The sequence below is a fragment of the Alcaligenes sp. SMD-FA genome (assembly GCF_025960365.1).
Taxonomy (GTDB): Bacteria; Pseudomonadota; Gammaproteobacteria; order Burkholderiales; family Burkholderiaceae_B; genus Alcaligenes; species Alcaligenes aquatilis.
The window spans coordinates 743,330-858,672 of record NZ_CP110108.1; the positions used below are offsets into that span (position 1 = coordinate 743,330).

The 115,343-nt window shown below is 56.9% G+C and carries 96 protein-coding genes, 1 tRNA gene and 1 other RNA gene (2 of these 98 running past the window's edge); 59 read left to right on the forward strand and 39 right to left on the reverse strand.

All coding sequences use genetic code 11. The annotated features are described in order from the left end of the window. The 3 genes in view from purE to OKX01_RS03450 are tightly spaced (at most 24 nt apart) and all read left to right on the forward strand, a layout consistent with a single transcriptional unit that may run on beyond the window. Positions 1–370: the 3' portion of a 5-(carboxyamino)imidazole ribonucleotide mutase gene (gene purE, locus OKX01_RS03440; RefSeq protein ID WP_162496909.1), read on the forward strand. Its footprint begins 143 nt before the window's first position; 370 of the gene's 513 nt are visible here — the last part of the coding sequence; the start codon falls outside the window, past its left edge; it ends in the stop codon at positions 368–370. A 24-nt stretch (positions 371–394) separates the two neighbouring features. Beyond that, positions 395–1,567, forward strand: a complete 1,173-nt coding sequence (locus OKX01_RS03445) for a 5-(carboxyamino)imidazole ribonucleotide synthase (protein WP_094198263.1) — start codon at positions 395–397, stop codon at positions 1,565–1,567. Then, positions 1,560–2,585 carry an L-threonylcarbamoyladenylate synthase gene (locus tag OKX01_RS03450; protein ID WP_094195715.1) on the forward strand — a complete coding sequence of 342 codons (1,026 nt, stop codon included), beginning with the start codon at positions 1,560–1,562 and terminating at the stop codon, positions 2,583–2,585. The genes OKX01_RS03445 and OKX01_RS03450 overlap by 8 nt, the downstream gene beginning before the upstream one ends. Before the next feature lie 66 nt (positions 2,586–2,651). Here OKX01_RS03450 and OKX01_RS03455 read toward each other — a convergent pair whose 3' ends face one another. Further along, positions 2,652–3,467 carry an alpha/beta fold hydrolase gene (locus OKX01_RS03455; RefSeq protein WP_094195716.1) on the reverse strand — a complete coding sequence of 272 codons (816 nt, stop codon included), beginning with the start codon at positions 3,465–3,467 and terminating at the stop codon, positions 2,652–2,654. A gap of 528 nt (positions 3,468–3,995) precedes the next feature. On the opposite strand from OKX01_RS03455, the gene OKX01_RS03460 reads away from it, so the two are divergent. Further along, positions 3,996–4,442, forward strand: a complete 447-nt coding sequence (locus OKX01_RS03460; protein ID WP_094195718.1) for a MaoC family dehydratase — start codon at positions 3,996–3,998, stop codon at positions 4,440–4,442. Positions 4,443–4,778: 336 nt separating this feature from the next. Here the strand turns inward: OKX01_RS03460 and OKX01_RS03465 are convergent, their stop codons facing one another. Then, positions 4,779–5,972, reverse strand: coding sequence for an acyl-CoA dehydrogenase (locus OKX01_RS03465; RefSeq protein ID WP_108728048.1), 1,194 nt, complete (start codon positions 5,970–5,972; stop codon positions 4,779–4,781). A 301-nt stretch (positions 5,973–6,273) separates the two neighbouring features. On the opposite strand from OKX01_RS03465, the gene OKX01_RS03470 reads away from it, so the two are divergent. After that, the gene (locus OKX01_RS03470) at positions 6,274–7,155 is read left to right on the forward strand and encodes a LysR substrate-binding domain-containing protein (RefSeq protein WP_264672446.1); all 882 of its coding nucleotides are present in this window, start codon (positions 6,274–6,276) and stop codon (positions 7,153–7,155) included. Further along, on the forward strand, positions 7,152–8,897 hold the full coding sequence (gene ggt / locus OKX01_RS03475) for a gamma-glutamyltransferase (RefSeq protein WP_264672447.1): 1,746 nt from the start codon (positions 7,152–7,154) through the stop codon (positions 8,895–8,897). The genes OKX01_RS03470 and ggt overlap by 4 nt, the downstream gene beginning before the upstream one ends. Positions 8,898–9,216: 319 nt before the next feature. On the opposite strand, the gene purU is transcribed toward ggt, so the two are convergent. From purU to OKX01_RS03500, 5 genes are all read right to left on the reverse strand, one after another. Next, positions 9,217–10,071: a formyltetrahydrofolate deformylase gene (gene purU / locus OKX01_RS03480; RefSeq protein WP_166727032.1), complete on the reverse strand. Its 855-nt coding sequence runs from the start codon at positions 10,069–10,071 to the stop codon at positions 9,217–9,219. A 25-nt stretch (positions 10,072–10,096) separates the two neighbouring features. Beyond that, positions 10,097–11,212 carry an NAD(P)/FAD-dependent oxidoreductase gene (locus OKX01_RS03485; protein ID WP_264672448.1) on the reverse strand — a complete coding sequence of 372 codons (1,116 nt, stop codon included), beginning with the start codon at positions 11,210–11,212 and terminating at the stop codon, positions 10,097–10,099. Positions 11,213–11,299: 87 nt separating this feature from the next. Further along, positions 11,300–11,812 (reverse strand): flavin reductase family protein, encoded by a 513-nt coding sequence (locus tag OKX01_RS03490; protein ID WP_094195723.1) that lies wholly within the window; start codon positions 11,810–11,812, stop codon positions 11,300–11,302. Positions 11,813–11,851: 39 nt separating this feature from the next. Beyond that, on the reverse strand, positions 11,852–12,484 hold the full coding sequence (gene pdxH / locus OKX01_RS03495) for a pyridoxamine 5'-phosphate oxidase (protein WP_264672449.1): 633 nt from the start codon (positions 12,482–12,484) through the stop codon (positions 11,852–11,854). A 9-nt stretch (positions 12,485–12,493) separates the two neighbouring features. Further along, positions 12,494–13,165 carry a gamma-glutamylcyclotransferase gene (locus OKX01_RS03500; protein ID WP_042483350.1) on the reverse strand — a complete coding sequence of 224 codons (672 nt, stop codon included), beginning with the start codon at positions 13,163–13,165 and terminating at the stop codon, positions 12,494–12,496. Between the two features lie 252 nt (positions 13,166–13,417). On the opposite strand from OKX01_RS03500, the gene OKX01_RS03505 reads away from it, so the two are divergent. Next, a complete protein-coding gene (locus OKX01_RS03505; RefSeq protein WP_094195725.1) occupies positions 13,418–14,218 on the forward strand; it encodes a ThiF family adenylyltransferase in 801 nt (266 codons plus the stop codon). Here the strand turns inward: OKX01_RS03505 and OKX01_RS03510 are convergent. From OKX01_RS03510 to uvrA, 3 genes are read right to left on the reverse strand one after another with little or no spacing between them, the layout of a single operon-like run. Then, the gene (locus OKX01_RS03510) at positions 14,195–14,845 is read right to left on the reverse strand and encodes an aminotransferase class IV (protein ID WP_094195726.1); all 651 of its coding nucleotides are present in this window, start codon (positions 14,843–14,845) and stop codon (positions 14,195–14,197) included. The genes OKX01_RS03505 and OKX01_RS03510 overlap by 24 nt on opposite strands. 10 nt (positions 14,846–14,855) lie before the next feature. After that, a complete protein-coding gene (gene pabB, locus OKX01_RS03515; protein ID WP_264672450.1) occupies positions 14,856–15,968 on the reverse strand; it encodes an aminodeoxychorismate synthase component I in 1,113 nt (370 codons plus the stop codon). Beyond that, a complete protein-coding gene (uvrA, locus tag OKX01_RS03520; protein WP_264672451.1) occupies positions 15,941–21,640 on the reverse strand; it encodes an excinuclease ABC subunit UvrA in 5,700 nt (1,899 codons plus the stop codon). The genes pabB and uvrA overlap by 28 nt, the downstream gene beginning before the upstream one ends. 225 nt (positions 21,641–21,865) lie before the next feature. On the opposite strand from uvrA, the gene OKX01_RS03525 reads away from it, so the two are divergent. Further along, a complete protein-coding gene (locus tag OKX01_RS03525) occupies positions 21,866–21,994 on the forward strand; it encodes a hypothetical protein (RefSeq protein WP_003803595.1) in 129 nt (42 codons plus the stop codon). A gap of 257 nt (positions 21,995–22,251) precedes the next feature. After that, positions 22,252–23,175 (forward strand): glycosyltransferase family 2 protein, encoded by a 924-nt coding sequence (locus tag OKX01_RS03530; RefSeq protein WP_264672452.1) that lies wholly within the window; start codon positions 22,252–22,254, stop codon positions 23,173–23,175. Positions 23,176–23,292: 117 nt separating this feature from the next. Here the strand turns inward: OKX01_RS03530 and OKX01_RS03535 are convergent, their stop codons facing one another. Beyond that, on the reverse strand, positions 23,293–23,787 hold the full coding sequence (locus tag OKX01_RS03535; protein WP_264672453.1) for a hypothetical protein: 495 nt from the start codon (positions 23,785–23,787) through the stop codon (positions 23,293–23,295). Positions 23,788–23,949: 162 nt separating this feature from the next. Here OKX01_RS03535 and ettA point away from each other — a divergent pair, with 162 nt between their 5' ends. From ettA to OKX01_RS03550, 3 genes are all read left to right on the forward strand, one after another. Further along, a complete protein-coding gene (gene ettA, locus OKX01_RS03540) occupies positions 23,950–25,623 on the forward strand; it encodes an energy-dependent translational throttle protein EttA (RefSeq protein ID WP_009455087.1) in 1,674 nt (557 codons plus the stop codon). Between the two features lie 10 nt (positions 25,624–25,633). Then, a complete protein-coding gene (locus OKX01_RS03545; protein ID WP_108728041.1) occupies positions 25,634–26,170 on the forward strand; it encodes an isochorismatase family protein in 537 nt (178 codons plus the stop codon). A 125-nt stretch (positions 26,171–26,295) separates the two neighbouring features. After that, positions 26,296–26,523, forward strand: coding sequence for a glycine zipper 2TM domain-containing protein (locus OKX01_RS03550; RefSeq protein ID WP_094195732.1), 228 nt, complete (start codon positions 26,296–26,298; stop codon positions 26,521–26,523). 153 nt (positions 26,524–26,676) lie between these two features. Here the strand turns inward: OKX01_RS03550 and OKX01_RS03555 are convergent, their stop codons facing one another. The 5 genes from OKX01_RS03555 to OKX01_RS03575 all read right to left on the reverse strand — a co-directional run bounded on the left by OKX01_RS03555 (position 26,677) and on the right by OKX01_RS03575 (position 31,942). Beyond that, positions 26,677–27,825 (reverse strand): aromatic ring-hydroxylating oxygenase subunit alpha, encoded by a 1,149-nt coding sequence (locus OKX01_RS03555; RefSeq protein ID WP_264672454.1) that lies wholly within the window; start codon positions 27,823–27,825, stop codon positions 26,677–26,679. Between the two features lie 259 nt (positions 27,826–28,084). Next, entirely contained in the window at positions 28,085–28,363 is a 279-nt protein-coding gene (minE, locus tag OKX01_RS03560; RefSeq protein WP_042483380.1) for a cell division topological specificity factor MinE, read from the reverse strand. Between the two features lies 1 nt (position 28,364). Next, a complete protein-coding gene (gene minD / locus OKX01_RS03565) occupies positions 28,365–29,180 on the reverse strand; it encodes a septum site-determining protein MinD (protein ID WP_094195734.1) in 816 nt (271 codons plus the stop codon). 223 nt (positions 29,181–29,403) lie between these two features. Beyond that, on the reverse strand, positions 29,404–30,174 hold the full coding sequence (gene minC / locus OKX01_RS03570; protein ID WP_094195735.1) for a septum site-determining protein MinC: 771 nt from the start codon (positions 30,172–30,174) through the stop codon (positions 29,404–29,406). A 10-nt stretch (positions 30,175–30,184) separates the two neighbouring features. Next, positions 30,185–31,942, reverse strand: coding sequence for a glutamine--tRNA ligase/YqeY domain fusion protein (locus tag OKX01_RS03575; RefSeq protein ID WP_094195736.1), 1,758 nt, complete (start codon positions 31,940–31,942; stop codon positions 30,185–30,187). Between the two features lie 161 nt (positions 31,943–32,103). Between OKX01_RS03575 and OKX01_RS03580 the strand changes: the two genes are divergently transcribed. From OKX01_RS03580 to yfaE, 8 genes are all read left to right on the forward strand, one after another. After that, the gene (locus tag OKX01_RS03580) at positions 32,104–33,444 is read left to right on the forward strand and encodes a cytochrome ubiquinol oxidase subunit I (protein ID WP_094195737.1); all 1,341 of its coding nucleotides are present in this window, start codon (positions 32,104–32,106) and stop codon (positions 33,442–33,444) included. Beyond that, positions 33,441–34,490 carry a cytochrome d ubiquinol oxidase subunit II gene (locus OKX01_RS03585; protein ID WP_094195738.1) on the forward strand — a complete coding sequence of 350 codons (1,050 nt, stop codon included), beginning with the start codon at positions 33,441–33,443 and terminating at the stop codon, positions 34,488–34,490. The genes OKX01_RS03580 and OKX01_RS03585 overlap by 4 nt, the downstream gene beginning before the upstream one ends. An 8-nt stretch (positions 34,491–34,498) precedes the next feature. Next, positions 34,499–36,271, forward strand: coding sequence for a ClcB-like voltage-gated chloride channel protein (locus OKX01_RS03590; RefSeq protein WP_094195739.1), 1,773 nt, complete (start codon positions 34,499–34,501; stop codon positions 36,269–36,271). Between the two features lie 21 nt (positions 36,272–36,292). Next, positions 36,293–37,429: a hypothetical protein gene (locus OKX01_RS03595; protein WP_094195740.1), complete on the forward strand. Its 1,137-nt coding sequence runs from the start codon at positions 36,293–36,295 to the stop codon at positions 37,427–37,429. Between the two features lie 9 nt (positions 37,430–37,438). After that, on the forward strand, positions 37,439–39,265 hold the full coding sequence (gene recQ / locus OKX01_RS03600) for a DNA helicase RecQ (RefSeq protein WP_094195741.1): 1,827 nt from the start codon (positions 37,439–37,441) through the stop codon (positions 39,263–39,265). A gap of 198 nt (positions 39,266–39,463) precedes the next feature. After that, on the forward strand, positions 39,464–41,743 hold the full coding sequence (gene nrdA / locus OKX01_RS03605; RefSeq protein WP_094195742.1) for a class 1a ribonucleoside-diphosphate reductase subunit alpha: 2,280 nt from the start codon (positions 39,464–39,466) through the stop codon (positions 41,741–41,743). A gap of 18 nt (positions 41,744–41,761) precedes the next feature. Continuing rightward, the gene (nrdB, locus tag OKX01_RS03610) at positions 41,762–42,898 is read left to right on the forward strand and encodes a class Ia ribonucleoside-diphosphate reductase subunit beta (RefSeq protein WP_094195743.1); all 1,137 of its coding nucleotides are present in this window, start codon (positions 41,762–41,764) and stop codon (positions 42,896–42,898) included. After that, the gene (yfaE, locus tag OKX01_RS03615) at positions 42,895–43,203 is read left to right on the forward strand and encodes a class I ribonucleotide reductase maintenance protein YfaE (RefSeq protein WP_094195744.1); all 309 of its coding nucleotides are present in this window, start codon (positions 42,895–42,897) and stop codon (positions 43,201–43,203) included. Before nrdB ends, yfaE begins: the two co-directional genes overlap by 4 nt. 16 nt (positions 43,204–43,219) lie before the next feature. Here the strand turns inward: yfaE and OKX01_RS03620 are convergent, their stop codons facing one another. Then, positions 43,220–45,034, reverse strand: coding sequence for an ATP-binding cassette domain-containing protein (locus OKX01_RS03620; RefSeq protein ID WP_108728036.1), 1,815 nt, complete (start codon positions 45,032–45,034; stop codon positions 43,220–43,222). 65 nt (positions 45,035–45,099) lie between these two features. Here OKX01_RS03620 and rnpB point away from each other — a divergent pair. From rnpB to lpxC, 16 genes are all read left to right on the forward strand, one after another. After that, positions 45,100–45,506: RNase P RNA component class A (gene rnpB, locus OKX01_RS03625), an RNA gene on the forward strand. Between the two features lie 289 nt (positions 45,507–45,795). Continuing rightward, positions 45,796–46,224 carry a division/cell wall cluster transcriptional repressor MraZ gene (gene mraZ, locus OKX01_RS03630; RefSeq protein WP_003803565.1) on the forward strand — a complete coding sequence of 143 codons (429 nt, stop codon included), beginning with the start codon at positions 45,796–45,798 and terminating at the stop codon, positions 46,222–46,224. A gap of 7 nt (positions 46,225–46,231) precedes the next feature. Continuing rightward, positions 46,232–47,302 (forward strand): 16S rRNA (cytosine(1402)-N(4))-methyltransferase RsmH, encoded by a 1,071-nt coding sequence (gene rsmH, locus OKX01_RS03635; RefSeq protein ID WP_264672455.1) that lies wholly within the window; start codon positions 46,232–46,234, stop codon positions 47,300–47,302. Further along, positions 47,299–47,601: a cell division protein FtsL gene (ftsL, locus tag OKX01_RS03640; protein WP_009455049.1), complete on the forward strand. Its 303-nt coding sequence runs from the start codon at positions 47,299–47,301 to the stop codon at positions 47,599–47,601. Before rsmH ends, ftsL begins: the two co-directional genes overlap by 4 nt. After that, positions 47,598–49,337: a peptidoglycan D,D-transpeptidase FtsI family protein gene (locus OKX01_RS03645; protein ID WP_094195748.1), complete on the forward strand. Its 1,740-nt coding sequence runs from the start codon at positions 47,598–47,600 to the stop codon at positions 49,335–49,337. Before ftsL ends, OKX01_RS03645 begins: the two co-directional genes overlap by 4 nt. Further along, positions 49,334–52,111: a bifunctional UDP-N-acetylmuramoyl-L-alanyl-D-glutamate--2,6-diaminopimelate ligase MurE/UDP-N-acetylmuramoyl-tripeptide--D-alanyl-D-alanine ligase MurF gene (gene murF, locus OKX01_RS03650; protein ID WP_264672456.1), complete on the forward strand. Its 2,778-nt coding sequence runs from the start codon at positions 49,334–49,336 to the stop codon at positions 52,109–52,111. Before OKX01_RS03645 ends, murF begins: the two co-directional genes overlap by 4 nt. Further along, positions 52,101–53,273, forward strand: a complete 1,173-nt coding sequence (gene mraY / locus OKX01_RS03655) for a phospho-N-acetylmuramoyl-pentapeptide-transferase (protein WP_094195750.1) — start codon at positions 52,101–52,103, stop codon at positions 53,271–53,273. The genes murF and mraY overlap by 11 nt, the downstream gene beginning before the upstream one ends. Further along, positions 53,270–54,799 carry a UDP-N-acetylmuramoyl-L-alanine--D-glutamate ligase gene (gene murD / locus OKX01_RS03660; RefSeq protein ID WP_094195751.1) on the forward strand — a complete coding sequence of 510 codons (1,530 nt, stop codon included), beginning with the start codon at positions 53,270–53,272 and terminating at the stop codon, positions 54,797–54,799. The genes mraY and murD overlap by 4 nt, the downstream gene beginning before the upstream one ends. Beyond that, positions 54,796–55,989 (forward strand): putative lipid II flippase FtsW, encoded by a 1,194-nt coding sequence (gene ftsW, locus OKX01_RS03665; protein WP_264672457.1) that lies wholly within the window; start codon positions 54,796–54,798, stop codon positions 55,987–55,989. Before murD ends, ftsW begins: the two co-directional genes overlap by 4 nt. Further along, positions 55,986–57,059, forward strand: coding sequence for an undecaprenyldiphospho-muramoylpentapeptide beta-N-acetylglucosaminyltransferase (gene murG, locus OKX01_RS03670; RefSeq protein ID WP_264672458.1), 1,074 nt, complete (start codon positions 55,986–55,988; stop codon positions 57,057–57,059). The genes ftsW and murG overlap by 4 nt, the downstream gene beginning before the upstream one ends. Next, positions 57,056–58,462, forward strand: coding sequence for a UDP-N-acetylmuramate--L-alanine ligase (gene murC / locus OKX01_RS03675; protein ID WP_094195754.1), 1,407 nt, complete (start codon positions 57,056–57,058; stop codon positions 58,460–58,462). Before murG ends, murC begins: the two co-directional genes overlap by 4 nt. Beyond that, positions 58,459–59,409, forward strand: coding sequence for a D-alanine--D-alanine ligase (locus OKX01_RS03680; RefSeq protein WP_094195755.1), 951 nt, complete (start codon positions 58,459–58,461; stop codon positions 59,407–59,409). The genes murC and OKX01_RS03680 overlap by 4 nt, the downstream gene beginning before the upstream one ends. Positions 59,410–59,426: 17 nt before the next feature. Continuing rightward, on the forward strand, positions 59,427–60,218 hold the full coding sequence (locus OKX01_RS03685) for a cell division protein FtsQ/DivIB (RefSeq protein WP_094195756.1): 792 nt from the start codon (positions 59,427–59,429) through the stop codon (positions 60,216–60,218). 7 nt (positions 60,219–60,225) lie between these two features. Next, positions 60,226–61,452, forward strand: a complete 1,227-nt coding sequence (gene ftsA, locus OKX01_RS03690) for a cell division protein FtsA (RefSeq protein WP_189391907.1) — start codon at positions 60,226–60,228, stop codon at positions 61,450–61,452. 171 nt (positions 61,453–61,623) lie between these two features. Beyond that, entirely contained in the window at positions 61,624–62,790 is a 1,167-nt protein-coding gene (gene ftsZ / locus OKX01_RS03695; RefSeq protein WP_094195757.1) for a cell division protein FtsZ, read from the forward strand. Positions 62,791–63,000: 210 nt separating this feature from the next. Continuing rightward, positions 63,001–63,924 carry a UDP-3-O-acyl-N-acetylglucosamine deacetylase gene (gene lpxC / locus OKX01_RS03700; protein WP_094195758.1) on the forward strand — a complete coding sequence of 308 codons (924 nt, stop codon included), beginning with the start codon at positions 63,001–63,003 and terminating at the stop codon, positions 63,922–63,924. A 33-nt stretch (positions 63,925–63,957) separates the two neighbouring features. On the opposite strand, the gene OKX01_RS03705 is transcribed toward lpxC, so the two are convergent. Then, on the reverse strand, positions 63,958–64,440 hold the full coding sequence (locus OKX01_RS03705) for a DciA family protein (protein WP_164461430.1): 483 nt from the start codon (positions 64,438–64,440) through the stop codon (positions 63,958–63,960). An 18-nt stretch (positions 64,441–64,458) separates the two neighbouring features. Here OKX01_RS03705 and OKX01_RS03710 point away from each other — a divergent pair, with 18 nt between their 5' ends. The 3 genes from OKX01_RS03710 (at position 64,459) to OKX01_RS03720 (ending at position 69,345) form a co-directional block, all read left to right on the forward strand. Further along, entirely contained in the window at positions 64,459–65,391 is a 933-nt protein-coding gene (locus tag OKX01_RS03710; RefSeq protein WP_230019064.1) for a M23 family metallopeptidase, read from the forward strand. Positions 65,392–65,510: 119 nt separating this feature from the next. Beyond that, entirely contained in the window at positions 65,511–68,240 is a 2,730-nt protein-coding gene (secA, locus tag OKX01_RS03715) for a preprotein translocase subunit SecA (protein ID WP_264672459.1), read from the forward strand. A gap of 211 nt (positions 68,241–68,451) precedes the next feature. Further along, positions 68,452–69,345 (forward strand): DUF1932 domain-containing protein, encoded by an 894-nt coding sequence (locus tag OKX01_RS03720; RefSeq protein WP_094195761.1) that lies wholly within the window; start codon positions 68,452–68,454, stop codon positions 69,343–69,345. Positions 69,346–69,734: 389 nt separating this feature from the next. Here OKX01_RS03720 and mgtE read toward each other — a convergent pair whose 3' ends face one another. From mgtE to OKX01_RS03735, 3 genes are all read right to left on the reverse strand, one after another. Continuing rightward, positions 69,735–71,216, reverse strand: a complete 1,482-nt coding sequence (mgtE, locus tag OKX01_RS03725) for a magnesium transporter (protein WP_094195762.1) — start codon at positions 71,214–71,216, stop codon at positions 69,735–69,737. Between the two features lie 21 nt (positions 71,217–71,237). After that, positions 71,238–71,582 carry an acyl-CoA thioesterase gene (locus OKX01_RS03730; protein WP_003803527.1) on the reverse strand — a complete coding sequence of 115 codons (345 nt, stop codon included), beginning with the start codon at positions 71,580–71,582 and terminating at the stop codon, positions 71,238–71,240. A 186-nt stretch (positions 71,583–71,768) separates the two neighbouring features. Further along, complete coding sequence (locus tag OKX01_RS03735; protein ID WP_094195763.1) at positions 71,769–72,968, reverse strand: M20 aminoacylase family protein; 1,200 nt, start codon at positions 72,966–72,968, stop codon at positions 71,769–71,771. An 80-nt stretch (positions 72,969–73,048) separates the two neighbouring features. On the opposite strand from OKX01_RS03735, the gene OKX01_RS03740 reads away from it, so the two are divergent. After that, on the forward strand, positions 73,049–74,746 hold the full coding sequence (locus OKX01_RS03740; RefSeq protein WP_125277031.1) for an AMP-binding protein: 1,698 nt from the start codon (positions 73,049–73,051) through the stop codon (positions 74,744–74,746). Between the two features lie 157 nt (positions 74,747–74,903). Here OKX01_RS03740 and OKX01_RS03745 read toward each other — a convergent pair whose 3' ends face one another. Then, on the reverse strand, positions 74,904–75,767 hold the full coding sequence (locus OKX01_RS03745; protein ID WP_264672460.1) for an inositol monophosphatase family protein: 864 nt from the start codon (positions 75,765–75,767) through the stop codon (positions 74,904–74,906). A gap of 131 nt (positions 75,768–75,898) precedes the next feature. Here OKX01_RS03745 and mnmC point away from each other — a divergent pair, with 131 nt between their 5' ends. The 9 genes from mnmC to glnQ all read left to right on the forward strand — a co-directional run bounded on the left by mnmC (position 75,899) and on the right by glnQ (position 85,815). Next, positions 75,899–77,764 carry an FAD-dependent 5-carboxymethylaminomethyl-2-thiouridine(34) oxidoreductase MnmC gene (gene mnmC, locus OKX01_RS03750; RefSeq protein ID WP_264672461.1) on the forward strand — a complete coding sequence of 622 codons (1,866 nt, stop codon included), beginning with the start codon at positions 75,899–75,901 and terminating at the stop codon, positions 77,762–77,764. 151 nt (positions 77,765–77,915) lie between these two features. Beyond that, entirely contained in the window at positions 77,916–80,084 is a 2,169-nt protein-coding gene (locus OKX01_RS03755) for a glycoside hydrolase family 31 protein (protein WP_094198266.1), read from the forward strand. Positions 80,085–80,348: 264 nt separating this feature from the next. Further along, a tRNA-Lys gene (locus tag OKX01_RS03760) sits at positions 80,349–80,424 on the forward strand. Between the two features lie 246 nt (positions 80,425–80,670). Beyond that, positions 80,671–81,681 carry a methionine ABC transporter ATP-binding protein gene (locus tag OKX01_RS03765; protein WP_264672462.1) on the forward strand — a complete coding sequence of 337 codons (1,011 nt, stop codon included), beginning with the start codon at positions 80,671–80,673 and terminating at the stop codon, positions 81,679–81,681. Beyond that, on the forward strand, positions 81,678–82,337 hold the full coding sequence (locus tag OKX01_RS03770) for a methionine ABC transporter permease (RefSeq protein ID WP_022983463.1): 660 nt from the start codon (positions 81,678–81,680) through the stop codon (positions 82,335–82,337). The genes OKX01_RS03765 and OKX01_RS03770 overlap by 4 nt, the downstream gene beginning before the upstream one ends. A gap of 50 nt (positions 82,338–82,387) precedes the next feature. Next, positions 82,388–83,179 (forward strand): MetQ/NlpA family ABC transporter substrate-binding protein, encoded by a 792-nt coding sequence (locus OKX01_RS03775; RefSeq protein WP_094195768.1) that lies wholly within the window; start codon positions 82,388–82,390, stop codon positions 83,177–83,179. Positions 83,180–83,406: 227 nt separating this feature from the next. Continuing rightward, positions 83,407–84,138 carry a glutamine ABC transporter substrate-binding protein GlnH gene (gene glnH, locus OKX01_RS03780; RefSeq protein WP_395013717.1) on the forward strand — a complete coding sequence of 244 codons (732 nt, stop codon included), beginning with the start codon at positions 83,407–83,409 and terminating at the stop codon, positions 84,136–84,138. Positions 84,139–84,250: 112 nt separating this feature from the next. Continuing rightward, positions 84,251–85,090 carry an ABC transporter permease subunit gene (locus OKX01_RS03785; protein ID WP_413544461.1) on the forward strand — a complete coding sequence of 280 codons (840 nt, stop codon included), beginning with the start codon at positions 84,251–84,253 and terminating at the stop codon, positions 85,088–85,090. Further along, a complete protein-coding gene (glnQ, locus tag OKX01_RS03790) occupies positions 85,087–85,815 on the forward strand; it encodes a glutamine ABC transporter ATP-binding protein GlnQ (RefSeq protein ID WP_094195771.1) in 729 nt (242 codons plus the stop codon). Before OKX01_RS03785 ends, glnQ begins: the two co-directional genes overlap by 4 nt. 118 nt (positions 85,816–85,933) lie before the next feature. Here glnQ and OKX01_RS03795 read toward each other — a convergent pair whose 3' ends face one another. The 3 genes from OKX01_RS03795 to OKX01_RS03805 all read right to left on the reverse strand — a co-directional run bounded on the left by OKX01_RS03795 (position 85,934) and on the right by OKX01_RS03805 (position 88,562). Next, positions 85,934–86,641, reverse strand: coding sequence for a hypothetical protein (locus tag OKX01_RS03795; RefSeq protein WP_094195772.1), 708 nt, complete (start codon positions 86,639–86,641; stop codon positions 85,934–85,936). 164 nt (positions 86,642–86,805) lie between these two features. Continuing rightward, a complete protein-coding gene (gene murU, locus OKX01_RS03800; protein WP_264672463.1) occupies positions 86,806–87,516 on the reverse strand; it encodes an N-acetylmuramate alpha-1-phosphate uridylyltransferase MurU in 711 nt (236 codons plus the stop codon). Further along, complete coding sequence (locus OKX01_RS03805; protein WP_108728024.1) at positions 87,516–88,562, reverse strand: aminoglycoside phosphotransferase family protein; 1,047 nt, start codon at positions 88,560–88,562, stop codon at positions 87,516–87,518. The genes murU and OKX01_RS03805 overlap by 1 nt, the downstream gene beginning before the upstream one ends. Positions 88,563–88,701: 139 nt before the next feature. On the opposite strand from OKX01_RS03805, the gene OKX01_RS03810 reads away from it, so the two are divergent. Genes OKX01_RS03810 through rsmA form a run of 3 tightly spaced genes read left to right on the forward strand, consistent with a single transcriptional unit; the run spans position 88,702 to position 93,294 of the window. Then, positions 88,702–91,059 carry an LPS-assembly protein LptD gene (locus tag OKX01_RS03810; protein WP_319802196.1) on the forward strand — a complete coding sequence of 786 codons (2,358 nt, stop codon included), beginning with the start codon at positions 88,702–88,704 and terminating at the stop codon, positions 91,057–91,059. After that, the gene (locus OKX01_RS03815; RefSeq protein WP_413544469.1) at positions 91,052–92,503 is read left to right on the forward strand and encodes a peptidylprolyl isomerase; all 1,452 of its coding nucleotides are present in this window, start codon (positions 91,052–91,054) and stop codon (positions 92,501–92,503) included. The genes OKX01_RS03810 and OKX01_RS03815 overlap by 8 nt, the downstream gene beginning before the upstream one ends. Positions 92,504–92,511: 8 nt before the next feature. After that, the gene (gene rsmA, locus OKX01_RS03820) at positions 92,512–93,294 is read left to right on the forward strand and encodes a 16S rRNA (adenine(1518)-N(6)/adenine(1519)-N(6))-dimethyltransferase RsmA (RefSeq protein WP_094195776.1); all 783 of its coding nucleotides are present in this window, start codon (positions 92,512–92,514) and stop codon (positions 93,292–93,294) included. Positions 93,295–93,471: 177 nt separating this feature from the next. Here the strand turns inward: rsmA and OKX01_RS03825 are convergent, their stop codons facing one another. The 7 genes from OKX01_RS03825 to glyQ all read right to left on the reverse strand — a co-directional run bounded on the left by OKX01_RS03825 (position 93,472) and on the right by glyQ (position 100,948). After that, positions 93,472–94,701 (reverse strand): nucleoside recognition domain-containing protein, encoded by a 1,230-nt coding sequence (locus tag OKX01_RS03825; protein ID WP_264672465.1) that lies wholly within the window; start codon positions 94,699–94,701, stop codon positions 93,472–93,474. A 377-nt stretch (positions 94,702–95,078) separates the two neighbouring features. Next, positions 95,079–95,474 carry a lactoylglutathione lyase gene (gloA, locus tag OKX01_RS03830; RefSeq protein ID WP_003803488.1) on the reverse strand — a complete coding sequence of 132 codons (396 nt, stop codon included), beginning with the start codon at positions 95,472–95,474 and terminating at the stop codon, positions 95,079–95,081. A 299-nt stretch (positions 95,475–95,773) separates the two neighbouring features. Further along, positions 95,774–96,655, reverse strand: a complete 882-nt coding sequence (locus OKX01_RS03835; RefSeq protein WP_125277026.1) for a M48 family metallopeptidase — start codon at positions 96,653–96,655, stop codon at positions 95,774–95,776. Further along, positions 96,621–97,370 (reverse strand): lysophospholipid acyltransferase family protein, encoded by a 750-nt coding sequence (locus OKX01_RS03840; protein ID WP_094195779.1) that lies wholly within the window; start codon positions 97,368–97,370, stop codon positions 96,621–96,623. The genes OKX01_RS03835 and OKX01_RS03840 overlap by 35 nt, the downstream gene beginning before the upstream one ends. A 1-nt stretch (position 97,371) precedes the next feature. Then, on the reverse strand, positions 97,372–97,911 hold the full coding sequence (gmhB, locus tag OKX01_RS03845) for a D-glycero-beta-D-manno-heptose 1,7-bisphosphate 7-phosphatase (RefSeq protein WP_094195780.1): 540 nt from the start codon (positions 97,909–97,911) through the stop codon (positions 97,372–97,374). After that, positions 97,911–100,043: a glycine--tRNA ligase subunit beta gene (glyS, locus tag OKX01_RS03850; RefSeq protein ID WP_094195781.1), complete on the reverse strand. Its 2,133-nt coding sequence runs from the start codon at positions 100,041–100,043 to the stop codon at positions 97,911–97,913. The genes gmhB and glyS overlap by 1 nt, the downstream gene beginning before the upstream one ends. Next, positions 100,043–100,948 carry a glycine--tRNA ligase subunit alpha gene (gene glyQ, locus OKX01_RS03855; protein WP_094195782.1) on the reverse strand — a complete coding sequence of 302 codons (906 nt, stop codon included), beginning with the start codon at positions 100,946–100,948 and terminating at the stop codon, positions 100,043–100,045. The genes glyS and glyQ overlap by 1 nt, the downstream gene beginning before the upstream one ends. A 242-nt stretch (positions 100,949–101,190) precedes the next feature. Here glyQ and OKX01_RS03860 point away from each other — a divergent pair, with 242 nt between their 5' ends. Together OKX01_RS03860 and OKX01_RS03865 are read left to right on the forward strand one after the other, a co-directional pair. Further along, positions 101,191–101,958, forward strand: a complete 768-nt coding sequence (locus OKX01_RS03860; protein ID WP_094195784.1) for a crotonase/enoyl-CoA hydratase family protein — start codon at positions 101,191–101,193, stop codon at positions 101,956–101,958. 39 nt (positions 101,959–101,997) lie between these two features. Then, entirely contained in the window at positions 101,998–103,518 is a 1,521-nt protein-coding gene (locus OKX01_RS03865; protein ID WP_042483647.1) for a fumarate hydratase, read from the forward strand. A gap of 327 nt (positions 103,519–103,845) precedes the next feature. On the opposite strand, the gene OKX01_RS03870 is transcribed toward OKX01_RS03865, so the two are convergent. Next, on the reverse strand, positions 103,846–104,433 hold the full coding sequence (locus OKX01_RS03870) for a TetR/AcrR family transcriptional regulator (protein WP_264672466.1): 588 nt from the start codon (positions 104,431–104,433) through the stop codon (positions 103,846–103,848). Between the two features lie 133 nt (positions 104,434–104,566). Between OKX01_RS03870 and OKX01_RS03875 the strand changes: the two genes are divergently transcribed. The 3 genes from OKX01_RS03875 to OKX01_RS03885 all read left to right on the forward strand — a co-directional run bounded on the left by OKX01_RS03875 (position 104,567) and on the right by OKX01_RS03885 (position 107,480). Then, positions 104,567–105,769, forward strand: coding sequence for an MFS transporter (locus tag OKX01_RS03875; protein ID WP_264672467.1), 1,203 nt, complete (start codon positions 104,567–104,569; stop codon positions 105,767–105,769). A gap of 24 nt (positions 105,770–105,793) precedes the next feature. Further along, positions 105,794–107,005: an MFS transporter gene (locus tag OKX01_RS03880; protein WP_230019076.1), complete on the forward strand. Its 1,212-nt coding sequence runs from the start codon at positions 105,794–105,796 to the stop codon at positions 107,003–107,005. Positions 107,006–107,201: 196 nt separating this feature from the next. Further along, on the forward strand, positions 107,202–107,480 hold the full coding sequence (locus OKX01_RS03885; protein WP_230019077.1) for a hypothetical protein: 279 nt from the start codon (positions 107,202–107,204) through the stop codon (positions 107,478–107,480). 180 nt (positions 107,481–107,660) lie between these two features. Here OKX01_RS03885 and folK read toward each other — a convergent pair whose 3' ends face one another. Genes folK through hda form a run of 4 tightly spaced genes read right to left on the reverse strand, consistent with a single transcriptional unit; the run spans position 107,661 to position 110,936 of the window. Continuing rightward, positions 107,661–108,113, reverse strand: a complete 453-nt coding sequence (folK, locus tag OKX01_RS03890) for a 2-amino-4-hydroxy-6-hydroxymethyldihydropteridine diphosphokinase (protein ID WP_230019187.1) — start codon at positions 108,111–108,113, stop codon at positions 107,661–107,663. A 29-nt stretch (positions 108,114–108,142) separates the two neighbouring features. Next, positions 108,143–109,522, reverse strand: coding sequence for a polynucleotide adenylyltransferase PcnB (gene pcnB, locus OKX01_RS03895; RefSeq protein WP_264672468.1), 1,380 nt, complete (start codon positions 109,520–109,522; stop codon positions 108,143–108,145). 10 nt (positions 109,523–109,532) lie between these two features. After that, positions 109,533–110,234 carry an HAD family hydrolase gene (locus OKX01_RS03900; RefSeq protein ID WP_094195789.1) on the reverse strand — a complete coding sequence of 234 codons (702 nt, stop codon included), beginning with the start codon at positions 110,232–110,234 and terminating at the stop codon, positions 109,533–109,535. 3 nt (positions 110,235–110,237) lie between these two features. Further along, positions 110,238–110,936, reverse strand: coding sequence for a DnaA regulatory inactivator Hda (hda, locus tag OKX01_RS03905; protein WP_094195790.1), 699 nt, complete (start codon positions 110,934–110,936; stop codon positions 110,238–110,240). A 54-nt stretch (positions 110,937–110,990) separates the two neighbouring features. Here hda and purM point away from each other — a divergent pair, with 54 nt between their 5' ends. Beyond that, on the forward strand, positions 110,991–112,040 hold the full coding sequence (gene purM / locus OKX01_RS03910) for a phosphoribosylformylglycinamidine cyclo-ligase (RefSeq protein WP_264672469.1): 1,050 nt from the start codon (positions 110,991–110,993) through the stop codon (positions 112,038–112,040). A gap of 285 nt (positions 112,041–112,325) precedes the next feature. Next, positions 112,326–113,786 carry an NCS1 family nucleobase:cation symporter-1 gene (locus OKX01_RS03915; protein WP_264672470.1) on the forward strand — a complete coding sequence of 487 codons (1,461 nt, stop codon included), beginning with the start codon at positions 112,326–112,328 and terminating at the stop codon, positions 113,784–113,786. Between the two features lie 105 nt (positions 113,787–113,891). On the opposite strand, the gene miaA is transcribed toward OKX01_RS03915, so the two are convergent. Together miaA and mutL are read right to left on the reverse strand one after the other, a co-directional pair. Then, on the reverse strand, positions 113,892–114,830 hold the full coding sequence (gene miaA, locus OKX01_RS03920) for a tRNA (adenosine(37)-N6)-dimethylallyltransferase MiaA (RefSeq protein ID WP_264672471.1): 939 nt from the start codon (positions 114,828–114,830) through the stop codon (positions 113,892–113,894). After that, positions 114,827–115,343 carry the end of a DNA mismatch repair endonuclease MutL gene (mutL, locus tag OKX01_RS03925; protein WP_264672472.1) on the reverse strand. The gene runs 1,352 nt beyond the window's last position, so only the last 517 of its 1,869 coding nucleotides appear in the window; its start codon lies off the right edge, out of view; it ends in the stop codon at positions 114,827–114,829. Before mutL ends, miaA begins: the two co-directional genes overlap by 4 nt.

The following is a 115,343-nucleotide window of genomic DNA, read 5'->3' on the forward strand; positions in this document are numbered from 1 at the left end:
GCCGATTGATATGGTGGATTACGGCGCCCAGGCCCCAGCCCGTGGCCTGAAAGCCATTATTGCCGGTGCAGGCGGTGCGGCTCACTTGCCCGGTATGCTGGCGGCCCTGACGCACTTGCCCGTGTTCGGCGTACCCGTGCCTTCGCGCTATCTGCGCGGTGAAGATTCTCTGTTGTCGATTGTGCAAATGCCCAAGGGCGTGCCGGTTGCCACCTTCGCCATTGGCGAGGCCGGTGCCGCCAATGCCGCGCTGCACGTGATTGCCAATCTGGCCGTCAACGATACGATCCTGACTGAAAAACTGATTGCATACCGTGCCCGCCAGACCGAGGCCGCCCGCGCGATGCGTGTTCCGCCTGCCACTGCCTGATTTTATTTTGTGATGATGACCCCCATGACTGATGCTGTCCTACTAGTCCCTGGCTCCTGGCTGGGCATGATTGGAGGCGGCCAACTGGGCCGCATGTTCTGCCATAGCGCTCAAAGCCTGGGCTATAAAGTGGCGGTACTGGACCCCGACACCCATAGCCCGGCCGGTGCCGTGGCGGATCTGCATATCTGTGCGGCCTACGATGATGCACAAGCATTGGTTCAACTGGGGGAACTGTGCCAAGCCGTCAGTACCGAGTTCGAAAACGTCCCGGCGCAGTCCTTGCTGACTCTGGCTCAGCACACCCGAGTCACGCCGTCCGGTGATGCTGTGGGCATTGTGCAGGATCGCATTCGTGAGAAAGCCTTTATTTCGCAGGCCGGTGTGCCGGTGGCTCCCTATGCCGCCATCGAAAGCCTGGACGATTTGCAGGCCGCTGACAGCGCCTTGTTCCCCGGCATTCTGAAGACAGCGCGCTTTGGTTATGACGGCAAGGGGCAGGCGCGTGTGGCAGACCGGGAGCAGGCGCTGGCTGCCTTCAAGGAGTTCGGTTCCCAAGCCTGTGTGCTGGAAGCCCTGCAACCTTTGAAATCCGAAATTTCGGTGGTCCTGGCCCGTGGCCTGGACGATCAGGTCAAAACCTTCCCATGTGCCCGTAACGAGCACCGCGACGGCATTTTGGCCGTGTCCACGATCAGTGCCCAGTTCCAGGACGATGCCTTGTCCGAACAGGCTCGTCAGGCAGCGGCTGCGATTGCCCGTACGCTGGATTATGTGGGTGTGTTGTGTGTGGAGTTCTTCATTCTGGAAGACGGCCGTTTGCTGGCCAACGAAGTGGCTCCTCGTCCGCACAATAGCGGCCACTACACCATGAATGCTTGCGTCACCAGTCAGTTTGAACAACAGGCCCGCGTGATGGCCGCTTTGCCCCTGGGCGATACCCGCGCTTTGTGTCCTTCCATGATGCTCAATATCCTGGGCGATATCTGGTTTGACGAACAAGGCCAGATGCGTGAGCCGGATTGGGCTGCCTTGCTGGCTGTGCCTGGTGTGTCCTTGCACTTGTATGGCAAGGCCGAGGCCCGTGTTGGCCGCAAGATGGGGCACGTGAATATTGTGGGCGAGTCGGATCAGCAAGTGCGCGAGCGCACTGCCCGAGCTGCCGCCGCTTTGCACATCGCTTTTGATCATGACTGACACCCCCTCCAGCCCTTCCGAGCAGCAGATAGAGCAAGCCGCCCGTGTGCTGGCACAAGGGGGGCTAGTCGCCTTTCCGACCGAGACGGTCTACGGTCTGGGCGCGGATGCAGAGAACCCGGCTGCGGTGCAACTGATTTACAAGGCCAAGGGCCGCCCTGCGAATCATCCCTTGATTGTGCATGTGGCCCCTGGTGCCGATTTGCGCTATTGGGTGACGGATATTCCGCCCGTGGCGCAGCAATTGATGGATGCCTTCTGGCCCGGCCCGTTGACGCTGATCTTGCCGCGCAATCCGGCTATTCCGGATACGGTCAGTGGCGGACAAAGCAGCATTGGTATTCGTTGTCCTTCCCATCCGGTGGCTCAAGCCTTGCTCAAGCGCATGGCGGAACTCAAGCCCAGCGGTCAGGCCGGTGTGGCGGCGCCTTCGGCCAACAAATTTGGTCAGGTATCGCCTACGGCCGCCAAGCATGTGCGCGATGAATTTGCGGACATGAGCGCAGAGGAACTGCTGATCGTGGAAGCGGGCCCGTCGGAAGTGGGTATCGAGTCCACCATTGTGGACGTCTCGCGTACCCATCAAGGCGTGGGTGCGGTGCTGTTGCGGCCCGGCCATATCACGGCAGCCATGATTGCCGAGGTCATCGGCTACGAACCCGCCAGTCCGGATCAACAAGCCCCACAAGTGTCGGGCAGCTTGAAAGCGCATTATGCGCCGCGTACCCCTTTGTCTTTATTTGATGAAGGCAGTGCGCCAACGGTGCAGGCTGCTTTGGCCGAAGGGGGCAAGCAGGCCATTGTTGCCTTTGCCTCTTTGCCGCCCTTTTCGGCGGATGTACACGACTGGTATGTGTGCAGCCCGGATGCGCAGCTTTATGCCCAGGATTTGTACGCCATGTTGCGTCGTCTGGACCAAGGCCAGTATCAGCATATTTGGGTGCAGCGTTGCCCGGATACGCCAGACTGGCAGGCGGTCAATGACCGCCTGGGCCGAGCAGCCGCCGCCTTTGAGTAAGGCTGCTGTTTAGTAGGCGTGTGTGTGCTTTAAGGACTGAGCTTAGGAACTGAGTGAGTTTGCTGCTTAGCGGGCTGTTCGCTTCAGAAAATCCACAATTGCCTGGTTCACCTGCGCTTCCTTATCCCGGTAGGGCAGGTGACCGCATTGCTCCAGCTCCAGCAGCTCTGTGTGCGGCACCAGCTTCTTGATGCGACGGATCTGCTCCAGCGTGCCGTATTCATCATCCACGCCCTGAATGGCCAGAATCGGGCAGGTGATGCGGCTGACGTCCTCTTCGATATTCCAGTCACGGAATTGGGGTTCCGTCCAGGTGGCGTTCCAGCCCCAGAAGGCGGACTCCACATCATCGTGATAGCGGGCCAGTCGCTCGCGTAAAAAACCTTGCTCGTAGGCTTCGCGGGCGACCAGAATGCCGCGCAAGGAAATGTCTTCCACAAACAGGTGCGGGGCCATCACCACAATGCCTTGCAGCTTGTCGCCAAAGCCGCTGGCTGCCAGCAGGGCAATCGAGCCACCATCACTGTGGCCGACCAGCATAATCGGGCGCTTTTGGCCGTCCTCGCCCAGTTGTTCCAGCAATTGCGGCAGTACGTCCAGTGCCTGTTCGTGCAGATAGTCGGGCTCTTTGGGGCTATTGTCGGGGCGCGGGGTACTGCGGCCATATCCGTAACGTGAGTACATCAGACCGCTACAACCGGTTTGTTCGCACAACTGTGCTGGCCAGTCTTTCCACATGGCAATCGAACCCAGACCCTCATGCAGAAACACCAGCAAAGGGGCCGCGACCCGCTCGGGGAAAATGCGTTGATATTCCAGTTCAATGGCTTGCGTGCCTTGAGTCAGGCTTGCAAATTGCAAAGATGAAGCTAGTGTTGTCATAGCGGTTGATGTGCATAAACCCCAAACAAATTGGGCGTTCAAGTAATTAGGAAACTCTCTTTATGCCATAGATTGGTATAGGACGCACAGGCTTGCTTTTCCCGATACCCGATGTGGACAGTTTGCTGCGGTTTGTGGCGCTTTAGGGGCAGGTGCTGCAAATTTTGACAGAGATGGTAGAGTGGCGCTCTCGGTCTTTTTTGCCGCCGGGCCGCCCCAAGGCAAAAAGCTCCCCCTTGGGGATGAGCCTGGACACACAGCAGTCCATTGCGGACTGCTGTGTGCCTAGCGAATCCGAGCGGCATACAAGCCGCGAGGTGGAGCGCAAGCCGAAGGCGTAGCGAGGGGGCTTTTTCTTTGCCGCCGGGCCGCCCCAAGGCAAAAAGCTCCCCTTCGGGGGGCAGCAAGCTGAAGGCGTAGCGAGGGGCTTTTTTTTTGCCGCCGGGCCGCCCCAAGGCAAAAAGCTCCCCCTCGGGGGGCAGCAAGCCGAAGGTGCAGCGTGGGGGCTCTTTTTCATTGCACCACAACATGAAATTTGCTGAATTTGAAGTGGGTATGGTCATCAAGCACCCACTTGTACCTGTGACTCGCGAAGAGATGCTCGATTTCGCCCAGAAATACGATCCGCAGTCCTTTCATATTGACGATAAGCAAGCCGAAGAAGGCCATTGGGGCGGCTTGATTGCCAGCGGCTGGCTCACTTGTGGCAAAGCCATGCGCATGGCTGTGGATTCTGCTTTGCACGACTCCGAGTCCTTTGGCTCGCCAGGTTTGGAACGTTTGCGCTGGGTGCTGCCCGTACGGGCAGGTGACTCTATCCGTCTGGAGGCCACCGTTATATCGAAGCGTGTGTCCAGCAGCCGGTCAGATTTAGGCATCATCCGTTGGAATTGGGATGTGTTTAACCAGCGTGATGAACGGGTGCTGGAGCTGGAAGCCACCAGTATGTTTGAGTTGAAGGTTCTACAAGACTAAGAAAGACTACCTACTTATCTATTTGGCTTGTTGCTCTTCGAGGGGCCGGTTTTTATTTTTGGAACGGCTTGGCGACACGAGAAAACTTCCGCGCTACGCTTTGGGCTTACTCGCTCTGAAGGGGGTATCTTGGGAACGGCTCGGTGGTAAGAGAAAAGTCGCCACGCGACACGGTTCGCAGACTGCTTGCCTGGAGGACACTTTTTACCTTGAGCTTGCTTGGCGTAAAAAGGATGCAAGCTGGCGATGCGCTCCCACCGCATGTAATCGGCAAGTTTGATTAGATTCTGAATGAAAGAGGGCAAAGCTTTTTGCTTTGCCCTTATTGAGCTTCGCTTAGAAAAAGGCCTGAATCCCGGTTTGCGCACGTCCCAGAATCAGGGCGTGGACGTCGTGGGTGCCTTCGTAGGTATTCACCACTTCCAGATTGACCAGGTGACGGGCAATGCCGAATTCGTCAGAGATACCGTTGCCACCCAGCATGTCGCGTGCCAGTCGGGCAATATCCAGTGCCTTGCCGCAGGAGTTGCGTTTCATGATGGACGTAATTTCCACCGCCGCCGTGCCTTCGTCTTTCATGCGCCCCAGACGCAGGCAGCCTTGCAACGCCAACGTAATCTCGGTTTGCATATCGGCCAGTTTTTTCTGAATCAGCTGATTGGCGGCCAAGGGGCGGCCAAACTGTTTGCGGTCCAGGGTGTACTGGCGGGCGGTATGCCAGCAGGATTCGGCCGCACCCAAGGCACCCCAGGCAATCCCGAAGCGGGCCGAGTTCAGGCAGGTAAAGGGGCCACGCAAACCTGAGACATGCGGCAGCATTTGGCTGTCTGCAATGTCCACATCGGCCATGACGATTTCGCCGGTCAGGGAAGCGCGCAAGCCTACTTTGCCGTGAATGGCCGGGGTGGACAGGCCTTTCATGCCTTTTTCCAGAATGAAGCCACGGATCTTGCCGTCGTCTTCACCACCCACGACTTTGGCCCAAACCACCAGCACATCGGCAATGGGGGAGTTGGTAATCCAGGTTTTATTGCCGCTCAGGCGATAGCCGCCGTCTACTTTGACAGCGCGGCTTTCCATGGCGCCGGGGTCCGAACCGTGATTGGGTTCAGTCAGGCCAAAGCAACCAATCCATTGCCCGCTGGCCAGCTTGGGCAGGTACTTCTGTTTCTGCTCTTCGCTGCCAAATTCAAAAATCGGCACCATCACCAAAGAGGACTGTACGCTCATCATGGAGCGGTAGCCCGAATCCACACGCTCCACTTCGCGGGCGATCAAACCGTAGCTGACGTAGTTCAGACCGGCACCCCCGTAGGCTTCAGGAATGGTGGCTCCCAACAAGCCCAGCGCGCCCATTTCGGCAAAGATGGCGGGGTCGGTCTGCTCGTGACGAAAGGCTTGCAGCACGCGCGGCAACAGCTTTTCCTGCGCATAGGCATGGGCGGCATCGCGCACCATACGTTCTTCATCGCTCAACTGCTGATTCAGTAGCAGAGGGTCGTCCCAATGAAAAGAGGGATTGGCAGACATAGAGGTACTCCGGGAAGATCAAAGACGGTCAGTTAAGTGGGGCCAACATGGGCGCCATCGGTCTGGGAAATAGAAAAGAGCCATGTGAGTATCGCTGGCACTGGCAACGGTGGGCAATAGCGTTAGAGGTGGCGCATGGTCAGGCGGCTGCGCACAAGCGATATCCATGTAAGGTCTCAGCATAATGTGCATAAAGCGCACAAATCAATTGATAAAATTGCACAATGTCGTGTGCTGGCGTAACGATCCCGCCTAGCGACGGGTGGGCAGGGAAGAGGTTTCACAATCAGGAGAGTGTCTAATGAGACAAGGCGTGCCCAGTCTGGGCGCATTACAGGCCTTTGAGGCGACGGCCCGCCTGGGGACCTTTTCCCGTGCGGCCGAGGAATTGTCCCTGACGCATAGTGCGGTGTACCGGCAGGTAAGCGGCCTGGAGCAGCGTCTGGGTGTGACTTTGCTGACACGGGTGCGGCGGCGTCTGGTGCTGACCCCGGCGGGGCGCGATTATGCCGCCCGTATCCGTCACCATCTGGAGCAAATCGGCAAAGACACCTTCAGCCTGATTGCGCGTGCTGGCGTGGGCCGCAGCATTCATCTGGCGGTACTGCCTACCTTGTCCACGGTGTGGTTGATGCCGCGCCTGGCCCGTTTCTCCCGGCAATATCCTGACATCACGGTCAGTCTGTCTGTGCGTACCACTCCGTTTCAGTTTGGAGACTATCCCTTTGATGCCGCCATTTATCATGGACGGCAGTTATGGCCCCAAACCGAGGGTATCAAGCTGTTTGACGAAGGCGAGCTGGTGCCGGTGTGCTCGCCCACGCTGGCTGCCAGTGGCCACTGGCAAAAGCTGATTCACTTGCATATGTCTACACGCCCCGATAGCTGGTCGGACTGGTATCGGTCTGCCGGGCTGGAGCCGGATCTGCGCGTCAGCTCCGGCCCGCGTTATGAGCTGTTCAGCCTGGTGATGGCGGCCTTGCATGCCGATATGGGAGTGGCTTTGATGCCGCGCTTTTTGGTGCAGCAGGCGCTGGAGCAGGGCGAGCTGATTATGCCGCTGGACCATGCCATGCCAGTGAGTGAGGCTTACTTTTTTAGTTACCCCACGGCCAATGAACCCAGCGAGGCGGTGCGTTTGCTGGAACAATGGCTGCTTGAGCACGAAAAGGAGAATACATGAGATTGCACTGGAAACCGGCGTTGCTGTCGGCGGCTTTGACCCTAGCCTTGGTGCTGCCTGCGCATGCTCGGGAAGCGGCCAGCCAGCATTTGAATCCGGAGACCGCCAGCAGGGCCGTGCAACGTGACAAGCTCGTCACACAAAAAAGTATGGTGGTGACGGCCAATCCGTTGGCCACTCAGGCCGGTTTGCGCATTCTGGACCAGGGCGGCAGTGCGGTGGATGCGGCCATTGCGGCCCAGTTGGTGCTGGGGCTGGTCGAGCCACAGTCCTCCGGTATTGGCGGCGGCGGCTTTTTACTGATGTTTCAGCCCAAGACCGGCTTGATGAGCTATGACGGACGGGAAACCGTGCCTGCAGCCAGCAGTCTGGATCGCTTCGAGCTGGACGGTCAAACCATGTCCTTCAAACAGGCGGTCAATAGTGGTCGTTCGGTAGGCGTACCGGGTTTGCTGCGTGCCCTGGAGTTGATGCATAAAGATGGTGGCGTGCTGCCGTGGGCGAATTTGTTTGATCCGGCGATTGAGCTGGCCGAGGTCGGCTTTGAGGTCAGCCCCCGTTTGAATACCTTGATTGCCGATAATCCTGAGCTGGCAGACAAGGCCGCTACACGCGCCTATTTTCTGGACGAACAGGGCAGGCCTTGGCCCGTCGGCCATCGTTTACAGAACAAGGAATACGCCCAGGTGCTGCGCCTTTTGGCCAGACAGGGCGCACAGGCTTTCTATCAAGGTGAGCTTGCCCAGGATATGGTGGCTGCCGTTGCCGCCGACCCGATTGCGGGTGACTTGGCAGAGTCCGACTTGAAGCAGTACCGTGCGCTGCGACGTGAACCCCTCTGTATGGACTGGCAGCAGTTGGCGCTCTGTGGCATGGCACCACCCAGCTCGGGGGCTATCAGTGTGATGCAGATGCTGGGCATCTTACAGCACACCCCCATTGCTGACGCAGAACCGCAATCTGTGGAAGCGATTCATTATTTTTCTGAAGCAGGGCGTTTGGCTTTTGCGGATCGGGATGCCTGGGTGGCGGATCCGGCATTTGTGTCTGTGCCACAGCAGGCTTTGCTGGCTCCAGCGTATCTGAAATCACGCGCTGCCTTGATCCAGCCAGACCGTTCCATGGGGCATGCTCAACCGGGCAAGCCGTTGGCTGACTCACAAGCCGCCAGTGACAACACGCCCGAGCTGCCGTCCACCACGCATTTATCCGTAGCGGATGCTCAGGGGCAGGTGGTATCCATGACCACGTCAATAGAGTCTGCTTTTGGCAGCAAAATCATGGTGCGTGGTTTTTTGTTGAACAATCAGTTAACGGACTTTGCCTTGAGTCCCAAGGACGAGATGGGACGCCTGTCTGTGAATCGGGTGGAGCCAGGTAAGCGTCCACGCAGTTCCATGGCCCCGATGATGGTGTTGCAACAGGGGCGTCCAGTCATTGCCCTGGGTTCACCGGGTGGCAGTGCCATCATTCCTTACGTGGCTCAGGCCCTGACCGGCATGTTGATGTGGGATCTGGATGCTCAACAGGCAGTCAGCCTGCCGCATTACGGCAGCCGCAACTGGGCGACCGAGCTGGAAGCGGGAACGGCGGTGACCACGCAGGCCCAAGCTTTGAGAGCGATGGGTCATGAAGTACGAGAGCAGCCTTTTCCCAGCGGTACGCATGTGATTCGCTGGACCCAGGAAGGACTGGAGGCGGGGGTAGATCCTCGGCGGGAAGGCTTGGCGCTAGGGCAGTAAACAGAGCTTGTAGCCGTGTACCCCAGGTAAACATAGTCTTGCCTACGAGACATGCTGCAAGCGCATGGCGGACTTGGGGAAGCAGTCAGTATTCGGGAGAGGCTGTTGGCGATGTGAAGCAGATACTCGTCAGAGATTGGCAGAGACAGCAGTCGATCGCTGCCAGAGGCTGGTAGAGCTAATTGCCAAGTAGCTAGCAGGCTCAAGTCGTCTGGCTTTTGAAAAAATGGGTGACCAGTAAAAAGCCCTCAATGCTGTGGATCTATATCCACAGCATTGAGGGCTTTTTTAAGTCTTGAGACAGACCTGATCGTGTCGCTTAGCGAAATACCACGGTGCGCTGATCGTTCAGCAAAATACGGTGCTCAACGTGGGCGCGCACGGCACGGGCCAGAACCAGAGACTCCACATCGCTACCGATCTGGGTCAGCTCAGCTGGGCTGACAGCATGGGTGACGTGTTCCACGTCCTGTTCGATGATCGGGCCTTCGTCCAGATCCGCCGTCACATAGTGAGCAGTAGCGCCAATAATCTTCACACCGCGAGCATGGGCCTGGTGGTAGGGACGCGCGCCCTTGAAGCTGGGCAGGAAGCTGTGGTGGATATTGATGGCGCGGCCAGACAGGGACTGACACAGATTGGTGGACAGAATCTGCATGTAGCGGGCCAGCACAACCAGATCAATCTTCAGGTCACGAGCCAGGTCGATGATCTGTTGCTCTTGCTGGGGACGGGTTTCCGGTGTCACAGGCAGGTGATGGAAAGGAATGCCGTAGGAGGAAGCCAGGCCAGCGTGGTCGGTGTGGTTGGAAGCCACGGCCGCAATTTCAACCGGCAATTGGCCGCTATGGGCGCGAAACAGCAGATCGTTCAGGCAGTGGCCCTGGCGGCTGACCAGAATCAGCAGGCGAGCTTTGCGCTGGGCGTCATAAATATTGGCATCCATGCTGAATTTTTCGGCAATGGGCGCGAAGCTGGTTTGCAATGCGTTCACATCCTGCTTTTCAGGCAGGGAAAACTGGATGCGCAAGAAAAAGCGGTTGGTGGCGGCGTCGCCAAACTGCTGTGCCTCAACAATGTTGCCGTTCTGCTCAAGCAGCCAGCCCGAAACGTTGTGGACAATGCCGGTACGATCCGGGCAGGATAGGGTCAAGATGTAATCGTTCATCAACAGTATTGTAAAGATTTCAGAAAAGTTTTTAAGCTGCCTGGGCCAGGGTTTTCTGGCCGTGACGTGCAATCGCTAAACACGCGGTCAGGCCAGGGGATTCGATGCCGAACAGATTCAGCAGTCCGGGGACGCCGTGGGTGGCAGGCCCGGAAAAGACAAAGTCGGCAGCCGCATGGCCGGCGGGCACAATTTTAGGCCGGATGCCGCTATAGGCGGGGTTCAGGCTGTTATCGGGTAAAGCGGGCCAGTACTCGCGCACGGCGGCGTAAAAAGAGTGGCCTCGTTGCGGGTCCATATCGTAGTTCTCATCCTGCACCCATTCGGTGTCCGGGCCAAAGCGGGCCTGACCGGCCAGATCCAGCGTCAGATGCACACCCAGTCCGGCTTTATTGGGCATGGGGTAAATCAGGTGCTTGAAGGGGGAGCGACCCGCCAACGAGAAATAGCTGCCTTTGCACAGATAGGCGTTCGGGATATGGCTGGCATCCAGCCCTTCGATCTGGCGTGCAGCGGCGACAGCGCCCAGACCGGCCGCATTGATCAGGCAGGTGCTTGTCAGGCTGAACGGCTCTGCGCCACCGACGTGTACTTCAAAGCCTTGTCCGGGCAGAACACGCGCACTGACAAAGGGTGTATTGAAGACCAGTTGGGCACCGTGGTTTTCTGCATCGCCTTGCAAAGCCAGCATCAAGGCATGGGTGTCCACAATGCCGGTAGAAGGGGAAAGCAGGGCAGCGCTGCAATTCAAGGCCGGCTCCAGAGCCTGGGCTTGGGCCGCATCCAGCCACTGCAAATCGTCCACTCCACAGGTACGCGCTTGCGCCTGCAGCTTCAGCAGATCGGCTTGTTGTTCGGGCGTGGTCGCCACAATGAGTTTGCCGCAACGGGCGTGGTCTATATGGTGTTTCTGGCAGTAGTCATACAGTTGGGCTTTGCCTTCTACACACAAGCGGGCCTTCAGGCTGCCGGGAGTGTAGTAAATGCCCGCGTGTATGACCTCTGAGTTGCGCGAGCTGACGCCATTGCCAATGCTGGCGGTTTGCTCGATCAGCAGAACTTCCATGCCTTGTTGGGCCATTTGTCGGGCACAGGCTAAACCTACTACCCCTGCTCCCAGCACTATGCAATCAACGTCGTTTGCCATGATCAGGACCTTATTGGCGTGTAAGAGCAAAAGGCGTAGTGTACTCCTGCCATGCAGCCCTCGTCAGGGGGGCCTTGCAACACCCTGTCACGCCAGGGAAGGGGTCAGGTCAAAGTCGCCCGCGTGGTAGATCAGGGGCTGGTGAGCGCTGCGTTCGCAATGGGTGACTTCACCGATAAAGATCAGGTGGTCGCCAGCCTCATGAACGGCATAAGGCTTGCACTCAAACCAGGCACTGCAACGCTCGTCGTCCAGCATGAGTAAGCCGTGCGGGGAGCGTTTAGTGGGGTGATCGTGAAAGCGTTCGGCCTGGCTGCCCCAGGCAAAGCGTTTGGCCAGCGATAGCTGACTGGCTCCTAAAACGTGAATCACATAGCCCTTACCATCCACAAAATGCGGCAGGGACTGGGAGCGTTTGGCCAGCGACCACAGCACTAGAGGCGGGTCCAGAGACACAGAGTTAAAGGAGCTGACGGTCAGGCCAATGGCCTGATCCGGATGGTCTTTATTGGCGCCCGTCACGACCGTCACGCCTGTGGCGAAACGGCCCAGTGCCGAACGAAAGAAGTCGCTATCGAAAGTAGAAGAAAAAACAGTCATTGCATCGAGTCTGAGGGCAGGCGTCCCCAAGGGAACGTGTTAAGGAGCCAGTCGGCTCACCTGCCAATCAGATGGGTCCTTGCGGTCGAACACCAGCCTGTCGTGCAGGCGCGAAGCACGGCCTTGCCAGAATTCGACATGGTCTGGAGTCAGTCGGAAGCCACCCCAGTGTTCAGGGCGGGCGGGATGTTCACCTAAGCTTTCAGTGTACTGCTTGGCACGGGCATCCAGCTCTGTGCGGCTGATGGGTTGGCTTTGTGGTGAGGCCCAGGCACCAATGCGCGAGCCCAGAGGACGACTGTGAAAGTATTCGTCGGATTCGGCCGCGCTGATGCGGCTGATGCGGCCCTCAAAGCGCACCTGGCGCTGCATGGAAGACCAGAAAAAGGACAGGCTGGCCCAAGGGTTGTGGTCCAGGTCCGTTCCCTTGCGAGACAGGTAGTTCGTAAAGAACACCAAGCCTTGTTCATCGTAAGCTTTGAGCAGGACAACGCGCGCCGATGGGCGACCTTCTGGGTTCACCGTGGCAAGCGTCATCGCCGTGGGTTCGACTTCCTTCAGTTCAATGGCCTGATCCAGCCAGCGTTGGAATTGCTGGCGAGGGTCGGCACACAGTTCGTTTTCGCTCAGGGAAAAGCGTTCGTATTCGTTACGCAAATCGGCAAGGGACATGGGGCGCTCTTAGGCTTGTTGAGGATTAAGCAGTGCAGTCTGGCTTTGTAGTAATTGAACCACTGATTGCAGGCGTTTATCCAGAATTTTAGAGCGTTGCAGCGCCGAGGCGGTTTCCATGACGTATTCGATGCAAGGGCCGTTGGTTCCCTGGGCCGAATACACCACCTGTCGCAACTGTTCGTCCGGCATACGGGGTACGTAAGCATCGGTCTTGCGGTTCATGGTAAAGACCAGGGCGCGAATGTCGCCTTGGCTGGTGCGGCAGCGCAACCAGCGGGGGATATAAGCCCCGCTGGGCATCTCGCGCAGCCAAAGGGCATCGAATACTTTGGGTACGCTTTCGGCAGGAATACGGAAGGCCATGCCACGGCAAGAACCACCGACATCCAGCCCAAAGACCAGACCGGGCTGCTCGGGCGTTCCACGGTTGATTCGTGACCACAAGCACAGCGCCCGGTGGTAGCCGCGTAGCAAGGCTTGGCGCTGCTCGGCAAATTCAAAATCGGGACGCCAGATCAGGGAGCCGTAGCCGTAGACCCACAGGTCTTGTTTTTCACACCATTGCGCCTCTTCCAGGGATTGACGCAAAGAGGCGTTGCGCTCTTCGTCAGTCAGGACACGAAAGCTGCACGGTGTGGGTACGGCGGAAGGTGAGGCGGAAATAGAATCGATGTTCACGGCGTAAAGAAGTGGTAAGCCAAAATCACAGATGCTTGAAACCTATGGCAATTGTAGAGCAAGCACAGTCCACTGTAGCGGGCTTTGCCGCTGATAACTAAGGAAAAATACTAATTTGCTTATATGAGTGTTGCTATTTGGCAGAGCGCCGTCAAGCCACCAGGGCATAAGGCCTGTTTCCGGGGCTGGGCAGGCGCAATTAGACGTAGAATGAACGGGTTTGGCCGCATGGGCCGGTGATGGACAGATTGCATGACAGAGCAGCACAACATGGATGCCGAACGCCGCTTCGGTGGTTTGGATCGTTTGTATGGAGCCGGCGCGCGTGAGCGTCTGGCTGCCGCCCATGTGATGGTGGCGGGTATCGGGGGCGTAGGGACCTGGGCAGTGGAGGCATTGGCCCGTTCTGCCGTGGGCCGAATCACCTTGATTGATCTGGATAATATTGCCGAGTCCAACATCAACCGCCAATTGCCTGCCCTGGATAGCACCTTGGGGATGGCCAAGATTGAAGCCATGGCCCAGCGCATTGCGCAGATCAATCCACACTGTCAACTGCAATTGATCGAGGATTTTGTCACCGAGGACAATGCGGCCAGCCTGATGGAACAGCGCCCTGACGTGTTTCTGGATTGCACCGACCAGGCCAGCGCCAAGATCGCCTTGATCTTGCAGGCCAAGCGGTGCAAGGTGCCCTTGTTGAGTTGTGGCGGGGCGGGCGGAAAAACCGACCCTTTAACCTTGCGCCGGGGAGATTTGTCGGTGGCACGCCACGATGCCCTGTTAGGCAAACTGCGGCAGATCCTGCGCAAGCAGCATGGCTTTGCGCGTGGCAGCGATGCCCAGGGCCGTGCCTTGAAGCGTGTACCCCGCATGGGAGTGGATTGCTTGTGGTTCGAGCAGGAAACCCGTTTGCCGCAAAACTGGACTCAGGCTGAAGACGGTGCCCTGCAAGGTTTGGCCTGCGCAGGCTATGGCTCCGGAGTGACGATTACGGCCAGCATGGGGATGCAGGCCGCCGACTACGCCTTAAACCGGATTCTGAACCAGTAAGGCGTTCTGCCAGCCGCGCAGGGCGTTCGAAATACGAATCGCCCGTGCATGCAGCAAGTCATCCAGAAAAAGCTCCGTTTCACGCGCCAGACCGCTATTTAGGAGCGCCTGTCGTTGCACACCAGGCAGGAGCCAGCCTTGTGCGGGTGGCGTCCACCAGTGGCCCTGCTCATCCTGGATATAGATATTGCTGCGGCTGCCTTCGCAAACCCGGTTTTGCGTATCCAGAAAAATTACATCAAAAAGTTGGGGATGCTTTTCCAGCAGGGCAGCGGCGTCCTGATACCAGGGGCGATGCGTGGTTTTGTGAGAGAGCAGTGGGTCCTGGGCCGGCAAAGGGGTCTTGGATAGGCATAGTTGCAAGGGCCCTTCCAGAGCGGGCAAGGCCTGCGCCTCGGCCTGCGCACTGGCTTTTGCGTTCCACAGAATGCGTAGCCGCAAGGGAGTATTGACGGGAGCCTGGCCCAGCGCCGTATGCATGGCTTGCAGCCAGGTTTGTGCGTCCCAGTCGTAGCCCAATTCCGCGCAACTGCGCGCCACGCGTTCCAGATGCAGTTCCAACAGGGGGATCTGGCCGTCTGCGTCTACCCGCAAGGTTTCTATCAATTCAGGTTTGCTTTGGCTCATGATGCTGCCTTTAAGTCAGTGTTACAGGGGCCTGCAATACACGTGCTTTCCACAAGCACTCCAACCACTCCTGGTCTGGGTCCGAGTCCAGAACGATGCCACCACCCACGCCAAACCTTCCTTGGCCGTGATTGTCCAGCTCCAGACTGCGGATGCTGACATTCAGGGACAGGTCGCCGTTAGGGTTCAGGTAGCCTACCGAGCCACAGTAAATACCGCGTCGCTGCGTCTCCAGCTGACGTATGCATTGCATGGCGGCCAGCTTTGGGGCGCCGGTAATCGAACCACAGGGGAACAGGGCGCGTAGCAAGGCTTCCAGTGTGCAATCCGGCTCGACTTCGGCCTGAATGCTGGAAGTCATGGTCCAGACCGAGGCATATTGCTCTACATCGAACAGGCTGGTGGTTTGCACGGTGCCGGTGCGGGCCACTTGGCCCAGATCGTTACGTAGCAAATCCACAATCATCAGGTTTTCGGCCCGGTCTTTCAGGCTGCTTTGCAGCTCCTGGGCGTTTTTCTGATCTTGAACAGGGTCGGTATCGCGCGGGCGTGTGCCTTTCATGGGGCGGGTCCGCACGGTGTTCCCACGTTTTTCCAGAAACAGCTCGGGTGACAGCGACAGGATATGGCGATCACCCAGATCCAGATAAGCACCGTAGGCCACCGGGTGGCGGCTGGCCAGTGCGGTATAGAGATCACGCGGAGCCATGCCTGATTGAATGCTCAAGGGCATGGTGTAGTTGATCTGGTAAAAATCCCCAGCCTGCAAACCCTGCTGAACCTGGGCCAGCGCATCCCGATAGTCTTGCTGGTTGATTGGCAGTTTGACCGTCAGCTCGGGTGTGGCCTGGCTATCCCATAACGCCACTTCCTGTGCCTGTTCAAATACCAGTGCGTTCAGAAGCGCATGTGGCGCAGTATCACGAGCGGGTAGACGGGGTTCGAACAGTTCGGCCAGTTCGTAGTCCAGTGCCAGGGCCACCCAGTGGCCCGCCTGGCGAGCCTGTTCGATTTGTTCAAAAGCAGTACTTAAGTCTTCAGGGCGACGGGCCTGGATATGGCCCAGGTAGCCCTGCATTTCCAGCGCATAGCCTTTTAGTCTGTCTTCAAATCGGCCATACATGCGCCGTGTTCCTTTAAAAATTCCGCCAAGGCCATGCCGGTATGCGAGGCAGGGTTGGCTTGTACTTGATCTGGCGTGCCTTGCACCACCAACCTGCCGCCGCCCGACCCGCCTTCGGGACCCAGATCGACAATCCAGTCTGCTTCGGCAATCAAATCCAGATTATGTTCAATGACCAGCACGGTGTGACCGGCATCGACCAGTCGGTGCAGCACCACAATCAGCTTTTCCACATCTGCCATGGACAGGCCCACGCTGGGTTCGTCCAGTACATATAGCGTATGCGGCGCCTTGTAGGCGCGGCCCGTACGGGTCAGGCCCTCGTCCAGGCGGGCCTTGACCAGTTCGCTGACCAGCTTGACGCGCTGCGCTTCGCCACCGGACAGGGTGGGGGATGGTTGGCCCAGGGTCAGATAACCCAGGCCCACACTTTGCATCAATTGCAGCGGGCGCAATATTTTAGGATGTGCGGCAAAGTATTCAACAGCTTCGTCCACATCCATTTGCAAAAGCTGGCCGGCGGAGACATCGCGCCAGGTCACCGCCAGTGTTTCCGGATTGAAGCGCTGGCCGTGGCAGGCGTCACAAGGCACCTTTACGTCCGGCAGGAAGCTCATTTCCAGGGTGCGCATGCCTTGGCCTTCGCACAAAGGGCAGCGACCATCGCCGGTATTGAAGGAAAAGCGTGAGGCGCTCCAGCCCCGCAGGCGGGCATCGTTGGTGTTGGCAAACAGTTTGCGCACCTCGTCCCAGAAGCCGATGTAGGTGGCCGGGCAGGAGCGGGGGGTTTTGCCAATCGGGGTCTGATCCACTTCCAGCACGCGGTCCAGGCTTTCCCAGCCGCTGATGCTGGCGCAACCCTGCCACACAGGCTTTTCTTTGCTGCCGACAACGCGCTGCAAATTATCCAGCAGTACATCACGGGCAAAGGTGGATTTGCCGGAGCCCGACACGCCCGTTACCAGACTGAGCTTGCCTAGTGGAATACCGGCCTTTACCTTGTTCAGGTTATGCAGGCTGGCATCGTGTACCGTTAGCATGGGCACATCGGCCTGAACAGGGCGGCGTGCCTGCATGGGGTGTTTGAGTGGTTCGCGCAGATAGCGGCCAGTCAGTGAATTGGGGTTGGCCTCGATTTCTGCCAGTGTGCCCTGGGCGATGACTTCACCCCCTCGTTTGCCGGCACCGGGGCCCATATCAATAATGTGCTGAGCACGGCGTATGGTGTCTTCGTCGTGTTCAACGACCACGAGCGTGTTGCCATTGCCTTCCAGACGCGCCATGGCGTTGAGCAGAATCTGGTTGTCGCGGGGGTGTAAGCCAATGGTGGGTTCGTCCAGCACATAGCACACGCCCTGCAGGTTCGAGCCTAACTGGGCGGCCAGACGGATGCGCTGGGCCTCACCACCCGATAAGGTGGGGGCAGCACGATCCAGCGCCAGATAACCCAGCCCCACTTCATGCATGAAGTCCAGACGGCTACGTATCTCGTTCAGAATGTCGCGCGCAATATCGGCTTCGCGGCCACTCATGTTCAGGTTGCCAAAAAAAGTCTGTGCCTCGTCCACGGGCAAACCGGCCAGCTTGGCAATGGATTGGTCGCGCCATTCAAACGCCAGCGAGACCGGGTTCAAGCGTTGACCATGGCAACTTGGGCATTCCACCGCTTCGCCATCGTAGCCGTTGTTCCAGTTGTTCTCCTCGCCCGTTTGTTCCTGGTCGAAGCCAGTCAGCTTCAAACCCGTACCAAAGCAGTCCTTGCACCAGCCGTGCTTGGAGTTGTAGGAGAACATGCGCGGGTCCGGCTCGGGGAAGCTGGTGCCGCAGCAGGGGCAGGCCCGTTTGACGGAGAAATGTTGCTGGCTGGCATTGGACAGCGGTTGACCTTGTCGGCGTTGCTCCAGCGACATGGAACCTGATGGCGTCAATGGAGCCAGCACACTAAAGGAGCCGTGACCCAGTTCCAGCGCTTCGCGTATGGCTTGGCGCAGTTGCAGTTCGTGGCGAGGGTCAATGATCAAGTCGGCCACCGGCAGTTCCAGCGTGTGTTCGCTGTAACGGTCCAGACGGGGCCAAGGGTTGACGGGGATGAACTCGCCATCCACGCGCAAATGTGTATAGCCCTTGCCCTGCGCCCATTTGGCCAGGTCGGTGTAGTACCCCTTGCGGGCCGTGACCAGGGGAGCCAGCAAACCAATATGCTCACCCTTGTGATCGCGCAGCAGTTGCGCGGCGATTTGCTCGGCGGTCTGTGGGGCCACGGGCACGCGGCAGTCCGGGCAGTATTGGGTGGCCAGCTTCACGTACAGCAAGCGCAGGAAGTGGTGAATTTCCGTCATGGTCGCCACGGTGGACTTGCGTCCCCCCCGGCTGGTGCGCTGCTCAATGGCAACAGTGGGCGGAATGCCGTAAATCGCGTCCACATCGGGCTGACCGGCTGGCTGCACAATGGCACGGGCATAAGCATTCAGGGATTCCAGATAGCGGCGCTGGCCTTCGTTAAACAGAATATCGAAGGCCAGGGTGGATTTGCCTGAGCCTGATACCCCTGTCACCACTGTGAAGGTGTTGTGCGGGATGTGTACCGAGATGTTTTTCAGGTTGTGTTCGCGCGCATTCAGGATGGCGATCTGGCCATCGTTGCTGCCGCCCGAGCTGGCCTTGTAGTCCACCGCAGGTTCCTGGAACAGAGCCGAGCCTGCACCGATGGTGGCTTGCTCGTACTCTTTCAGGGCATGGCCGGTGTGCGAGTGCTCCAGGGCCATGATGTCCGCCGGTGTTCCCGCACCTAACAATTGACCACCATGTTCGCCACCTTCTGGGCCCAGATCAATAATCCAGTCGGCCGCGCGGATCAGGTCCAGATTGTGCTCAATAATCAGCAGGCTGTGGCCGGCAGCCAACAGCTTGCGGAAGGCGCGCATCAGGCGGGCAATATCGTCAAAGTGCAGGCCGGTGGTGGGCTCGTCGAACAGGAACAGATTGCCTTTCTTGGCGACCTTCACTTGACTCAAGCGAGTGCGCGAAGCCTGGGCCAGATAAGCCGCCAACTTCAGACGTTGTGCCTCACCGCCCGAGAGCGTGGGCACAGGCTGGCCCAGTTTCAGGTAATCCAGACCTACATCGGCCAGCGGCGCCAGGCCGGTTTGCACATCGCGCAGGCCTTCAAAGAATTCCATGGCCTGATGCACGGTCATGTCCAGTACTTCGTCAATCGAGGCGCTGCGACCAAAGTGTTCGATACGCACTTCCAGCACCTCGGGGCGGAAGCGTTTGCCATCGCAATCCGGGCAGCGCAGGTACACATCGGACAGGAACTGCATTTCGATATGTTCAAAGCCCGTGCCACCACACGTCGGGCAGCGACCATCACCACTATTGAAGCTGAAGGTGCCGGGCGTGTAGCTGCGTTCTTTGGACAGCGGAGCCTGGGCGAACAGCTTGCGGATAGGGTCAAAGGCACCGACATAGCTGGCCGGGTTGGAGCGGGCCGTCTTGCCGATTGGCGTCTGGTCCACCATCACCACTTCGGCAATTTGCTCGGCACCCAGCAAGGCGCCGTAAGGGCCTGGGGCTTCGGTCGGTTTGCCTTGTTGTTTCAGGATGGCCGGGTAGAGCACGTCCTGAATCAGCGTGGATTTGCCCGAGCCGGATACGCCCGTCACGCAGACTAGACGGCCTAGCGGAATGGACACGGAGATATGGCACAGATTGTGCGCGCTGACGTCTTCCAGCAGCAGGCGGGGCGTGTTCTCGGCCACCGGCATTGGGCGGGGCGATTCGATGCTCAGCTCGCCACTCAGGTAGCGGCCAGTCAGCGTTTGCGCGCCGCGCAAGGCTTGGGGCGAACCATCAAACAGAATCTGGCCACCACGCTCGCCAGGGCCGGGGCCCATGTCCAGAATACGGTCGGCAGCCACCATCACTTGTGGGTCATGCTCAACCACCACCAAGGTGTTGCCATTGCCGCGCAGACGGTGCATCACTTCAATAATGCGGTGCATGTCGCGCGGGTGCAGACCAATCGAAGGCTCATCCAGCACGAACAAGGTGTTCACCAGCGAGGTGCCCAGCGCCGTGGTCAGGTTGATACGCTGTACTTCACCGCCAGACAGGGTGCGGCTTTGGCGGTCCAGGGACAAATAGGACAAGCCCACATCGCACAGATAATCCAGACGGGATAGCGTTTCTTTCAGGAGCAGATCGATAGCCGCATCGCGTGCGTCGCCAAAGTGCAGGCCACGGAAAAATGTGCGCACGTGCTCGATAGGCAGGCGCATCAGGTCCGGGACGCTCAGGCCGGGCATGGCATCCAGTTGCTCGCGCAGCCAGTTGGAATGCACGGGCATGAAACGTGGGTAGCGGGAATCGGCGGGGGCGGCCTGATCGCCCACACGCCACAAGCTGGCTTCGGGTTTCAGACGAGAGCCGGCGCAGGCCGGGCAGGTGTTGTAGCTGCGGTATTTGGACAGCAACACACGCACATGCATTTTGTAGGCGCGTGATTCCAGCCAGTCAAAGAAACGCTGGGCGCCGTACCACTGGGTTTTCCAGGCTTGATTGCCACCCTTCCAGTCCGGGGTGCCATTAATCACCCAGTCGCGTTCTTCCTGGCTCAAGTCTTTCCAGGGCACGCCCAAACGGACACCTGCCGCTGGGGCGTAGCGTTCCATCTCGACCTGACATTCTTTGTAGCTGGCCGTCTGCCACGGACGGATCGCACCTTCCAGCAGGCTTTTGCTGGGATCGGGAACGACCAGACCGTAATCAATCCCCATCACCCGGCCAAAGCCACGGCAGGACTCACAGGCGCCCAAGGGCGAGTTGAAGGAGAAGGTGCTGGCAACCGGCGTGCTGTATTCAATATCGCACTGGGCACAGTGCAGGCCCTGGCTGAAACGCCAGGCGGTTTCCGGGCCATCGGCACTGGCCGAGGCATAGACAGTTAGCTTGCCCTGGCCATGACGCAGGGCGGCTTCAATGGCCTCCATGAAACGTTCCGGTTCTACCGAGCTGACGCGAAAACGGTCCTGGATCACATAGAGAAGCTTTTGTTCTGTGGGGGCGGCTTTGCTGCTTTTGCCTTTCTTGGTGCTGCTGGCCGTGATGGTCTGCGTCTCTTCGTGGTGCAGGCGGGTGTAGCCCTGCTGATGCAGCAAGGTTTCAATCTCTTGCTGCGTGAAGTTGGCCGGAACCTTGACGGCAAAGGTCAGGACCAGACGGGGGTCGTCGTGGTCTACCGCCAGTTGGCGAATCTGTTTGGCGATGCTGTCGGCATTGTCGCGGCGTACAGGCTGGGCGCACTGGCGGCAATACAGCTCGCCCAGACGGGCGTACAGCAGCTTGATGTAATCGTTCAGCTCCGTCATGGTGCCCACGGTACTGCGCGAGTTGCGCACCGGGTTCACCTGGTCAATGGCAATGGCGGGCAGAATGCCTTCAATGCGATCGACCTGGGGCTTGTCCATGCGATCCAGGAACTGGCGTGCATAGGGAGAGAAGGTTTCCACATAGCGCCGTTGACCTTCTGCATACAGGGTGTCAAAGGCCAGCGAGCTTTTGCCTGAGCCGGAAACGCCGGTAATAACCAGTAACTCGCCCGTTTTGATACGTACATTCAGGTTTTTCAGAGTGTTCTGGCGGGCGCCAAAAATGCGAATTTCTGAGCTCATGGCAAGGTCGGCTTTCTGGAGAGGGCTGGGTGGGAAAGCGGCAGCGAAAAGGCCTGTCAAACAGGCCTCATGCGCCAGTCAGAGCGGTATATGCCAGCAAGGTGTTGCCAGGGATGCTCACTCTAGCCTTTGTATCTTAACGCGGATTACGGTAGAATTTCTGGTTAGCTATTGCGCTTTTGTCGGGATCATCCGGCAGGGCTTACATTAAGATCGGAGATCACCATGGCGGAAATCAAACGCACTCGCCGCAACACGCTGGAGCGTCGTTGCCTGGGTAAAGCATTCAAACGTCTGTTTGTGCGCGCACCCAAGGGCGTTTTCAAAATGCTGGAAAAAGTCAAGCGCGTCTAAGTGCCTGGCTTGGGCGGTGGACAGGCAGGAATCTGATTTTCCAGCTTGAAATCACAGCCAGCAGCAAAAAAACCACAGGCTTGCCTGTGGTTTTTTTGTGCGCGTTTGATTTTTCTGCGAGTTCGGAAAATCTGTTGCACATCGTACCTTGTCCAAGAAGAAGCTTGCCTTATGATGGTGTCATCTTCATGCAGAAGTAAGCGTTGCCCGTAATAATAATCAAAACGGCTGATTGCATATTTTGGGGACATTAGCTCATGGAATGGCGCCATTTATTCACTGTTCTGACACCCAGTTATAACCGCGCTCACACTCTGGAGCGCGTCTACCGTTCACTGTGCGAGCAAACCTGTCAGGACTTTGAGTGGATTGTGGTTGATGACGGCTCCACGGATGGCACACGGGAGCTGGTAGAGGGCTGGCAACAGCAGGCTCCCTTTCCAATTCGCTATGTCTGGCAGGAAAATCGTCACAAAAAGGCTGCTTTCAATCACGGCGTGGCCCTGGCCCAAGGAGAACTGATCGTCGCGTTGGACAGTGATGACACCTTGCTGGTCAATGCGCTCTACGACATGGCGCAGATCTGGGCCGACATCCCCGTCTCAGAGCGAACAGGCTATGCAGGCATTACCGGTCTGTGTGTGCGTCCGGATGGCAAGGTTGTCGGGGATATGTTTCCCCAGGATGTCTTTGATGCCAGCTCCCTGGACATGAGCTTTCGCTACCACGTGCGGGGCGAAAAGTTTGGCTGTTTGAGCACCGCTGTGCTGCGCAAGTTTCCCTTTCCCGATCAGATCGAAGGCTTTGTGCCTGAAAGCCTGGTATGGCGTGCCATTGCCCGGGCAGGCTATAAAAACCGTTTCGTAAATACCGTGTTTCGTGTCTATCACGACAGCCCGGATTCTTTGTCGGTACAAGGCAAGACCAGTCAGCAACATGCACTGGGTTTGTGGCTGCTGGCGCAGGATACGGTGGTGAAGTGCCTGCCCTGGTTTCGTTACGAACCCAAGGCTTTCTTGATGGCTGCCGCACGTTACACGCGCTTTGGGCTGCACTTGCGCGCCAGCGGGCGCAAACCACCACCAGGCTATGGCTTGAAAGGCCTGGCCTCTTATTTGTTGGTCGCTTTGATGTGGCCGGCAGGTGTCGCTTTATATCTGCGCGACAAGCGGCGGGCCTGAGCTTATGGGGCTCTAGGTATTACAGGGAGCGGGGCGTACCAATGCGACAGGTAGGCCGTTGTCAAAACACGGCCCCCTGGCTTTTACATCAGATTTGGGCAATTGAGACGGACACGATCAGTGCAGGGTATGACCGTGAACACCCGGTTCCGGGCTGTCATCATCGTCGTCGTCTTCGTCCGTATCGTCTTCGGGGGCAAAGGCATCTTCGCTCAAGGCGAACGGCAGCAATTCTTCCAGGGTTTCTGTCCAGGCGACTTCCTCGCCTTCTTCATCCACTTTGATAAAGCGCACGGGCTCGGCATCGCTTAACTGGATGGCCCACAGGTAACGGCAGGCGTAGACAGCATTGTCCTTGGGGTCCAGGCCACCGCGGTTGCCCACGATGCGGGCCTGCGCGCCGCCGACCTGAACCACTGTGAATTCGCTTTCGTCCTCGTTCTTGTCCAGGGGCATGGCAAAGATGACCCATTCAAAGCCGGTTTCTTCTGCGCCCACGATCTCGGCCAGTACGGCGCGACCCAGGTAGGCGCTCAGCGCATCGGCAGTGCGGCCCAGGATTTCGATCTCTTCAGTGGTAAATACAAGTTCAGGGGCGTCAGGTGTGGACATAGCGTTTTTGGATTGTCGGCAAAAGTGAGTATATTACCTGAGACAGGCCTGCATTCAGGCCGGGTGTTTCGTTCTGGACCAGACAGAAGCGCGCCTTTTGGGCGCCAAACGCCTACAATCCCAGTTTTCCGAACACGACCTGTTTTTCCCTTTTAGGTTTATATGGCTCAATACGTTTATTCGATGAACCGCGTGGGCAAAATTGTGCCGCCCAAGCGGCAGATTCTGCGCAATATCTCCTTGTCCTTTTTTCCAGGTGCCAAGATTGGTGTGCTGGGCCTGAACGGCTCGGGTAAGTCCACCTTGCTCAAGATCATGGCCGGGGTAGATACCGAGATCGAGGGCGAAGCCGTCCCCATGGCGGGGATCAAGATCGGTTACCTGCCACAAGAACCTCAACTGAACCCCGAACACAGCGTGCGCGAAGCTGTGCAGGCCGGTTTGGGCCAGGTGTTCGAGGCGCGCCAGCGTCTGGAACAGGTCTACGCCGAATACGCCGAGCCCGATGCGGACTTTGACGCTTTGGCGGCAGAGCAGGCCGAGCTGGAGTCCATTATTGCCGCCGCCGCGACCAGCGGTGCTGACGACATCGAAACCCAGATGGAAATCGCGGCCGATGCGCTGCGTCTGCCACCTTGGGATGCGTCCATTGCCAATCTGTCCGGTGGCGAGAAACGCCGCGTGGCCTTGTGCCAGTTGCTGCTGTCCAAGCCCGATATGTTGCTGCTGGACGAGCCCACCAACCACCTGGATGCTGAAAGTGTGGACTGGCTGGAAGTGTTCCTGCGCCAGTTCCCCGGCACGGTTGTAGCAGTAACCCATGATCGTTACTTCCTGGACAATGCTGCCGAGTGGATTTTGGAACTGGACCGTGGCCACGGTATTCCTTGGAAGGGCAACTACAGCTCCTGGCTGGAGCAAAAAGATGATCGTCTGAAGCAGGAAGAGGCTTCGGAAAGCGCACGCCAGCGCACTATCAAGAAAGAGTTGGAATGGGTACGCCAGAATCCCAAGGGACGTCAGGCTAAAGCCAAGGCCCGTCTGGCCCGCTTTGAGGAACTGTCCTCGCATGAATACCAGAAGCGCAACGAAACCCAGGAAATCTTTATTCCGGTGGCCGAGCGTCTGGGTAACGAGGTGATTGAGTTTGAAAATGTCAGCAAGGGCTATGGCGATCGTTTGCTGATCGACAATCTGAGCTTCAAGGTGCCAGCGGGTGCCATCGTCGGGATTATTGGCCCTAACGGTGCCGGTAAGTCCACTTTGTTCCGCATGTTGGCTGGTAAAGAGCAGCCGGACTCGGGTACGGTCAAGCTGGGTCAGACCGTCAAGCTGGCGTATGTGGACCAGTCGCGTGATGCCTTGGCCAATGAAAAAACCGTGTTTGATGCGATTGCCGATGGTGCTGACCTGCTGACGGTGGGCCGCTTTGAAATGCCATCACGTGCTTATCTGGGCCGCTTCAACTTCAAGGGCGCGGATCAGAACAAGATCGTGGGCAATCTGTCCGGCGGGGAGCGTGGTCGTTTGCACCTGGCCAAGACACTGATTGCTGGTGGCAACGTCTTGCTGCTGGACGAACCGTCCAACGATCTGGACGTGGAAACCTTGCGTGCCCTGGAAGACGCCTTGTTGGAGTTTGCCGGCTCGGTCATGGTGATCAGTCACGATCGCTGGTTCCTGGACCGTATCGCCACCCACATTCTGGCTTTCGAGGGTGATTCGCAGGTCGTATTCTTTGATGGCAACTATCAGGAATACGAAGCAGACAAGAAAAAACGTCTGGGCGAAGATGCTGCCAAACCCCGTCGTATCCGCTACAAGTCCCTGAAATAAGGAAAGTGCCATGCCTGTGCTCAATGCCCACCAGTCTTTCGTCTTGATTGTTGATATGCAAACCGGGCTCTTGCCCGCTATCGCAGACCACCAAGCCTTGGTCGAACGGGCCGGGAAGCTGGCACAGGCGGCCCGCCTTTTAGGGGTGCCGGTTCTGGCAACCGAGCACTGGGCCGGGAAAATCGGCCCAACTGATCCAGCCTTGTTGCCCCACATAGACAAAGTGCTGCATAAAACCCATTTCGATGCCACGCGTGAAACCGATTTTTTGCCAGCCTTGCCTGTAGGACGCACGCGCGTTTTGTTACTGGGTACAGAGTCTCATGTGTGTGTGTTACAAACTGGCCTGGGTTTGATGGAGCGTGGTTATGAGCCGGTACTGGTCGGCGATTGCGTCGGCTCGCGTCATCCCCAGTCCCGCCAGGCCGCCTGGGATCGCTGGGCGATGCACGGACTGGAGCGCGTTAGCGCCGAAATGGCCATGTTTGAATGGCTGGAAACGCCAGCTAACCCCGCATTCAAGCAGGTTCTGGCCTTGATTAAATAAACTGAACAAAAGCTGAATTACATCTGTTGCGTTACCTAACAATCAGGTCTGGACTAATCTGCTCCATAGGGTGAAGATAGACTTTAACGCCGTGTTAAGCACGGAGACTTCACGGAGGTTTACGGATGAAAATGACGACTATCACTAAAGTAGGTATGGCCACGGTTCTAGCCGTCGTGATGGCGGGCTGCTCTTCCTGGGATAGTATGAGCAAGCGTCAGAAGGGGGCCGTTACAGGCGCTGGTGTAGGTGGCGTGGCCGGGGCGGTGATTACTGGCGGCGGCGTACTGGGCACTGTGGGCGGCGCAGCGATTGGCGGTGTGATTGGCGACCAGGTCGGCAAGAACCGTTAAATTGAAGATTGTTTGGTTGAGCTGACACGCTCGCCGAAGCAAAAAGCCTCAAGGCATTGGGAATGGATCCCGACCTTGAGGCTTTTTTCATGATGCGTCCAACAGGCGTTTGCTGCTGTGCCTGTGCGCGATTTCTGACAGGCATGTCCGGATCTATCGGTACGCATCCTCATCCATCATGGAGCGATACCACTCGTGAAAGTGCTTCATGCCATCTTCTAGTGGTGACTGGTAAGGGCCAACTTCTGATACCCCGCGTTCCATCAAGGCGCGGCGGCCAGCATCCATGCGCTCGGCAATCTCGTCATCTTCTACTGCGGTCTCCATATAGGCGGCGCGTTGTGCTTCTACAAAATCCCGCTCGAAGGCCACGATGTCTTCCGGGTAGTAAAACTCCACCACATTCATGGTTTCCTGCGGCCCCTTGGGGTACAGCGTGGAGAGCACCAGTACGTGCGGGTAGATCTCGATCATGTGGGTGGGGAAATAGGTTACCCAGACTGCACCGAAGTCCGGTGCTTCGCCCTGACGGTAGGCCAGCAGATTGTCATGCCATTGGCGATAGGTGGGTGAGCCCGGCTTAGCCAGAGCCTGATGCACACCGACTCGTTGCAGGCTGTACCAGTCGCTGAACTCCCACTCCAGATCGTCGCAGGTCACGAACTGACCCAGGCCGGGGTGGAAGGGGGCGACGTGATAGTCCTCCAGATAGACCTCGATGAAGGTCTTCCAGTTGTAGTTGCACTGGTGGATTTCGACGTGATCGAGCACATAGTCCTGAAAGTCGAACTCGGGGCGGCTGAATAAGGCGGCCATATCCTTGGCTGGATCGCGTGGACCTTCAAACAGCAAGCCATGACAGTCCTGCAAGGGGTAGCGCTCCAGGTTTAGACAGGGTTTGTCTTTGAAGCGAGGTGCCGCCAGCAAGTTGCCTTGGGCGCTATAAGTCCAGTTGTGCAAGGGGCAGACAATGTTGCCTCCTGTGCTGCTCAGGGAGCCGTGGTTGGCCTGATTAGGTTGGCCGGGCATGCCACCTAGCATCAGGGCCTGACGGTGTCTGCAGACGTTAGAGAGTAGTTCTACGCCGTGGTGGCTCCGTATCAGCGTACGGGCGGCATTTTCCTGAATCAAGGTGCGCCAGTCGCCGGGTTCGGGAACGAGTTTTTCATTACCGACGTATAAGGCGGACTGCTGAAAAATACGCTCTTGTTCGCGCTCGAACAGAGCATGGTCAAAATAGGCGCTAACAGGAAGCTGGGGGTGAGCGGGCACAAGACGTGCCATCTGACCGAGCTCGGTCATGATTCCCTCCGCATGGGTCAATAAGCCAGGCCTCTGGGGGCATTGGATGGCATTGCTTGCCATCTCTGGCGCGAAGAAAAATCGGAACTGGCCGATTACCAAGGCGAAATTGTACCTTATCTATTAGCCACCTAGCCGCATTGCGCCAGCCGTCACAGGTGTTTTTCGCCTTGCTTTTGGTATAGGGAGCCGCCAAGAAAATGGCCATCCGCATGGGATGGCCATTTTAAGCAGCAAGCGTTTGATTGCCAGTGGCGCTTTACTTGTTTTCCAGCGCACTGGCATCAATTTGCGGCATTTCGATTTTGACTTCCAGCACTTCCAGCGAGTCCTGGCGATCAAGGTTTACCTTGATGTCATCGGGATTAATCTTCACGTAGCGCGAGATGACCTCGACCAGCTCTTTTTGCAAGCGGGGCAAGTAGTCCGGGGCAACCCCACCTTGACCACGTTCGTTAATGAGGATCAGTTGCAGACGGTCTTTGGCGACCGTTGCCGAGGTTTTTTTGTGACCGAGCAGGAAGGACAGGAAAGACATATTACTTTCCTCCGAACAGGCGCTTGAATAGCCCTGGTTTTTCGTAATCCACAAAACGCAACGGTTTTTCACCACCCAGGTAACGATCTACGATGTCCTGATAGGCCTGGGACACATCACTTTCTTTGAGATGGATAACGGGTACTCCTTGGTTGGATGCTTGCAGCACGGTTTCCGACTCGGGAGTGACCCCAATCAGTTTGATGCGCAAGATATCTTCCACGTCCTGCAAGGACAGCATCTCGCCGTCCGATACGCGCTTGGGGCTGTAACGGGTCAGCAGCAAATATTCTTTGATGGGCTCTTTGCCTTGTTCACCACGGCGCGATTTGGCGGCCAAAATGCCCAGGATGCGGTCCGAGTCACGAACCGAGGACACCTCGGGGTTGGTCACAACCAGTGCATCGTCTGCGAAGTAGGAGGCCATCAAGGCGCCGGTTTCGATACCTGCGGGCGAATCGCACACAATGTATTCAAAACCCATGCCCTTGAGCTCTTCCAGTACTTTCTCCACGCCTTCGCGGGTCAGGGCGTCTTTGTCACGCGTCTGGGAAGCGGGCAGGATGAACAGATTTTCCAGCTGTTTGTCACGGATCAGGGCCTGGTTCAATGTGGCTTCGCCCTGGATCACGTTGACGAAGTCATACACTACGCGTCGCTCGCAACCCATGATCAGATCCAGGTTGCGCAAACCGACGTCAAAGTCGATGACCACGGTCTTGTGACCGCGCATCGCAAGACCAGATGCAAAACTGGCACTGGTGGTGGTTTTGCCCACACCACCCTTGCCGGAGGTCACTACAACTATACGCGCCATGACAATCGGATTCCTTTGTTTTTCAAGTCACATAATCGTAAAGCATAACGGGCCTTATTTTGACATCCGTTCTGCCACTTTACCTACTGCTTAGAAACAAAACATATCAATTGCTTTGTTCCGTGTCAGCTTACACGGTTGCACTTGCACTTGCTTGCTCTCAGGCGGGCTCTCAGTGCAAGCCACTATAAAAAGCGCCGGCAAATGCCGGCGCCTTGTACTGTCAGGGGCTCAGGGGATCAAATCTGAGCGTGTCGTCTTCCAGCGTGACCACGGCTGGCTTGTTGCGTAACTGCGCATCCAGTCGCGTTTCAATAATGCGATACACGCCGGCAATAGCGATCAGTTCCGGGTCCAGCTCGGTCGTGAAGATGCGTGCCTTGGTATCGCCACGGGCACCGGCCATGGCTTTGCCTCGCAGTGGGCCGTAAACATGGATATTGCCATCGGCCACTACTTCTGCGCCCTGACTGACTGCCCCGATCACAATCAGGTCGGTGTGGCGCGCATAGATACGCTGGCCGGAGCGCAACTGACGGTTGATGAGAAGGGCAGCCGGGGCTTGAGCAGGCGGCGGTGGGGTGGGCGTTGCGGGTACCTGTTGCTGGGCCGTTTGCGATAGCACGGGCACGTCCTTGTCCGGAGCTGCCTGGGTTTGTGGGCGGGCAGGTGGGTTGGACAGTTCAACGTGTGGCAAACCGCTGTCGATGGCGTTGTCGGCATGACCGGGGTGGGCAATGATGCCGACCGGATGCAGTTTGTGCTGACGCAGCGCGTCCACCAGTGCGGTCCAGTCCACCGGCGCGTCAATGGCGCTGGCATCGATGACGACGGGTTCGTCCTCAAAGAAGGAGCCAGCGTCTTTCATGCGTTGAGCCAGTGCGGCTAATTGCTCGGCTGTATCAGCCGAACGCAGCACCACTCGTACGGCGTACAGGGTGGCGCTTTTGAAATCCAGGGCTTGAGGCCCCTTGGCATGAGTCTGATCGTTCACGTCAATAGCCTTAGACCCAGGTGTCTTTCAGAGTCGTTGTACGGTTAAGAACGGGTTTTTCTGGTGTCGAATCCACACGGTCAGCCACAAAGTAGCCCAGGCGCTCAAACTGCCAGCGAGCATCGGGGGTGGCCTTGGTGCCGGGTTCCAGCCAGCCCTGAATCACGCGCAGCGAGTTCGGGTTGATGTGCTCCAGGAAGTCCTGGTCGGCCGCGTCGGGCTGGGGATGGGCAAAGAGACGGTCGTACAGACGGATCTCGGCGGCAATCGCGTGCTCGGCGCTGATCCAGGTGATATTGCCTTTGACCTTGACCGAGTCCGCACCGGGCGTGCCGCTCTTGGTGTCGGGCAGGTATTCAGCCAGAACCTGAGTGACATTGCCTTGCTCGTCTTTCACGCAGCCGGTGCAGCGCACGACATAGCCATATTTCAGACGCACGGTATTGCCAGGGAACAGGCGGAAGTACTTTTTAGGTGGCTCTTCCTTGAAGTCCTCGCGTTCGATGTACAGGCGACCGGAGAAAGGGAACTCGCGTTGACCAGCCTGCGGATTGTGCGGATTGCGCGGTGCGTGGCACAGCTCGCTGTGGCCTTCGGGGTAGTTGGTGATGATCAGTTCGATCGGATCCAGAATGGCAACGCTACGGTCGGCCACGGGATCCAAGTCATCGCGCAAAGCTTGTTCCAGCAAACTGTAGTCCACGTGCTGGGCGGCTTTGGACACACCCAGACGGTCAGTAAACAGACGGATGGCGCCGGCGCTGTAACCACGGCGACGCAAACCGGCCAAGGTAGGCATGCGCGGATCGTCCCAACCTGATACGCGGTTTTCCTGAACCAGTTGACGCAGTTTGCGCTTGCTGGTGACCACGTAGGACAGGTTCAAACGCGAAAACTCGTATTGTTTGGGCAATGGGTCGGATAACTGACCCAGCTCGACCAGACGCTCCAGAATCCAGTTGTAAAAGGGGCGCTGGTCTTCAAACTCCAGGGTGCACAGGCTATGGGTGATGCGCTCCAACGCATCTTCCACGGGGTGTGCCCAACTGTACATGGGGTAGATGCACCATTTGTCGCCCGTGCGATGGTGCTCCGCGTGGCGGATGCGGTACATGACCGGGTCGCGCATATTGATATTGGGCGAGCTCATGTCAACCTTGGCACGCAAGGCCATACTGCCATCGGGGTGCTTGCCGTCACGCATTTCGCGCAAGAGCTTGATGGATTCTTCGGCAGGGCGGTCGCGCCAGGGCGAGTTCACGCCTTTTTCGGTCAGGGTGCCACGGTTGATACGCATTTGTTCAGCGTTCTGTTCGTCAACGTAGGCATGACCCGCATTTACCAGTGCTTCGGCAAACTGGTACATATAGTCGAAGTAGTCGCTGGCAAAGTACAGGTTTTCTTCTTTCTTGAAGGTCCAGTCAAAGCCCAGCCATTTCACCATGTCGATAATGGCGTCCACGTACTCCTGCTCTTCTTTTTCAGGATTGGTGTCGTCAAAACGAAGGTGGCAGGCGCCTTGGTAGTCGCTGGCCAGCCCGAAGTTCAAACAGATACTTTTGGCGTGCCCGATGTGCAGATAGCCATTGGGCTCGGGGGGAAAGCGCGTACGAATACGCGCGGCATCAACAGCCGCCCCTTCCTGGGTGCTTGCCGGGCCCGGCTGACCGGCCCAGGTCTTTTGTGCGTAACGGCCAGCGCTCAAGTCCTGGTCGATGATCGTGCGCAGAAAATTAGATACGGGAGCGGGAGTGGTGTCAGAGGTCATACACGTTTGAAATAAAGAAGCCGACAGACGAATCGGCCATTTTGCCACGTTCTTGTTTTAGAGGGGTATTTACCCCATGAACGTGTTCTGAAAAATCAGAAGGAAACTTGGGGTAGTATGGTGGCGTTTGCTGGCCAATTCACCCTACACTAGCGCTCATTATGACGCACTCCGCCCTTTCCCTGTCTCATGCCCAGTTTTTCCTTAGTCTGGGATTCATGCTGCTGTTTCTGGCTCTGGAGCTGGGGTTGGCCTGGGTGTTGCTGTATTTCAAAGTCAGAACCTTCGGCAGCAACGCAACGGCCTGGATGGGCGCGTACCGTTTTTGGGTGCGTCTGTTCGCATTGGCGTTCATTTTAAGTTTTGCTGCGTCCATGCCGGTACTGATTCAGTTTGGCAGCGTCTGGCCAGGGCTGATGGCGCAGGTAGGTGATGTGATTGGCCCGATGCTGGCCGCCTCCATGTTGTCGCTGTTTATCTTCAAGTCCTGTTTTCTGGGAGTCATGCTGTTTGCCCAGCGCATGCTCTCCAATCTGGTTCATACCCTGGTGGTGCTGATGGTGGCCCTGGGCGTCACCGTGACGGCATTTTGGCTGGTGGCGATGGTGGCCTGGATGCAGGTGCCAACGGGGGTGGATGTTATTGAAGGCCATTACGTGGTGCTGGAGTGGCTGGATGTGCTCAGCACACCGGCCTTGCCGTGGTATGCCGGTCTATTATTTGCAGGCAGTTTATTGACGGTCGCCTTTTTTATTTTGGGCGTGACTTGTGCGCAGACCATGCAAAAACCGGTTACCGATCAGGAGCGCCTGGCTTTTCGTAGTGCCTTGTTTTTAGGCGCCGCCGCTTGGCTGGCCCTGGTTTTTGCGGTGGTGGGCAATGGTTTCATGACAGCCGAGCATCAGCCTGCCAAGGCAGCGGCGACGGCAGCGTATTGGGAAAGCGGCTCGCAACCTGATCTGATTCTGGTCGCTGCGCCCTCGGCCATGCAGGACAGCGTCCTGGGTGTGTTGCGCTGGTCACACGCCGGTGGTCGCTGGCTGGGTCGCAATGACAGTGGCATCCTGATGGGTCTGGATCAGTTTTCTGAAGCCATGCCCCCCGTTACCTTGACCTTTTGGTCCTTTCGTGTGGCGGTGCTGGCCGGCGCATTGATGTTTTTTCTCTTGATGTGGGTCTGGTTGCGTACCCGTCGTTATGGCCTGGATCCGCATTCGCTTTCTTATAGAGAGCGCCAGGGTATGGTGGTCGCGTCTGTACTGGGCTGGATCATGTTGTTGGGCGGCGCAGCGTATGTCTTGCTGGGCTTTCTGCCTTATCTGGTAGGTAACGATATTCAGGCCGTACAAGTGCAAAGTACCGAACCTGTTTTTACTGTGGGACTGGGTTTGCTGTTTTATAGCCTGGTCTACGTCTTGTGCATGATTGGTTTTTTCCAGAAATTACGACATGCCGTTCGTTTTGGTGTGGTGCCGATCGCACGTCATCGGGGTCGGGCATGATTGATTCTTTTGCAAATGCGCTGGGTTTGGGGGCCCATGATCCCGCGTTCTGGATGCCGCTGGCCTTTTTGGCCCTGTTCTTTTTGATTATTGTGGCCGGTACGGTTCTGGATGGCTTCGATATTGGTGTGGGCTGCCTGTCCTTGCTGGCACCGGATTCCCTGCGCCCGCGCATGCTGTCCTTGCTTAGCCCTTGGCGCGATGCCAACGAGTTCTGGTTGTTTCTGGGTTTGGGCTTGTTTGTCTGCGCCTTTCCTAAAGCCTGGGGTGCAGTGATGGGGGGGCTGTATGCGCCTTTATGCGCCTTGGGCGTGGGTGTCTTTGTCCGCTCCGTCTCCTTTGAGTTCCGGCTGCGTGCACCGGTAGAGCGTCAGTCTCGCTGGCAAATGGGCTTTGCCCTGGGTTCCTGGTTGACGGCGTTCTCCCATGGCGTTTTGTTGGCACAAGTCGTGGTAGGTTTTCAAAGCGATGCGGGCTATATCTGGTTCTCTATCTTCATGGGCTTTTGCGCTATTGCCGCTTACTGCTTGTTGGGCGCCAGTTGGCTCATCATGCGCGAGGCAGGCGAACTGCGTGCCCGTGCAGTGAACTGGGGGCGTCGCTCGGTGCGTTGGTTTGCGGCCGGTGCGGTGGGCGTTTCGGTGGTGTTGGCCTTTGTGAATGCCGGTGTGCTGCTTAAATGGAGCGATGGGCCTTACTGGGGCTTGGTCCTGTTCTTGTGGGCCTTGATCCTTAGCTGCTTTGTGTCGATTGAAATGAGCCTGCAGCGCATGATCAACAGCAGCTATCGCACTACCGCCTTGCCCTTTTTGCTGACTTTGTTCGTCATGGTCTGTGTCATGGCGGGTTTGGCTTTCAGTTTCTTTCCCTATTTGATTCTGGACGAGATGACGATCTGGGACGCCGCCGCCGGGGTACCCGCCTTGAGCCTGATTCTGTCGGCGATTGTGATTACCTTGCCCATCGTGTTGATATTTAACGTGTGGGTGTATTGGCGTATGTTTGGATTGTCCCGCCCACCTTTGCCGCCCAGCTTTAAAGGCTGACCTTTTTTATGATTGCCCATTCCGTGCTGTCGATGCGCAAGCGTCTGCAGGGTTTCAAGTGGTTGTCTGACATGCCCGCCATGCTGGCCTGGGCGGTCTTGGCCGGTATCCTGGGGGCCTTGGCGACCTTGGCCTTTCATCAGGGCATGCGCTTTGTGCAGCAAGTGGTCACAGGACAGCACGGTGGCATCGTCGCGGTAACGGAAAGCTTGCCTTGGTACATGCGCCTTTTGTTTCCCACCTTGGGCGGTCTGTGTGCCGGTATCTTGTTGTGGCTGGCGGGGCGTCTGCCGTCGGGCAGCAATTCAGACTATATGGAAGCAGTGGCTATTGGTGATGGCCGTTTGTCCATTCGCCAGGGCTTGCTGCGATCCTTGTCCTCTTTGATGACGGTGGCCTCGGGCGGCTCTATTGGGCGGGAAGGGGCGATGGTACACCTGGCTTCCTTGTCTGCTTCTGCGATTGGCCGTTTCACGCTGTTTGGTGAAGCTCGTCTGCGTTTGCTGGTGGCTTGTGGTGCCGCAGCCGGGGTGGCTGCCGCCTATGGCACCCCTATTGCCGGCGCTGTGTTTGTGGCCGAGATTGTGCTGGGCACCATGACCATGAGCAGCTTTGGCCCCTTGTTGATGGCAGCCGTTAGTGCCCATCTGACCATGCGTGTGCTGGGCGGCTATCACGCTCCTTATGAAATGACCAATGTGCAGGCGGTTGCGGGTTGGGACATTCTGCCTTTTCTGGTTCTGGGAGTGCTGATTGGTCTGGCTGCGCCCGCTTTTTTGAAGTTGCTCAATCTGTTTCGCACTCTGTTCAAGCGTACCGGCCTGGGTCTGCCCTTGCGTTTGGCGTTGGGGGGCCTGTTGCTGGGGCTTTTGCTGATCGTGATGCCGCGCGTGGCAGGTAACGGCTTCAGTGTCGTGTCTTCCATGCTGCATAGCGACTGGGCCTGGTACAGCGTGCTGCTGATTCTGGCACTCAAGGTTCTGGCGACGGGCCTGACAGTCGGTTCGGGCGCTGTCGGTGGTGTGTTCACCCCTGCGATCTTTGTGGGCGCCGCCTTTGGTACTTTATTTGGCCAGTTGAGCGTGTTGATCTTGCCGGGTCTGGACTTGCCTTTGTATCTGTTCACCCTGGTGGGCATGGGGGCGTTTTTGGGGGCGGCAACCAGTGCGCCCTTCATGGCCATTTTGATGTTGTTTGAAATGACATTGAGCTATCAGTTGGTGTTGCCGCTGATCGTGGCCTGTGTCATGGCCTATTTTGTCTCGCGGGGTGTGGCCGAGGTGGCCATGTATGAAGTCACACTGGTGCGCGAACGCGATGCCTTGCTACGTCACAAATTGCGTCACACCACCTTGGCCGAGTTGGTGCGTCCGGCCGATACCGTGGTCAGCACCACCACCCAAATGCGTGATGCCTTGCAAATGTTTCTGGATTATCCCGTGCGCTATCTTTATGTGGTGGACGAGGAGCAGATCTATCAAGGTGTGATTGCCCAGCCTGACCTGACCCGGATGTTGTTGGACGACAACGCTGCCCAGGAGCGTGTGGTGGGCGATATTTTGCGTATGGATTTCGTCAAGACGCTCTACCCGAATATGAGCCTGGACGAGGCTCAGGAGCACTTTGTCAGCTTTGCCGGAGAGCGCCTGCCTGTATTGAATGGTGACGGCTCGGGCCGCCTGATTGGTGTAGTCTATAAGTCTGCTGTGCTGGAAAAATACTCCGCCATCAAACGCTCCTTGGATGCGAGCGGCGAAGTGATGTTGGATGCCCGGCGCTAAACTCTTTTTGTGACATAAACCATGCGTACCAAAGCTTGCCAGCGAGGCTTGGCAGGCGGGCTGATTGTCGGTCTTGCCATGCTGTTCGCTGTTCCATTGGCCACTGCTCAAAACCGTGTCGGGCTGGAGAACCTGTCTGCCACGCAGGTGTATGGTGTGGATGAGGCCCAGGCGATTCCCTCTCAGGACCTTCCCCCGGTAGAGCCGTTTTTTGATGCTTCGCAATGGCATCGCCAGGGCGACCAGGATTTGCTCAACCCTGCCGCGTCCCTTGATTTTTCTTTTTCTGATTTCAGCCTGAGCGGTTCCACTACTGCCAGTCTGGCTCGCTCCATTCAATATAGTCAGCAGTCCTCGCCGATCTGGAATGGGCGCTGGTTGAGCAGCGCACCCGATCAGGTCTGGCAGTTTGGCGAGCGCAATTGGCGCTACGTCAATGAAGATGGCTTGCAGTTGACCCTAGGTAATGACACGGTGACGGCCCCAGACTGGGCTCGGCCTGTTGAGCTGGGCGGCATCAATATTACCCAGCAGTTTGAACAAGGCCCGGCTGGTCCTTGGCGCTATGCGCTGGCCGTCGGTGCGCTGGATATAACCGGCAAGCAAGACAATGGGGATCTGGTGTACGGATCGTCGGCAAGCAGCTTGATGGTCAGCACCGACGTCACCAGCAGGACCAGTATTGATACCCAGATGGAAAGCGCGCGTGATTTTGGCCTGACCGGGGTGGGCGCTACCTACCGTTCCCCTGATTTTGGGGTGTGGCAGGCCAGTGTGGCCAAGGCTTCCCATGCGGTGGGGCAGGGCTGGCGCTATCAGGCAGCTTACGGCCTGGATGTGTTGGATGATTTGCACCTGCAATGGCAAGGCGAACGCTACCAGGATCACTTCCTGGATCTAAGCCGCTATCAGGGCATGAAGATCGATGCGGCCAGCAGCCGACAGGTGGTGGGGCTGTCCGTGCCTTTGCGTCGCTGGGGCGAGGTCAAGACTCAGTACGAGGTGCAGCAGGCAATGGCCGGTGGGCAGAATCGCTACCTTGGGGTCACGCAGCAGTTCTGGTACAGTCCCCACCTTAGGGTGGGTTTGCAAGCTCGCCGTCATCTGGAAAGTCGCCAGTCGAACATCGCGCTGCGTTTTTCTATTCCGATTTTTTAAGCAGGCGGCATGGCCCAGTCAGCACTTGAGGTTCTTCAGGAAGTTTTTGGTTATGACAGTTTTCGTGGTTCTCAGCACGAGATTATCGAGACCCTGATCCAAGGCGGTGATGCCCTGGTCTTGATGCCCACCGGCGGCGGAAAATCGCTCTGTTACCAGATTCCTGCTTTGGTGCGACCCGGCACCGGCGTGGTCGTGTCCCCTCTGATTGCCTTGATGCAGGATCAGGTGGATGCGCTCAATGAATTGGGTGTGAATGCCGCCTATCTGAATTCCACCCAGGATTGGCAGACCGCCCGCGAGGTCGAGCGCGAGTTTCTGACGGGACAACTGGACTTGCTCTATGTCGCCCCTGAGCGTTTGCTGACAGATCGCTGCCTGGATTTGCTGGCACGCGGCCAGGTCTCCTTGTTTGCCATTGATGAAGCCCACTGCGTATCGCAATGGGGGCACGACTTCCGCCCGGAGTATTTGGGCCTGGATTTGCTGGCTCAGCGCTGGCCAGGGGTGCCGCGGGTTGCCTTGACGGCCACTGCCACTCAGTTGACGCGGGTAGAAATTGCCCAGCGCCTGAAGCTGGAAGAGGCCCGGCATTTTGTCGCCAGTTTTGATCGCCCCAATATTTGCTATCGCATCATCGAAAAGAACGAGGTGCGCAAGCAGCTCTTGAGTTTTATTCAGGAAGAGCACTCGGGCGATGCGGGAATTGTGTATTGTTTGTCGCGCTCTCGCGTGGAGGACACGGCCGAGTTTCTGTGCAAGAACGGTATTCATGCCTTGCCCTACCACGCAGGGCTGGATGCACAGCAACGCGCCATCAACCAGGCTCGCTTTCTTCGAGAAGAAGGGGTGGTCATGGTGGCGACCATTGCTTTTGGCATGGGCGTCAATAAACCGGATGTGCGTTTTGTGGCCCACATTGACCTGCCCAAATCGGTAGAAGGGTATTACCAGGAAACCGGGCGGGCAGGGCGCGATGGTGAAGCCGCTACCGCCTGGCTGGCCTATGGCCTGCAAGACGTGGTGCAATTGCATCGCATGATTAACCAGTCGCAAGGCGATGCGGCACACCGGCGCCAGCAAGGCCATGCGCTCGATGCCATGCTGGGCCTGTGCGAAACCATTTCCTGCCGCCGTCAGCGCTTGCTGGCCTATTTCGATCAGCAGATCGAACCGTGTGGGAACTGCGATACTTGCCTGGAGGCTCCAGAAGCCTGGGATGGCACCGTGGCCGCGCAGAAAATGCTGTCCACTATTTATAGATTGTGGCGCGAGCGTGGCCAGCGCTTTGGCGCCGGCCATCTTATTGATATTTTGTTGGGCAAGCTGACCGAGCGTGTCAAAGAGCATGAGCATGACAAGCTCACCGTCTTTGGTGTGGGCAAGGAGCTGACCGATCAGGCTTGGCGCGGGGTGCTGCGCCAGTTGCTGGCGCATAGTCTGGTCGCGGTCGACCCGGAAGGGTACGGCACCTTGTTGCTGACCGAGGCCAGCCGAGAAGTGCTCAAAGGGGAGCGCACCTTGATGTTGCGGCGCGAAACCGTAACACGTGGGCCGGCCGCCCATCGCGTAAAAGGTCAGGCGCCTGCCGGACCTGCTCTGGAGCCCGATCAACAGCGACGGTTCGAGGCTTTGCGTGCCTGGCGTGCCACTACCGCACGCGAACACGGCGTACCGGCCTATGTCATTTTCCATGACGCCACTTTGCGGGAAGTTGCCATCCGTTGCCCCAGCTCAGAGGCTGATCTGGAGCCGATTACAGGCATAGGTGTACGCAAAAGAGAAGCCTATGGCGAGGCTTTGCTGCGCTGCGTTCAAGAACTGCAAACGCAATAAAAATTGTTAATGGCGCAAAGATTGGTTGCATTTTTTTTACGCTGAATTTGCGTTGCAAAGACAAAACCGCTATTCGCTCAATCCGCTATATGTAGTAGAATGGCGGCAATATCACACTATATATGGTGTGCATCAACTGACGCTGGCGGCTGCAAAAGCCGCGTCCCCCGTCAACCACCACCGATTTCCGAGACTGACATGCAATCAACCGAACAGTTAATGGTCACTAAGCGAGATGGCCGTACAGAACCTATTAACCTCGACAAGATTCACCGAGTAGTTGATTGGGCTGCTGAAGGTCTGAGTAATGTGTCCGTCTCTCAAGTAGAGCTGCGCTCTCACATTCAGTTCTACAACGGCATTCGCACCAGCGATATCCACGAAACCATCATCAAGTCGGCGGCGGATCTGATCTCTGAAGATACGCCTGACTACCAATATCTGGCTGCCCGCCTGGCGATTTTCCACCTGCGCAAAATCGCTTTTGGCCAGTTTGAGCCTCCCAGCCTGTTTGATCATGTGACCTTGCAAACCAAGGAGGGTCGCTACGATCCGCATCTGTTGCAAGACTACACGCGCGCCGAGTTCGATGAGCTGGATGCGCATCTGGATCACTGGCGTGACATGAACTTCTCTTACGGTGCCGTCAAGCAGTTGGAAGGCAAGTATCTGATTCAAAACCGCGTGACCAAGCGCATCTACGAAAGTCCCCAGTTCCTGTACATGCTGGTGGCCATGTGCTTGTTTGCCCGTTACCCGGCCGATACTCGCCTGGGCTTTATCAAGCGCTTTTACGACGCCGTATCGCAATTCAAGATTTCCTTGCCCACGCCCATCATGGCTGGCGTGCGCACACCCACCCGTCAATTCAGCTCTTGCGTGCTGATCGAATGTGACGACAGCCTGGACAGCATCAATGCCACGACCAGCGCCATTGTTCGTTACGTGTCACAGCGTGCCGGTATCGGTATCAACGGTGGACGTATTCGCGCTGTAGGCAGCGAAATTCGGGGTGGTGAAGCACAACACACAGGTTGCCTGCCTTTCTTCAAGATGTTCCAGGCTGCGGTGAAGTCCTGCTCGCAGGGCGGCGTGCGCGGCGGTGCGGCAACCTTGTTCTACCCCATGTGGCACCTGGAAGTGGAAACACTGCTGGTCCTGAAGAACAACCGTGGTGTGGAAGAAAACCGTATCCGTCACCTGGACTACGGCGTTCAGATCAACCGTTTGTTGTACCAGCGCCTGATCAAGGGCAGCCACATCACGCTGTTCTCGCCGCATGACGTGCCCGGTTTGTACGAAGCCTTCTTTGCCGACCAGGACGAGTTCGAGCGTCTGTACGAGATGTACGAGCAAGATCCCGCCATCCGCAAGCGCAGCCTGCCTGCCGTGGAGCTTTTCTCTTTGCTGATGCAAGAGCGCGCCAGCACCGGCCGTATCTACATTCAGAACGTGGACCATTGCAACACGCATAGCCCATTCCAGGCTGACCGCGCTCCTGTGCGCCAGTCCAATCTGTGCATGGAAATCGCTCTGCCCACCAAGCCCTTGAACGATCTGAACGATCCTGAAGGTGAAATCGCACTGTGCACTCTGTCGGCTTTCAACCTGGGGGCTCTGGAGTCCCTGGACGAGCTGGACGGCCTGGCTGAACTGATTGTTCGTGCTCTGGATGCCTTGCTGGACTACCAGGATTACCCGGTCAAGGCCGCGCTGAATGCAACCAACAAGCGTCGTTCCCTGGGCGTTGGCGTTATCAACTACGCGTACTACCTGGCCAAGAACGGCACCCGCTACTCCGATCCTGCTGCCTTGGGTCTGACCCACCGCACGTTTGAAGCCATCCAGTACTACCTGTTGAAGGCTTCGGTGCAGTTGTCGCGCGAATACGGTCCTTGCGAGGCCTTCGACGAAACCACGTACGCCGCTGGTTTGCTGCCTACCGACACGTACAAGAAAGACGTGGACGGTATTTGCAACGAGCCGTTGCACCTGGATTGGGAAGCCTTGCGTGCTGACATCGTCAAGCATGGTCTGCGTAACTCGACCCTGACCGCCCTGATGCCGTCGGAAACCTCCAGCCAGATCGCCAATGCCACCAACGGTATTGAGCCCCCGCGTGGTCTGGTGTCCGTCAAGCAATCCAAGGATGGCATCCTGCGTCAGGTAGTGCCTGAATTTGAAAAATATAAGGATCAGTACGAATTGCTGTGGCAAATGCCCGGCAACGACGACTACCTGAAGTTGGTTGGCGTGATGCAGAAGTTTGTCGATCAGTCGATCTCTGCAAACACCAACTATGACCCACAGCGGTTTGAGGGTGGTCGCGTCCCGATGAAGCAACTGCTCAGGGACTTGCTGCTGGCCTACAAATACGGTGTGAAGACCTTGTACTACCACAACACCCGCGACGGAGCGGATGATTCGCATGGCGAAGTAGAGGACGACGGTTGCGCAGGCGGCGCGTGCAAGATCTAAGCAAGGGTAAAGAGCATCATGACTACCTATAGTACTTTTTCTAAAACGGATAACGATCAGCTCAAAGAGCCCATGTTCTTTGGGCAGCCGGTTAACGTAGCGCGTTACGACCAACAGAAATATCCGATTTTTGAAAAGCTGATTGAAAAACAGCTGTCCTTTTTCTGGCGCCCAGAAGAAGTCGATATCACTCAGGATCGGATCGACTATCAGAACCTGCCTGATCATGAAAAGCACATTTTCATCAGCAACCTGAAATATCAAACCTTGCTGGACTCCATCCAGGGGCGTAGCCCCAATGTGGCTTTCCTGCCCCTGGTGTCGATTCCAGAGCTGGAAACCTGGATCGAAACCTGGGCGTTTTCCGAGACGATTCACTCACGCTCGTACACGCACATCATTCGCAATATTGCCAATGATCCGTCCGTTATCTTTGACGACATCGTGCGTAACGAGAACATCCAGTTGCGTGCCGCCGATATTTCGTCGTATTACGACGACCTGATCAGTGACACCATGTTGTACGCCCAGTTGGGGGCTGGTGAACATGAGATCAACGGCGAGACTCGCACGTTGAGCCTCTATGAGCTAAAAAAGAAGCTGTATCTGTGCATGATGAGCGTCAATATTCTTGAGGCCATCCGCTTTTACGTCAGCTTTGCCTGCTCCTTTGCCTTTGCCGAGCGCAAGTTGATGGAAGGTAATGCCAAGATCATTCGCCTGATCGCTCGTGATGAAGCGCTGCACCTGACTGGTACGCAGCACATCATTAATATCTTGCGTTCTGGTAGTGACGATCCTGAGTTCGCTCAGATCGCTCATGAGCTAGAGCCGGTGTGTTTTGACATGTTCAAAGACGCGGCCGAGCAGGAGAAGCAGTGGGCGGATTACCTGTTTCGCGACGGTTCCATGATTGGCCTGAACAAAGACATTCTGAGCCAGTATGTGGAATACATCACCAATATCCGTATGGGTGCAGTGGGCCTGAAGCCTGCGTTTGAGTCTGTCAAACACAATCCCATTCCATGGATCAACACCTGGTTGTCCTCGGACACCGTGCAGGTGGCACCTCAAGAGGTGGAGTTGAGCTCTTACCTGGTCGGTCAGATTGATTCGGCCGTGTCGGCTGGCGACTTCGACGGTATTGAGCTATGAGTCTAGTCCGGACAACTGATGATTACTTTCAGTTGCGGGACGGCGAAACCTTGTTGGAAGGTTTGGAGCGAACCGGCCATCAGGTCGAGTACCAATGCAGGAGCGGCTATTGCGGCTCCTGCCGTATTCCTCTTGTTTATGGAAAGGTTGCCTATAAAGAGCAGCCCTTAGCGTATGTCGGCCCAGGCGAGGTTCTGCCGTGTTGTTGCACGGTACTCGAGCCGATCATGGTCGATTGTCAGCGCGTTGCCCGGACTGAAGAGGAATCTGTGGATCAGTTCGGCTTTACAGGGCTGAATCCCTGATTCCTCCGTCTCCCCTTTAGCTGGCTAAGCGTTTTTCTTCCAGTTTTTCCCAGCGTTCAAATAGCTGCTCCAAGTCTTTATTGAGCTGATCCAGTTGGCTGTTGATCTCGTCGGCCAGGGTAGAGCCATCTTTATAGAGATCCGGTGCGCTTAGTTGTTCTGCCAGTTCGGCTTGCTGGCTTTCTATGGCTGCAATTTTCTCGGGCAGCGCTTCCAGTTCCTTTTCTTCCCATGGCGCCAGACGGCCAGGCTTGGCAGTCTTGGTGTTGCGCTCGGTGGCAGATTTTTCGGCTGCGGCTGGCGCTGGAGCACTGCTGGCCGCTGTCTCGGTTCTGGTTTGCGGACGTTGCGCCAGCCACTCGTCGTAGCCACCTACATATTCACCCCAATGGCCGTCGCCCTCAGCAGCAATGACTTGAGTAACTACGTTGTCCAGGAAGGTACGGTCGTGGCTGACCAGCAGCACAGTGCCGGTGTAATCCTGAATCAGATCTTCCAGTAGTTCCAGCGTTTCAATGTCCAGATCGTTAGTCGGCTCGTCCAGTACTAATACATTAGTCGGTTGAGCAAACATGCGTGCTAGTGCTAGTCGGGCTCGCTCGCCACCGGACAGGCTGCGTACGGGAGAGTGAGCACGGGCGGCGGGGAACAGAAAGTCCTCCAGGTAACTCATGATGTGCTTGCGCTGATTGCCAATTTCCACCCACTCGCTGCCAGGGCTGATGGTGTCAGCCAGCGTGGCGTTTTCGTCCAGGCGGCTACGCATCTGGTCAAAGTAACCAATATTCAGTTTGGTGCCGTGGCGTACTACACCGGAATTGGGTTCCTGCAAACCCAGCATGATTCGCAATAAGGTGGTCTTGCCTGCGCCGTTGTGGCCGATTAGACCAATACGGTCGCCACGCATCAGCACGGTCGAGAAGTCTTTGATCAGGATGCGGCCATCGTAGCCGTGTGTGACGCCTTGCAGTTCCGCAACCAGTTTGCCGGAGCGTTGGCCCTCAGAAATGGCGAATTTGACGTCGCCCGAACGTTCGCGACGCTCGGCACGGTCACGGCGTAATTGTTCCAGACGGCGTACCCGGCCCTCGTCGCGGGTGCGGCGCGCTTGCACGCCCTTACGAATCCAGACTTCTTCCTGGGCCAGGAATTTGTCGAATTTGGCATTTTGTTGCTTTTCCGCTTCCAGGAACTCTGCTTTGCGTTCCTGCCATTGGCTGAAGTTGCCGGGAAAGCTGAAGAGTTTTCCACGATCCAGCTCGATGATGCGGGTAGTTACCACATCCAGGAATCGGCGGTCGTGGGTAATGATGACGGCACTGCCGCGAAAATCCAGCAGCAACTGTTCCAGCCAAAGAATGCCGTCAAAGTCCAGGTGGTTGGTGGGCTCGTCCAGTAAGAGCAGATCAGGCTCTTCCACCAGCGCATTGGCCAGGGCCACGCGTTTGCGCTGGCCGCCAGACAGGCTGCCGGTCAGGGCGTCGGGGTCCAGCCCCAGCTTGTCCATCAGAGCATTGACTCGGGCAGGGCGTTGCCAGTCCTCGGTTTCGGTGAAGTCGCCACACAGAAAGTCGTAAATGCTGACTTCGGGATCTAGCTCGGGTTCTTGTTCGACGGTGGCAATTTTCAGCCCACCCAGTCGTTTGATCTGGCCGTCGTCAGGCGCCTGGCGTTGATCCAGAATTTTCAGAAGTGATGATTTGCCAGCACCATTGCGCCCGATCAGACCGATGCGTTCGTTTTTTTGTATGACCAGATCGGCATGGTCCAGCAAGGGATGGTGGCCGAATGCCAACTGGACATCGGTCAGGGAAATCAGATTGTTGGACATAAGACTCCAGATAAAACAGCGCGTCCTGCGAATTTCTCTATTGTCGCAGGTTACAATGCATCTGTGAGGCAGGCTGGGCAGTCGCGGTACGCAAGTATCGAGGAAGGTCCGGACTCCATAGAGCAGGGTAGCGGCTAACAGCCGTCCGGCAAGGCTGGCATCACGTCAGATAAGCCGAGGACTAGGGCCACAGAGACGAGACCACAGCAAGGGCTTGCGCAAGCAGGCACAGATACGGCCACTTCCGTGTTTTCTTGCATTTCGGTGCAAAGTGCTGTGGGGTGAAACGCGGTAACCTCTACCCGGAGCAATACCAAATAGGCATACGCAGGCTTTTTAGCCGATAGGCGGCTCGTCTTAGTATGCGGGTAGGTAGCTAGAACCGGCCAGCAATGGTCGGTCCAGAGGAATGATTGCCGGTCAGCGGGTTCCCGCTGGCATACAGAATCCGGCCTATAGGCCTGTCTCACACTTCTCCTGGCATTCGCCACCAATTGCATTGATTTCGTACATTTGAAAGCAATTGTTAAGGATGTTGAATCCTTGGCAGGAGTCGCTTGTGCGCGTTTTTATAACAATTCACTTTTAATGCACAACGCAATTTCTTGATTTAACACAGTATTTTTTTCCCGTCACTTCTAGGATAGTGCGCTAAGTGCTTGTTGTGATTGAAAAAATTGCAACCGCTGCCTTGACCGCAAAGCCTTTCCCCCGTAGAGTGGGGAAAAGTAGGAAATAGTGTAAAAAAGTGGGGGAAAAAAGTGTTCCAAGGCAGCAGCGCACTCACACTGGATGCTAAGGGTCGGATGTCCATTCCGACTCGGCACCGTGACGCGCTTTTGCAACAGGAACAAGGCCGCTTGACCCTCACTCGCCATCCCGACGGCTGTTTGCTGGTGTATCCGCGCAGTGTGTGGGAAGAAAAGCGCGAACAAATTGCCCGCTTTCCCATGAGTGCCCGTTTCTTGCAACGCCTGCTGCTGGGTAGTGCTCAGGACGTTGATCTGGACTCCGCTGGTCGGATATTGATCGCTCCCGAACTGCGCGCCGCAGTGGGGCTGGAGCGCGACGCCATGCTGCTGGGTATGGCCACCCATTTTGAGTTGTGGAATGCCCAGGAACTGGAACGCCGACAGGCCCAGGATCTGGCTGAAAACTCCACAGACGTATTCGACACTTTTTCTTTCTGAGTAAGTCATGACGCTGGTACATCGATCCGTGCTGTTGGAGCCTACGGTGGCGGCCCTCGTGGATCCGTCCTTTGAGGCCCGGCGCTGGGCGCAAAACCCTGAAATCCAGGGCCTGGTCGATGGTGTGTACGTCGATTGCACCTTTGGTCGTGGTGGTCATAGCCGGCTGCTGTTGTCGCACTTGAGCCCGCAGGGGCGCCTGATCGTGATCGACAAGGACCCGCAGGCCATTGCCGTGGCCCAGGAGCTGGCGGCACAAGATAGCCGTGTCACGGTTGTACATAGTGGTTTTGGTGATCTGGCCCAGGCTCTGGACGAGCTGGAGGTGGGGCCATTGCAAGGCGTCATGATGGATTTGGGCATTTCCTCGCCACAAATCGACGACGCACAACGAGGTTTCTCTTTTATGCGCGAAGGTCCCTTAGACATGCGCATGGATACCAGCGGTGGTTTGACCGCTGAACAGTGGCTGGCCGAGGTCAGCGTGGAAGTTTTAAAGGAGGTCATTGCAGAATATGGCGAAGAACGGTTTGCTTTCCAGATTGCAAAGGCGATTGTTGATCGCCGCCAATCCCGCCCGCTACATACAACGCGTGATCTCGCCGAGCTCGTCGCCGGTGTCGTCCGCACGCGCGAAAAGGGTCAACATCCGGCAACCAGGACCTTCCAGGCTATACGGATTTACCTCAATCGTGAGCTCGAAGAGCTCGCGTACGCGCTTCCGTCAATTCTGAGTCGATTGGCGACTCGGGGCAGGCTTGCGGTGATTGCATTTCATTCACTGGAGGACCGCATGGTCAAACAGTTCATGAACGCAGCTGCGCGTCCCGCGCAGGAACAGTCACGTCTACCTATTCTTGAAAAAGACTTGCCCCAGCCTCTGGTGCAGTCTTTGGGCAGAATCTTGCCCACCGACCAGGAGTCCAGCGACAACCCCCGAGCCCGCTCGGCGGTATTACGTGTGGTGCAACGCACCGACCCCCCTATCCCCCAGGACTGGATGCGCAGCGCCAGCGAGCGTCTGCTGCAACAGGCCGCCTATAGCCGCCAGCCTGCTGGCAAGCGAGGCCGCCGATGATGCGCCTGGTCATCACCCTCTCTTTGGTGTTGATGCTGTCGGCCATCTCTTTGGTGACGGCGCGCTATCAGGCGCGCGAACTGTTTGTGCAAACCGATCGTCTGGTCACCAAAGCCGGTGAGCTGGATACGGACTGGCGTCGTCTGCAACTGGAACGGGCCGAGCTGGCCCGTAACGCCCGCGTGGACGATATCGGTCGCAACGAATTGGGCCTGGTGTTGAGCTCTCCCGAGCGCACTCTCTATTTGCAAGGGGGTGAGCTGAGCTCGACCCAGGTGCAGTCCGGAGGGCGGCCATGAAACGATACGGCTATCACGAGAATCCCGCACTGAGCGTGCAGATGCCATTTTGGCGTTCGCGTTTGGTGCTGGTTCTTTTATTCCTGGGTTTCGGCGCCCTGATCGTCAAGGCTTTGTACTTGCAAGGCCTGTCTACTGAATTCTTGCAGCAACAAGGCGAGCGTCGCTACGAGCGCACCCAGGTGTTGCCGCCCATGCGTGGCAAGGTGTTTGATCGCAGTGGCTCGGTGGTGCTGGCCTCCAGCGTGCCGGTCAAGGCAATCTGGGCTATTCCTGATGATGCCCGTAATGCCAAGCCCGAGCAGATCGGACAATTGGCCAAGCTGTTGGGCATGGGTGCATCCGATATTGAGCGCCGTTTGTCCGTCGAGGACCGTAATTTTGTTTACATCAAGCGTCAGGTGGACGTCGATGTGGCTGCCCAGATTGCCGAACTGAAAATTCCAGGCATTCACCAGCAAGAGGAAATGCGCCGTTTCTATCCCGAAGGGGAAGTCATGGCGCATATTCTGGGCTTTACGAATATTGAGGACCAAGGTATTGAAGGCATCGAGTTGGCCTTTAATTCTGCCTTGTCCGGCACACCTGGTTCGCGTCGTGTGATTCGTGACCGTTTGGGCCGTGTGGTTGAAGACGTACGCGCCGTCATCCCGCCTACTCACGGTCAGGATTTGCACCTGTCAGTTGACGCTGGTTTGCAATTTGACGCTTATACCGCCCTGAAAAAGGGGATGGAAGATGTCAAAGCCAATGCGGCTGCCGCTGTGGTCATGGATGTAAAAACCGGGGAAATCCTGGCCCTGGTGAATCTGCCTACCTATAACCCTAATGACCGGGATGACCGCAAGGGGCCAGCTCTGCGTAACCGTGCCTTGACCGACACCTTCGAGCCCGGTTCCATCATGAAGCCCTTTACGGTGGGGTTGGCGCTCGATATCAACCGCATTACCACGGCCACCCTGTTCAATACGGGTAATGGTCAGTATCGCTACCAAGGTAATGTGATCAGCGATGTCAGCCGTCATAATGGCACCTTGGATGCTGCGGGAATCTTGCGTCGCTCCAGCAATATCGGCATGACCATGATTTCCGAGCGTCTGACATCGCAGGAAATGTGGAACAAATTTACCGAGCTGGGTTTTGGCCGTTCTCCGCAGGCCGACTTCCCCGGTATTGCCAGCGGACGACTACGTCCGTGGGAGCGCTGGCGTCCTATCGAGCGCGCCACCATGTCCTACGGTTATGGCCTGTCGGTTTCCCTGCTGCAAATTGCCCACGCCTATACGGCGTTTGCGCGTAATGGCGATATGGTTTCCATGACCTTGCTCAAGCGCGAGGGCAAACCCGCCAGTGTTCAGGTTTATACCCCTAAAGTGGCGGCGGAACTGCGCGCCATGCTGGAAGATGCGGCCGGCCCGGCCGGCGCCCGTCTGGCTCAGGTGCAAGGTTATCGCGTCGCTGGCAAGAGCGGTACGGCCCGCAAGATTGTGGATGGCCGTTACAGCAAATCTCTGTATCGCGGCTCTTTTGTAGGCTTTGCGCCCGTCTCTGATCCTCGCATTGTGGTGGCCGTCACGATTGACGAGCCACATAGTTCCAATTATTACGGCGGGCGTATTGCCGCGCCGATTTTTTCAGAAATTGTGGCCCGGAGCTTGCGACGCCTAGGTGTCCAGCCTGATGCGCCCATAGATTCGCTGGTGGCCGTTGGCCCCGGTGCGGAGAATGTACGATGAACGCCGCAGCAATACTGGAGTGGCTGGCGCAGCATGTAGCGCCCACGGCTAACCTGTGTTTGGATTCCCGCCAGATCAAGGCGGGTGATGCGTTTTTTGCCTGCCTTGGTCATCAAGGTGATGGTCGTGAGTATGAAGTTCAGGCTGTGCAACAAGGTGCGGTTGCGATTGTGCGTGAGCAGGGCGATCAGGCGGTGGATCCCGGCGTACCTGTTTTGCAGGTTGCCAACCTCAGTGCCTTGTTGGGTGAAGTGGCTCATCAGTGGTGGGGCCGCCCTTCCGAGGAAATGACGGTTGTCGCGGTGACCGGTACCAATGGCAAGACCTCCACGGTGCAGTGGGTGGCTTCGGCTCTGAATCATTCCCAAGTGCCTTGCGGCACCATTGGTACGCTGGGCGTGACCTTGCCTGACGGCTCCAATCTGGGTGGCGTACTGACGACGCCGGACGTACTGACCGTACATCGCAGCTTGGCCGCCATTCGCGCCCAAGGTGGTAATGCTGTGGCGCTGGAAGCCTCGTCGATTGGCCTGGAGCAAGGCCGCCTGGACGGTGTCCGCATTGATATTGCCGGGTTCACCAACCTCACGCATGACCATCTGGACTATCACCACAGCATGGAAGAATACAAACAGGCCAAGCTGCGCCTGTTTAGCTGGCCCGGTCTGCGTAGCGCCGTTGTGAATGCGGACGATGAAACCGGCCGTGAGCTGATGCAGTCCGGCTTGGCTGCTCGTGTGATTTCGTATTCCATGAGCCAACCGGAGGTGGATTTGTTGGCACAGGATGTGCATACCGGGGCTGATGGCCAGGTATTCAACCTGGTTACCGCGCACGGTACTGCACAGATTTTGACCCACCTGCTGGGCGAGCATAACGTGGCCAACCTCCTGTTGGTGGCCGGTGTGCTGCAAGAGGTGGGCTGGCCCGTCTCCAAGATCGCTCGCATCATGGACAAACTGGAGTCCGTTCCTGGTCGCCTGCAAATTGTGACGCCCAAGAGCACCGCTGGTCGTCAGCCTCTGCCTTTGGTCGTGGTGGATTATGCTCATACCGCTGACGCGTTGGAGCGTGCCCTGCAAGCACTGCGTGAAGTGGCCAGTGTTCGGGGTGGCAAGCTGATCTGCGTATTTGGTTGTGGCGGTAACCGCGACACCAGCAAACGTCCCATCATGGGTGAAATAGCCGCCCGTCTGGCCGACGACGTGCTGGTGACGACTGACAATCCTCGTTTTGAAGATCCTGCCGAGATCATTCGTCAGATTGTGGCTGGTATGCCTGAAGCGCCTGCCGTACAAATGGATCGCGCCCGCGCCATTCTGTCCTCAATCTGGGCTGCCAGTCCTGACGATATTGTGCTGCTGGCCGGCAAAGGGCATGAAACCTACCAGGAAGTGCAGGGCGAACGCTCTGTGTTTGATGACTGCGACTGGGCCAAAGCGGCCTTGCTGTGGTTGCGTGGTGTGCGTTTGAGCACCGACTCCCGTAGCTTGGCCAAAGGGGATGTGTTCCTGGCTTTGAGTGGTGAGCAATTCGATGGTCACCGCTATTTGGAGAAAGCCAAAGAGCAGGGCGCTGTTGCCGCCATCGTGGCTCAACGGGATACCGAAGTTGAACTGCCCCAACTTGTATTGGGTGATACACGCCGTGCCTTGATGACCTTGGCCACCGAATGGCGTTCGCGCTTTGACATCCCTGTCATCGGCGTGACCGGCAGCAATGGCAAGACCACGACCAAGGAAATGATTGCCGCTATCTTGCGCGCCTGGTTGGGCGAAGCAGAAAGCCTGGCAACTCGCGGCAATTTGAACAACGATCTGGGCGTACCCCTGTCCATCCTGCGTTTGAGCTCCGAGCACAAGGCTGCCGTCCTGGAGATGGGCATGAACCATCCCGGCGAAATCGCCGTGCTGGCGTCCATGGCTCGCCCCACGATTGCCCTGATCAATAACGCACAGCGCGAACATCAGGAGTTCATGCACAGCGTGGAAGCGGTGGCTCGTGAAAACGGGGCCGTTATTGATGCGCTGCCTCTAGACGGCGCGCTGGTCATTCCCGATGACGATGCTTTCAGTGCGATGTGGGCCGAACAAGCCGGTCAGCGTACCGTGTTGCGCTTTGGCCTGAGTGGTCAGGAGACGGTATTTGCAGCCGATATGTTTGTCGAGCCGGCCCAAACCCGTTTTGTGCTGCACGTGGCAGGGCAGTCCTGCGCCTTGACTTTGAACAGCCCTGGTATTCATAACTTGCGTAATGCCTTGGCGGCTGCCGCTTGCGCCCATGCCGCCGGTGCTCCTTTGAGCGCGATTGCGCAAGGTCTGGAGAGCTTTCGTCCTGTCTCGGGACGGATGCAGCCCAAGCAGTTGTCTTCCGGTTACCAGTTGATTGATGACACTTACAACGCCAACCCGGATTCGGTGCGCGCCGCGATTGATGTGCTGGCACAGCTGAAAGGACGCAAGGTGCTGGTGCTGGGCAATATGGCCGAGATCGGTGACAACAGCTCTGAGTTGCACGCGGAAGTCGGTGCCTACGCCAAAGAGCGCGGCATGGATGAATTGCTGACCTTGGGTGGTGATGCCAGCCATGCTGCTCAGGCTTTTGGTGCACGTGCGCATCAATTCGAGACGCTGGAGGACATGGTGGCGTACCTATTGGCTTTGGAGCCGTCCCATGTGTTGATCAAGGGTTCGCGCAGTGCTCGTATGGAGCGTGTGGTTGCCGCCTTGGAAAGCCATTTCTCCCATAACGAAGGGGCCACTCATGCTTCTTGAACTGGCACGCTGGCTATCGGACGATCATATTCGCGCCTTTGGGGTGTTTGAGTACATCACCCTGCGTGCTATTTTGGCCAGCGCCACCGCGCTGGCAATTGGCTTGTTGGCAGGTCCCTGGGTTATCCGCAAGCTGACCGAACTGAAGATCGGTCAGGCTGTACGTGCCTACGGTCCGGAATCGCATTTGCAAAAGAACGGTACCCCCACCATGGGCGGTGTTTTGATCCTGATCGCTATCGGTATCAGCACCTTGCTGTGGGCAGATTGGACCAATCGTTTTGTCTGGGTCGTTTTGCTGGTGACGTTCGGTTTTGGCTGGATTGGTTGGGCTGACGACTACAAGAAAGTCGTCAATCGTGACCCTGAAGGCATGTCCTCGCGTCAGAAGTTTTTCTGGCAAGCCTTGATCGGTATGGTGGCTGCCGTGTACCTGAGCTTTGCCGTTTCGGTGCCTGCCAATACCGAATTGTGGCCCCTGTTCAAAGAATGGGTCTTGAGCGGCTTCACCATGTCATTGCCGACCCAGGCTGATCTGATCGTGCCGTTCTTCAAGTCTGTGAGCTACCCCCTGGGAGTGCTGGGTTTTGTCGTGTTGACCTGGGCAGTGATCGTGGGCTCCAGCAATGCCGTCAATCTGACAGATGGTCTGGACGGGCTGGCGATTATGCCTACTGTGCTGGTGGGCTCCGCACTGGGCATTTTTGCCTATGTGGTCGGCCGTGTGGACTACTCCAAATATCTTTTGTTTCCCTATATTCCCGGTGCGGGCGAATTGCTAGTGATTTGCGCGGCCATCGCTGGTGCGGGTTTGGCTTTTCTGTGGTTTAACGCGTATCCCGCGCAGGTGTTCATGGGCGACGTAGGCGCTCTGGCTCTGGGGGGGGCGCTGGGTACGATCGCTGTGATCGTGCGTCAGGAAATCGTGCTGTTCATTATGGGTGGCGTGTTTGTGGTGGAAACCTTGTCAGTGATGTTGCAGGTGACCTGGTTCAAGTACACCAAGAAACGTTACGGACAAGGCAGACGAATATTTCGTATGGCACCGCTGCACCATCACTTTGAAGTCAGCGGCTGGAAAGAAACACAGGTAGTGGTCCGTTTCTGGATCATCACCATGATGCTGGTCATGATTGGCCTATCTACATTGAAACTGCGATGAATGCCTTGAGTTTTCCTTCGATCCGCAAAGACGGTCTCATGCTTATCCTGGGGTTAGGCGAGACTGGCTTTGCTGCGGCTCGTTGGTCTTTGGCTCAGGGGGCTAGCATTCGTTTGGCGGATACGCGCGAAAACGTGCAAGGTCTGGACAAGCTCCAGGCCTTGACTGGCACGGCTCTGGATGTGCGTTTGGGGCAGAGCGCTTTGCAGGCCGATAGCCTGAGCGGTGTACACACGGTGGTGATTAGCCCCGGTCTGTCGCCAGTGGATCCTGTCTTGGCTGACTTTTTAGCTCAGGCACGCGATCGTGGCATTGAAGTTATTGGCGAGATCGAGCTGTTCGCTCGTGCCCTGAAAGATTTGGCCGATCAAGGGCATGAAAGCCGCGTAGTGGCCATCACCGGCACCAATGGCAAAACGACGGTCACTGCCATGACGCGCCACTTGCTCGAACAAGCTGGTGTCGCTGCGCTGGCTGTGGGCAATATCAGCCCTGCTGCGCTGACCGCCTTGTGCGACGCTCTGGAAAATAACGCTTTGCCTCAAGTCTGGGTGCTGGAACTGTCCAGCTTCCAACTGGATAGCACCTTTAGCTTGCAGGCGGATGCTGGCGTTGTACTGAATATTTCGCAGGATCATCTGGACTGGCACGGCGGCATGGATGCCTATATCCAGTCCAAACAACGTATGTATGGCATGTGCGATGTGACCTTGGTCAATCGCGATGACCCTGCCGTCATGGCCATGATTCCCGATGCCGGTCAGGAGTCGGTGCGCAGCTTCGGTCTGGACAAGCCCGCTTTGCTGGGCGATATGGGCTTGTTGACGGATGGCGGTATGCAGTGGCTGGTGGCCAACGAGCCTACCGATTTTGAGCTGCCTGCCACCGGTCTGAAAAAACGTAATGCGCCGCTTGAGCCCGCCGTGCGTGGCAAGGGCGGCTTGAAGCGTCTGATGCCGGTTGAGGCTTTGCAGATCAAGGGCCGTCATAACGCCTTGAATGCTCAAGCAGCTTTGCTGCTGGCTCGCTGCCTGGGGCTGGGTTGGGCGGAGTTGCTCAATGGCCTGCGCACCTATCAAGGCGAGCCGCACCGTGTAGAACTGATTCGTGTGCTCGATGGTGTTCAGTATCTGGATGACAGCAAAGGCACCAACGTTGGCGCGACTGTCGCGGCCTTGCGTGGCTTCGATCAGCGCGTCTGGCTGATTGCCGGTGGGCTGGGCAAGGGCCAGGATTTTGAGCCGCTGGCTGTGGCTGCTGCCCAAAATGTGGCTGAGGCCTTTCTGATTGGGCAGGACGCCAAGCAGATTGCTGCTGTTCTAGCCGCACACGATGTCCGTCACCGTTTTTGTGATGGTCTGGAAGCTGCGGTGCAGGCAGCCGCCGAACAGGCCCGTTCGGGCGATGTGGTCTTGCTGTCCCCGGCGTGCGCCAGCATGGATATGTTCAAAAGCTATCACCATCGTGGCATGTGCTTTGTTGCTGCCGTGACCGAGATGGCGTTGGACAAAGGAGAGTTGGCATGAGCCTGTTTGCTGAGCTGACCTCAGGTGTCAATGCGGTGCGTCCTGGACGTACGGCATTGCCTGTGCTGGATCGTCCCTTGCTGACCGCCACACTGATGCTGACTCTGTTCGGTTTGCTGATGGTGTATTCCGCTTCGATCGCTTTGGCAGACGGACCGCGTTATGAAAGTTATGGCCGCTATTACTTTGTAATACGTCACGCCCTGTTCATCGTAGTGGGTGTGGTGCTGGCCATGTTCACGGCTACGGTTCCCTTGCGGGTGTGGCAGAAGCTGGCTGTGCCCGTGTTTGCACTGGCTATTTTCCTGTTAGTGGTTGTTTTGATCCCCGGAATTGGCCGAGAAGTGAACGGTGCACGCCGCTGGCTTCCATTGGGCATCATCAACTTTCAGCCTTCGGAGCTGATGAAAGTGGCCATGGTGCTGTATGCCGCTGACTACACGGTGCGCAAACAGCAGCATTTGCATGCTTTCGTGCGAGGGTTCCTGCCTATGGCGGTGGCCTTGGGGTTGGTCGGTGTGCTGCTTTTGATGGAGCCCGATCTCGGTGCCTTCATGGTAATCGTGGCTATTGCGGTGGGCATTCTTTTCATTGGTGGGATTAACGGAAAATTGTTCTCTGCCTTGCTGGGGATTATGGTCAGCAGCTTTCTTTTGCTGATCTGGCTCTCGCCTTGGCGTCGTGAGCGTCTGTTTGTGTATCTGGACCCCTGGAATCCTGACAATGCCTATGGCAGTGCCTATCAGTTGTCGCACTCACTGATTGCTTTGGGCCGAGGTGAATGGTTTGGCGTGGGCTTGGGCTCCAGCGTGGAAAAACTGCATTACCTGCCTGAAGCCCATACCGACTTTATCGTTGCCGTTATTGGCGAGGAGCTGGGCTTTGTGGGCGTTGCCGCCTTGGTCCTGACCTTTGGGTTTGTTATCTGGCGCGGCTTCAATATTGGTCGTCAGGCCTGCGCCATGGATCGTTTGTTCAGTGGTGTGGTTGCTCAAGGTGTGGCGCTTTGGTTTGGCGTACAGGCCTTTATCAATATTGGTGTCGTGTTGGGCCTCTTGCCGACCAAGGGCCTGACGCTGCCTTTGGTCAGCTATGGTGGTTCGGGCATTGTGATGAATCTGGTGGCTTTTGCCTTGTTAATGCGGGTTGATTTTGAGAACCGGCAAATGATGCGAGGTAAGCGCACATGAGCACTCCAACCATTCTGATCATGGCTGGCGGTACAGGCGGGCACATCATGCCCGGACTGGCGGTGGCCCAGGCCATGCAACAGCGCGGCTGGAACGTGTTGTGGTTAGGTCATCCCGAGCGCATGGAAGGTAGCTTGGTCCCCCAGCATGGGATTAAAATGCTGCCTCTGCGATTTTCCGGATTACGAGGCAAGGGCGTGAAGGCATTGCTCTCTTTACCCTTTACCTTGATCAGTGCCTGCTGGCAGGCACACCGTTGCTTGCAGCAAGCCAAACCTGATGTGGTTTTGGGAATGGGTGGCTATGTCGCCTTCCCGGGTGGCCTGATGGCTTTTGTGTCGCGCCGTCCTTTGGTTGTGCATGAGCAAAATGCGGTGGCCGGTACGGCCAATCGCTACTTGGCCAAAATGGCGACCAGTGTATTGACCGGTTTTCCGGGTGCCTTGCCTGGCGCTGTGACGGTTGGCAACCCTGTACGTGATGCCTTCGTAGGTCAGGGCCCCGCTGCGCAACGTTATGCCAAACGGACAGGACCGCTGCGTATTCTGGTGGTGGGCGGCAGCCTGGGGGCGGCAGCACTGAACAAGGTGGTGCCTGAGGCCATGGCACTGATCCCTGCCGAGCAGCGTCCGCATGTCACACACCAGTCCGGTCAGCAGCATCTGGAGAGCTTGCAGCAACGCTACGCAGATCATCAGGTACAGGCGGACTGTAAAGCCTTTATTGGTGATATGGCTCAGGCCATGAAAGAGGCCGATCTACTGATTTGTCGTGCCGGGGCCATGACGGTGGCCGAAGTCGCCGCCATTGGTGTGGCGGCCTTGTTTGTGCCTCTGCCACACGCTATTGACGATCACCAGAGCGCCAATGCCCGTTACCTGAGCGAATGTTCGGGCGCGTGGCTCAAGAAACAATCGGAGTTGACGGCCCAGTGGCTTGCACAATGGTTGCAAGGACTGGACCGTGAAGAATTAAGTCGCGTGGCCAGCCACGCGCAAGAACATGCACAGTTGAATGCCACGCAGCAAATTGCCGAAGCATGTCAGCAGGCGGCAAGGAGGGTGGAATGAAACACCGCATTCAACATATTCATTTTGTAGGGATTGGCGGCTCGGGCATGAGCGGCATTGCCGAAGTCATGCTGAACCTGGGTTTTGCCATCAGTGGTTCGGATATCCAGGAAACGGCGGTAACTCGTCGCCTGGAGCAGCTCGGTGCCCGTATTGTTATCGGTCACAAGGCTGAAAACGTCGCTGGTATGGGCGCTATTGTCACTTCCACCGCCATTGCAGGCGACAACCCCGAAGTTCTGGCTGCGCGTGCAGCCCGCATCCCTGTGGTGCCACGCGCCCTGATGCTGGCCGAGCTGATGCGCTTAAAGCGCGGTATCGCCGTGGCCGGCACGCACGGCAAGACCACCACCACCAGCTTGGTGGCCAGTCTGTTGGGGGCCGCTGATCTGGACCCGACCTTTGTGATCGGTGGTCGCCTGAATTCGGCGGGTGCCAATGCTCGTTTGGGGCAGGGTGATTACATCGTGGTGGAAGCCGACGAGTCTGACGCCTCCTTTTTGAATCTGTTGCCGGTGATGGCCATCATCACCAATATCGATGTAGACCATATGGACACCTATGGTCATGACGTTGCCCGACTGAAAAGTGCGTTCATTGATTTCACGCATCGCCTGCCGTTTTACGGCAGTGCCATTGTGTGCAATGACGATGCGAATGTGCGCGAAATCATTCCTTTTGTATCGCGCCCTGTCACCACTTACGGTATTGATACCGATGCTCAGGTCCGCGCGATCAACATCGAAAGCCGTGGCACCACCATGTGTTTTGATGTACAGCGCAAAGGGGCAACAGGCGAGCTTCCTTTGCTGTCCGTGTGTCTGAATCTGCCCGGAAAACACAATGTACTCAATGCCTTGGCTGCTATTGCAGTAGCCACTGAATTGGGTGTCAGTGACGAGGTCATTGCCAAAGGCCTGAAAGAGTTCACCGGTGTGGGCCGTCGCTTCTCCATGGTGGGGGACTTCCCGGTTTCCCAGGCACAAGGCGGCGGGACGTTTACCGTTGTTGACGATTATGGTCACCATCCTGTCGAAATGGCTGCTACCTTGGCGGCCGCACGGGGTGCTTGGCCTGATCGCCGCATTGTGTTGGCGTTCCAGCCGCACCGCTATACGCGTACCCGTGATTGCTTTGAAGATTTCGTGCAGGTACTTAGCCAGGCTGACGCTGTCCTCCTGGGTGAGGTCTATCCCGCAGGTGAGGCGCCCCTGGTGGCCGCCGATGGCCGTGCCTTGAGTCGCGCCGTGCGCGTACTGGGCAAGGTCGAACCTATTTTTGTGGCCGAAATCAGCGATATGGCACAAGCCGTTCTGGACTTTGTCCGTGATGGTGATGTGGTGTTGGTAATGGGTGCAGGATCCATCAGCCGGATTCCTGCTCAATTGGGAGAAATGGCATGACAGCGGATTTTGGTCGGGTCGGCGTGTTGTACGGCGGCAAGTCCGCCGAACGGGAAGTGTCCTTGATGTCTGGTGCAGGCGTGCATGAAGCTCTGTGCAGCATGGGGGTGGATGCGCATTTGTTCGATATGGGCGAGAAAGGACTGACCGAACTGGCTCAGGCCGGTTTTGATCGCGTGTTCATTGCTTTGCATGGTCGTTACGGCGAAGACGGCACCTTGCAGGGGGCACTGGAATGGATGGGTATCCCTTACACCGGTAGCGGAGTGATGGCCTCCGGTCTGGCCATGGACAAAATCATGACCAAGCACGTTTGGCAGCATCTGGGTTTACCCACCCCTGGCTTTGCGCAATTGGATCATGTCAGCCAGGTTGCCGCCGCAGTGGAACGTCTGGGTGTTCCCCTGATCATGAAGCCCCCTCATGAAGGTTCGACTGTGGGTGTGGTGCGTGTGGATCGCGCCGAGGACGCTGTTGCCGCCTTCGAAACGGCTATGCATTACGACACAAACGTGTTGGCAGAGCAATTCATTCGTGGTCGCGAGCTGACAGTGCCCATCATCGGCGTGGGTGCCCAGGCGCGTGCCTTGCCTGTGATCGACATTGTGGCTCCGCAAGGCAATTACGACTTTGAACACAAGTACTACTCGGACGAAACCCAATACTTCTGTCCTGCTGATCTGTCGCCTGAACTGACGGCGCATATTCAGGATCTCTCGGTTCGTGCATTTAATGCACTGGGCTGCGAAGGCTGGGGCCGTGCCGATTTCATGCTGGACGAGCAGAACCGTCCCTGGTTGCTGGAGATGAACACCTCTCCTGGCATGACCAGCCACTCTTTGGTGCCTATGGCAGCCAAAGCGGAGGGTATTAGCTACGCCCAGTTGTGTGTGAACATTTTGGCAACGGCACGCTGCAAAGTGCAGGCCATTGCCCGCAGCCTATAGAGCGTGGAGTCTGAGTCATGTTTTCCGATGCCCGTCTGACCAACCTGATCGCCAATACGCTGGCTTTGCTAGCGGTATCGGCATTGGTGATCGGTGTTGTGGTTTGGGCGGTGCGTCGTCCGTACTTCAATATCGAGCGCATTCAGATCGAGTCCTCGCAAGGCGAACGTCTGGCCTACGTCACTCCAGAAGGGGTGAAAGCCACGATTGCCGGTCGTTTGCAGGGAAATTTCTTTACGGTAGACCTGGATCAGTCTCGCGCTTTGGTTGAAACGGCCCCTTGGGTGCGACGTGCGCAAATTCGCCGCGTCTGGCCCAACAGCCTGTCGGTACGGATTGAAGAGCAGCAGCCGCTGGCGTATTGGAATGAAGACGAGATGATCAACACCTGGGGTGAGTCATTTTCGGCTAATAAAGCGGTGGTGCCCGATGATGTGGATTTACCCCAGTTAAGTGGCCCTCCGAACTCGGAGCGTCTGGTGGTGCAGCGCTATGCCGAGCTGGCACGCTGGTTTGGCCCATTGGATGTGCAGGTCAGTGAAGTGACCTTGAGCCCGCGCTATGCCTGGGATGTGGTTTTGTCGAACGGTGTGCAGTTGAGCCTGGGCCGCGACCCGGCGGCTGATATCGCCGACCCGCACGGCCGAAAAGGGGCTTTGCCCTTTGCGGTTCGTGTCGAACGATTTGTGCAGGCCTGGCCTGCCTTGATGCAACGGCTTGGCGACCGTGCTTTGCAAAGTGCCGATTTACGTTACCCGAATGGCTTTGCGATAACGCTGGCTCCGGTTTCATCTACCCCTGTGAAGTAAAGAATATATGACTCGTGACATCAAAGACCTGATCGTTGCATTGGACATCGGCACCAGCAAAGTGGTTGCGGTGGTGGCCGAAGTGCTGCCGGAAGGCCGGTTTGAAGTGCTTGGTCTGGGCCAGCATGAATCCCAGGGCATGCGCAAAGGGGTGGTCGTCAATATCGAGACGACAGTCAATTCCATCCAGCGCGCTTTGGAAGAGGCGGAGTTGATGGCCGATTGCAAGATCCGTGAGGTCTACACCGGCATTGCAGGCAGCCACATCACCAGCTTTAACTCCAGCGGCATGGTGGCGGTGAAGGACAAAGAGGTGACAGCCACCGATGTGGCGCGCGTGATCGAAACGGCCAAGGCCGTGAACATCCCCACCGATCAGCAGGTGCTGCACGTGCTGACGCAGGAATTCATCGTGGACTCGCAAGAGGACATTCGCGAACCCATCGGCATGAGCGGTCTGCGTCTGGAAGTGCGGGTGCACATTGTGACTGGTGCGGTCAGCGCGGCGCAGAACATCGTCAAATGTGTGCGCCGTTGCGGCCTGGAAGTGCAGGACCTGATTTTGCAGCCTTTGGCCTCCAGCCTGTCCTGCCTGACGGCGGACGAAAAAGAGCTGGGCGTGGTGCTGGTCGATATTGGCGGTGGTACGACCGATATCGCCATCTACACCGGCGGGGCTATCCGTCATACCGATGTAATCCCGATTGCGGGCGACCAGATCACCAGCGATATTGCCGCCATGTTGCGCACCCCCACGCCAGATGCGGAAGAGATCAAGCTGCGCTTTGGGGTGGCCAAGCAGTCGCTGGCGCATCCGGAGGAAATGATTGAAGTGCCCGGTTTGGGTGATCGCCCTAACCGTCAGGTCAAACGTCAGGCTTTGGGCGCCGTGATCGAGCCGCGTGTGGAAGAGCTGTTCACCTTTGTGCAGCAAAGTCTGCGCGAATCGGGCTACGAAGATTTGTTGTCCTCGGGCATCGTGCTGACCGGTGGTACGGCCATGTTGCCGGGCATCGTGGAACTGGCCGAGGACGTATTCCTGAAACCAGTGCGTATCGCTGTGCCCAGCTATGAAGGCAGTTTGGCTGATGTGATGCGTAACCCTCGTTTTTCGACGGTGATGGGGCTGTTGACCGAAGCTCGCCTGCAAAGCGCTCGTGGCCGCAAAGTGGCCCAGCAAAAAGGGAGCGTCAAAGGTCTGATGGCACGCATGAAGGAATGGTTCATGAATTAAGGGCGTTGCAATACGCTCAGGTCGGGCAGCCTGAAAGGGCGGTCCAGGAGGCAGTTCAAACCGGGTGCGAACCCCTTGGTTGGCAGATGTTTTGAGCTGATTCCAAATTTCAGTTGTATCGGGGAAGTACGTAGGAATTTGACTAATTAAGTGTTTGAGTGGGAGTCAATCATGATGAACTTTGAAATGTTAGATACCAGCGGTAGCGGCACGGTCATTAAGGTCGTGGGCGTGGGCGGCGCAGGCGGCAACGCTGTGATGCATATGATCAAGTCTGGTGTTCAGGGCGTTGATTTCATCTGCGCCAATACTGATTCGCAGGCTCTGGCCAGCAGCGATGCTCCTATCCAGATCCGTCTGGGCCGCAGTGGCTTGGGTGCCGGTGCCAAGCCTGATCAAGGCCGTGCGGCCGCTGAAACTGCTCGTGAAGAAATTCGCGCCGCACTGAACGGTGCCAATATGGTGTTTATCACGGCCGGTATGGGCGGTGGTACCGGTACGGGCGCCAGCCCCGTTGTGGCTGAAGTGGCCAAGGAATTGGGTATTTTGACCGTGGGTGTGGTCACCAAACCTTTCTCCTTTGAAGGCAACCGCCGCTTGCGCATGGCCGAAGAAGGGATCGAGGAGTTGAGCAAGCACGTTCACTCTCTGATCGTTGTATTGAACGAAAACCTGTATGACTTGATGGATGAGGACGCCACGCAGTCCGATTGCTTCAAGGCCGCTGACGATGTCTTGCACAATGCCTGCGCTGGTATTGCCGAGATCATCAATGTTGAAGGTAACGTGAACGTCGACTTTGAAGACGTGAAAACCATTATGGGCGAGCAAGGCCAGGCCATGATGGGTACGGCAGTGGCTTCCGGCTCGAACCGCGCTCGTGAGGCGGCTGAGCGTGCTATCGCTTGCCCATTGCTGGAAGGGGTGGATCTGCACGGTGCCCGCGGCATGTTGGTGAACATTACGTCCTCCTCGTCCCTGAAGATGCGCGAAACGCGCGAAATCATGGACACGATTCGTGGCTATGCGGCAGAAGATGCCACCGTTATCTTCGGTACCGCTTACGACGAATCCATGGGTGACAGCCTGCGTGTTACTGTTGTGGCTACCGGCCTGGGTCGCAAACAAGCGCGCCCACAGTTGGTACAAAACAACGAAGAAGTGTTACGTACAGGTACGGACAATATGCCTGTCATCGGCGCTGATTACGCCAACGCTGATGTACCTGCTGTCATTCGCAACCCACGCAGCCAGGCTTCGGCTCAGGTGCGCGCGTTGGAGACCGCCGGTATGGATCACTTCGATATTCCGGCGTTTTTGCGCAAGCAGGCTGATTAAAAATCAAGTTCGGCGATTACCCGAGTCGCCAATTTGATTTCTCCCACGACTCCCCCTGGGCGTTCGCGCTCAGGGGGTGTAAGTGCTTTGTCGTGCTCTGGTGTTTGATGCTTGGCAATGACGCAGGTTTGAAGAAAGCCTATAGTGGATAACCCGTATTACGGTTACAATAGTCTTTGCGAACAACACTTTACAAATACAAGAATAGCTATGCTTCGTCAGCGCACCATCAAAAATGTCATCAGTACCAAAGGAGTCGGCTTGCACTCTGGTCGTCGTGTCGAACTGACACTGCGTCCTGCTGCGCCTGACACGGGTATTGTGTTTCATCGTGTTGATTTGCCCGAAATCGTGGATTTACCCGCTCAGGCAGACAAGGTCGGTGGCACACGTATGGCTTCGGTGCTGATCAAGGATAATGTCCGGGTGTCGACCGTGGAGCATTTGATGTCGGCCATTGCTGGTCTGGGCATCGATAATCTGCACGTGGACCTGACGGCTGAAGAAGTCCCCATCATGGATGGCAGCGCCGGTACGTTTGTGTACTTGTTGCGTTCAGCGGGTTTGCAAGAGCAGGAAGCGGCCAAGAAGTTTTTGCGTGTCCTCAAGCCTATTGAAGTTTCTGAGGGCGAGGGACAGGACATTAAATGGGCTCGTCTGGAGCCCTATGAAGGCTTTGCCCTTCAGTTCTCTATCGATTTTCATCACCCGGCTATTGATGCAACGGCCAATTTTGCCGAGGTGGATTTTGCGCATGACTCGTATGTGAAGACCATTTCCCGTGCGCGCACCTTCGGGTTCGCCAGCGAAGTGGAAGCGTTGCGTGCGGCAGGTCTTGCCCGTGGTGGCAGTTTGGACAATGCTATCGTCATGGACGAGTACCGCGTCTTAAACAGCGATGGTTTGCGTTACGAGGACGAGTTCGTCAAGCACAAGATTTTGGATGCTATTGGCGACTTGTACCTGATTGGCCATCCCCTGATTGCGCGCTATGTGGCGTGTAAATCTGGCCATGGTTTGAACAATCAGTTGGCGCGCGCCTTGCTCGCCGCTCAGGATAGCTGGGAACTGGTGACTTTCGAGTCCGCTGCCAGCGCGCCCCATGCATTTTCCAGCGAGTGGAAATTCGCCTGATACTTGTTTAGGGTTTCGATCGTGGTGCTTTGTTTAGCCACGATGATGGCGCAGCAAGCGTTCGATGGCTTGCGCCAAGGGACCTTGAGGCAATGAATCATGGAGCTTTTCGAATGATTCCAGGGCCCGCTCGTCCAGGACTTGTACCTGGCGTGTGGGCTTTTCTGTCACGCTTGCAAACAAATGGGCTTGCACGTGAACCAGCGCCTCGTTAATGTTCCAGCCAGCGGCATTCATCTTCCGTATGACTGTAGGTAAAAGCTGGCGTAGCTTGGCCGCATGCGCCGCGCTGGGAACTGCCAGCGTCAATTGCTGTCTGTCTATACGGGCTACTTTACAAGCCTTGCCTAAAGCTGGTGGCAAGGCTTTGCTTACATGGGTCTGTGCCGCCATCAGCTGCCGGGCCATTTCCAGTACCTGGGAACCTTGCTGGTCGCTAGCCAGCCAACCCAAAGCGTGGCTTTGCCCGCTACTGCGTTTTGGCGCGGATGAGGAAAAAGGGGGCTTCCAGGTCATGTTCGAGGTTATACGAGAGTGGATCAACATAAAGACTATACGTCCTTAGATGCCAAAGCCAAAGGGGTGCGCCGTACGGTGATTGCCCTGGTGGCTTTGGTATCGCTGGGCGTTTCCGCAGCGGCGGGAGCTCTGGTGCAGTCGCACTGGGGGGATCGCAGCGGCATGTCGCTGGATACGGATATGGCCCAAAGCCAGGCCGCCGCCATGCAGGACAACGTTACCCGTCTGGCTGAAAAAGTCGGCGGTTTGCAGGCCAAACTGATCGAGATGGACGGTGTCAGCAAACGCGTGGCCAAAGCCGCCGGTATCGAGTATACCGATCCGGAGCTGGCCGGTGCCATGCCGGTGCAGGATCTGGCCGTCATGGACAGCATGGACGGTGCCGATCTGGTCTGGAGTGCTGACCGTTTGGGTGAGCAGCTGGATAATCTGGCCAAACAGATGTCCGAGCAGCAGGACTGGTTCCAGATGTTGGACAGTGTGCTTACCGAGCGAACCGGCAATGAGGCCCGCCTGCCCAATTACCGCCCGGTGGATTACGACGAGGTGGCGTCCTCCTTTGGCTGGCGTCGTCACCCGATTTCGGGTCGTCACGCCTTGCACGAAGGTTTGGATTTCCCCGCTCCCAAAGGTACGCCTATTTACGCGGCATCCGGTGGAGTCGTGTCCGAAGCCCGTTACATGACAGGCTACGGCAAGCTGGTGGAAATCAATCATGGCAATGGCATGAGCACGCGATACGCCCATGCGTCATCAATCGTTGTTAAATTAGGCGACGTAGTAGAAAAAGGGCAGTTGATTGCCCGTGTCGGATCGACCGGACAGTCCACTGGTTCGCACCTGCATTTTGAAGTGCGCATGGCCGGGCATGCCCTGGACCCCAAGCTTTTTCTGCCGGCGCGTGAGTACGTAGAACAGCAGATCGCGCAATTGGATTCGGACAAGTAGCTCCGTCTTGCAGCATGTGCGTTAAACTGATTGTTTGCTTGCGCATCCCTTTTAACCAGAGATAGGCTCGAGGCACAGATTCAAGCCCTTGCGGCCTCGCCTACATTGACGACACAAGAATGGTTTCATTGCTGAAAAAGCTTATTGGCAGTCGTAACGACCGACTGCTCAAACAGTACCGTAAGCAGGTCGCCCAGATTAATGCTCTTGAGCCTGCCATGCAGGGTCTGAGTGACGAGGCCTTGGCAGCCAAGACGCAGGAGCTGCGCCAACGTGTTCAGGATGGCGCCTCGCTTAACTCGCTCTTGCCCGAAGCCTTTGCTGTGGTGCGTGAAGCAGGTATCCGTGTATTTGGCATGCGCCACTTTGACGTACAGATGCTCGGTGCCATTGCTTTGCACAATGGCAAGATTTCCGAAATGCGTACGGGTGAGGGTAAAACCCTGACTGCGACCTTGGCCGTGTACCTGAATGCACTGTCCGGCAAGGGCGTGCATGTGGTGACCGTCAATGATTACCTGGCACGACGCGATGCGAACTGGATGGGCCGTCTGTACAACTTCCTGGGTTTGAGCGTGGGTGTAGTGGTTCCCCAGCAAGACAATGCCGAGAAGATTGCCGCCTACCAGGCCGACATTACCTACGGTACCAACAACGAATTTGGTTTTGACTACCTGCGCGACAATATGGAATACCGCGCAGAGGATCGCCGCCAGCGCGGTTTGTCCTACGCGATTGTCGACGAAGTTGACTCCATCCTGATCGACGAAGCCCGTACACCGCTGATCATCTCCGGCCAGGCCGAAGACAATACCGAGCTGTACGTGCGCATGAACGTGGTCCCGCCCATGCTGACCCGCATGACGCAAGAGCCTCGTCCACACGAGCCCGAGCCCGAAGGCGACTTCTGGGTCGATGAAAAGGGCCAGCAAGTTCATATTTCCGAAGCCGGTCACGAGCGTGCCGAGCAGATTTTGACTGAAATCGGCCTGCTGCCCGAAGGCGAATCGCTGTACGAGCCACGCCATATTTCTTTGATGCACCATTTGATGGTCGCCCTGCGCGCCCACAACCTGTTCTTCCGCGACCAGCAATACGTGGTTCAGGACGGTGAAGTGGTGATCGTGGACGAATTCACGGGCCGTTTGATGGCCGGTCGCCGCTGGTCCGATGGCTTGCATCAGGCTGTGGAGGCCAAGGAAGGCGTTCGTATCCAGAACGAAAACCAGACCCTGGCGTCGATTACCTTCCAGAACTACTTCCGCATGTATGACAAGCTGGCTGGCATGACCGGTACAGCAGATACGGAAGCCTACGAGTTCCAGGAAATCTACAGCCTTGAAACCGTCATCATTCCACCGAATCGTCCGCTGGCCCGCAAGGACCAGAACGACCAGGTCTTCAAGACCGATGACGAGAAGTTCAACGCCATTCTGAAAGATATCCAGGACTGCCACGAACGTGGTCAGCCTGTTCTGGTGGGTACCACCAGCATTGAAAACTCCGAGCTGATTTCCACACGCTTGAATGCCGCAGGCGTCAAGCACGAGGTGCTGAACGCCAAGCAACACGCCCGTGAAGCCGATATCGTGGCTGAAGCCGGTATGCCGGGCCATGTCACCATCGCGACCAATATGGCCGGTCGTGGTACTGACATTGTGTTGGGTGGCAGCATCGAGCGTCCGATTGCCCAGGTTCGTGAAGACGAGTCTCTGAGCGCCGAACAGAAAGAAGCCAAGATCCAGGCTATTCGCGCTGCGTGGGAGCCCTTGAACCAGCAGGTCAAACAGGCCGGCGGTTTGCGCATTATTGGTACCGAGCGTCACGAGTCCCGCCGTATCGACAACCAACTGCGTGGTCGTGCCGGTCGTCAGGGTGACCCAGGTTCCTCGCGCTTTTACCTGTCGCTGGAAGATTCGCTGATGCGCATCTTCGCTGGCGATCGTGTGCGCGCCATCATGGAGCGCCTGCGTTTGCCAGAGGGCGAGCCGATCGAAGCCCGTATGGTGACCCGTTCCATCGAGTCCGCCCAGCGCAAGGTCGAGGCCCGCAACTTCGATATCCGTAAACAGCTGCTGCAGTATGACGATGTGGCCAACGATCAACGCAAGGTGATCTACGCCCAGCGTAACGAAGTGCTGGAGTCCGCTGACATTACCGACACCATCAGCAGCCTGCGCGAAGCCGCTGTCAGCCGTCTGTTCCGTGAATACGTGCCGCAAGACACGATGGAAGAGCAATGGGATATTCCCGGCCTGACGGCTGATTTGCAAAGCACCTTCCAGATTGAGCTGCCTTTGGCTGAAATGCTGGAGAAAGAATCCAATCTTAACGACGACGACCTGCATGATCGCGTCATCGCAGAATCTCAGCGCCTGTTGCAAGCCAAGATTGACCAAGTGGGTCAACCTAATTGGGGCAATTTCGAGCGCTCCGTGCTCTTGCAGTCCATTGACACGCAATGGCGTGGTCATTTGCAGGCTTTGGATCATCTGCGTCAGGGTATTCATCTGCGCGGCTATGCCCAGAAAGACCCTAAACAGGAATACAAGCGCGAAGCCTTTGAGTTGTTCTCCGACATGCTGGATCGTGTACGTGATGAAGTAGTCAAAGTGCTGATGACGGTGCGTATCCAGACACCGGAGCAAATCGAGGAAGCAGCTGTCGAGGCGCCTCCAGCCAACTCCAATGTTCGTTTCCATCATTCGGACTATGATGCCGCCCTGAGTGGTGAAGACCCCGGTCTGGATGAGGCGGCCAAGGGCGAAGTGCCACGTGTAGGCCGTAACGACCCTTGTCCTTGCGGTAGCGGCAAGAAGTACAAGCAGTGCCACGGCCGTTTGAGCTGATGCTGTCTCAAGCCCCTCGGCCTACCGGCTGTTAGATAAAACCCCATGTGCTATAAGCCATGGGGTTTTTTCTTGGGTGGTGGCCTCGCTTGTGTAGCTAGGCTTCTGGATTGCTGCATCGTGCTCATTCATGGCCATTTTTCCCTGTAAGCTACAGGGCGCAGCCTGATGCTACCGGCTGCTGCCTATCGTTTTTCTGCGTATTTTCTCTATGACACTATCTCCCTTATTGCATCGTGTTGCCTTGATCGGGGCGGGCGAAGTTGCGCGTTTTTATAGCGCAGCCTTGAAGGCTGCTGGTGTGCAGGTGCCGTTTATCCTGGTGCGCCGGGAAAGTGCTGCCGCTCGTGAACTGGCTCAGCAGTTAGGGGCGCAGCTGTGTTTGCAGACGAATGCACACTGGCAGGATCTGGATGGGGTGTTGTCCGCCGTGACGGGTACACAGGCAGACGTGGTGGCCAAGACTGTCATGCCGTATTTGTCCGCAGGGACGCTGTATATGGATTTGTGTACAGCCGAGCCTCAGGCGATGGAAAGCATGGATGTCTTAGCGCGACAGCATGGAGTCGAGCTGGCTGACCTGGCGATTATGGGTTCTGTGCCCTCTACAGGCGCTCAGACGGCGTTGTTGGCCGCCGGGCAAGGGGCTGGTAGGGCTGCGGCGTTTTGGCAGGCTCAGGGGGCTCCTGTGCGTATTTTGTCGGGGCAGGCCGGGGATGCGATGCGCTTGAAGTTGTTGCGCAGCCTGATGACTAAGGGCTTGGAAGCGTTGGGGATTGAAACTCTGATGCTGGCCGAGCAAATGGGGCTGCGGGACGAACTGTATGAGGTGCTGGAGGATTTGAACCAGCGGGGCTTGCAGGACTTCATGGAATCCTGTTTGCGCAGCCATCTGGTTCATGGTGTGCGCCGCCGTGACGAAGTTCTGCAAGTACGCCGCCAACTGGATCTGGCAGGCATTGCACCCAGAGTGACCAATGGCGTGCTGGATTTCTTTGAACATACGGCACAGACTGAGTCGTTACAACGAAGTCAGGTTGTGGAGACGAAGGAGAGTCTGGAGGTCTTTTTGGAAGAGGCCCGATCGTCGTCCCCCCGTTCTTAGTTGCTTGGAAGGTCAGTTTGGCGCTTGCGTCAGGTGCTTGGCGTCTGAGTTTGAGGCCTCTTGTGGGATTGGCTATCAAGATTTTCCCCTGAGAAGGATAAAGAGCTTGTGCTTAATGAGATGAAGCAAACATACTGAAAGCCAACGAGCCAACGAGCCAACGAGCCAACGAGCCAACGAGCCAACGAGCCAAGGAGCCAAGGAGCCAAGGAGCCAAGGAGCCAACGCCGCGATACTTGGGTGTTCCGGCGGTCCGGCGGTCCGGCGTCCCGGTGTTCGGATTTCCGAGTTTCCTGGTGTTAAAAGATTAAAAGACGTGATCGAAGCCCTTTGAGGCAGATAAAAAAACCGGCCAGGAGCCGGTTTTTCTAATCATGCCTGCTGGCCACCTACAGCAAAAACACCGTCGCCAGTCCCAGGAACAGCAAAAACCCCAGCGAGTCTGTTGCAAAGGTCAGCAGTACCGAGGAACCTACGGCCGGGTCATTGCCAAAGCGGTCGCGCAGGATCGGGATTAGCACACCCAGTGCGGCCCCAATCAGCATATTGCCGATCATGGCGGCCATCATCACCGCAGCAATGGCAATGGAGCCGGAGATAAACCAGGCAAAGAAAGCGGTTACTGCACTGCCACAGACCCCGACCAGAAAGGTCACCAGCAGCTCGCGCTTGATCAGTGGGATGACGTTGGAACCGGTGACACGGCCAGTGGCAATGGCACGAATAATCATGGTCATGGTCTGGTTGCCGGAGTTGCCGCCAATACCGGCCACAATCGACATCAGGAACGCCAGGATCACAATGTGGCTGACGGTGTCCTCAAAGCGCGAGGCAATGAAAGAGGCCGTGGCCGCCGTACAGAGGTTGATCAGTAGCCAGGGGGCCCGGTTGCGGATAGCGGTGCGGATGGGGGCGAAAATGTCATCCTCTTGCAGACCGGCGCGAGACAGAGCCTGCTCTTCCGAGTCCTCTTGCAGCACGTCCACGACCTCGTCAATGGTGACTCGGCCAATCAGGCGGCCAATATCGTCCACCACCGGGGCGGACACCAAGTCATAGCGCTCAAATGCCCCGGCGGCATCCGAGTCCGAGTCCAATGGATTCAGAGTCAGGTAGTCGGTGGACATGGCCGAGGACACCAGAGTTTCGGGTTCGCTGACCAGCAGACGTGTCAGCGACAGGGTTCCCTGCAGTTTATCGGCACGGTCTACCACGAAGATCTGGTCAGTGTGGTCTGGCAGTTCCTGCAGGCGACGCAGGTAACGCAAGACCACTTCCAGGGTCACGTCCTCGCGCACGCGCACCATGTCAAAGTCCATGATGGCACCCACCGTATCTTCGGGGTAGCCCATGGCTTCGATCAGTTGCGCACGTTCTTCGTCCGTCAGGCCGCGCTGCACGGCGGCCACCACATCGGGCGGCAGGTCGGGCACCAGATCGGCGATTTCGTCGGCATCCATATTGCCGGCGGCGGCGATCAGGTCTGCCGCATCCATGGAGCGAATCAGCGACTCACGGGCCCAGTCCGCCACTTCCAGCAGCACGTCAGCATCGTGCTCGGCATCCACCAGTTGCCAAATGGCCTGGCGTTCCAGCTCGGGCAAGGACTCCAGAATGAAAGCAATGTCGGCCGGATGCAGATCGTTCAGGATGGCCTTGATCTCGCTTTCATGCTGGCGATGGATCAGGCCTTCAAGCAGGTTGGAACGGTCGTCGTCCTCGAACTGGCGTTGAGCCAGTGACTCGACCACCTCTTGGCGTTTGAGGATGTTTTTCAGGCGGTAAAGTGCCTGCTGCGCGTCCTCGGGCTCCAGGCGGCGTGGCTTGGGAGTGTCACTGGGCGAAGTGGGGTGTACCAGGTTTTCCTGCATAGGCCTGCCTGTCACAAATGCTTAGAGAGGGGGCAGCGGGCGGCTGCGGCGCTCGTCATCGGTGGCCACATACGTCAGCGTGGCTTCCGTTACCTTGACCGTTTCCAGTTGCAGGCGTTTGCGTTCTGCATACACTTCCACCGACACCGTAATGGAGGTGCGGCCAGTTTTGATGATTTCTGTGTAGAAGCTGAGCAAGTCACCCACAAACACGGGCTGTTTGAAGGTGAAGGCATTGACGGAAATCGTGGCAACCCGGCCTTGGGCACGTCGTGTTGCAGGAATTGCTCCGGCAATGTCCACCTGAGACATGATCCAGCCACCGAATACATCGCCGTGAATATTGGCGTCGGTGGGCATGGGCATGACGCGCAGGGTGGGGGCTCCGTCCGGGAGCGAAGAGATGTTGCTTGAAGTAGTCACAAATACTCCCGTATAGGAGGAAAGGGTGGTGGGACCGATGCCCGTAGCGCGCGGGCGCACGCCGTCAACAATAGAACTTGCCATTGTAACGGCAAGCTTTAACCCCGCTATGAAACATTTGTTAAAGCATCAATGATGTTGTGCCAGCCAGTCCAGGGCCAGCTTGGCCCAGTAGCTGGCACCAATGGGGATCAGGGCGTCGTTGAAATCGTAGCTGCCGTTGTGCAGCATGCACGGACCCATGCCGTGACCAGGGCTGCGATGATCGCCATCGCCATTGCCTAACCAGACATAGCAGCCGGGGACTTCCTGCAACATGAAGGAGAAGTCTTCGGCACCCATGGAAGGGCGGATGTCCTGACGCAGCTTGTCGGGGCCGGCCAGTTCCCGGATGACTTGCGCGCAAAAGGCTGCTTGTTCGGGATCATTGATGGTGGGAGGGTAGCGGCGGTCAAAGTCGAATTCGGCCTTGCAGCCTTGGGCCGCACAGCTTTGTTCGCACAGTTCGCGCATACGGGTCTCGACCAGATCCAGGGCTTCGGTGGAAAAGGTGCGTACCGTGCCGCGCATGACGGCCTCGTTGGGAATGACGTTGTCGGCAGAGCCTGCGTGAATCTGGGTAATGCTCAACACGACAGGCTCTAGCGGATCCACATTGCGGCTGACGATGGTTTGCAGGCTTTGCGCCAGTTGCACCGCTGCCATGATAGGGTCCACGCCCAGATGGGGCATGCCACCATGGGCTCCTTTGCCTTCAATGCGAATTTCAAAGGTATTGCTGGAGGCCATCATGGCGCCAGGTAAAACGCCGAAGGTGCCGGCAGGCATACCGGGCCAGTTGTGCAGGCCAAACACCGCTTGCATGGGGAAAAGCGTGAACAGGCCGTCCTTGATCATCTCGCGCGCGCCACCAAAGCCCTCTTCGGCAGGCTGAAAAATCAGATAAATAGTGCCAGCAAAATCGCGGTGTTCGGACAGGTAGCGAGCTGCGCCCAGCAGCATGGCGGTATGTCCATCGTGTCCACAGGCGTGCATCTTGCCGTCGTGGCGGCTTTTGTGTTCAAACTCGTTCAGCTCCTGCATGGGCAGGGCGTCCATATCGGCACGCAGCCCCACCGATGGGCCCTGGCCGCCGGTGCCCTTCAAGATACCAACAACACCTGTGCCACCCAGTCCGCGATGCACCGGAATGTCCCATTTCTCCAGCCAGGACGCGACCTGATCGGCCGTCCGGGTTTCCTCGAAAGCCAGTTCGGGGTAGGTGTGGAGATCACGCCGGATGGCCGCAATTTCATGGGACCAGGCGGAAATGGGATCAAACAGCTTCATGATGCGGGCTTGTCCTTGGGCTTGAACAATAAAGTAGAGTAGAGTTAACCATAAATAAACACGTATTAGGTGACAAGCCCTTGGATACTCAGCAAAAACCTTGGCTCGAGCATTATCCGGCCTCCGTGCCCCATGACATTCAGCTAGGCGCCGAGCAGACCTTGATCGATTGTCTGGATGCCGCCATGAAAAAGCATAAGGACAGGACTGCGCTGACCTTTATGGGGCATGACATTTCCTACGAGCATCTGGACCGCAGCGCAGATGCGTTTGCCGCCTGGTTGCAAGCCCAGGGCCTGGAGCGTGGCAGCCGTGTCATGCTGATGTTGCCCAATGGGCTGCCTTTCCTTATTTGCTTGCTGGGCACGATGCGAGCGGGCATGGTGGGCGTCAATACCAACCCCCAATACACCGAACGTGAGCTTGAGTTTCAACTGGCCGATAGTCAGGCCCAGGTTATTGTGATTCTGGAGAATTTTGCGCATGTGCTCCAGCAGGTTCCGGCGAATGTGAAGCCCGCCCATGTGGTGGTGAGCACCGTGGGCGACCTGATGGGACTTAAGGGCAGTGTGGTGAATTTTGCCGTGCGTTATTTGAAACGTATGGTGCCGTCTTATTCTTTGCCCGGTTCGCAGCGTCTGGAAGCAGTGCTGGAGCGGGGCAGCAAATTGAGCCTGAGCCGTCAGCCCGCCAAACCGGATGATTTGGCGCTGCTGCAATACACGGGTGGTACAACGGGCCGCCCTAAAGGCGCCATGCTGAGCCAACGCAATCTGATGGCCAACGTTTTACAGGTGGAGGCCGTGGGCTTTCCCGCTTTGGGTGACTTCAAGGGCCCTGCCTACACCATGATGGTGGCCTTGCCGCTGTATCACATCTTCGCGCTGACCGTTTGTGGCTTGTTCGCCATGTATGCGGGTATGCATATGGTGCTGGTGATGAATCCACGTGATCTGAATTCGGTATACAAGGCCTGGAAACGCAATCCGCCCGAAGTTGTCCCCGCCGTCAATACCTTGTTCAATGCGCTGGCGAATCACGAAAAATTCCGTACTTTGCCGTTTGCACAACTCAAGCTGTGCCTGGCCGGTGGTGCCGCTTTGCAAAAGGCCGTGGCCGAGCGCTGGCTGGCCGTGACAGGCTGCCCCTTGATAGAAGGCTACGGCCTGTCGGAAACTTCGCCGGTGGTGGCGGTCAATGCGACGGACTCGCGCGAGTACAGCGGTACGATTGGCTTTCCCTTGCCGTCTACTGATGTGCTCTTGCTCGATGAACAAGGCCAGCCAGTGGCGATGGGTGAGCAGGGCGAGCTGGCCGTCAAAGGGCCCCAGGTAATGTCGGCTTACTGGAATCAGCCCGAGGAAACCGCCAATGTCTTTACGCCTAATGGTTTCCTGAAAACGGGTGATATTGGTGTCATGGATCAGCAGGGACGAATTCGCCTGGTGGATCGCAAGAAAGACATGATTCTGGTGTCGGGCTTTAACGTTTATCCGAACGAAATTGAGGACGTGGTTGCGGCTCATCCCGATGTGCTGGAAGTGGCGGCGGTCGGAGTGCCCAGCGAGCATAGCGGTGAAAGCATCAAGCTGTTTGTGGTCAAACGCAATTCATCACTGACTGAAGCCGATATCAAGCAATGGTGCAAAGAGCGTCTGACGGCGTACAAGCGTCCCCGTATTATTGAGTTCCGTGATGAACTGCCCAAGAGCAATGTGGGCAAGATCTTGCGCCGTGTCCTGCGGGACGAGCAAGCCAAGCCTGAAGCGCAGGCTTGATTTGGCGGCTTGGAGCAGGGGGCGATTATTCAGCAAATCGTCAAACCTGGCCTGCAACCTGATCTGCATGAAAAAAGCGAGCCGTTTTAAATGGCTCGCTTTTATTGGGTGATGAAGATCGGAGCAGGAAGTGTGGCAACCGGCCCCGAATAAGGCGTTAAGGTTTGGGTTTGGTCGGACGCTGTGTCAGCGACGGGCGCACCATGCCCAGCAATTCATCGGCAATGTGGGCATTGCCTGCGTAGACGTGGCCACTGACGGGCCAGGGCTCTTCCTGATACAGGTCCTGGCACACGCCCTTGGCTTCACGCACCAGCAAAGTACCCGCAGCAACGTCCCAGGGGGCCAAGCCCATTTCCCAGTATCCGTCGTAACGGCCGCAAGCGACCCAGGCCAGATCCAGCGCGGCGGCACCCATGCGACGTACCCCACGGCTGCCGGTAATGGCGACGTTCAGGCTGGGCATGTACTGGTCGGAAAAAGAAAAGTCGCGAAATGGAAAGCCGGTGGCCAATACCGAATCCGCCAGTTTTTTCGATGAGGATGTTTGAGTACGGCTGCCATTTAACCAGGCGCCCACCCCGTACATGGCTGTAAACAGCTCTTCGCGATTGGGGTCGTAGACCACGGCAATGACTGGGGTGTCCTGGGCTAGAACGCCGTTGTCCATTTGGGTGCCAGCAGGCGCAATCAGGGCGACCGAAACGGCATAGTGCGGGATGCCGTGCAAGAAATTGGTGGTGCCATCGAGCGGGTCGATATACCAGGTGGGGCGGCCTGTATTCACACCGCCGCTTTCTTCGGCCACGATATCAATGTCTGGAGTGCGTTCCATCAACACACTGATGCAGGCCTGTTCGGCTTCGTGATCGGCTTGTGACACCAGATCGTTGTGCATTTTGTTGCTGATCACCAGAGAGCTACGGTCCGACGCATAGGCTTGTAAAATAGCGGCGGCGGCATGGGCTGCAGTAACAGCAGCGTCCAGGCAGGCGCTGAGCGGTAAACGTGACAATGGCATGGCAATCCGGTTTTAAAAAGAAGAGTCTGAAAGAAAGACCTTTGATTGTACGTGTTTGTTGGTGTCAGTTTGATTAAGGCCAGTTTAAGGGGTTAGAGCGTGTGTGAGTGTTGTGATGGGCAGGAAAATTAATGGCTGCCTTTGCGTTTGAGCCTTTGGTCCCGGCCAATTTGGAATTCAATGAGCACGACGTGCCTGTCAGTGCTCTGTATCAGGATAGCTATCACCCGGCAGATGGCCCCTTGGGCCAAGCCCGGCGGGTTTTTCTGCAAGGCAATGGGTTGCCCGAGCGTTGGCGGGGGCGATCTCAATTCACGATTTGTGAAACCGGCTTTGGACTGGGAGCCAGCTTTCTGGCGACCTGGCAGGCTTGGCGTCAGGATCCGCAACGCAGCCAGAGGCTGCATTTCGTCTCGGTAGAGGCTCACCCCTTTCGCCAGGCCGATTTGGCGACGCTGTATGCTCGCTTGCCCGAGCAGTTGCAGGCCCAAGCCCAGGAGTTGCTGGCAGCCTGGCCCATACTGGTGCCGGGTATACACAGGCTGGAGCTGGATGAGGGGCGGGTCACGCTGACCCTGGCCTTTGGGCAAGCTGAAACCATGATGCGCGAGCTGCAATGCCATGCCGACGCGTTTTACCTGGATGGTTTTGCTCCCCGTGGCAATCCTGCCATGTGGTCGCGTTCGGTTCTGGGGCAACTGGTGCGTCTGGCTGCGCCAGGGGCGACAGCGGCTTCCTGGTGCTGTGCAGGGCAGGTGCGACGTGATCTGGCCTCGGTAGGGTTTGAAGTGGAAAAAGTCCCCGGTGCCGGGGGCAAGTGGTGCACTATTCGCGCTCGCTTGCGTCCCCATCTGGGACGACGCGGCAGCTTGCCGCCGCAACAGGGGCGGGTGGTAGTGATCGGTGCTGGTTTGGCGGGGGCGGCGTGTGCCTGGGAACTGGCGCGTAAAGGTGTGCCTGTTCTGGTTTGTGATCCGGCCTTGAGCCGGGGCCTGGATGCCACGCATCAAGGTCACCGTCTGGCTGCCATCTCTCCGGTATTCGCTCTGGATGATGCTCCCTTGGCCCGGTTGAGCCGCAATGCTGTGCTGCATGCCTGGCAAGGCTGGAAAGGCTTGCCAGAGGCGGCACGCCCGCGCCGAGTCGGGACGCTGGTATTTGGTCAGGCGGGCAATAGCGATGCGGATATTCAGCAGGCGTTGGCGCGTTTGGCTTTGGATCAGGACTGGGTGCAATGGCTGGATCGCGAGCAGGGCTCGGCCTTGGCCGGAGTGCCTTTGCAAGGCGGTGGCCTGTATTTCCCGCAAGGCATGGTGGTGGATCCCAGTGCACTGGTCGCCTGTCTGCTGGATCACCCTTTGATTCAATGCCTTCCAGAGCATGTGTTCTTGCAAGCCGGCCAGGGGCCGAATGTGTGGGATGTCTGCAATCAGCGGGGACAATGCCTGGAAAGCAGCAATCGTGTCGTGATAGCGGCAGCGGCCCAAAGCCTGAGCCTGTTGCCAGACGAGCTGCTGGCGGCGCATCCCATGCCTCGCTTGGCAGCCATGCAGCGTCTGGCCGGGCAGGTGACGTATTTATCTGTTGAGCAGGCGTTGACGCAAGGTGGAGTGACTTTAAGTGGCCAGGGCTATATCCTGCCTGTTGACCCGCAGGGGCAAGTCATCGGTAGCACCTACGAGCGTTTTGGTGAATCTGCCCAGGTCAGCCACCAGGGACATCAGCAAAATATTGAAAAAGTTTCTGCCATGCTGGCCAATCCTGCTGTGAGGGGGGAGATACCCGAACAGGGTTGGGCCGGTTGGCGTTGTGCCTTAAGTGACCATTTGCCCGTGATGGGTTTTGTGCCGGGCCAGCCCGGTTTGTTTATGGCTGCGGCTTACGGCTCACGTGGTTTGAGCTGGAGCCTGCTGGCAGCCAGTTTGTTTGCCGCTTATTGTCTGGAGGAACCTATTCCTTTGGAGCGGCGTTTGGAGCAAGCTTTAATACCTCGCTAAGGCCCGTTTTTCGAATTATTTCGGCGAAATTTGAAGCAACATTTTCCTTTGTAGCGCAAATACGTCAAAATAGTGGCCTTGTTAAGTAATCTTGAGCGTGACCCTGCGATCAGCATCGTGCCGTTCGCTCCACTCTGACGACGTGACACAATTGTTTAATCATCTGAGTTTGTTGACGACGAAACCGGCCTTGGCCGATTTCGCTTTTGTCGAAACCGATTTTGCGCTGCGCATCGAAGCTCATGCGCCGGGTGTTTTTCGTTTCCGCTGTATGCCGCTTGCCCGGCTCGATAACGAAAAGCTCAGTACCCGTGCCAAAGCTTTGGGCGATATGCTGCTGGCCCGCCATGAGGCGGTCAGCGAATTTCAACTGGAAACAGCCGATTCCGGCTGGCGGATTGAGCAGGGCGAAGTCGCCTTGCATATTCAGTCCAATCCCTGGCGCTTCGAGGTCCGGCGCGGCGATCAACTGCTCTTGAGCAGTGCGGCGCAACCGTTGACACTGGTGCAAGAGCCCAGCCGCTGTTGGCAGCTGGATCTGGCCCTGGCCGAGGAAGATGCCTTGTATGGTCTGGGCGAAACCTTGGGCGAGCTGGACCGCCGCGAGGAAATGATCGATACCGATCGTCCGGATGATCGCAGCCTGCCTTTGCTCTGGAGCACGCAAGGCTGGGGGCTGTACATCAATACTTTCGAGCGGGTGGAACACGATCTGGGCCAGCAGGATTTGGATGCGTACCGCGCTCGCGTACATGCTGCCGAACTGGATTTTTTCCTGTTCCTGGGCGATCCCAGCGAAATCATCAACCAGTACTCCGCATTGACGGGCCGTGCGGGTCAACCCGGTGTCACGCCTATGGGCTTGTGGCTGGATGGCGCTCAAGCGCAAGACGTAACGTCCTTGCGTGAGTTGGCCAATCAGTGCCGCGAGCAGGGTATTGCACTGGATGTGGCCGTCTTGCCGCCTCCTGAGCCGTACGATTTCCAGCAGGACAAACCGACGCTGGAGTGGGACGCCGCCCGCATGGCTGATCCCCGCGAGGCGTTCTCTGCCTTGCACAATGATCAGTTGCAACTGGCTGCCTGGACGCGTCCCTGCGTACAGGCGGGCACCAGCTTGTTTGAGGAGTGGGAAGATCGCGGCTGGTTGCTCATCAATGATGATGACGGCTGCGCCTATGTATTCCCGGGCGACGCGCTTAGCGGTGGCCGCGATTACGGCTTGCTGGACCTGACTCACAAAGACGTATTTCGCATGTGGACCGAGCGTCAGCGTCAGATGGTCGACGATGGCCTGGGGGCCGTGCTGTGCAATGCCCGCTTTGACATTCCTGATGCCGTTACCAGCCGGGGAGGCGAGTCTGGCGCTTTGTTGCGTGCGATTTATCCTGTGCTGGCACGTCAAGCCTTGTTCGACGCGGTTGCTGGTCACAAGACGCCGCAAGAAGGGGTGGTCGCCAGCCGCGACCTGAGTCCATCTTGTCAGCGCTTTGCCTGGCAATTGGGTCCTCAGGTCGAAAATACCTGGGCGGGTCTGACGGAATCCTTGAAGTCAGCCTTGGCCACCGGCAATAGTGGCGTGCCTATCCAGATTCATGGTTGGGGCAATGCGGCAGCATCGACCAGCGAAATGACGCCAGAGTTATACCTGCGGTGGCTGGCCATGTCGGTTTTCTCGGCGAATTTCAGCCTGCAAGGTATTCCTGCTTTGCGGCCTGATGCGTTTGACGAAGAAACGCAGGCTCAGGTTGCCCATTGGTTGGAGTGGCGTTTTCGTCTGGTGCCTTATGTATTGGGCATTATTGAGGACGCTGTGCGTACCGGCTTGCCTGTACAGCGCTCTATGGCTCAAAGCTTCCCGGCAGATGCTCAGGCGCGTTTGTGGGACACCCAGTATTTATTGGGCCCTGCCTTGCTGGTGGCTCCTGTCTTGCAGCCGGGGCAGGATGTTGAGGTCTATCTGCCTGAAGGCGATGCCTGGTGGGATCTGAGTACCGGTTGGCGCTACGAGGGTGGCACGACCGTGAAAATGACAGTGGGTCTGGATCGTTTGCCGGTCTTTGGTCGCGAAGGACATATGCTGTGTTTGGGACCGGTGGTCAAGCACACCTCTGAATTTAACTCGGCCCGCTTGCTTGATGAGGTCTGGATGTTTGGCATGCCCGAGCACAGTCCGGTTGTGATGCGCAACAAGATCCGCGTTATGCAGATGCAAGGTTCCAGCTACATCAAAGGTCTGGAGGGATTGAAGATCCTGCCGTCCGAAGGGCTGGAGGTCAAACGCCGTGGTGCCGAGGTTCGTATTTCTCGTGCCCGTTAAGTCTTAGACGAACCTGATTGTCTTTGAATGCCTTCCGGCAGTGGGGTTAGCCTCCGTGTCGGGAGGCATTTTCTATTTTCAGCACAAAACTCTGTTGAATAGAAGTTCAAATTTTGTTTCTGAAACAGAGAAAAGTGTTGAGACTGGGGCGTTGAAAGCCGCTGTTTTCATCTTTTTTGAAGAAAAATGCTTTTTTTCTGATTATTTTGCATTTAGTGCTTGACGAGCCCTTGGAATCGGGTCATAATTTCATCTTTCAGTAGGGGGTCGTTAGCTCAGTTGGTAGAGCAGCGGACTTTTAATCCGTTGGTCGCGCGTTCGAGTCGCGCACGACCCACCACTACACTGAAACGTAGAAACAAGGCCGCGCTTAGCGGCCTTTTTCTTTGGGCGCTTGCCTTGCACAGCCAAGGTCACGTCCGCGTATTGGCCGGTCGGAAATCTTGCTATACAGTGCAGCCCTCAGTATGGTTTCAATATTTCCAAGGGTTATATCTATCTGGTCATTGTCAAATTTGCTTTATGGTAAATTTCGCTTACAGCTCAGGCTTTTATAACTCGACTGACTAACTAGGCTGAGTTCATTTTGATTCGTCTTGAACACATCTCAAAAACCTATTCTTTGGCAGGCAGGACCGTTCATGCTTTGAACGACGTTTCCTTGCAGATTCACCAAGGAGAGGTCTTCGGTATTATTGGTCGCTCGGGTGCTGGGAAAAGTACGCTGATCCGCATGCTCAATCTGCTTGAGCAACCCAGTTCAGGCCAGGTCTGGGTACAGGATCAGGACATCACACGTTTTTCGGGCGCGCAGTTGCGCGCTTTCCGACAAGGCGTGGGCATGGTGTTCCAGCATTTTAATTTGCTTCACTCCCGCACGGTTCTGGATAATGTCTGCTTTCCTCTGCGCTTGGCAGGGGTAGGTCGTGTTCAACGCCACGCTCGTGCTCTGGAAGTGTTGGAGCTAGTGGGCTTGAAGGATCATGCCAACAAGTATCCCCGTCAGTTATCGGGCGGACAGCAGCAGCGTGTCGGTATTGCGCGTGCCCTGGCTAATCGACCGCAGCTTTTGCTCTGTGATGAAGCGACCTCGGCGTTGGATCCAGAAACTACCCAGTCCATCTTGCGCTTGCTGCGCGAGATCAATCAGGAACTGGGGCTGACGATTGTCTTGATTACCCACGGTATGGATGTCATTCGCTCCGTCTGTGAACGGGTGGCGGTGATTGACGCCGGCCAGATTGTAGAGTGTGGCGAAGTGCTGGATGTGTTTCTGCATCCGCATCATCCCACCACGCAGTCCCTGCTCAGCGAAAGTGGCGTGAACGCTGACGACTGGCATGCATTGGCAGAGGGTGTGCCCGGTAGTGTCATGCGCCTGAGTGTGCGTGGTGTGGCCACGACCGAGCCTTTGATTAGCCGCATTACCAGCCAACTGGGGCTGAATGTGAGCATATTGCAGGGGGCCATTGGTCGCATCAAAACCGAGCCTTACGGCCAACTGGTTGTGGCCGTACAAGGGGATGCGCAGGCTAAGGCAGGGCTGGATGCCTTGCTGACTGAATTGAATGTCCAATTTGAGGTATTGCGGCCATGAACTTTAGCAACTTGGATTGGGCGCTGATTGGTGAGGCCACGATTGATACCTTGTTGATGACAGGTATTTCGCTGGGCTTTACCGCAATTATTGGTTTGCCATTAGGCGTGCTGCTGTTTCTGACCAGCCGCAAGCAGATGTTGGACAATGCCTGGATCTACCAGAGCTTGTCCCTGATCGTGAACATTTTGCGTTCCGTGCCGTTCCTGATTCTCTTGATCGTCATTATTCCCTTGACGCGCATTTTGGCCGGTACGTCTTTGGGAGTGCAGGGCGCGATTCCGCCTTTGGTCTTGAGTGCGGCGCCGTTTTTTGCCCGCTTGGTAGAAAATGTTTTGCGTGAACTGGATCCTGGTGTGAATGAGGCCTGCCGTGCCATGGGAGCCAACTCTCGTCAGACGGTTTTACTGGCTTTATTGCCCGAAGCGACGACCGGCATTGTGGCAGCCCTGATTGTGACTGCGATTGCACTGGTGGGCTATTCAGCCATGTCCGGGGTGATTGGCGGTGGTGGTCTGGGTGACCTGGCCCTGCGCTTTGGTTATCAACGATATCAAACGGATGTCATGGTGGTTACCGTGACTATTCTGGTGGTGCTGGTGCAACTCCTGCAGGTGTTTGGAGACGCCATGGTGGCTCGTTTGAGCCGAAAATAAGTTCTGGCAGCTATCGTGATAGTCTTGCCTTTCTGAAACTGGAGTCGCTCATGTCTTTGAAGAAATTTGTTCCCGTTCTGGCCTTGTCCGTGTCGGCTCTGCTGGCCAGTGTGGCCCAAGCCGCCGAGACCTTGTCGGTTGCTGCTACCCCTGTGCCACACGCCGAGCTGCTGGAGTTTGTCAAGCCTGCTTTGGCCAAGGAAGGCGTGAACCTGGATATCAAGGTGTTCACCGATTACGTGCAGCCCAACCAGCAAGTGGCTGACGGCCATATCGATGCCAACTTCTTCCAGCACAAGCCTTACCTGGATACCTTCAACAAAGAACACAAAACCGATCTGGTGTCGGTGGCCGTGGTTCACGTTGAGCCCTTTGGTGCTTACTCCACCAAGATCAAGAGCCTGGACGAGCTGAAAGAAGGCGCACTGGTGGCAATCCCTAACGATCCGTCCAATGGCGCTCGTGCTTTGCTGTTGCTGCAAAAAGCAGGTGTTCTGACCCTGAAGGATCCTTCCAATATTCTGGCAACCTCGCGTGATGTGGACCAGAACCCCAAGAAGCTGAAGTTCAAGGAACTGGAAGCTGCTACCTTGCCGCGCGTACTGGCTGATGTGGATATCGCTCTGATCAACACCAACTACGCGCTGGAAGCGGGTCTGAACCCCACCAAGGATGCTTTGGCTATTGAAGGTGCAGACTCTCCTTACGCCAATTTGATCGCGGTGGCTGCCAAGTCCAAGGACGACCCACGTGTAGCCAAGCTGATCCAGGCTTTGCATAGCGAAGATGTAAAGAAATTCATTGCAGACAAATACAAGGGGGCCATTGTTCCTGCGTTCTGAATGTGAGTTTTGATACGGCTCATTGTCTGAAAAACCTCGGGATTTCCCGAGGTTTTTCTTTTTTTAAAACTATTAAATACGAAGAGTTGGGCTGCTTCGGGTAGCATAGATCAACGCTGGGCCAGGTCATGAGCCTGTACCAGACTTGGGTAAACATCGAACTGGCTGATTGTGGGTCAGTCCCTACAGAGGAGTAACGGATGTTCAATAAGAAAATGAAAACCCTGATGGCCGGCTTGGCCCTGGCTTTGGCTTTGCCCGCTGGGCAGGCCTTGGCGCAACAAGGCAAAGAGCTGGTGGTCGCAACCGATACGGCGTTTGTGCCTTTTGAGTTCAAGCAGAACGGTAAGTACACAGGCTTTGATATTGACTTGTGGGATGCGGTCGCAAAAAAAGCCAATCTGAATTACCGCTTCCAGCCCATGGATTTCAACGGCATTATTCCAGGTTTGCAAACGCGCAATTTGGATGCCGCGCTGGCCGGGATCACCATCCGTGATGACCGCAAGCAAGTGATTGATTTCTCCGATCCTTACTACGAAAGCGGTCTGGCTATTTTGGTCAACACCGATAACTCCGCCATCAAGACCGCCGCCGACCTGGAAGGCAAAACGGTGGCTGTGAAGATCGGTACGGCCACTGTGGACTTCATGCAGCGTTCGGTGCCGACTGCCAAGCTCAAGCTGTTTCCCAATATCGACAACGCCTTCCTGGAGCTGGCAACGGGCCGTGTGGATGCCGTGGTGCACGATACCCCCAATGTGCAGTATTACGCCCAGACCGGCGGCAAGGACCGTGTGAAGGTCACTGGCGCCGTGAAAAGTGGTGACTTCTACGGTATTGGCTTTCCCAAGAACAGCGAACTGGTTCCGGTTGTGAACCAGGCTCTGAAAGACATTCGTGCTGACGGCACTTACGACAAAATCTACCAAAAATGGTTTGGCAAGCAGCCTGATTAAACAGCTTGGAGCCAAGCGCATGCCAGGCGGTGATCGCGTGTCGTAACGGGATCACCGCTTTTATTTTTTGACGCTCTGTTGCGGGCGTTTATTCAAAGACAAAGGTAGCACTGTGACTTTTGAATGGGACGCTATCTGGGGGGCTTTACCCAGCCTTCTGGAAGGTACAAAAATGACGCTGCTCATTACCCTGTCGGGTTTGATGGGTGGCGCTGTATTGGGTTTTCTGACCGGGGTGATTACCACCTATGTTCGGGTGCCGGTCACTTGGCGCCGGGCAGCATGGTTCATCCTGGGGCTGTTTGTGCTCGGTTTTGTGATCAAGGGCCTGTCCTGGCTGACAGGTAATTGGTTGAGCTTTGTGCCGGCCTGGGTCTGGAGTTCGCTGCAGGCATTGATGGCCCTGTTCTTGCTGGCTTTTTTCAGGCGCTATCTGCTGCTGGTTCTGTCCTTTCTGTGCCAGGTCTATGTGCTGCTTATCCGCGGCACGCCGATTGTCGTGCAGGTAATGTTTATCTACTTTGCGCTGCCCCTGCTGGCCAACATCCGCATTGATGGACTGACTGCCGCCATTTTTACCTTGATGATCAATTCCGGAGCCTATATTTCCGAGATCGTACGTGGTGCCTTGCAATCGGTGCCCAAGGGGCTGAAAGAGGCGGGCGAGGCGATGGGCTTGCCGTTTTACAAGATTTTGCGGCACATCATTGGGCCCGTGGCATTTCGCCGCATGATTCCGGCCATGGGTAACCAGTGCATTATCAGCCTGAAGGATTCATCGCTGTTTATTGTGATCGGTGTGGCCGAACTGACTCGCCAGGGTCAGGAGATTATTGCGAATAACTTTCGTTCGGTGGAGATTTGGGGGGCGGTTGCCGTGATCTATCTGATCCTGACTGGCCTGATTGCCCTGACTCTGAAGTTGATTGAACACCGTATGAGGATTGTATGAGTATTGTCGAGTTCAAGCAGGTAACCAAGCGCTTTGGAGACAATATCGTGCTCGACGATATCAGTCTGACGATTGATAAGGGCGAAGTGGTTGTGGTGGTCGGCCCCTCGGGTTCGGGGAAGTCGACTTTTTTACGGTGCATCAACAAGCTGGAAGACATTCAGGCGGGCGACATTGTGGTCAATGGCTTGAGCGTGAATGGTACGCCAGCCCAAGTGCGGGAGCTGCGCCGGGAAGCTGGCATGGTGTTTCAGCAGTTCAATCTGTTTCCGCAGATGAGTGCGTTGGAAAATGTCATGTTCGGGCCCGTGCATACGCGGGGCATGGATCGCGCCCAGGCGCGTAAGGAAGCGATGGAGCTGCTAGCCAAGGTGGGCTTGGCCGAGCGCGTCAATCATTACCCGAATGAGTTGTCCGGTGGTCAGCAGCAGCGAGTGGCTATCGCCCGTGCATTGGCGATCAAGCCTAAGTTGATGCTGTTTGATGAGCCAACCTCTGCGCTGGACCCGGAGCTGCGCCAGGAGGTGCTCAAGGTCATGCAATTGCTGGCAGAGGAAGGCATGACTATGGTGGTGGTAACCCACGAGATGGATTTTGCGCGTCGTGTGGGCAGCCGTCTGATTTTTATTGATCAGGGCCGGGTAGCGCATGATGGGCCGCCTGCCGAGCTGCTCAGTGATCCTCCTAGCCAACGCCTTAAAGACTTTTTGCAGCATGTAGCGTAAAGCGTCTGTCGGGATCGTTGGGCATAAAAAAGCCCTTCAGGGTTTTGGCGATGGAGCCAAGGACCTGAAGGGCTTTTTTGTCATTGCCTGCCTGTACGTGACAGACAGGCAAGGGTTGTTATTTTGATGGAGTGACGTAGATGGTACGTGTGGCCACGACGCGGTTCGAGCCATCTGGTTTGATGCGTATCGTGACCTGGCGCGGCGTAAAGCCGGCGGGCAGTTCGGCGGAGCCATTGATGTAGGCATAACGGCCTACGCTGACGGTCTGGCCAGGCAGGTCCACATTGCCAGAGCGGCCATTGCTGTAACGACCCGCTGCAACCAGTTCCATCGTGCCGCTAAATTCGGTTTCTTTGCCCTTGTCTTGCATCAGCAGCACAAAGTGATTCAGTTGGCCTTCCTTGATGGTGAATTCGGCAGCGCGAATGCCGGGCGAGGTCCCGCGCGGGTCTGGCGGCATGGCATCGGCAAACAGGGCAATGTCTTTTTCCAGTTTGGTGACCATGGCCTGCAGGTCGCTGGTCTGTTTGCCAAGTTTGTCCTCGTTTTGGCTGACGTCTTCCAGCTCGCGGCTGGTCTGGTTCAACTGAGCTTGCAAACGTTGCTTCTCGGCGTTGGCACTGTTCAGATCATAGTGCAACTGTTCTGACTGCTCTACGGTCAGGCGCGTGGGGCCATAACTTTGTTGCAAGAACAGCAGACCACCCGCACCCAGGGCAATGCCTGTCAACAGCAGGACAAACCAGCGTGGAATACGGCGTTTTCGACGGCTGGAGCCGTAGGCGGTGGGCTTGAATACGGTGCGTTTGGAGGAACCAAGCATGAGAACAGACGTTCCTGTCAGACAAGGGACTTGAGACAAATCAAGTCCTGATTACAAAACCCATTAGCATAGACGTCATTGGGGCTAAGGAGGCGGGACTGGTTGGCTTTGTTGCCCTTTGTTGTGCTTGGAAACGTCTGCCAACCAGACTGCGAATGATCAGTTTACTGTGAGGGTGCTAACGATTCCAAGTGTTGGTTTAGCTGGTTTAATCGTTCGGGGGTGCCCACATCCATCCAGAAACCTGGATGCAGGCTGCCTAGTACTTGATGGCGATCAATGGCGGCGTGTAACAAAGGAGCGGCTTTGGCAGGCTGATCTTTAGGCAGGTGCGCAAAGAGTCCGGGCTTGTAGACTCCTATGCCGCTCAAGGTGGCGCTACGGGCTCCCACACAGGTTTTGGCGCATAGATGCAATTGTCCTTCCTGCATGCCAAAGTCGCCTTCGGGGTGGTGGGGTGGGTTGGAGGTCAGGATCAACCAGGCCTGCTCCGGGCCTGCTTGCAGGCGCTCGGCCATGGCAAAGGCCTGTGCCGGATCCCAATCACACCAGATATCGCCATTCATTAACAAGAAAGGCTGGTCTTGGAAAAAATCCAGTGCCCTGGCAATGCCACCGGCCGTTTCCAGGGCGGTTTCTTCTGGTGAGTAACTCAGGCGCAGCCCCCATTGGCTGCCGTCCCCCAGGGTGGATTCAATCTGCTCGCCCAACCAGGCGTGGTTGATGATGACGTCACGAAAGCCCGCTTTGGCCAGCGCACGCAAATGCCAGACGATCAGTGGCTGGCCGCCGGCCGGAATCAGAGGTTTGGGGCAGGTGTCGGTTAAGGGACGCATGCGCTCGCCTCGACCCGCCGCCAGAATCATGGCGCGCATCAGACCGTCATGCCTAAAACAGTTTGGCGGCCTTCCAGACGGTTCAAGAGGCGCAGCAAACCGTTGAAGCTTTCGTAGCGGCTGGCCACTTGGTGTACATACCCGAGCAGGCGGGGCATGTGATCCAGGTAATGGTGTTTGCCGTCACGCAGAGAAAGGCGGGCAAAGACACCCAGAATACGCAGATTGCGTTGCAGGCCCATCCATTCGTATTGCTGGTGGAAGACGGCGAAGTCGGCGGGGACATCCAGACCGGCCTCCATGGCGGCTTGCCAATAGCGAATTGCCCAGTCCAGTTGCTGCTCCTCCGTCCAGGTTACGCGCGCGTCCATGACTAAAGAGGCAATGTCATAAGTGATGGGGCCGGCCAAGGCATCCTGATAGTCAATGACGCCAGGCTCTGTCTGTCCGGGCAGGGGCATCATCAAATTAGGGCTGTGGAAATCCCGGTGCACGAGTACAGTAGCGCTTTGCACATTGCCCTGAACCAGTTCGGCAAAGGTCTTGCGTAACATGGCCTGATCTTTTTCATTCAGTTCAAACTGGCGGTGCTTCTGTATGTACCATTCGGGGAATACTTGCAGCTCTTCCAGCAGGCGCTGTTCGTTGTACTCAGGCAAGCCCGTGGTGTCCGCTTGTTGCAATTTCACCAGGGTCAGCAGCGTACTGCGGTACAGTTTGTCCAGCTCGCTTTGTGGCAAGGGGTTTTTCAGGGCGGTCTGGAAATTGTCCTGGCCCAGGTCGCTCAATAGCAAGAAACCTTGCTCGGTATCAGCCGCCAGGATCTCGGGCACATGAATACCAGTAGGTGCCAGCAGTTCGGTAACGTGTATAAAGGGTTTGCAGTCTTCAGTGGCGGGGGGGGCATCCATCAAAACGACGCTGCGGTCCTGGGCCTGAAGGCGAAAGTAACGGCGAAAGCTGGCGTCGCTGGAGGCCATTTGCAGGCTGTCGATATCCAGCCCAAAGCGGGATTTCAGGGTGTTCAGCCAAGAGATTGCTTGCTGCAAACGAGGGTCGGTAGCGGCAGAAATAGAAGCAGACATAAATAAAGGAAGCAGAAGATCGTAACGGATTAGTGTTTAGCAGTGCCGCTAAACGGCAGGCTTAACTATAATACCGGGTCGCCAGGGTTTTTCATCTGGTGCGAACAAATGGCAGGACACAACTGGAGGCGCAGTCTTAGTGCGAGTTGCGGCGTGGTATATCGTGTTGATGATGACAGGCATGGGGGTCGCCCAGGCTGAGTCGTCCGTGCGTCCGTCTTTAAAGACGTCCCCCGGTTTGCAAGTGCGCAAACTCCAGGAAGAGGACATGGCCGTCTATTTAATAGGCGATCAGATGAAAACGCTACAGGACGGTACGTTGCGTCTGGAAGGCGGTGCTCAGGTTCGGCGCATTGACTCTGTGGTCAAAGGTGATCGGATCGACTATCAGGAAAAAACCGGCCAGGTGCAAGTCCGTGGCAATGGCTTGATCATGCGTGACGGCGCTTTGGTGCGCAGCCAGGAATTTGATTACAACCTGGATGCCGATACCGGGCGCATGTCATCGCCGGAGTTCTGGCTGGGTGCAACGGGTGGCAGGGGAACGGCGACGCAGGCTGACATTCTCAGCTCTAATCATATGCGTTTGTCTGACGTGAATTATTCGGGTTGCCCATGTCCTGAGCCGTCCTGGTATATCCAGTCGTCCAAAGTAGACCTGTATTCCAAGGAAAATGAAGGGGTGGCGCGTAATGGCGTCCTGTATTTCAAGGGTGTCCCCCTGTTGTACTCCCCCTACTTGACCTTCCCGTTGCGTAAAGAGCGCAAGTCGGGTTTTCTGTTGCCTACTTACGGCATGACTACGCGCGGTGGTTTGGACCTGAGCGTGCCGTATTATTTGAATCTGGCGCCGAATTACGATGCTACCCTGACGCCGCGCCTCATGAGCAAGCGCGGTGCCATGCTGGGCGGTGAATTCCGTTACCTGGGTGACAGCTTCTCCGGAGAGCTGACGGGTAACTACCTGCCTGATGACAACGAGCTGGGCTACAAACGTTGGCTGTTCATGGGGCAGTATCGCCAGAGCCTGCCCGCCAGCTTTTATCTGAATGCCGATATTCGCCGGGTGTCGGATGACGATTACTTTCGTGACTTCAGCAGTTTTGGCCTGAATGATTCGACTATTCAGGATCTGGCCAGCACAGTGACGCTGGGGTGGGGCGGTTCCAAATATTTCCGCTCCCACGTCAGTGCGACACGTTATCAGACCTTACAGGACTCCAGTACCGGTTACCGCCAACCACAATACGACAAATTGCCTGAATGGTATTTGGGAGCATCCCGTTATAACTGGGGTGGCTTTGATGTGGTCAGCGATAACTACGCAACCCGTTTCCGCTTGCCGTTTTACAGCGGTAACCTGAGCGAGTTCGACAATATGCGCAGCACCCGTCTGGCTCCAGATGGTACGCGTTTCTCGTCCTATACGACGGTGGCTTACCCTGTCGTTCGCCCAGGCTGGTATATCACGCCGAAAGCGGGCTTGCACATGAGTCAATACCAGACGGACTGGTATGTGGGTGACCCCAATATGGCCAGGTTCGCAGACCGCTCCCGTACGCAAAGTCGCGTGCTGCCCATTCTGTCTCTGGATTCGGGCATGACTTTCGAGCGCGACACCACCTTGTTTGGCAATGACTCCATCCAGACCCTAGAGCCGCGTGTGTACTATTTATATGTGCCTTATCGCGACCAGTCTACGCTGCCCTTGTACGACACCAGTCTGGCCAGTTTCAACTTTGCCCAGGCCTTTAGCGAAAACATCTTCTCGGGTGGTTGGGACCGTATTTCCAATGCGAACCAGGTGACGGTGGGTTTGACTTCCCGTTGGTTGGATGCCGACACCGGCTACGAGCGTCTGGTTCTGCAGGCTGCTCAGCGTTTGTATTTTGATAAGCAAACTGTCACCTTGGGCGATGAAAAGGCGCGTACCAGCACCCGTTCGGACTACCTGGTTGGTGCCAGTGCCGCCTTGACCAATACGTTCTCGGTCAATTTCGATGCACAATTTAACCCTGACGAAAAACGCCGCAACCGCCTGGCTTCCGGTATTCGTTGGCGTCCCAAACGTCTGGCCACACTGGGTGTGAACTATCGTTATGAACGTGACCCGCGTCAGGTTGTGGATCCTTTTTTTACGCCTACCGAGGAAGATCATCGTGGCAAGGAATACGTCTCCATGACGGGCCAATGGCCCTTGAGCAACAAGCTGTATGCGGTGGGGCGTTACGATTACTCCATTCAGGAAAGCCGTGGTACACAGACGGTGTTGGGCTTGGAGTACAAAGGTGATTGCTGCTGGGCGGCGCGAGTGGTTCTGCAACGCTATGCGGTTTCGGCCAGGGAAACCAATAAAGCCATGTTCTTCCAGCTGGAGCTGTCCGGTTTGGGCGGCATTGGCAACGACCCTATCAAAATGTTGCGTGATCGCGTGATCGGCTATGAACCCATCTCGGACCCCGTACAGGAAAAAATGATTCATGAGAGGTATGAATAATATGCGTTTCAGCTTGAAAAACCGCAGCCTGTCATTGGCTTTGATGGCCGTCATGGGGCTGGGTACGGCTCACATGGCTCAGGCGCAATCCAAGCCCGCTGCAAACAAGGCAGCACCGGCTGCCGCCTCCCAGTTTGTGGACGGCATTGCTGCCGTGGTCAATGACGAGGTTATTACCTTGCGTCAAGTTGATCTGGAAGCGGCTCAAGTGCTGGAACAGCTCAAACGCCAAAAAATTCCGACTCCTGAGCAAGACGTTTTGCGTAAACAGGTTTTACAACGTCTGATCAACGAGCGTCTGGAGCAGCAGGAAGCGCGTGCCATGGGCATTTCTGTCGGCCCTCAGCAGGTGGATGAAGGCATACGCATGATTTCCTCGCGCAACAATATGACTGAAGCCCAGTTGCGTGCCGAGATTGAAAAAAATGGCATTACTTGGGAACAGTATCGTGCCAATCTGAAGCAGGAAATTCTGCTGGATCAGTTGCGTATGCGTGCGGTCGACAGCAGCATCAATATTACGGATGCCGATATCGATATTTATCTGCGCTCTCAAGGTGGTGCGGGTTTGGGTAATTTGGGGCAGTCCGCTGCACAAAGCCAGAATGCGCCCGTTGCCCTGGCGCAGATTCTTGTGCGGGTGCCTGAAGGCGCCAACGCGAGTGAAGAAGCCCGTTTGCGTACCAAAGCTGAAGGTCTGTTGGCCCAAGCTCGTTCGGGGGCAGACTTTGCGGGTTTGGCTGCGTCCAACTCGGACGGTCAGGAAGCCCTGAATGGCGGTGTGATGGGAAGCCGTTCACTGTCCGACTGGCCTGATTTGTTCGCACAAGCTGTTCATAACCTGGCTCCCGGCCAGATTTCCAACCTGATCCGCAGTGGTCAAGGTTTTCACATTCTGAAGGTGCTGGAGCGTGGCGGCGCTGCGCCAAGCAATACCTCGCCTGTGGCCAGTGCGACATCGGCCCAATCGGGGCCCATGATGGTGACTCAGACGCATGCTCGCCACATTCTGGTCAAGCTCTCCAAGGTCATGACCTCCGAGCAGGCCCGTCAACGTATTGAGCAATTGCAAGTGCGTTTACGCAACGGTGAGTCCTTCCAGGATCTGGCCAAGCGTTACTCGGAAGACAGCAGTGCGCCACAAGGTGGTGATTTGGGTTGGCTCTCGCCCGGTGAGACAGTACCTCCGTTCGAGCAAGCCATGGACAAGTTGCAACCTGGCAACGATACCGCCGTGGTCGAGTCCCAGTTTGGCTGGCACTTGATCCAGGTTATCGAGCGCCGTACCCGCAATATGGAAAACGAGTACAAGCGTATGCAGGCTCGTCAGGCCCTGTTCCAGCAGCGCGCCGAGCCTGCTTTTGAGGACTGGCTGAACAGCTTGCGTGGCCGTGCTTACATTGATAACCGTTTGGACCCCGAGTCCAGCACCCGCCGTCGCTAAGGACAGGTATGGCCCAGCATCAGGCGCGCAAGCGCTTTGGACAGAACTTTCTGGAAGATGAGGCCATCATCGACCAGATCATCCGTGCGATTGGCCCTCGGCCTGTCGATAATATGGTGGAAATTGGTCCGGGCCTGTCGGCGCTGACCCGACCATTGACGCAGGCGCTGGAGCGCTTGCGCGTGGTCGAGATTGATCGTGATCTGGCGGCTCGCCTGCGTCATCATTATTCGCCCAACAAGCTGGAAATCATTGAGGCTGATGCCTTGAGCGTGGATTTCGGTGCCTTGGGCCCGAATCTGCGTATTGTGGGCAACCTGCCTTACAACATTTCCAGTCCTTTGCTGTTTCATTTGCTGGACTATGCCGATGCCGTGCTGGACCAGCATTTCATGCTGCAACGGGAAGTGATCGACCGCATGGTCGCCAAACCCGGCTCTTCGGATTACAGCCGATTGTCGGTGATGTTGCAGGCACGCTATCGCATGACCAAGCTCTTTGAAGTGCCGCCCGAGGCTTTCAACCCACCGCCGCGAGTGGTGTCCGCCGTGGTGCGCATGGTGCCTTTGCCCGCTGACCGTGCCCAGGCCCGTGATGCAAAGGTGTTCAGCCAGGTTGTGGCCCGTGCGTTCGCGCAAAAGCGCAAGATGTTGCGCGGTGGTCTGGGTGACTGGACACCCCATATTGATTGGGAGGCCTTGGAAATTGCGCCGACCAGTCGTCCTGCTGATTTGTCCTTGGAAAAGTACATTGCGCTGGCCGATCACCTGATGGATAAGGGCGTTCTATAAGCCGCCAGATGCACAACACTCCCTAATGAATGACACCCCAAAAATTGGACCTTGATCCTGTTTTGGGGTGTTTTTCATGGTGGGCCCTGTTAAGGCCACACCTTACTGCGATAATCAATCCTTCTTGGCTGAGTCTGCTGGGGCGATGCTTCTGACTCTCACGCTGAGCCTTGGCTCCTAGCCGAAGAACCAATAACAAACGGCGATGGCGGCCAGTACGCCGGCCAGATCGGCAATCAAGGCGCAGGAAACGGCGTGGCGAGCACGTTGTATGCCTACCGCACCAAAATACACGGCCAGCACATAGAACGTGGTTTCGGTACTGCCTTGCACCGTTGCGCCCAGTAGTGCGGGAAAGCTGTCTACACCGTTATGCTGCATGGTTTCGATCAGCAAGGCACGAGCGGCACCGGCCGAGAAGGGTTTGACCAAGGCGGTAGGCAGGGCATCAATAAAGCGTGTATCCAGCCCGATCAGGTTGACCAGCCAGCGGATCATGTCCAGCACGATATCCAGGGCGCCAGAGCTACGCAGCACGCCTACTGCACACAACATGGCAACCAGATAAGGCAGTAGGTCCTTGGCGACGCCAAAGCCCTCTTTGGCGCCTTCTACAAAGGTTTCATAGAGCGGCACCTTGCGGCGCCATCCGATAAGCAGAAACAGCCAGATAATGGACAGCAGGGTCAGGTTACCCAGCAAGGAAGAAAGCGACTGGATAGCCGCAGCGCTAAGTGTGGCTAGCAAGGCCATGAAAGAGCCCAGGATCAGCGCAAATACCCCAAACCACAACATCAGCACCGGATCAAACAGACGCAGGCGCTGCACCAGGGCCACGCTAAGCAATCCGGCCAGCGAGGAGGCGGTGGTGGCCAGCAGAATGGGCAGAAACACCATCGTGGGGTCCGGTGCGCCTTGTTGAGCCCGGTACATGAAAATGCTGATGGGAATCAGCGTCAGTGACGAGGCATTCAGCACCAGAAACAGGATCTGAGCGTTGGTGGCGGTGTCCGGATGCGGGTTCAGTGTTTGCAGCGACTTCATGGCCCGCAAACCTATGGGCGTGGCGGCATTGTCCAGGCCCAGGCCATTGGCGGCGAAGTTCAGGGTGATCAAGCCCAAAGCGGGGTGACCTGCAGGCACGCCAGGCATCAGGCGGCTGAACAGTGGTCCCAGCCAGCGAGCCAAGGTGTCGATCAGCCCGGCTTTCTCGGCAATCTTCAAGAAACCCAACCACAGGGTGAGCGTGCCAAAAAGCAGCAGCATCAGTTGCACGGACAGGGCAGCCATATCGAACAAGCTGCGCACCATCTGCGCGAAAATTTCGCTATTGCCCCCGACCAGCCACTGGTAAAAACCGCTGACGGCGGCGATCAGGAAGAAAAGCAGCCAAAGAGTATTGAGCATAGTGTTGGCAGTAAACAGGGCAGGGACAAGCCAAGCTAGATTGTCGCAGAATCCAGGCGGGTTTTAGCGGCTACGCTATGTAAGGGTGTTGGCACAAATAGTCGCAAAATAGGATTCGAGTCGCTTGGCTCTGATTTTGAACTTGAAACCACCTGATCGGGAAGCGATCAACCTTGTTTTGGACCTAGTTTGATCGCTGGGGATTAGCCGTCTTCAAATGTGAACAGCAGGTGGAGCGAAGAAGGCCTTACGATGACTGTAGTATCTGGCTGCCCTAGAGCGTAGTAAGTACAAGCAGTCGTAGGGAGGCAATCATCAGTCGTAGAGTGTCCAGGGGCGCCATAAAAAAACCGGCCTGCTACGGCCGGTTCTGTTTTTTAATCCACGCGCCCTTTGGCCTGGATCAGTTCAATCTTGTAGCCGTCCGGGTCTTCCACAAACGCAATCACGGTGGTGCCGTGCTTCATGGGACCGGCCTCGCGTACGACCTTGCCGCCGCGCGCCTTGATGTCCTCACAGGCCTTGTAGGCATCAGGCACTTCCAGGGCGATGTGGCCATAGCCATTACCCAGATCGTAGGAAGGGGTGTCCCAGTTGTGGGTCAGCTCCAGTACGGCGGCTTCGGACTCGTCCTGATAGCCCACAAAAGCCAGGGTGAAGCGGCCGTCCGGGTAGTCGGACTGGCGCAGCAATTTCATGCCCAGTACTTCGGTGTAAAAGGCCAAAGAACGGTCCAGATTGCCGACACGCAGCATGGTGTGCAGGATACGCATAAGGTAGAGCTCCTAGAGTTCAGCCTGCCTTAGGGCCTGTTGACATTAAAAGGAGGCCCCACACCGGCCGGTATTCAGGCAGCAGGCTAGGCGCACAGGCCGCCGCGTGGTGGTTCCACGCAAGGCATGGGCAACAACGTATGCTGTCTGAATACCGGCCAGCCCGAAAGGGTGAATATGCAAACGGGCGCCTGCCTGCGTTGCGAATGCTCGCCGTAGTCCCGCTACGGCTGTGCTTCGCGTCTTGCCATGCGCGTGTTTGCATATTCATGTGAGGCTCCTTTTAATGTCAACAGGCCCTAAAGCAGGGGCAGGGTGACTGGATCATATTGTCGTAACTGATTGCGCGCATTGACAAAATCAGGGTAGAGCGATTCGACTAAAGCCCAGAAACGTGGGCCGTGATTCATCTCTTGCAGATGCGCGACCTCGTGAGCGACGACGTAATCAATGATGGATGGGTGAAAGTGTATCAGGCGCCAGTTCAGCATGATCGTGCCGTCACTGTTGCAGGATCCCCAGCGTTTGGCGGGGGCGGCCAGACGCAGTTTTCTGGCGCTCAGGCCTGACAATTCCAGATAATGCGCCAGACGCTGCTCAAACCAGAGCCGGGCCTGTTTTTGCAGCCAGGCTTGGGTCAGCTCCTGAACGCGCTGGGCCTCGGCATCGACGGGTAAGGGCAGGGACAAGCGCTGGCCGTGTTGGGCTTGGCTGATCAGGCCTTCAAACTGAACTTGTTGAATCTGTGGGTTCAGGCTCAGGCGGATGGGTACGCCCATAAAGGGCAGGGTATCGCCATCAACCCATTGCAGGCTTTGCAAGGCCAATTGTTCGCGACGCTGTTGGTATTCGCGCAGCTTGCGCAGTATCCAGGCGCTTTTGCTGTGCAGGACTTGTTCGGCCTGGCTGAGCTTTACCCAGGAAGGCATGGCAACGGTCAGGCCACTGTCGTTAATGGTCAGACCCAGGGTGCGACGTCGAGAGCGTTTGAGTTGATAGCCAATGGTGTGGCCATCCAGTTCGACTTGTTGCCACTGAACGCCTTCGGGCAAGGTGTCAGGCCGGATGGTCAAGACCTGGTTGGGCGGCAAAGCAGAACCAGCGGGCGGCTTTTCTTGCCGCTGCGCCGGGTGGGGAAAGGCCGTGTCAGGAAACAGAGCCAGTTGCGGGGGGACCGTCATAGCGTTCCGGGTTCAAGACGCGCATTTCGGTTTCAATCCATGTCTGTACGCGTTGGTTGACTTCTTCAGGGCTCAGCCCGGTGGGATCAATGGGAGGCCCAAAAGAGATAGTAACCAAGCCCGGCGTCTTGATAAAGGCATTGCGACGCCAGCATTCGCCCGCATTGTGGGCGACGGGGATGACCGGTGTGCCGGTACGGGTGGCCAGCAAGGCTCCCCCCATTTTGTAGCGGCCTGTTGTGCCAGGGGCGGTGCGAGTCCCTTCCGGGAACAAGAGGGGCCAGCGGCCCTCGTCAATGCGCTGCTGCCCGACCTTGATGACTTGTTCAAAGGCATCCCGGCCTTTGGCGCGATCAATCGGGATCATGCGCAACAAGGCCAATCCCCAACCGAAGAAGGGGACTTTGTGTAGCTCGCGCTTGTAAACAAAACACACCTGTCGCGGCATGTAGGACGGAAAGAACAATGTTTCCCAGGCTGATTGGTGCTTAGACAGGATGATGGCCTTGCCATCGGGCAGGTTTTCCCAGCCCTTGGTCTGCCAGCGTATGCCCAAAATCGTGCGGGCACCCCAGACCGCCAGACGCGGCCAGCCGGTGGTTACGCGGTAGCGTATATCCAGTGGCAGCGGTGCCATCAGCAGGCTGACAAAGGCATAGGGGATGACGGTAATCAACAAAAAGAGTTGATAGAGTGAAGCGCGGATAATGCCCATATCAGTTTCCGTGGAGCCATTTGTCGACAACAGCGGCCAGATCGGCCTCGACGCGCGTGCCGTCGGGCAAGCCGCCTTTCTCTAGAGTACGCATGCCTTTGCCAGTCTGGACCAACCAGGGAGCACAACCGGCTTGGCTGGCCGCCTGGAGATCGCGCAAGGAATCGCCCACCGAGGGGACGGTTTTCAGGTTTACTTCATAGCGGTGTGCGATATCGTGAAACATGCCAGGGGCTGGTTTGCGACAGGTGCAGCCATCATCAGGGCCGTGCGGGCAAATAAAGATGGCGTCGATAAAACCACCCAGCAAGGCCAGTTCGCGGCGCATCTTGGCATGGATGGCGTTTAGCGTGGTCATGGAAAATAAACCACGTGCCAGACCAGACTGGTTGGTGGCAATGACCACCTTCCAGCCGTTTTCGGTCAGGCGTGCCAAGGCCTCCAGACTGCCTGGAATGGCTTCCCACTCTTGTGGGCTTTTGATAAAGGCATCGCTGTCATGGTTGATGACACCGTCCCGATCAATGATGGCAAGTTTCACTAGTTAGCTAGCCTGGAAAGATCAGCAACCTGGTTCATCAGTGCGTGCAGCTTGGCCAGCAAGGCCAGACGGTTGGCACGGACGGCTGGATCTTCTGCCATGACCATGACGTCCTGGAAGAAGGTATCCACAGCACCACGGGCCTGAGCCAGGGTGGCCAGGGACGCGTCAAACTCGCCGGCTTCAAATTGGGCCTGAGCAACAGGCTGCAATTGCTCAATCTTGGCAGCCAGCTCGCGCTCGGCAGGTTCGACCAGCAGTTTGTCGTCCAGCGTGGCCAGTTCACCTTCGGCTTTCTTGAGCAGATTGCTGACACGCTTGTTGGCGGCAGCCAGACTCTCGGCTTCAGGGCGTTGGGCGAAGGAGGCGCAAGCTTGGATACGGGCGTGAACCTGTTCCAGCGGTGGGCGCAGGGCCAGCACGGCATCCACCACGCTGCGCTCGTAATCGTTGCTGAGCTGGTTACGGTAGCGTTCGTAAATGAAGGTTTGAACCGCGTCTACCGTGTCAGCAGCCAGGGCACCGTCCTTGAAGAAGGATGCCGTGGTGTTCAGCAGCGTATCCAGATTCAGGCTATTGGCCTTCAACTGGGCACCGGCTTGTAGCTGTTCGTAGGCGCTGATCAGGCCCAGAGCCGCGCGGCGCAGGGCGTAGGGGTCGCGTTCACCTGTAGGAGCCAGACCAATGCCCCAGATACCGACCAGAACCTCGGCGCGCTCGGCCAGGAACAGAATGGCCTGGGTCAGGCTGGCTTCTGTGACTGGCTGGTCCAGACGGTGACGGTATTGCTCACGAATCGCCAGCACGATGTCCTCGGGCTCGCCATCGCCTTGGGCGTAGTAAGCACCCATCACACCTTGCAGTTCGGGGAATTCGCCCACCATATTGGAGTTCAAGTCCGCCTTGGCCAGAAGCGCGGCACGACGGGCGTGCTCTTGATTGGCACCCAACTGCTTGGCGATGTAGCCAGCGACGGACTGCAAGCGTTCGATACGGTCCAGTTGCGAACCCAGCTTGTTGTGGTACACGCTGCCAGCCAGTGTAGGAACACGCTCGGCCAGAGTCTGTTTGCGATCAGTTTCAAAGAAGAACTGGGCGTCCGCCAGACGGGGGCGAACCACGCGCTCGTTACCTTCAATGATGTTGCTGGGATCGTCCACCTTCATATTGCTGACTATCAAAAAGCGATTGGTCAGTTTTTGGGTGGCGGGGTCAAACAGTGGGAAATACTTTTGATTCAGACGCATGGTCAGAATCAGGCACTCGGAAGGCACTTGCAGGAATTGCTCGTCGAACTGGCCCACGTACACGGTGGGGTATTCGACCAGAGCGGTGACTTCGTTCAGCAACGCTTCCACTTCGGGATCGTTGCCCAAGGTGGAGTTCAGGCGTTTGGCTTCAGCTTCCAGGTCGGTGCGAATCTGTTCGCGGCGAGTCTCGAAGGACGGAACGACCCAGCCTTGTTCCTGGACTTGGGTGGCCCAGCTATCGGCATCACGGATGTCGAAGGGGGCATCGCACATGAAGCGGTGGCCGTGTGTTTGACGACCGGCTTGCAGACCCAGGGCGCTGACGGGAACGATGTCCGAACCCCACAGGGCGACCAGACCATGGGCAGGGCGCACAAAGCGCACGCTGCTGACACCATCGGCCAACTGGTAGCGCATCACTTTAGGGATGGGCAGGTGGGTAATGGACCATTCCAGGGCTTCTTGCAGGCCATCTTTCAGCGCCGCGCCGGTGGCTATGCCGCTAGCGTACAGGTAATCCTGCTTGCCATCGGATTCGCGCAGCAGGTCGCTGGCTTTCAGATGTTCCAGACCTTTGGCAGCCAGGCGTTTGGCCAGAGCCGGGGCGATCTCGCCGTTGGCATCCAGGCCAATATGGGCGGGCATCAGTTTTTCGGTGTAAGGCTGGTCTTCAGCTTGCTGGTAAGCAGCGCTGAACCAGGCAGCCAAGCGGCGTGGCGTGGCGTAGGCACGCACTTCACAGTTCGGTGCCAGCAGGGCTTGCTCGCCCAATACTTTTTGCAGACCTTCACTAAAGGCCTGACCTAGCTGTTGCAGCGCTTTGGGGGGCAGTTCTTCAGTGAACAGTTCAATCAGCAAAGGCTGTGTCGTGGAGGCGTTCATTACTTGGCCTCCGAGGATGTGTTGCTCAGCATGGGGAAACCTAGGCGTTCGCGGGAGTCGTAGTAAGCCTGTGCGACAGCGCGGGACAGATTGCGGATACGGCCAATATAGGCAGCGCGCTCAGTCACACTGATGGCGCCGCGTGCATCGAGCATATTGAAGGTATGGGCCGCTTTCAGCGTTTGCTCGTAAGCGGGCAGGGCCAGCGGCACGTCAATGATGCGCTTGGCTTCGGCTTCGTAGTCGTTGAAATGCGCAAACAGCACATCGGTGCTGGCGTGCTCGAAATTGTAGGTGGATTGCTCGACTTCGTTCTGGTGGAACACGTCGCGGTAGTAAATGCGCTGGCCGTTGTGACCTTCGGTCCAGACCAGATCGTAGACGCTTTCCACGCCTTGCAAGTACATGGCCAGACGTTCCAGACCATAGGTGATTTCGCCCGTGGTCGGCGTGCAATCCAGGCCGCCTACTTGCTGGAAGTAGGTGAACTGGGTGACTTCCATCCCGTTGAGCCAGACTTCCCAGCCCAGACCCCAGGCGCCCAGTGTCGGGTTTTCCCAGTCGTCTTCAACAAAACGGATGTCGTGCGCCTTGGGATTGATGCCCAATGCTTCCAGCGAGCCGATATACAGATCCAGAATGTTTTCAGGTGCGGGCTTGAGCACGACCTGAAACTGGTAATAGTGTTGCAGGCGGTTGGGGTTGTCCCCGTAGCGCCCGTCTTTGGGGCGGCGCGAAGGTTGTACATAGGCAGCGCGCCAGGGTTCGGGACCAATAGCCCGTAAAAAGGTTGCCGTATGAGAGGTTCCGGCACCGACTTCCATGTCGTAGGGCTGAAGCAGAGCGCATCCGTGCTTGTCCCAGTATTGCTGGAGCGTAAGTATGATTTGCTGAAAGGTGAGCATGAGCAATGGCCAGTAAAGCGAGAAGCTGCAAAATTTTTCTATTTTAGCGTGAACTGCGCCCTTGCAGCAGAAAAGCGCCCGCAATGGGCTATTTTGGCCGTCCGGGCCATGGGCAAGGCCGCTGTGTACCGGGCGGTCAAGTTGTTTTTAGACGTATCATATGCGTTTGTCCAAATACGGCTTATTTGCTGACCCGATCTTGAAACACAATCCCGGGCAGCAGTCTATAGGAGGCTAGGTCCATGAGTGAACTTGTCACGCTTGAACGTATCGGCAAGGTGTTGTTGATTACCTTGAACCGTCCCGAGGCACGCAATGCCATCAACCTGGAAACGGCGCAGGCGCTGGCTCAGGCTCTGGATGAGTTTGATGCCGACCCCAGCATTGCCGTAGGCGTGCTGACCGGCGCTAACAATACGTTCTGCGCCGGTATGGATCTGAAAGCCTTTGCCAAGACGGGGCAGCGCCCTTATGTAGGCGACCGCGGCTTTGCCGGTATTTGCGAGCGCCCGCCTGCCAAGCCATTGATTGCCGCTGTGGAAGGCTACTGTCTGGCCGGTGGTTTTGAAATTGCCTTGTCCTGCGACCTGATTGTTGCGGCCGACAGCGCCAACTTTGGTCTGCCTGAAGTGAAACGCGGCATCGTTCCTGGATCGGGCGGCATGGTGCGTTTGCCAAGCCGCGTCCCTTACCATATGGCCATGGAAATGGTGCTGACCGGCGGGATGTACCCCGCGGCCCGTATGGCAGAACTTGGGTTGGTCAGCCGTCTGGCCGAGCCAGGCAAAGCCACCGAGCAGGCCCTGGCACTGGCCGAGCAGATTGCTGCCAATGGTCCTTTGGCTGTGCAAACTGCCAAGAGCATTATTTCCCAGTCGCGCGACTGGCGTCAGTCGGATCTGTTTGATCTGCAACGCCCTCGTATCGCTGCCATCTTCACCTCTGCAGACGCCAAGGAAGGCGCGACGGCCTTCGCTGAAAAGCGCGAACCTGTCTGGCAGGGCAAATAGTTTCCCCTTGTTCATTCCGTTTTTTATATAGACGCCACCATGACCACGATCAAAGAAGACGATCTGATTCAGTCCATCGCTGATGCGGTGCAGTTCATCAGTTACTACCATCCCACCGACTATCTGGAGCATCTGGCCCGCGCCTACGAGCGCGAACAGAACCCGGCGGCCAAAGATGCCATCGCCCAGATCCTGACCAACTCGCGCATGTGTGCCGAGGGCCACCGCCCCATCTGTCAGGACACCGGGGTGGTGAACGTATTCCTGAAAGTGGGCATGGGTGTGCGCTTTGATACCAAGCGCTCCTTGCAGGAGCTCTGTGACGAGGGGGTACGTCGCGGTTATCTGAATCCGGATAATCCGCTGCGGGCCTCCATCCTGAACGACCCCTTGTTCACGCGCAAGAACACGCGCGACAACACACCCTGTATTGTGAATGTCGAACTGATCGCTGGGGATCAGGTCGACATTCAAGTGGCAGCCAAGGGTGGTGGTTCAGAAAACAAGAGCAAGTTCGTGATGCTCAACCCCAGCGATTCTCTGGTTGATTGGGTACTCAAGACCGTTCCTACGATGGGCGCTGGCTGGTGTCCTCCGGGCATGCTGGGTATTGGCGTTGGCGGCACAGCCGAAAAAGCCATGCTGATGGCTAAAGAAGCCCTGATGGAAGACATCGATATGTACGAGCTGCTGCAACGCGGCCCGCAAAGCAAGCTGGAAGAGCTGCGTATCGAGCTTTACGAGAAGGTCAATGCTCTGGGTATTGGCGCTCAAGGTCTGGGTGGTTTGACGACTGTGCTGGATGTGAAGATCAACACCTTCCCGACCCACGCCGCTTCCAAGCCTGTGGCCATGATCCCCAACTGTGCGGCAACCCGCCACGTGCATTTCTCGCTGGATGGCAATGGCCCAGCCGAGCTGGCACCTCCACCGCTGTCGGCCTGGCCTGACATTCACTGGGCACCGGACTACAACAAGTCCCGCCAGGTGAATCTGGATGAGCTGACCCCTGAAGAAGTGGCTTCCTGGACGCCAGGTCAGACCTTGCTGCTGTCGGGCAAGATGTTGACGGGCCGTGACGCCGCTCACAAGCGTATTCAGGACATGCTGGAAAAGGGCGAGTCCCTGCCAGTGGACTTCACCAACCGCGTGATTTACTACGTGGGCCCGGTTGATCCTGTGCGTGACGAAGCCGTGGGTCCAGCAGGCCCAACCACCGCCACTCGCATGGACAAGTTCACCGAGATGATGCTGGCCAAAACCGGCCTGATCTCCATGATCGGCAAGGCCGAGCGTGGCCCAACCGCGATTGAAGCCATTCGTGCTCACAAGTCGGCTTACCTGATGGCCGTGGGTGGTTCTGCGTACCTGGTATCCAAGGCCATTCGCAATGCGAAAGTGGTGGCTTTTGAAGACCTGGGCATGGAAGCCATTTACGAGTTCGAGGTTCAGGATATGCCTGTGACCGTAGCCGTGGATTCGCAAGGCGTGTCCGTGCACAACACTGGCCCGGCCGAGTGGCGCAAGCGTATTGCAGAGATCTCTTTGGTCGCTGTGTAAGACGTGAAGTGGGAAGCTTGGGCTTCCCGGTTTGGTCGATAAAAAACCCGCATGAGTGTTTCTGGTCTGCTTGTAAAAGCAGTGTCAGCACAACATTCAATGCGGGTTTTTTTTATGGCTGGCGTTTATGTGGCCTTTACTTGCTTGCCAGGACGTTTCGGCTTTTGGGACGGCTCATCATCGCCGCAAAAACCAGGACCGTATATTTCTCGCCGCTCAAGAAGTCGCGTAAAACAGAATTCGATTTGTTGATCTGCCTGTCGCTAGAAGCAGATACTCCCAGGCCTGCTCTTTGCCGGGACTCTAGCTGCTTTGAGCATCACCCGTTCAGGACTTGATCAGCAAGCCGCGCAGCAACAAATCCAGTGCTGCCAGCCCCTTCACCAAGCGGGCATCGCCATCCTCTCCCTGGGCAATCCAGAATGCGGCTTCAGCCAGACTGCCGTAAATCAGGGAAGCCAGGGCGTGGGGATCGGCCTGTTCAATCCGGCCTTGATCCATCAGTGCCTGAATCAGGCTTTCCATGGAACCGACACAATATTGATGTGATTCGGGTGAGGCGCCACCCAGTACGGCTTTGGCATCACACAAGACAATGCGCTGCATTTCGGGCTCCAGTGCCATTTCCAGATAGGCATGGCAGCGGCGTACAAACCCGTCCCAGGCATCCTCGGCATTGTTTGAAATAGCCTGCAGGCGTTCATCCATTTCTGCATCGATCTGATCGACCACCGCCGCCAGCAAACCTTTTTTGTCGCCGAAGTGATGGTAGAGCGCGCCGCGTGTCAGACCTGCTTGGGCCGTCAATTCGTCCATGGATGTGTCGGCATAACCACGCTCTGCAAAGAAGGTGCGAGCGGTGGCCAGCAGGGTGGCGCGGGTTTCTTCCATCTCGGCGCGGGTACGGCGTGCCATAGTTTCTCCTTACATACGGACTGAATGTATATTTACATGCGCGGCGTATGTATATATCATTTTAAACATACGCCTTGTATGTATTGTCGACGCATCACCGTGTCGTGGCAAGCGGGCGTTCACGGAGAATGTAATGGCTCAGCCTTATCGAGAACTTTTTGCCGCGCCCGGCACACGGGGTTTTGCCCTGGCCGGGCTGCTGGCCCGGATTCCGTTGCCCATGATAGGGATAGGAATCATCACCATGCTGTCGCAATTGCGGGGCAGCTATGCCTTGGCGGGGGCGGTGTCCGCCACTTTTGTCCTGACTTATGCGCTGGTGTCGCCGCAGGTATCCCGTTGGGTGGACCAGCGTGGGCAAAGTCGTGTCCTGCCGCTGGCAACAGCCATCAGTGTGCTGGGCCTGCTGCTCTTGTTGGGGGCGAGCTGGTGGCAAGCGCCTGATTGGATCTTGTTTGCAGGCGCGGTGCTGGCCGGTTTCATGCCCAGCATGTCGGCCATGGTACGTGCCCGCTGGACGGCGATTTATCGCGGCCAGGATCGCTTGCAAACGGCATATTCGTTGGAAACCGTGCTGGATGAAGTCACCTTTATTGCCGGGCCGCCTTTGTCGGTGGGCTTGGCGGTTCTGGTGTTTCCGCAAGCGGGTGTGCTGGCTGCTGCGCTATTACTGATTGCGGGTGTGTTGGCTCTGCTGCTCCAAAAGGGGACTGAGCCACCGATTCAAGTGCAGGAGCAGGGCAGTCGCCCTTCGGTTCTGCGTCTGAATAGTGTGCGTCTATTGGCCCTGTTGATGGTCGCCATGGGGGTGATCGTGGGCACCGTGGATATTGTCAGCGTGGCTTTTGCCGAGCAGATGGGGCAGCCGGGGGCGGCCAGTCTGGTGCTATCGGCTTACGCCTTGGGTTCTTGCGTGGCGGGTCTGGTGTTTGGTGGTTTGAAGCTGAATATTCCTTTGCATCGTCTGCTTTTAGTAGGTGGTTTGGCTACCGCTGCCACGACCTTGCCTTTATGGCTGGTGGCCAGCGTGGCTCAGTTGGCAGGGGCGGTCTTGCTGGCTGGTCTGTTTTTCGCTCCCACCATGATTGTTGCCATGTCGCTGGTTGAGCGTGTGGTGCCGGAGCAGCAATTAACCGAGGGCATGACCTGGTTGCTGGCTGGTTTGAATATTGGTGTGGCCATGGGGGCTGCCGCTTCGGGACAGATGGTGGATCAGGGCGGAGCTAGTTCTGGTTTTATGGTCGCGCTCTATGCCGCTGCCTTGATCGTCTTGCTTGCCTTGTTCAGCCATCAACGTTTGCGCAAACCTGTAACGGCTCGTTCCTGCGCTGTTTAGCCTTCTTTCCTTGAATATTTAGCGATGAATACCTCTTCTCTATCCATGGCCGGGCAGCCCGGCAAGCGGCAGTCCTGGTTGGCGGTTGGCGCTGTTGGCTTGGCCACCTTTTCAGTGGTCACCACAGAAATGTTGCCCGTAGGTTTGTTGACCCCCATTGCAGACAGCTTGCAGACCTCTACGGGGACGGCTGGTTTGTTGATTTCCTTACCTGCCTTATTGGCCGCTTTGTTTGCGCCGCTGGTGGTGTTGGTTTCTGGTGGCGTGGATAGGCGACGCATCCTGTGCGGTTTGCTGGCCTTGTTGGTGGTGGCCAATATTGCGTCTGCCCTGGCTCCCAGCATTGTCTGGATGCTGGCTGCCCGTGTACTGGTCGGCTTTTGCATGGGAGGGATCTGGGCCATTGCGGGGGGGTTGGCCTCTCGTCTGGTTCCGGCTCAGTCTGTGGGGTTGGCAACCTCGATCATCTTCGGTGGGGTCGCCGCGGCTTCTGTATTGGGCGTGCCCTTAGGCGCCTTGATGGGCGATCTGCTCGGGTGGCGCTGGGCCTTTGGCGGCATGGCGCTACTGAGCGCTTCGGTGCTGATCTTCCATCTGGCCGTGATTCCTCCTCTGTTCGTGTCGTGCTCGACCACATGGCGTCAGTTCGTCGAGCAATTTGGCAATCGGCGGTTATGGTTTGGCTTGCTGCTGACCTTGATGCTGGTTGCGGGGCATTTCAGCGCGTTTACCTTTGTGCGTCCTCTTTTGCTGTCTGTTTCGGGCATAGGCTCTGAATGGATAGGGGGCTTGTTGTTCGCTTATGGTGTGGCCGGGATTGTGGGCAATTTCCTGATCGGGATTTCGGCGGCGCAACGCACTGAAGCCAGCTTGATGGCGATAGCGTTGGGTATAAGCATCACTGCTTTGCTTTTCTTGACAGTGGGTGGTTCACCGCTGGGTGGAGGTGTGATTTTGCTGCTTTGGGGCCTGGCCTATGGCGGGGTGTCGGTTGGGCTGATGAGCTGGATGATGAAGGCTGCAGCCAATGCTGTTGAGGTCGCCACTGCGTTGTACGTGGCTGTCTTCAATATCGGCATAGCGCTTGGCTCCTGGCTGGGTGGGCAGTTTGTGGACGCCTATGGCTTGAGTGCAAATCTGGGGCTGGCTGGCCTGGCCTCTTTTGTTGTGTTTTTGCTGCTGTTCGGAATAATTTTGCGACATAAAAGCTGTGCGAAAAAACAGGGCCCAGACTGATTTTCCCGGTCCAGCAAGGGCGCAAGCGCGGGTTATTGCTTATTGGTGACTTGGAGCAGCACTGCGACGATGTTTGTCAGAACTCCTTGAAATATTCTGTACATTGTTATGTTGTACGGTATAGGGATGCTTTCTGGCTGACCTCCCCTTATGGGCACACAATGTCGGTATGGGTGGTCTTAATTAAGGGCCTTGTATGACGCAACTTCAGCGCTCCACAACTATTCCGCAGCTCAACCCCACTATTTGGAACACTCTTGAGCTCGTGCGCTTACGCCAAACTCCCTGGCACAAGAAACAAGCCGTTTTTGAACAATTACAGTCGCTGGGATTAGTCCAAGCCATCCCGCAAACGACGCAAACTCCTTCCCCTTTTCCCGCTCCCCTGATAGCCATGTTGACCGAAGAAGGGCGGCAGTTGCTGGAAGCCCGATCCAATCATCAGGACGCGCTGATCAAGCTCTTGGACGCCTAGCGCGCAAAAAAAACGTTAATAGGCCGGTGTCGATGACAGCGGCCTGTACAGCGTTTGCAGGGAGTCTTTCTTGCTCGCTCCAAGGAGCTGGCCGGGGTGTAGTCACCCCTTATTTCAGTCACTAGCAGCCTTGTCACGCATTGATGACGCAAAAAGGTGGCAAGTTGATCCTGCGTGCAATTAGTCCAGGCGCCAGATGCCCTGGTCTTTCACCGAGTCCAGCAGGGTGCTTATGTGGCCTTGGGCCAGTTCAAGTTCAGGAGCCAGATCGGCCAGTGGAACCAGCACAAAGGCACGCTCGTGCATGCGGGGATGTGGCACGATCAACCGTTCCGTATTGATCTGCTCTTGCCCGTAAAGCAGCAAGTCCAGATCCAGGGTACGGGGTGCATTACGGTACAGGCGTGTGCGGCCGTGCTCGTGCTCGATGGCTTGCAGAAGATCCAACAAGGCCTCGGGCGCCAGGGTGCAGGTGAAGCGGACGACAGTATTGACGTAATCCGGGCCACTGGAATCGACGGGAGCCGTGCTGTAGAAATGGGCCAGCGTCAGATCCTGGATGCCAGCAGTAGCGGCCAGTTCAGCCGCTGCTGTTTCCAGAGTTTGCCGTGCCTCACCCAGATTTGCGCCCATAGCCACAAAAACGGTGGTGTTGCCTGGGATCACGATTCGTTTGCGCCTGCTGAGTTGCTGCGCTTGGCATTGGAGCGGCGACGACGTGTGCGGCGCTGACCACTGCGCGAGCCAGTGGCGGCGGTGCCAGCAGGTTTGCGCACGGCGATCATGGCGCTGCGCTCTTCATCGTCCGCATCGGCCAGGTCCATCCACCACTGTGCCTGTACGCTATCGATCTCTTTGGCTTCGGCGCGTAGTTGTAAAAAGTCCACAGCGGCACGGAAACGAGGTTGTTCCGTCATGCGCCAGATGGCGCGATTGGCGATGCGTTCAAAACGGGGCTGCATGAACCAGATTTCGCGCATATCCGACTGGAAGCGCTTTTGAATCGGCATGATGCGGCTTTGTTTTTCCAGGATTAGGTCGGCGGCCTCCAGCAAGGCTTGCTGGGGATGCATGTCCTGAGCGCTGCGTCGGTCCCACTCCTGCTTGACCAGCTTCCAGAGCAGGCAGGCATAGATAAAGCTGGGGCTGACCGATTTACCGGCGCGAACGCGGGTATCGGTACGGGCCAGGGCCATATCCAGAAATTCCGAGCCACCGGGCAGGCGCTGCACCGGCTCCACCATGGGCAAGAGCTTGCTGTGCAGGCCCAAGGCTTGCAGGCGCTGGATGCAATCCATGGCGTGGCCGCAGTTCAGCAGCTTGAGGGTTTCGTCAGCCAGGCGGGACTCGGGCACGTTCTCGATCAGGCGCGACAAGGAACGAATCGGCGCGTCGGTCGTGGGTTCGATAGTGGCATCCAGCTTGGAAGCGAAGCGCACGGCGCGTAGCATGCGGACCGGGTCTTCACGATAGCGGGTTTGCGCATCACCAATAATACGTACCTGACGGTCTTTCAGATCGGCCACCCCGTTGTGGTAGTCGATAACGGTTTCGGTCAGAGGATCGTAGTAAAGCGCGTTCAGCGTGAAATCACGGCGGGCGGCATCGTCTTCGATGGTGCCGTACTCGTTGTCTCGCAGGATCCGGCCATGTTCGTCGGTCTGCTTGCCGCTATCGTCAGCCCGGAACGTCGAGGTTTCGATGATTTCCTGGCCAAACACCACGTGAACCAGGCGGAAGCGGCGGCCAATAATGCGGGCGCGACGGAACAGGGGGCGGATTTGCTCGGGCGTGGCGTTGGTCGCCACGTCAAAGTCCTTGGGTTCCAGGCCCACCAGCAAATCGCGCACCGCGCCGCCCACGACATAGGCTTGATAGCCTTCGTGGTTCAGCACTTCGCACACTTTGATGGCATGACGTGAGACCAGACGCCGGTCTATGCCATGTTCTTCACGTGTGTAGCGGCGCGGCCCTTTGGGACGCGCGCTTTTGGCTGGTTTGAGCAGCCGGTCGACAAATGTTTTTATTGTTCGCTTGAGCATGCGTCTGATTTTACGATTTGCTGTCCATCATGTCAGCGAACAAATCGATGACGAGCCAATTACGTTCGGTCGCCACGGCGCGCAGCTTGTCGCTGGGGTTGGTCGCCACAGGGTCGGTCACCACTTCCATCAGGGGCAGATCATTGGGCGAATCGCTGTAGAACCAGCTGCGCTCGAAGTCAGCCAGAGATTTGCCCATGGTTTGGAGCCATTGCTCCACACGGGTAATCTTGCCAGCCTGAAAGCTGGGCACACCGCTGATCTTGCCGGTGTAGCGGCCATCTTTCATTTCAGGGGTAGTGGCGATCAAGTGGTCTACGTCCAGTGCAGCGGCAATGGGACGCGTCACAAATTCGTTGGTGGCCGTCACAATCGCTACCAGATGGCCCTGGTCCTGATGCTGGGCCAGCAGCTCGCGGGCAGCGGGGCTGATCGAGGGCAGGATCACGGCCTGCATGAATTCGTCTTGCCAGGCCAGCAACTCTTCCTGGCTGGCGTTGGTGAGCAGGCCCAACATGAATTCGGCCGATTCTTCGGCCGTCAATAATCCCTGGTTATAGCGTTCCATCAGGTCTTCATTCAGACGGATGGCTTCGGCGGGGTCACCGACGCGGCCAGTACGGGCCAGGAAGTCAGCCCACTGGTAATCGCTATCTAAAGGAAGCAGAGTGTGGTCCAGATCAAACAGGGCAATAAAAGAAGAAGCAGTCATGACTCAACTAGAAGATTGGGTCTGGCTGTTGGCCAGAAGTTCTTTGAGCAGGGGTAAAGTGATGGGGCGTTTCTTTACCAGTGAATAGTTGTCCAGCGCATCGATCAGTGCGCTCAAGCGGTTCATATCGCGATCGTAGTGAGTCAGTATCCAACTGAGCACTTCCGCTTGCAGTTGCAGCCCACGGGCAGCGGCCCGCTGTTGCATGGCTTCGGCCCGGTGGGCGTCCGACAGGTATTCCAGTCTGAATACCAGGTCCCAGCCCAGTCGTGTTCGCAAGTCCTCGCGTACTGACATGGTTTTGGGTGCCCGGTCGCCGGAGACCAGCAGCGTGAAGGCGTCGGGCCGGGTGGCCGACTCGCGCCAGCGATTGTACAGTGCAAATACGGCAGCCTGTCCGTGCTTGTCAAAACGTTCGATATCGTCGATGGCCAAGAGGCTGGGAGGGGCTTTGTCATCCGTGGCGATGTCAAAGATGGGCTGGGAGGGAGTATCTGAACTAAAATAGCGGCTGTCGTCTTGACTGGCCATCGCCCGCAGCAGATGTGTTCGACCTGCGCCGGGCGGTCCCCACAGGTAAACCGCGCGTCCTGGACTGCACTGACGCAGAGCCTGCAACGCAGCCTGATTCGCTCCGGCAACAAAGTTGTCCAAAGAGGCAGGCGGTGCTGGAGATATATCCAGAATCAGTTGCTCGGTCATGTGTCGTACAATTTCGTCCAACTCGCAATTTTCACATATCCCACGGCTTTTCCCATGAAAAACACTACTTCTGTTTCCTTGACCTACCGCGATGCAGGCGTGGATATCGACGCGGGCGATGCCCTGGTCGATCGTATTAAACCACTGGCTGCCAAAACCATGCGTGCAGGCGTCATGGCTGGAATCGGAGGCTTTGGCGCTTTGTTTGAAGTGCCTACCCACCTTAAAGAGCCCGTTCTGGTGTCCGGCACCGACGGTGTTGGTACCAAACTACGCCTGGCATTTGACTGGCAGCGCCACGACACTGTGGGTATAGACCTGGTGGCCATGAGTGTCAACGACATTCTAGTCCAGGGCGCAGAACCCTTGTACTTTCTGGATTATTTTGCCTGCGGCAAGCTGTCGGTCGATACGGCGGCTCAAGTGGTGGGTGGCATTGCCAAGGGTTGTGAACTGTCCGCTTGCGCCCTGATCGGTGGCGAAACGGCAGAGATGCCCGGCATGTACCCCGAAGGCGAATACGACCTGGCCGGTTTTGCGGTGGGTGCGGTGGAGAAATCGCGCATTATCGACGGCAAGTCCATTGTCCCCGGTGACGTGGTTCTGGGCCTGGCATCCAGCGGTGCTCACTCCAATGGCTACTCTTTGATTCGCAAGATTCTCAAGCACGCCAATGCCAAGCCTACCGACGAGCTGGATGGCCGTCCTTTGGCTGACGTGGTTATGGAACCCACCCGCATTTACGTGAAATCCGTGCTGGCCGCCTTGGCTGCCCACGGTGCAGACATCAAGGGCTTGGCTCACATCACGGGCGGCGGTTTGCTGGAGAACGTGCCACGCATTCTGCAAAAGCACCTGACTGCCCGCCTGAAGCGCGATTCCTGGAGCATGCCTGCCTTGTTCCAGTGGTTGCAAAGCAACGGTAACGTGGCCGACGAAGAAATGTACCGCGTGTTCAACTGTGGTATTGGCATGATCATCATCGTTCCTGCAGACAAGGCAGAGGCCATCAGCGCCACCTTGTCCGAGCAAGGTGAAACCGTCTACCAACTGGGCGAAATCCTGGAACGTCAGGAAGGTCAGGCGCAGACTGAAGTGGTCTGAAACCCTCGGATCTTTCCGTGAATAGAAAAGCCAGCTCAATGAGCTGGCTTTTTTTATTTCTGCGTCTGCTCCCGAAGCCCGCTGTATTAGCGCATCGAATCTGGTGTATTTGATTTTCAAATAAGGTTTATATGAAAGTAATTATGCTGTTTTTCGAGCTAATCCGAATTTAAGTATTACTCGTACATTCCATAATGTTCCCCGGCCAGCAAGGCTCCTACAGTAGCGGCAAGAGCATAGAAATATTAGCTGAAATGTTAGAAGCAATTTCTGAGGGGAAGAAAAATGGAGCATAGCGATTTATCCTTGAAGGACCCGCATCCATCCTTGCATAACGAGGATCTGGCGCCTTTGCCGCGACAAAAACGTTTGTGGGGCTGGTTCGAGATTTTCAATGTCTGGTCCAACGATATTCAAAGTCTGTTTGGCTATACCCTGGCCGCCACCTTGTTTATTTCTTATGGGCTCAATGGCTGGGCCGTGTTTGCCGGTATCTTGCTGGCCGGTTTTATTGTGATGGGCCTGGTGAACCTGAGCGGTAAACCCAGCGTGTTGTATGGCGTTCCCTATCCTGTGATCGCCCGTATCAGCATGGGGGTGAAGGGCGCCAAGTTTCCTGCCCTGGTACGCGGGATTGTGGCTATCTTCTGGTACGGCGTGCAGACCTACTTTGCCTCTACCGCCTTGGCTTTGTTGTTCAATGCCTTGCTCGGCCACCCGGGAGGTGCTCTGTTCCTGGGGCTGGATTGGGTGGGCTGGTTGTCTTACATCGTGGTCTGTGTCTTGCAACTGGGTATTTTTCTGATGGGCATGAAGTGGATTACGCGCTTCCTGAATTGGGCAGGTCCCTTGGTGTACCTGGTGATGTTCGCGCTGCTGGCGGTGATTTGGTACAAGGCAGGCAGCGGTCTGCTTGATAAAGTAGGCGAGATTTTTGCCGGTAAGGGCACTTATGAAGGCGGCCCCTTGATGGCCTTTGGTGCGGTGGTGGGGACCATGGTGGCGTACTTTGCCGCTGTCGTGATCAATTACGGTGACTTCTCGCGTTTTGTGAAAGACGAGCGCAGCATGCGTATCGGTAACTTCATGGGCTTGCCCGTCAGTCTAGCCGTGTTCTCCTTCCTGGCCTTGTTCATTACCGCTGGTACGGCTGTGCTGTTTGGTGAAACCTTGACCAACCCCACCGATATTGTGGATCGTGTCGATAGCCTGGTTCTGACGGTCATTGCGGCTTTGACCTTCTTTGCCGCCACCGTCGGTATCAACCTGGTGGCGAACTTCATTCCGCCTGCTTTTGACCTGGCTAATCTGAAGCCCGAGCTGATCTCCGCAAAGATGGGTGGCATTCTGACTGCTGTCATTGCTTTCTTTATCGGTGCTCTGTGGCTGCCGCTGATCAGCGCCATCGGGATTACCGGCTTTGTGGATACCTTGGGCGCCTTGCTGGCTCCCTTGTACGGCATCATGATTGTGGACTTTTACTTGATTCGCAGACAGCGGGTGGTGGTGTCGGATCTGTTCTCCCTGAAAGAAAGTGGTGCCTACTACTTTCAGAATGGTTGGAACAAGCGTGCCATGATCGCTTTTTTCCTGGCGGCCGTGTTCTCGGTGGCGACGGTGTGGGTACCCGCACTGGCGAATATGGCCGGTTATGGTTGGTTGATTGGTGCCTTGTTGGGCGGTGCGTTCCAGTACCTGGCGATGCGCACTCAAATCCAGCCCAAGCTGAACGGCGCTTCGGCGTAAAAACGGAGTTTGGATAAAAAAGCGGTCTTTTTGAACAGTCCCTGGCAGTTGGATACTATCCGGCTGCCAGGGACTGTTCGTAAAAATGAGGCTGTTATCTGAGTATCAAGCTGGCCAGATCTGGCGCGTCGCTTGCACAATCTGCTCGGCAGCTTGCGGGTTCTGACAGTTGAATTGCAGACGCTCGGGTTCGGATCGCAGCCAGGTCAATTGGCGTTTGGCCAGTTGGCGAGTCGCGGCAATCGCCTGTTCAATGGCCAGGTCCAGGCTGACTTCGCCGTCCAGATATGACCACAGTTGCCGATAGCCCACACAGCGAATAGAGGGCAGGCCGGGATGCAAGTCAGGGCGCTGATAAAGCTTCTCCACTTCCTGCAGCAGCCCTTGTTTGATCATGTCTTGATAGCGAACCGCGATACGTTTATGCAGCCAGGATCGGTCTTCCGGTTCCAGGCTCAGGGTGACGTACTGATGGCTGCCTTCTTGAGGCTGGGCCTTGTCCTTGAGCCAGTCGCTCATGGTTTTGCCGCTGATATGGAAAATCTCCAGCGCACGTTGAATGCGCTGGCTATCGCGTGGAGCCAGTCGGGCGGCTGTTACCGGGTCGATGCGGGTCAGTTCCGCGTGCATGCCGGGCCAGCCAATTTCCTGGGCGCGTTCATCCAGTTGCTGGCGAATGGCAGGGTCGGCCTGTGGCAAGTCGTTCAAGCCCTCACGCAAGGCTTTGTAATACAGCATGGTGCCGCCACATAGGACGGGATAATGCCCGCGTGCCTGAATCTCCTGAATCAGTCGGGTGGCATCGGTGGCAAATTCCGCCGCCGAATAACTTTCAACTGGGTCGCGAATATCCAGCAAGTGGTGGGGGATAGCCGCTTGTTCCTGGGCGCTGGGCTTGGCGGTGCCAATATCCATGTCACGATAAATCGTGGCCGAGTCCATCACAATCACTTCAATTGGCCAGTGTTGCGCCAGGATATGCGTGCTTGCGCTTTTGCCGCTGGCCGTCGGGCCGGCCAGGCACAGAATGGGTAAATCGTTCATTGTCCACGCATAAAAAGTTTGTCCAGCTCGCTGAGCTTCCATTGGAACCAGGTGGGGCGGCCGTGATTGCACAGGTCGGCCCGATCAGTTTGTTCCATCTTGCGAAGCAAAGCGTTCATCTCGGGAATGCTCAGGCGGCGATTGGCACGTACCGCACCGTGGCAGGCCATGGTCGAGAGCAGTTCGTTGCGCTGTTCATCCAGATGGCGTGACGAGCCTACCTGGGCCAGATCGCGCAGCACGGCACGGGCCAGGGATTCGATATCGCCTTGCGCCAGGAGGGCAGGGACGGCGCGCACGGCCATCGTGGTGGGGCCTGCCGGGCTCATGCTCAGACCCAGCTCGGCCAGGGTCTCCTGATGCTCATCCAGTAAAGCGATATCGCTTTCCGAGCAGCCAAAGACCACGGGGACCAGCAAGTCTTGGCGAGGTAGCTCACGACCATCCAGCGCCTGCTTTAACTGTTCGTAGACCACACGTTCGTGGGCGGCGTGCATGTCCACCAGAATCATG

Bases quoted from the DNA above. Each gene is read 5' to 3' on its own strand.
- OKX01_RS03470 (WP_264672446.1), top strand. From the start codon at position 6,274: ATGAGACAAGGCGTGCCCAGTCTGGGCGCATTACAGGCCTTTGAGGCG.
- nrdB (WP_094195743.1), top strand. From the start codon at position 41,762: ATGACTACCTATAGTACTTTTTCTAAAACGGATAACGATCAGCTCAAA.
- OKX01_RS03555 (WP_264672454.1), bottom strand. From the start codon at position 27,825: ATGACCGAGCTCGGTCAGATGGCACGTCTTGTGCCCGCTCACCCCCAG.
- OKX01_RS03840 (WP_094195779.1), bottom strand. From the start codon at position 97,370: ATGGGCATTATCCGCGCTTCACTCTATCAACTCTTTTTGTTGATTACC.
- OKX01_RS03535 (WP_264672453.1), bottom strand. From the start codon at position 23,787: ATGTCCACACCTGACGCCCCTGAACTTGTATTTACCACTGAAGAGATC.
- OKX01_RS03575 (WP_094195736.1), bottom strand. From the start codon at position 31,942: ATGACCTCTGACACCACTCCCGCTCCCGTATCTAATTTTCTGCGCACG.
- pdxH (WP_264672449.1), bottom strand. From the start codon at position 12,484: ATGTCCCTTGCCGATTTGCGTAACGAATACGAACGCTTTTCCCTGAGC.
- OKX01_RS03685 (WP_094195756.1), top strand. From the start codon at position 59,427: ATGTTTTCCGATGCCCGTCTGACCAACCTGATCGCCAATACGCTGGCT.
- OKX01_RS03835 (WP_125277026.1), bottom strand. From the start codon at position 96,655: ATGACGGTCCCCCCGCAACTGGCTCTGTTTCCTGACACGGCCTTTCCC.
- OKX01_RS03490 (WP_094195723.1), bottom strand. From the start codon at position 11,812: ATGACTGTTTTTTCTTCTACTTTCGATAGCGACTTCTTTCGTTCGGCA.
- OKX01_RS03720 (WP_094195761.1), top strand. From the start codon at position 68,452: ATGACACTATCTCCCTTATTGCATCGTGTTGCCTTGATCGGGGCGGGC.
- OKX01_RS03680 (WP_094195755.1), top strand. From the start codon at position 58,459: ATGACAGCGGATTTTGGTCGGGTCGGCGTGTTGTACGGCGGCAAGTCC.
- OKX01_RS03705 (WP_164461430.1), bottom strand. From the start codon at position 64,440: ATGACCTGGAAGCCCCCTTTTTCCTCATCCGCGCCAAAACGCAGTAGC.
- OKX01_RS03815 (WP_413544469.1), top strand. From the start codon at position 91,052: ATGAATAATATGCGTTTCAGCTTGAAAAACCGCAGCCTGTCATTGGCT.
- pcnB (WP_264672468.1), bottom strand. From the start codon at position 109,522: ATGCTCAAGCGAACAATAAAAACATTTGTCGACCGGCTGCTCAAACCA.
- OKX01_RS03745 (WP_264672460.1), bottom strand. From the start codon at position 75,767: ATGCCATTGTCACGTTTACCGCTCAGCGCCTGCCTGGACGCTGCTGTT.
- glyQ (WP_094195782.1), bottom strand. From the start codon at position 100,948: ATGCTCACCTTTCAGCAAATCATACTTACGCTCCAGCAATACTGGGAC.
- murC (WP_094195754.1), top strand. From the start codon at position 57,056: ATGAAACACCGCATTCAACATATTCATTTTGTAGGGATTGGCGGCTCG.
- OKX01_RS03870 (WP_264672466.1), bottom strand. From the start codon at position 104,433: ATGGCACGCCGTACCCGCGCCGAGATGGAAGAAACCCGCGCCACCCTG.
- yfaE (WP_094195744.1), top strand. From the start codon at position 42,895: ATGAGTCTAGTCCGGACAACTGATGATTACTTTCAGTTGCGGGACGGC.
- OKX01_RS03620 (WP_108728036.1), bottom strand. From the start codon at position 45,034: ATGTCCAACAATCTGATTTCCCTGACCGATGTCCAGTTGGCATTCGGC.
- murD (WP_094195751.1), top strand. From the start codon at position 53,270: ATGAATGCCTTGAGTTTTCCTTCGATCCGCAAAGACGGTCTCATGCTT.
- OKX01_RS03885 (WP_230019077.1), top strand. From the start codon at position 107,202: ATGACGCAACTTCAGCGCTCCACAACTATTCCGCAGCTCAACCCCACT.
- mgtE (WP_094195762.1), bottom strand. From the start codon at position 71,216: ATGCAGGAAAACCTGGTACACCCCACTTCGCCCAGTGACACTCCCAAG.
- OKX01_RS03825 (WP_264672465.1), bottom strand. From the start codon at position 94,701: ATGCTCAATACTCTTTGGCTGCTTTTCTTCCTGATCGCCGCCGTCAGC.
- OKX01_RS03465 (WP_108728048.1), bottom strand. From the start codon at position 5,972: ATGTCTGCCAATCCCTCTTTTCATTGGGACGACCCTCTGCTACTGAAT.
- pabB (WP_264672450.1), bottom strand. From the start codon at position 15,968: ATGTATGGCCGATTTGAAGACAGACTAAAAGGCTATGCGCTGGAAATG.
- OKX01_RS03735 (WP_094195763.1), bottom strand. From the start codon at position 72,968: ATGAAGCTGTTTGATCCCATTTCCGCCTGGTCCCATGAAATTGCGGCC.
- OKX01_RS03730 (WP_003803527.1), bottom strand. From the start codon at position 71,582: ATGCCCATGCCCACCGACGCCAATATTCACGGCGATGTATTCGGTGGC.
- OKX01_RS03590 (WP_094195739.1), top strand. From the start codon at position 34,499: ATGATTGCCCATTCCGTGCTGTCGATGCGCAAGCGTCTGCAGGGTTTC.
- hda (WP_094195790.1), bottom strand. From the start codon at position 110,936: ATGACCGAGCAACTGATTCTGGATATATCTCCAGCACCGCCTGCCTCT.
- OKX01_RS03485 (WP_264672448.1), bottom strand. From the start codon at position 11,212: ATGGCAAACGACGTTGATTGCATAGTGCTGGGAGCAGGGGTAGTAGGT.
- OKX01_RS03645 (WP_094195748.1), top strand. From the start codon at position 47,598: ATGAAACGATACGGCTATCACGAGAATCCCGCACTGAGCGTGCAGATG.
- OKX01_RS03545 (WP_108728041.1), top strand. From the start codon at position 25,634: ATGCCTGTGCTCAATGCCCACCAGTCTTTCGTCTTGATTGTTGATATG.
- OKX01_RS03915 (WP_264672470.1), top strand. From the start codon at position 112,326: ATGGAGCATAGCGATTTATCCTTGAAGGACCCGCATCCATCCTTGCAT.
- OKX01_RS03445 (WP_094198263.1), top strand. From the start codon at position 395: ATGACTGATGCTGTCCTACTAGTCCCTGGCTCCTGGCTGGGCATGATT.
- secA (WP_264672459.1), top strand. From the start codon at position 65,511: ATGGTTTCATTGCTGAAAAAGCTTATTGGCAGTCGTAACGACCGACTG.
- OKX01_RS03775 (WP_094195768.1), top strand. From the start codon at position 82,388: ATGTCTTTGAAGAAATTTGTTCCCGTTCTGGCCTTGTCCGTGTCGGCT.
- OKX01_RS03585 (WP_094195738.1), top strand. From the start codon at position 33,441: ATGATTGATTCTTTTGCAAATGCGCTGGGTTTGGGGGCCCATGATCCC.
- OKX01_RS03860 (WP_094195784.1), top strand. From the start codon at position 101,191: ATGAGTGAACTTGTCACGCTTGAACGTATCGGCAAGGTGTTGTTGATT.
- ftsA (WP_189391907.1), top strand. From the start codon at position 60,226: ATGACTCGTGACATCAAAGACCTGATCGTTGCATTGGACATCGGCACC.
- uvrA (WP_264672451.1), bottom strand. From the start codon at position 21,640: ATGAGCTCAGAAATTCGCATTTTTGGCGCCCGCCAGAACACTCTGAAA.
- lpxC (WP_094195758.1), top strand. From the start codon at position 63,001: ATGCTTCGTCAGCGCACCATCAAAAATGTCATCAGTACCAAAGGAGTC.
- minD (WP_094195734.1), bottom strand. From the start codon at position 29,180: ATGGCGCGTATAGTTGTAGTGACCTCCGGCAAGGGTGGTGTGGGCAAA.
- ggt (WP_264672447.1), top strand. From the start codon at position 7,152: ATGAGATTGCACTGGAAACCGGCGTTGCTGTCGGCGGCTTTGACCCTA.
- OKX01_RS03880 (WP_230019076.1), top strand. From the start codon at position 105,794: ATGAATACCTCTTCTCTATCCATGGCCGGGCAGCCCGGCAAGCGGCAG.
- recQ (WP_094195741.1), top strand. From the start codon at position 37,439: ATGGCCCAGTCAGCACTTGAGGTTCTTCAGGAAGTTTTTGGTTATGAC.
- rsmA (WP_094195776.1), top strand. From the start codon at position 92,512: ATGGCCCAGCATCAGGCGCGCAAGCGCTTTGGACAGAACTTTCTGGAA.
- OKX01_RS03875 (WP_264672467.1), top strand. From the start codon at position 104,567: ATGGCTCAGCCTTATCGAGAACTTTTTGCCGCGCCCGGCACACGGGGT.
- ftsZ (WP_094195757.1), top strand. From the start codon at position 61,624: ATGATGAACTTTGAAATGTTAGATACCAGCGGTAGCGGCACGGTCATT.
- glnH (WP_395013717.1), top strand. From the start codon at position 83,407: ATGGCCGGCTTGGCCCTGGCTTTGGCTTTGCCCGCTGGGCAGGCCTTG.
- folK (WP_230019187.1), bottom strand. From the start codon at position 108,113: ATGGGCGCAAATCTGGGTGAGGCACGGCAAACTCTGGAAACAGCAGCG.
- OKX01_RS03550 (WP_094195732.1), top strand. From the start codon at position 26,296: ATGAAAATGACGACTATCACTAAAGTAGGTATGGCCACGGTTCTAGCC.
- OKX01_RS03770 (WP_022983463.1), top strand. From the start codon at position 81,678: ATGAACTTTAGCAACTTGGATTGGGCGCTGATTGGTGAGGCCACGATT.
- OKX01_RS03580 (WP_094195737.1), top strand. From the start codon at position 32,104: ATGACGCACTCCGCCCTTTCCCTGTCTCATGCCCAGTTTTTCCTTAGT.
- minE (WP_042483380.1), bottom strand. From the start codon at position 28,363: ATGTCTTTCCTGTCCTTCCTGCTCGGTCACAAAAAAACCTCGGCAACG.
- miaA (WP_264672471.1), bottom strand. From the start codon at position 114,830: ATGAACGATTTACCCATTCTGTGCCTGGCCGGCCCGACGGCCAGCGGC.
- murG (WP_264672458.1), top strand. From the start codon at position 55,986: ATGAGCACTCCAACCATTCTGATCATGGCTGGCGGTACAGGCGGGCAC.
- OKX01_RS03450 (WP_094195715.1), top strand. From the start codon at position 1,560: ATGACTGACACCCCCTCCAGCCCTTCCGAGCAGCAGATAGAGCAAGCC.
- OKX01_RS03510 (WP_094195726.1), bottom strand. From the start codon at position 14,845: ATGAGCCAAAGCAAACCTGAATTGATAGAAACCTTGCGGGTAGACGCA.
- OKX01_RS03505 (WP_094195725.1), top strand. From the start codon at position 13,418: ATGACAGAGCAGCACAACATGGATGCCGAACGCCGCTTCGGTGGTTTG.
- murF (WP_264672456.1), top strand. From the start codon at position 49,334: ATGAACGCCGCAGCAATACTGGAGTGGCTGGCGCAGCATGTAGCGCCC.
- OKX01_RS03530 (WP_264672452.1), top strand. From the start codon at position 22,252: ATGGAATGGCGCCATTTATTCACTGTTCTGACACCCAGTTATAACCGC.
- nrdA (WP_094195742.1), top strand. From the start codon at position 39,464: ATGCAATCAACCGAACAGTTAATGGTCACTAAGCGAGATGGCCGTACA.
- OKX01_RS03900 (WP_094195789.1), bottom strand. From the start codon at position 110,234: ATGACTGCTTCTTCTTTTATTGCCCTGTTTGATCTGGACCACACTCTG.
- glnQ (WP_094195771.1), top strand. From the start codon at position 85,087: ATGAGTATTGTCGAGTTCAAGCAGGTAACCAAGCGCTTTGGAGACAAT.
- ftsW (WP_264672457.1), top strand. From the start codon at position 54,796: ATGAGCCTGTTTGCTGAGCTGACCTCAGGTGTCAATGCGGTGCGTCCT.
- glyS (WP_094195781.1), bottom strand. From the start codon at position 100,043: ATGAACGCCTCCACGACACAGCCTTTGCTGATTGAACTGTTCACTGAA.
- OKX01_RS03455 (WP_094195716.1), bottom strand. From the start codon at position 3,467: ATGACAACACTAGCTTCATCTTTGCAATTTGCAAGCCTGACTCAAGGC.
- OKX01_RS03795 (WP_094195772.1), bottom strand. From the start codon at position 86,641: ATGCTTGGTTCCTCCAAACGCACCGTATTCAAGCCCACCGCCTACGGC.
- OKX01_RS03805 (WP_108728024.1), bottom strand. From the start codon at position 88,562: ATGTCTGCTTCTATTTCTGCCGCTACCGACCCTCGTTTGCAGCAAGCA.
- ftsL (WP_009455049.1), top strand. From the start codon at position 47,299: ATGATGCGCCTGGTCATCACCCTCTCTTTGGTGTTGATGCTGTCGGCC.
- OKX01_RS03595 (WP_094195740.1), top strand. From the start codon at position 36,293: ATGCGTACCAAAGCTTGCCAGCGAGGCTTGGCAGGCGGGCTGATTGTC.
- murU (WP_264672463.1), bottom strand. From the start codon at position 87,516: ATGCGCGCCATGATTCTGGCGGCGGGTCGAGGCGAGCGCATGCGTCCC.
- purM (WP_264672469.1), top strand. From the start codon at position 110,991: ATGAAAAACACTACTTCTGTTTCCTTGACCTACCGCGATGCAGGCGTG.
- mraY (WP_094195750.1), top strand. From the start codon at position 52,101: ATGCTTCTTGAACTGGCACGCTGGCTATCGGACGATCATATTCGCGCC.
- OKX01_RS03460 (WP_094195718.1), top strand. From the start codon at position 3,996: ATGAAATTTGCTGAATTTGAAGTGGGTATGGTCATCAAGCACCCACTT.
- rsmH (WP_264672455.1), top strand. From the start codon at position 46,232: ATGACGCTGGTACATCGATCCGTGCTGTTGGAGCCTACGGTGGCGGCC.
- OKX01_RS03525 (WP_003803595.1), top strand. From the start codon at position 21,866: ATGGCGGAAATCAAACGCACTCGCCGCAACACGCTGGAGCGTCGTTGC.
- OKX01_RS03865 (WP_042483647.1), top strand. From the start codon at position 101,998: ATGACCACGATCAAAGAAGACGATCTGATTCAGTCCATCGCTGATGCG.
- gloA (WP_003803488.1), bottom strand. From the start codon at position 95,474: ATGCGTATCCTGCACACCATGCTGCGTGTCGGCAATCTGGACCGTTCT.
- mnmC (WP_264672461.1), top strand. From the start codon at position 75,899: ATGGCTGCCTTTGCGTTTGAGCCTTTGGTCCCGGCCAATTTGGAATTC.
- ettA (WP_009455087.1), top strand. From the start codon at position 23,950: ATGGCTCAATACGTTTATTCGATGAACCGCGTGGGCAAAATTGTGCCG.